Genomic DNA, 115,343 nt, shown 5'->3' on the forward strand with positions numbered 1-115,343 from the left:
TCTTGCGGCATCGAAGCCTCGACACGTCCGCCATCTATGCCAAGGTCGATCTGACCAACCTTGCCGCCGTGGCTTTGCCCTGGCCAGGGAGCGCGCAATGACCGGCGCGCGTACAATGCTCTCGCTGGCTAAGGACTATTTGTCCGAGCGCCGCGCCCTCGGTTTCAAGCTCAGGATGGAGGGCCATTACATCACCGCCTTCGCCCTGTTCGCAGACCAACACGGTCATCGGGGCCCACTCACCAACGGTATCGTCCTGAACTGGGTACGGGGGCAGGCCAAACAGGCCAGCCCGTTCTCCTGGGCTCGGCGCCTCGAGGTCCTTCGCCCGTTCGCGAGGTATCTGACGCGGCTCGATCCCGACACCGAGTTTCCCCAGACCGCGATCTTTGGTCGTTCACACCGCCGCCTCGCGCCGCACATCTACTCAGAGCAGGAGGTCTGCGACCTTATTGCTGCCGCTTCGCGGCTGGCCCCCAAGGGCGGATTGCGTCCGGCGACCTATGCGACACTCTTCGGGCTGATCGCCGCTACGGGGCTGCGCCGATCGGAAGCACTCGACCTACACTGCGGCGATGTCGATCTCGCCGGAGCGGTCCTTACGGTTCGGAACACGAAGTTCCGCAAGTCCAGGCATGTGCCCATACACGCCACCGTCGTCGCCGCGCTGCGGCGCTATCTGGAGGTTCGGGCGCGTCATGGTGCGCTCTCCAAGGACTCACCGCTGTTCCTGTCCTCAACGGGCGGTTTCATCGCGAAGCGGAGGATCAACAAGGTTTTCCAGAAGCTTCGCACCGACCTCGGTTGGATCGCGCGGGGCGGCCATGGCGAGGTGCGCATCCATGACCTGCGCCACACCTTCATCTGCCGCCGCGTTCAGCTCTGGCACGAGCATGACGCCGATATCGACAACGCTATGGCGGCTCTCTCGACCTACGTCGGCCATGCCAAGATCTCCGATACCTATTGGTACCTGACCGGCGTCCCAGAGCTCATGGCGGTCTCCGGCAAACGTTTCGAGCTTTTCGCAGCAAATGTCGGAGGGGGGCATCATGTCTGATCCAAACCCGACACCGTCCTTCCCCATCCTGCTTCAACGCTTTTTTGTCGAGCATCTGGGCAATCAGCGAGCCGTCAGCCCTCGCACCATCGCCGCCTACCGGGACACATTCCGATTGTTGCTTGGCTTCGCCGCGGCGCAGATCCGCAAGGAGCCTACCCAGCTGGTCCTGGCTGACCTCGATGCGCAGTTGATCTTGGACTTTCTCGACCATCTAGAGAAGGAGCGGAGTAACGGTGCGCGCACGCGCAACGCCCGCCTGGCGGCGCTTCGCTCCTTCCTGAAGTATGTCGCCCACTATGACCTGACCGCGCTCCTCGTCATCGAACAGGTGCTGGCCATTCCGATGAAACGGTTCGACCGGCCGGTTCTGGGATTTCTCTCACGCGAGGAGATGCAAGCGATCCTTGACGCGCCAGATACGCAGACTTGGGCTGGTGAGCGAGATCGCGCACTGTTCAGCCTGATGTACAACACCGGCGCCCGCGTGTCCGAAGCCCTCGGCCTGCGCGTCGGCGATGTCGTCGTTGACGGCACAGCGGTTGCGCACCTGCATGGCAAGGGGCGCAAAGACCGCAGTGTGCCACTCTGGCGTACGACCGCAAAGATGATCCGCAATTGGAAGCGCCGTTTGAACGGAACGGGCGAGCAGGACTTCCTGTTTCCGAATCGGGGCGGAGGGTGCATGGCGCGTTCAAACGTCACCCAACGCCTTGCACTTGCGGTATCAGCCGCCGCAGAACGTTATCCGCAACTCGCGCGCCGCTCGATATCGCCTCACACCATCCGCCACACTACGGCGATGCATCTCCTGCAGTCCGGCGTCGATATCAGCGTCATCGCCCTATGGCTCGGTCATGAGAGCTCCGCCACGACACACATGTACCTTCAGGCAGACCTCGCGATGAAGGAGCGCACGCTCAGCCGACTGCAGCCCATGACAGCCAGTCAAGGCCGGTATCGGCCGCCGGACAAGCTCATGCAGTTCCTGATGAGCCTTTGAAATTATGCGCAATTCGCTAGCCGGAAGTCGTCCGAGAATCCGATGGATATAGGCTCCCGCTCCTGCGAGCTGCGCATAATCACGGGGTGTGCATAATAGAGAGCGTTTTTAGATTGGCGGCGCGTTACCGAAGCTTCAAAGTGCGCCGCTGTGAGTGCGCCGGTAATCTAAAGACGTGTTGGACGAAGCCGCCTAGCGCGACGGGATCGCGCAGCCGTTCCAATGACGAAAAGAATCGCAACTCGCCGGCATCAAATGCCCTTTGCAGACCTTCGAGGAACAGCCGCCGGAAGAGTCGGGAGAGCACGGCGACTGGTAGGAAGAAGCCGGGACGGCACGCGATCCAGCGGCTCCCGTCCGGCGACAGCCCACCGCCGGGCACGACGCAGTGGAGATGGGGATGATGACTGAGATTCTGCCCCCAGGTGTGAAGCACAGCGAAAAACCCGATCTCCGCGCCGAGATGTCGCCGATCGGCAGCGATGGTGCGCAACGTCTCGGCGGCTGCGTGGAACAGAATCTTGTAGACCGTGCTGGCATTCTGGAAGGCAATCGCGGCGATCTCATCGGGAATGGTGAAGACGACATGGAAATACTGCGTATCGAGAAGCTCTTCCCGCCGAGCTTCGATCCATTCTGCTCGGGCGAGCCACTGGCACTTGGGGCAACTGCGGGAACGGCAGCTGTTGTAAGCGATCCGTCGTTCGCCACAGCGGTCGCACTGTTCGACATGGCCGCCGAGCGCCGACGTTCGGCAGCGCTCGATGGCAGTCATTGCGGAGCGTTGTTCGGTCGATAGCGAGGCCCAGTGCTGCTCTCGCCAGGCAGCACCGTAGCGACGGAAGATGCCACCTCCGGACCTGAGCGGCTCATGGGGCTGGCCGTCAGAAATGTTCGGGCGCTGGCGGCGAGGAGGCCTTGGGGATCGGACGTGGCAGCAGTTCAAGCGGGCTCGTCGCCGCGCAGACCTTGTTGGTAGCGATCCGCAGATATTGAGCGGTCGTTGACAAGCTGCGATGGCCGAGCAGGAGCTGGATGGTGCGGAGATCGGTTCCAGCTTCGAGCAGGTGCACCGCAAATGCATGCCGAAGCGAATGAGGTGTCACCGGCTTGGAGAGTTTCGACATCCGATGTGCCTGGCGGCAGGTGGCATCTACGGCGCTTGTCGATATCGGTTCTCCAGCAACGGCGCCAGGAAACATCCATGCCCCGGTGGGTCGCACGGCGCGCCAATAGTCCGTCAGCACCTCCAGCAACCTGGCCGACAGCATGACGTAGCGGTCTTTCTGTCCCTTGCCCTGCTCGACGCGCAGCACCATGCGCTGGCGATCGATAGCCTCAGGCTTCAGGCGGTCGCCTCGGAAATGCGCAGACCGGCGGCATAGCATGTCGTCAGGATCGCCTGGTGTTTGAAGCTCTCGATGCAGCCAAGGAAGTGCAGCACCTCCTCGGGGCTGAGAATGACGGCCAGTGTCTTTGGCGCCTTTGGGCACGGAATGATCCGGTCGAAATCCCAATCGAAGCCGAGCGTGACGCGGTAGAGAAATCGAAGCGCTGCGACGGTCACTTGCACCGAGCGTGGGGCCAGCTTCTTCTCGTTCGTCAAATAGACCTGGTAGGCGTGGATATCCTCCGGGCCGAGCAAAGCCGGCGATTTAGCGAAATGCCGGGCAAACTGCGAAACCTGCAGCAAATACGAATCCTGCGTGTGTCGCGACAGGTTGCGGACCTGCATGTCTTCCATCATGCGTAACCGAAGCGAGGTCATAGCAAACTCCTTGACAAGAGGGACGCTGCACGCGGGCAGCAACACCATCTTGCCAAGGGCAAGCGCTTCTGAAATGGGGTGGATTACGTCGCTGTGCGGGTGATGCCGGGTCAGAGACACGGGCTGGCTTCAAGGGGGATACTCCGCGCTCAACGCGGATACCCTCCCGCGGAGCGGGTTCGTCGTGTGCCGGGCATGCTCAATAGCTCGGAAGTGAAAGTCTTCCACCCAACCTGATGGAGGTGAAGGGTTAGTGAAACGCAAGGGCTGCCGTCGCGAGGCGGGGTCTGAAGGAAGCGTGGATCAAAGGTGCGAGCCGATGAACAAAAACCGGATATGAGGCGCAAGCGTCGGACGAGCGGGCGACACATCGCGAAGTCCAGATCCATCAAGGATGCGAAGCGTAGATCCGGCGGTTGTGCACCGAAGGCGATTGAGCTTACCCCGGGAGATCTGCCCGGTGTCGCCCCCGGGCGACTGAGACGACCGCGAGGCCGTCTGACCGCCGAGCAGAAGTCAGCTGAGGGCGTATTAGGTCAGGCTGTCGGCAAAGCTATTGAGGCACTCCAAGGCCGAAAGGTGGAGAAACGTAAGCGCTCCTTTCTACGCACCTATGCAGTTGAGCGCGGGGATGGGATGAGGTGTCCACCATGAGCGAGGTGGACACCATCGATGATCACTCCAGAAGAACCTTTGAGACTTGAGACGGTCGGCGTGTTGTGCAATGGCCGGCGTCGCTATGATCCGGCCAGCAAACAGCGACTGGTCGAGGCCTGTCTGCAGCCTGGCGTGTCGCTGGCGGGGCTGGCGTTGCACCACGGCGTGAACGCGAACCTGCTGCGCAAGTGGGTGGCCAAGCGACAACTTCAGAACGGGGATGACCAGCCGGAGGCGCGGGCGCCGATTGCGCCAGCTTTTATTCCGGTTTGCGCGACGGAGCGATCCTGTGCAGGGCGGCTGACGGCATCGATGCCCAACGGCGTGACGCTTTCGCTGGAAGGCGGCGACGCGCAGTTGCTGTCGGCGGTGATTGAAGCGCTGGGGCGTTGCGATGTTCCGACTGGCGTCTGATCTTCGGGTCTACCTTCACCGCGAACCGATTGACTTCCGGGCGGGCATCAACAGCCTGGCGATCGTGGTGGAGCAGTCGATGGGGCTGGATCCGTTCCAACGCGCGGTGTTCGCGTTCTGCAATCGTCGCCGCGACCGGATCAAGCTGCTGATTTATGATCGGTCAGGATTTTGGATGCTGCTGAAGCGGCTGGAGGCCGACAGATTCCACTGGCCCCGAAGTCAGGAGGCGGTGCTGACGCTGACGATGGAGGAGCTGCACTGGCTGCTTGACGGCATCAACATCGCGGCGATGCGTCGTCATCCGGTGCGGCAATATCAGAGCGTGGGCTGAGCGTGTTCGATGCGGGCGGCGTCATCGGGCTTCGGCATGGCCGTTCTCAGATGACGCCGCCGAAGACATGACGAAGACATGGGAGCCCGGTTGACGCGGCGGCATGACTTCGATTCAAGACTACGATGAGTGTGCGTCCAGCGAAGGCTGGCATGTTCAGTAGGAGTTAGTCCTACCGGGGTAAAAGTCAGTGCCCTGTAGCACGGATAGCAGGAGGGGAGGAAACGAACCTTTTGAAGCCTATCGACAAGTCTCCCGACGGGGAGATCGCGAGTCATCGGGCCGTATCGAAAGAGAACGCGTTGTGGCCTCGAAATATTGAAGACCGAGGGCCGAGCCCCCATTCATCGGGCGAAGGCAACATGGGCAGCCGAAAACTGACTGACACGGCTGTGCACCTCGGCGGGGTGGAAGCGACAGCACGATGACAAGGACATGCCGAGCAACTGGAGAAGCCCTCCTCGTCCCGGCAAGAAATTGTCGGAGCAAGATAGGCCATATAACCGGCGAACACCGGGAAAGTGGTCGAAGACGAGAGGGTGGCGGCCGGGTCCGTATGTAGCTGCGAAGTGGCGTAACGGCCGTGGAGCGAAGGGACCCTGCCATTTGTGAAGTCTCCAACGCAAGGAAGGCAAGGACGAAATGATAAAAGCGTCCATCGATTTGCAGGACCTGAGGCGGAGACTATACGTCAAGGCGAAGGCTGAACCGTCCTGGCGTTTCTGGGGCCTATATGTCCACGTCTGCAAGGTGGAGACGCTACGCATGGCGTATGAGATGGCCAGAAAAAATGACGGCGCTCCGGGAATAGACGGAGTGACCTTCGAAGCCATCGAGGCGCAAGGCGTAGATGCTCTGCTTGAGCAGCTACGGGACGAACTGATCGGGCATACCTATCGACCACTTCTGGCGCGGAGACAGGAAATACCGAAGGACGGGAATAAAGTTCGAGTCCTTTCGATTCCGGCGATCCGCGATCGGGTGGTCCAAGGTGCGCTCAAACTCATACTCGAACCTGTCTTCGAGGCGGACTTCCAATCGGGGTCGTTTGGATACCGGCCCAAGCGGGCAGCACATGACGCGATCAAGCGAGTAGCAAAGGCAATAACGCAACGGAAGACGCGGGTCCTCGATTTTGATTTGCGAGCGTATTTGGATGTTGCGTCATACTACACCTTCAGTTTTTTTGAGAGGGTCGAAGAGGTCCGGAGCAACTGCAGGTACTTGAATTCGTATGCCTTTTGCCCGTCCGCGATAGACGTGAACGGCCTTAAGCTCGCCGCACTTTACACGTTGCAAGATGGTTTGCCGCGAGACGCCCAGTAGATTCATGGCCTTGAACATCTTCACATAACCTTCGGGCGCGCTCTCCACAAAGCGCGACCGCAACTCGTCATTGATACGGATGCGCCACGGCGCGCCAGGTGTGATCTGCTCTCCGGCAATGAAGCCATCGTTGAGGCAGCGATGCAAAGTAGAGGGTGCGATCCCGAGAGCGCGTGCTGCTTTCTCGATCGTCATGCACTCGCCGTCCTGCACTTGCTGTTTCGGCTCGAAGCGCGGGATCTCCCAGTGCGTCCGCAGGCTCGACACACGATTTGCCGTAAACGACAGTCCTGTGGCCGTTGTACGGCCTTGGCGATTGAGGATGCCGGCGATCCTGGTGTCGGGATAATGTGCAGCCAGTCGCCGCAGCAGATCGATCGTATCGTCGGCGGTGCGGATCGGCGATGGATGCGAGTGCGGCAATGGGACATTAACTTCACTGAAGAGACCGCCGCGCCAACGCAGCGTCAGGTGAGCGTTGTATTTATCGCGCTCGACTCTCAAGGTGACATCGTCGAGCAGCGTGCGGAGCAACTCCTTGCGATCGCGATCGCTCGTGGTGGGAGCGAACCAGATATGCTTGAGGTCTTTACCGAGTGCAAGGATCGCGTCGCGTTCTTCGCGCGTAAGCGAGCGCGGTCGGGCATGTTCGCGATCCGAGAGTTCGGATTCGGCAGTCTTCAGTTCCAGCAGAGCGCTTTCCCATTCTGCTTCGAGTCCACGCGCGACGAGTCTATTCTCCGGGTCCACGGCGCGATAGCGTCGCTCGGCGCGCTGCGCGTTGTAGCGCGCACGCTCGACGTCGCGACGGAACTGCGCGAGAGTCGTCTCGTGATCGGCGTCGAATTGCTCGATCGCCTGGAGCGAGGCTTCCAGGCCTGCGGGCGCGAGAGCCGCAAGGAACGCTTCGGCGACAGCCGCATCGATCTGCACACCGCCGATGTTGAGGCAGTACTCGCCCCGGCCGTTGACGATGTTCTTGCCGGCGCAGTGATATCCGGGCGCCGAGAACCGGCCGCTGTAGTGTACGGCCAGGCGCCGACCGCAGTGTCCGCACACGGCGAGGCCTTGCAGGAGTGCTGCGCCTTCTCTCACGGCACCCCCGCTCTGGTGCGGTCGAGGACGGATGTTCTGCGCCAGGCGCTTCTGGTTCGCCTCGAAGGTACTCCAATCGATGTATCCGGCATGATGGTCACGAATGAACACCGGCCACTGCTCGCGGTCGCGTTGTCTGATGCGCTTTCGGATTCGACCGCCCGCATCGAGATAGCATGTCTGCTGGGTGCGGCCATACACATAAACGCCGGCATAGAACGGGTTGGTAAGGACCTGGTGGATCTTTGTGTAGGTGGGGGCGACCCAGCGGAGATCGACAAGGCTGTTGGAGTGCAGCGGAAAGCGCAGGCCTTGCGAGCGGAACCACAGCCACACGCGTCGTGCCGAGCCGAATTCGGCAAAGCGGTCGAAGACAGCATGGATCGCGGCTTGCACCGACTCGTCAGGATGCAACAGCACCTCCCCGTCGGCGTCGCCCCGTACCAGACCCACCGGCAGCCCGCGGTGCAGTTCTCCGCGTGCGGCCTTGTTGCGGATGCCACCGAGCAGCCGCGCACGCAGCACATGCAGCTCTGCCTCTGACATCGTACCTTTGAGCCCGAGCACCAGGCGGTCATTGAACAAGCCCGGATGATAAATCCCATCTCCATCACCGATGAGCGTGTGGGTCAGGCCGCATAGATCGAGCAGACGGTACCAATCAGCATTATTGCGCGCTAGTCGCGAGACTTCCAAGCCGAGCACGATGCCCACTTGGCCGAGGCCGACCTCCGCGGTCATACGCGCGAAGCCGGTGCGCTCGGAAAGGCCGGAACCGGAAATACCGAGGTCCTCATCGATAACCTTCACTTGATCGCGTCGCCAACCAAGCCGCGCGGCGCGTTCGGCTAACTCGTACTGACGGGCAGTGGACTCGCGATTATGCTCGACCTGCGTCGTACTGGACTGACGCACGTAGACGATTGCGCATCGGCGTAGGTGCTCAGCGGTGATCTTGCTCAGTTCGTTCATCGTTGCGATCTCCGGCAGTGGCGATTGCTCGGGCGATTAGTCGGGCGAGTCGCAGCACGAGATGTGCGCGCTGCTCTTTATCGAGGGCCTCCCATACGGGTACGGCCCCGCGCTGAGGTGGTGGGTCGAGAAAGCTTAGCTGCTGCATGGCTGTCCTCGGATTCCGGTGGCAGGACAGTATGCGCGGCATCCAATTGCCGCAGCAAAGCGTCGACGATCGTCCGGGCGTGCAGCAGCGCGGCGTGGGAAGCCAGGAATGCCGTTCGAGCGCATTGCGGGCTTGCACGCGATAAATGTTGTGCGATAGGCAGATCTGTCCACGCGGCCGGTACAAGGGCACGGGTACCATCGGGCAGTACAAGCGTCAGATGAAGTTCGCCGCGTCGATGACACCAGCCAAGCACATCGAGCGCAGATCCCTCAAAGGGATGCCGCGACCGAACGATGGTTACCTGATCGGGATAGTCGTCGAGATGATGAGCGCGGTGGTGGGTAGTCTGTCGAGTAGTCTTTCGACAATATTCGGCATGACCGGTTGTTGACGAAAGTGGCGCAGCGGATCAACGACGCGGACATCATGCACCTTCTAAAGGTTATGCTGAAAACCTCTGGCAAGAAGGGCGTTCCGCAAGGCGGAGTGATTTCACCCTTGCTCAGTAATCTCTACCTCAACGAGGTGGACAAGATGCTGGAGCGGGCGCGGGACGTCACACGCATCGGCAAGTACACCGGTGTCGACTACGCGAGATTCGCAGACGATCTGGTGATCTTGATTGACGCCCACAAACGTCGTGACTGGCTGGTTGGTGCCGTTATCAAACGGCTACGGGAGGAATTTGTCAAACTTCAGGTAGAAGTCAATGATGAGAAGAGCCGTACAGTCGACCTGGAGCGAGGCGAGAGCTTTGGCTTTCTAGGTTTCGACTTCCGCTATCTCCGCAGTCGACGTGGAGTGATGCGGCCGCATATGACGCCTAAGCTCAAGAAGCGAACGGCGATTATGCGGGAGCTCAAGGAAGTATTTCGACGGCATCGGTCGCAGCCGATTGAGAGGATAATCAACCTGATCAATCCGAAGCTCCGTGGCTGGGTGAACTACTTTGCGGTTGGGCACTCCAGTGAGTGCTTCAGCTACATCAAAGAGTGGGTAGAGAAGAAGGTCAGGCGTCATCTGACGCGGGCGCAGAAACGGAAGGGTTTCGGCTGGAGGCGGTGGAGTACATCATGGCTGTACGGTACCCTAAAGCTGTTTAATGGCTATCAGGTGACATACAACATGACGAAAGCTGCCCCAGTGTGATGAGCCCATAAACCTTAGCGCGAAGCAAATGGGTGCGCGTAGTGCGGGAAATCTGCACGCTGCGTGCGACGAGGCGGGGGCTGGAAACGTGCTCGACCAAGAGATCTGGTCGAGTGGCGCGCCAGCCCTCGACCCTACCGCAAGCCCACGACGCACGAGCTGGAAGCCTTGATCGCGGCGCTGAAGGCCGAGAACGAGAAGCTCGCGCAGCGCGTGAGGCACCTTGAGGAGCAGTTGCGGCTGGAGCGGCTGCATCGCTACGCGCCACGCAGCGAGAAGCTCAAGGATCGCATCTTCAACGAAGCCGAACAGGCTTCCGCCGAAGAAGGCGCGGAACAGGACGATCTCGAACCGGCGGTCGTGCCGGATACGGGGCGGCCGGAGGGTGAGACGCCCGCGCCGAAGAAGCGCGGCCGCAAGCCTCTGCCGGCGGATCTGCCGCGCCAGCGTATCGAACATGATCTGCCCGAGGACCGGAAGGCCTGCCCGTGCTGCCGGAATCGGATGCACCGGATGGGCGAGAACGTCACCGAACAACTGCATATCGAGGTGAAGGCGACAGTGCTGCAGCACGTGCGGTTCAAGTACGCGTGCCGTCACTGCGAGCGCACTGCGCTGAACACCCCGATCGTGATCGCACCGATGCCGGCGCAGCCATTGCCGGGCAGCGTCGCCACGGCTTCGACGCTGGCGCTCGTGCTGGCCAACAAATACGTCGACGGCACGCCGCTGTATCGTCTGGCGGACGCGCTGGCACGCGCCAACGTCAGCGTCGGCCGCGGCGCCCTGGCCAATTGGGTGATCCGGTCGAGCGAATTGCACCTGCAACGCGTGTATGATGCGCTGAAGCAAACGCTCCGGTCGCAGCCTCTGATCCATGGCGACGAGACGTGGGTCAAGGTCCTCAAGGAGGACGGGCGGGATGCGCAGACCAAATCGTACATGTGGGTCTACCGCAGTGGCCAGGACAGCGCCCAGCCAGTCGTGTTGTTCGATTACCAGCCCGGTCGCGGCCAGGAGCATCCACAGGCCTTCCTGGCCAGTTGGGGCGGCCTGTTGATGAGCGACGGCTATGACGCCTGGCGCACGCTCTCCGGTGTCACTCATCTTGGCTGCATGGCGCACGCGCGCAGGAAATTTACCGACGCGCTCAAGGCGATGAAGAAGCCCGGCGGCCTCTCGTTGCAGGCACTCAGGTTCTTCGAGGCATTGTATGAGGTCGAGAGGCTGGCGCGCCAGACGCCGCCCGACGGCAAAACGCGCGCCGAATACGCCTTGCGGCTGCGCCAGCAGCACAGCGTCCCGGTCCTGGCTGCGTTCAAAAATTGGCTCGACGATCAGGCGCCGAACGTGCTGCCCGAAAGCCTGACCGGCAAGGCCATCGCCTATGCCCGCAACCAATGGGATTATCTGGCCCGCTACGCCAATGATGGCCTTGCGCCGATCGACAACAATGTTCTCGAACGCGACATCAGACCCTTTGTGACCGGAAGAAAAAACTGGTTGTTCAGCGACACCGTCGCCGGCGCAAAGGCCAGCGCGGTGATCTACAGCCTGGTGCTGACATGCCGGGCCTGCGACGTTGAGCCCTACGCCTGGCTATGTCACGTGCTCGCTGAACTGCCGCAGCGTCCGCCCGACGCCGACATCGAAGACCTGTTGCCATTCAACTTTGCCAAGCACGCACAGACCGTCAACCCTGGCTGATCGCCTTAAAGCCAACAGGGACACTCCACCAATCAAAATCCCCGCCCTGCGCAGACGAGGAGATCATGCTGCACCGTGCGTCAAAAAGCGCGCTTACGGTACAGCCGGCTTCTGCCCAAGTACTCTTCACCTTCCATCTTCCTGTTCTCCGCTGTTGACAGCGGAGGCACAGAACGAACTATGCCGAACCGACCAAACGCCGGTCAGCCAGAAATCTGTGGAAAACGACCCGACTCGGCATAGTTCGGCGGGCGGCATAAACCGCCAAGCTCAACGACATCGATCCGCTCGCCTATCTCACCGACGTCCTGACTAGGAACGTCAACGGGCATCCGAACCGCGACATCGACCAGCTGCTGCCCTGGGCCTGCCGCGCTCAAGCCCTCAAAGCCGTGGCCTGAGAACGACGCTCACGAATGAGCCCTATCGGAAGGCGAACTGCCTATAGCGCAAATTGCAAGTCGGCTTGGAGGAGCGGTCTGCATTGAGTGTGCCCGTAGAGCCTGAGCACAGCAAACGCTGCTTTGATCCCACTTTCTCCCGGCGTGTGGGGCAGGCTAGATTGAAGGCCTCGTTGAAAGGGACCGGCCTGTGTTTGTGCATGATCATTCGCTTAAGTGGGATGCGTTACCAGGCGCGCCAGCCGCCAGCAACGAAAGCCCGAGGAGCCGCAATTTATACCGAGCGGCGTGGGAGCGGGCGGCTGCGCGAGATCATCCAAGAACGCAGCATCATCGCTTTGGCTGGAAGGCTAGAGTCGCCACTGAATAACGGATGCACCTTAGATCTGAGGGCGTCGAAGCCAAGCCGAGGCGGTTGACGATAAGCAAGGCGGAACGGTTGGCAAGCGCGGCGTCAATCGCGGAGCGCTGCCGGTGCATCTGCGGGAGGAGGGCATCATCGACGACAGGACTTGTTCGTGCTGCAAGAGTGAGCTGCACAACATCGGCAAGAACAGGAGCGCGTGGCTGGACATCGTGGCACCGCGGTTCGCCTCGTCGTCACCCGTGCATGCGAGGAGGGTAGGTGCAGGCCGTGGCTCCGACCCAAACGCTTTGCCGATCATCTGCCGCTCTACGGCGGACGCAGATCTACGCCTCTCGTGGGCTGGTGAGGAGGACATACGGCCTCCATCTGCATCCGCAGCATGAGTACCTTCTCGCGGCGCTCCGCGCGACATCCAAGCTGTTCGCCGACGAGATAACGACGCCGGTGCTCGAGTCCGTTCGAGGACGCGCGGCCAACTCTGAACCTAAGCTGCTGACACAGGCCCTCGGGCGCCTCCTGTCTCACGTGTGCAGCCTCAGGGGCGCACTTCCGCTAAATGACCAACCCTAATCCCGCGCACTCACTATAGCTATGAAGTGATCATTGGCTTTTTGCCAAGTTATTGCCGTCGCTTTGCTGCGTATTGCAAAACAATTTTGACGATTCGCCGGATGGACGCCGGCTCCTTCTCGTGCAGTAATCTCAGTCAGAAACGGATCTTTTTGAGGGGAGAATTCCATGAAAAGACGAGCAAGGAGGCTACGGCATTGATCGGAAGCATCGCGATGACGGACATTGCTGCCGGTTTTAACGAAGCTATCGCTGCGTCCCGCGTTAGCAGCGCGAGCAAGAAATTGTACTGGTTCACGACTGTCACTCCTTGCGACAAGATCGGGCAGTTCGGTCCGGGCGCGATGCGCGCATTTGGAGTGGCACAAGCACATTGGCGCCGCTGCTATAGTGGTGCTTGACAGCGCGGGCGAGGTCCCTCTTTCTCGGTAGCCGCGCGCAGTCTGGAGGTCGACCGCGCTGAACCAGAAGAACGGCCTGAACATCATCATCGGCCTATGTGTGCCGAATACCTCGAGACAATCGAGCTAGCGCGGCATTCCGAGGCGAACGGAGTCACTAGGGTAAACCCTCGAAGACAAAGGAAGGCGTTTCGATGACAGGCATTGCCGCCCGCCATGCTTTCGGCATCCTCCTTGCCGCGCTGATGATGACGCCGCTTGCTGCGGCGCAGGTCCTGCAGTTACCGGGGCAGAGGACTACCCTTCACCGCGACGCTTGTGCCGACGTTGTTGTCCATGTCCTAAAATTAGATGAATGCCGAGTGAGCCAAACAACTCTGGGCAAACCAACCAAGGCGCTGGCCACGATCCGCATCGATGCTTGGCGACCGCCCAAGGCGATGTCCGTCGCTGCACAACGGGACACCGGGACCACTCCGACGAGTACGAATGCAGACCCAAATGGCCCTCCAGGCCCATACCAAGCTCTCATCGGTTTTCTGAAGATGCCTCCCGGACGGACCATGGGCTCGACCAGCGCCGTCGCAGTGGACAGCAAGGGGCACATCTGGGTTGCTGAACGATGCGGAGGCAACAACTGCCAAGAAAGCTCCCTCGATCCAATCATAGAATTCGATGCCGGGGGCCGGTTCGTGAAGGCATTCGGCGCCGGCATGTTTGTGTTCCCGCACGCGTTATATATCGACCGCGACGACAACATCTGGCTCGCCGACGGTCGCGCGGCCGCCGGGAAAGGAGCGGAGGTTGTCCAATTCGAGTCCACGGGTAAGGTGCTGCTGCGTCTCGGCAGGGCAGGAGTCAGTGCTGAGGGACCCGATACGTTGCTCGAGCCGTCTGCGGTGATCGTGGCTCTGGACGGCTCTATCTTCGTGGCCGACGGTCATACGCCTAACAAGCCGGCCCGCGTAGTAAAGTTCGACGCTAAGGGTCGGTTCCTCAAGCAATGGGGTAGCATAGGCGGTGGTCCCGGCCAGTTCAACGTACCCCATGCGCTAGCGATGGATTCAAAAGGCCGTCTTTTCGTCGGCGACCGTGGGAATAACCGAATCCAGATCTACGATGAGGAGGGAATCCTGCTCGACAGCTGGACCCAATTCGGCCGTCCTAGCGGACTGTACATCGACAGCCATGATACCCTGTATGTCGCGGATTCAGAATCGCGAGAGCCAGAAGGTTACGGCCATCATCCAGGCTGGCGGCGCGGCATCCGCATTGGCAGCGCGGTCGAGGGCAAGGTTATCACCTTCATACCCGATTCCACGCCGGATCCCGACAAGAAGGAGACCAGTGGCGCGGAAGGCATCTGGGTGGATAGCGATGGGGTGATCTATGGCGCGGAGGTACTCCAGAAGACCGTCGCTCGCTATACGAAAAAATAATCAACACAAATGCTCATAGAGCGCTGTAATGAATGAGTCGCACCCACCATCTCGCACCAGCGCCACTACACACTGCTCTCTAAAATCGGCTGGTGTGCTGGCCACGAAAACCTGAACAGCCCCATGATCACCGCGAGGAAGCCGCTCAAGCTGCACTCCACCGAAATTCACCCATGAAATCGGCCATCACAATTTCCGACATTTTCAACGCGACGGCTTCACAGCGAGTGAAATCGAATCCGTACTCTTGAGATCAATGAAAATGCGTACCGGAACAAAACAAGCTGCTGCGGCGCGATGGTGCGCACCTCTGAAATTCCCGCTGCCAGACATGTGTTTGCTCGCATCAACTCCAGGCGAACGACTCACCCGAACATCTTTTGCGGATCGAACATTCAGTTTCCGGTCGTCATCCTTCTCTTCATTAACGCGCGATTTATGGTGGCGTAATTAGCAAGAAGGGCCGCAGCATGAGCACGAAAGCTTTAACCAGGACCCGTCGGGCCTTTCTCACAAAGGCAGCAGCCAGTGCTGTCTTATCCGCGTTGCCGGCTTGGGCACAGGAACCAGCGCTAGTGCCGCTGGAAGAGTACCAGTCTCAGTTTTTTACCCGGGACGAGTGGGCTTTTATCCTTGCCGTCACGGCCCGGCTGATTCCGTCGGAAGGTGATGGCCCGGGCGCGATCGAGGCGCGCGTCCCCGCTTTCATCGACCTGCAGCTGGCCGGCGACTTTGGAAAGGGGGCGGACTGGTATCTGCAGGGGCCTCATGAACCGAACGCGCCGCCACAGCTCGGCTATCAGTCGCCGCTTCCACCCGCCGAGGTTTACCGGGCCGGCATTGCGAACGTCGACAGCTGGTGCCGCGCCAATCGCCGTCGGCCCTTTGTCCTACTCAGCCCCGAGGAGCAGGATGATGTTCTGACCGCCCTCTACAAGAACGAGATCGTGCTCACCTCGACGCAGGGCGTCAATTTCTTCGATCTTCTGCTGCAGAATACGAAGGAAGGCTACTTCGCCGATCCCATATACGGTGGCAATCGCAGAATGGCCGCCTGGGTCTATATCCGCTTTCCCGGCGCGCGAGCGAGTTTCCGCGAATGGGTCGGGGTGCATAAGCCCTATCGGCTCGGTCCGGTCAACATTGCGGGCGAGAGGGCGTAATATGCCGGCTACCACGAAGAAGAAGGACGTTGTCATCGTCGGCTTAGGATGGGTCGGGTCGATCCTCAGCATGGAGCTCTGCGAGGAAGAGCTCGAAGTGCTCGCTCTCGAACGAGGCGACGATCGTGAAACGGTGCCCGATTTCCGATATCCCAATATCGCCGACGAATTGAAGTACGGTGTCCGTTATGCGCTCATGCAGAAGCCGCGCAACTCGACGCTCACCATACGCCGCACGCTCAAGGAAACCGCGCTGCCATATCGCACGCTGGGCTCCTTTCTGCCGGGCTATGGCGTCGGCGGTGCGGGCGTGCACTGGAACGGCAACACCTTTAGGCCGATGGCCGAGGAACTACGTCTACGCTCCTATGTCGTGGAGAATTTCGGCGAAAGCATCATTTCGGGGGGCATGACTATTCAGGATTGGGGAGTGACCTATTCGGAGCTGGAGCCCTATTTCGATCGCTTCGAAAAGGTCGCTGGCATCGCCGGCAAGGCTGGTAATATCAACGGCAAGATCGTCGAGATCGGCAATCCCTTCGAAGCACCGCGCTCAGGCGAATATCCTATGCCGCCTCTGCCGCAGACCGTGGATGCGCTGATGTTCGCCGAAGCCGCGCGGAGCCTGGGATGTCACCCCTATCCACTGCCCTCTGCGAATGCTTCTGAGGCCTATATCAATCCCTACGGTATGCAGCTTGGGCCCTGCAGTTTCTGTGGATTCTGCGATCGCTTCGGATGCTTCAACTATTCCAAGTCGTCGCCGCAGACCTGCATTCTCGATGCGCTGAAGCGGAAGCCGAATTTCGAGTACCGTGCGAATGCCGAAGTCCTCCGGGTGGAGCTTTCTCCCGACCACAAGACGGCGGTCGGCGTGACCTATCTGACGGCCGAAGGTAAGAAGGTTTTTCAGCCTGCCGACCTGGTGATCCTGGCAGCCTACCAGCTCCACAACGTGCACCTGATGTTGCTCTCGGGCATAGGCAAGCCCTACGATCCGATGAGTGGCCAAGGCGTTACGGGCAAGAACTATGCCTATCAGATGACCGGCAGTACGTCGCTGTTCTTCAAGGACATCGACTTCAATCCGTTCGTTGGTGCAGGATCGAACGGCATGGTCATTGATGATTTCGCCATCAACCGCATCGATTTCGGCGCCGAGGGCTTTATCGGCGGTAGCTACATCTCCGCCGGCACGACCAATGGCCAGCCGATTCGCTCCATGCGCCTGCCCAAAGGGACGCAACCTTGGGGAGGCCAATGGAAACAGGCGATCAAAGAATGGTACGGCCATTCCATGTCGATTGGCTCGCACGGTTCGAACATGTCCTATCGCGACTCCTATCTGGACCTCGATCCAACCTATACGGACAGGTACGCAAGGCCGCTGCTGCGGATGACGTTCAACTGGAAACCCAACGACATCCACATGACACAGTTTATGAAGATCAAGATCGAGGCGATCGCCAAGAGCATGAGCCCGGACATCATAGACGCAGACTACAAATCCGATGGCGCGATGTACGATATCCGCCCCTATCAGACAACACACAACGTCGGCGGAGCCATCATGGGCACTGATCCGAACACGTCCGCACTCAACAGATATTTGCAAAGCTGGGACGTTCACAACGTGTTCGTAGTCGGGGCTAACGCATTCCCTCAAAACATCCAGTATAACCCAACGGGAATGGTCGGCGCGCTTGCCTACTGGTCGGTTGACGCGATCCGGAAGGATTATCTTCCTAACCCGCGGCCACTGATCTGAGGCAGCCGGCGCCATGATGAAGCTTCTTACATCCATTCTGGCCCTAGCCGTTGTTGGCCTCGTTGCGGTTGCGCTGATCGTCCTCCTGCCTGTCGGGAAAACGCCCGTGCAGCAGGGGGCCCGCGACTTTACGCCCGCCGACAGGCAGGGTGAATATGTGGCGCGCCTGGCCGACTGTGCGGCTTGCCACTCGACCGAAGGGGGAAAACCGTTTGCCGGAGGGCACGCAATTGCCAGTCCGTTCGGCACAATCTGGTCGACAAACATCACGCCGGACCCGGAAACCGGGATCGGAAGCTATACGCTCGATGACTTTCGCGCGGCACTGTATGACGGCTTGCGGAAGGATGGGACCCATCTTTATCCTGCCATGCCTTACGAGAACTACCGCAATATCTCCGAAGAGGATGTACGGGCGCTCTATCAGCATTTCATGAATGAAGTAGAGCCCATCTCAAAGCAAACGAAGGAAACGCGGCTGACGTTTCCCTTCAACCAGCGTTGGAGTATCCGCGTCTGGAACTGGGTGGTTCTAGGCGATGCCGGCTTCAGGCCCCGCTACAACGATCTGGTGCTCGATCGCGGCGCCTACATCGTCGAAGCGCTTGGCCATTGTGGCGCCTGCCACAGCCCGCGCAACCGCTTCTTTGCGCAGGACGGCACTGACGCAGCGGCACAGGCTTTCCTGACCGGCGGTGAAATCGATGGCTGGCCGGCACCTAGCCTGCGCGGCTCAGCATCGGCCGTAACGAACTGGCGCGCTGAAGAGCTTAAGACTTTTCTGGCATCGGGACGCAATAGCCACTCGGGCGTTACTGGAGTGATGGCGACCGTGGTCCAGGATTCCACGCAATTCCTGACCGACAAGGATCTCAACGCGGTCGTGGCCTATCTCCGCAACATCAGCGGCGCGGGCGCGCAGCTACCAGCCCGCAATGACGAAAAAGCCAAGCAGACTATCGCGTTGTTGAACTTCGCGGATGCTTCCATGGGTCTGGGTCCCAGGCTCTATCTCGACAATTGCAATGGATGCCACTTCACGAACGGCAAGGGGGCGAAGGGCGTCTTTCCTGAACTCGACGGCAACGCGATGGTGGTGGCCCGCCAGAGCGGCGGCCTGATTGACGTAATCCTCAACGGCGCGCGCATGCCTTCGACGCAAAGCTATCCGATGCGGCTTGCCATGCCAAGCTTTCGCGACCGCCTCTCTGATGAGGAGGTAGCCGCCCTCGCCACCTTCCTGCGCCAGAGCTGGTCGAACAATGCTGGCCTGGTCGATGAGTCCGCAGTGGCGGCTCGACGCCAGAAGTTGGCGGCTCACTAGAAACACCAGATCCCCGCATGAAACAGGACGAAAAGGTCGTTTAGAGCGATCGGCGGGTGTGTCGTCAAAATAGTTGACGACCGCGTTCGCCGACCATCAGCCAATCAATTTCCTCTGGTTGCGTGGACACCAATGACTATCTTCGAGTGTCGCTAGACCGGCTTCATGGGTGACTGCTGGGGAATAATTCACGTATGACGTGAACGCCGCCGTCTCCGTTCATCGTTCACCTGCTCCGCCTCCGAAATCTCATGGCTCACGGTCGAGCCGCCATCTCGATAGATGTTGCGATCGAACTTCGTCCCTATGACGATGTGAGACACTGCTCGGATAATGCCACCCATCTCATTCAGCCGACTGAGCTCCGCATCCAATTGCTCAAGCGTTTCTGCGACGAAGTGAATGATGAGGTCCCATTCACCGGCTACTACATATACGGTCTGAACGGACGGGCTGGCCTTCAATTGACGCCCCACATCCGCATAGCTCTTATTGTCTACGGCTGCCAAGGTAAAGCAATCGATTGTACTTCGGTTGAGACATCTTCCAAGGCGTAGCGCATATCCGGCAATGATGCCGTTCGCCTCTAGCCTCTTAATGCGTTCCTGAAGCGTGGTGCGGGAAACACCCAACTGGCGAGCCAGCGACGCGATGGGTTCACGGGCGTTTCGTTGCAATAACGCGAGCAATTGGCTATCTTTGTTGGTAAGATTCATGGCCGACCCCAGTTTGAGCACACATCTGCACCGCTCACTGCCCTCGACTAGTCCACAAACGAGACTTGAGAGGCTTCTGTTTGGATCGAGGCTTTGGTCGGTCGATGAGGCGACTGTCGATTACAACAATCATTGCCGCCATTGCCCGGTCGGCTCCCCGTGTCTGGAAGATCGCGCATCGCTCTTTCGACAGGCAAGAGCTCGCTCAACCGGAACTCGCCCCTTACTATCTTCATTCGCCGACAGACTTCCCCAAGCTCAGAGATCGACGAGACGCAAAGACGTTCGGAAATGCGAGAGCCAAAATGCAGCCCCAGGACTGAGGCGACGCCGACGCTGCGTGGGAGATATTCGGCGGAACGGCAGCGCTGTTGCTGCGTTCGCCATGCTGCTGTGTATTCCTGCCGATCTGTCCCGCGCAGCGGGCAAGTGTAGAACGCGCTCTTGTGCATCCACAGTGTGATCTGCTGGGCTGAACGAAATAGAAAAGGTCGAGAGGGGCCACCTGGCGCATTCACGGATTCAGGTGTGCTTTGCATAGCGCGACAAGCCACTTCATTGATGAGGATTCCAACCAGCGCGGCGGGTTAAATTGCGGTACCCATTCTGATCGATGCAAAGGCGCGTTTCAGGCGAGTTACAAAAGTGTCTTGATGCGTGCCCGCTCTATGAAGATTCAACTCGAGGTCGCCTCTCGGCGCAAAGCTGCTCCAACTCCCCGCCACGTTTCCTAAAATGGATGATTGATATTAAAGGGAGCGCATTCTTGCGCATCCCTCCAGAATTGGTAGGGGGGACTCGCTTTGCTTGTGCTGAATTCTTCGCCATCGAGATCGACGACCGGTGGCGGCTCACGCGCCGCAATTCGTAAGTGGCGACGAGCCAAGAAACGACGCTGCGTCCTTCGTGTCAAACAGATGACGTCTGACGGGTTCCTTGCCATGTTCTACGGGCGCCGTCTGGCCGAGCTAACTTCCGATCCATAGCTGAGTCTCATGGCCGTCATCAAAGGCTTTGTCGACGAATCCAATAGCCATTTGCAGCCATTCACCACCGGCTGTTACATACACCCCGTTAGGGGACGCTGTATAGGTCCGACCGAATCCCTCGATGTTAATCGCGGCGCGCTGTCAGGGAGAAGACCGCCGCGCACGAGCAAAGCTCGTCCTTAGATCTCCGCCCAACACAACCTCTTGATTCACGGCATCCCCGTCGGCGTTGCGTTTGTTATTTCTGGAGCGAGCGGATGCACTTGTCGCAGAGCCGCCTCTGGCGGGGATTGCCCGCGTCGATTGACAATGCTCGCAGCGAGGCGAACGAGTCCGTTTCTCTGAAACAAGTCTGCGCATCGGGTCGATTAATTGGTTCTGCGGCTCCTCAACTCGTCCCCGGTTAGCCACACAAGCAAATAGTCGTTCAAAACATTCTGCTCCACCAGCCGCAAACAGCCAGCTTCATGATGCGGATATCCATATTGCGCAATGACGCCCCTATCCAGTGTCCAGTGCGCTGCCAGTCCACATACGAATTCAGGAGTCCACATGGCAAAAGACACGCCCCAGGCTACTCCCGCCATGATTATGGGCAAGCCCTGTCATCGGTAGTCGCTGCGCACCCAAAGATCCCCGTGGTAAGCTATTTTCCCGGTCATATTCCTCGCGCTTGGCGCTATGGAGTTACAGAGGTCCCCAGAATGGGCATGTAGGGCCGGGTCGGCGCAAAACACGTTTACAATATGTTCTGCAAAATTAATGCCCGAAAGATCGTGCAGTCGGACGGCCTGTAACGCCGCAACGTCGTTGTACTTGTCGGTCCTACCATCCAAAACCCGTCGCCGACTTTGATTTCCGAGTGATTCGGCTGGAAATGTAGAGCTGTGGGTCTCTTTGTCGGAGTGGCCTGTGTGATCGAGACATACTCATGGAAATCGAATCCTATCGAGAGCTCGATGCCTTTTTTTTGCGGCGGCATGGTCATATCGTTGTAAGAAGCGCGACGTGCAACGGATTTACTAGGCTTTTCATTGCCCGACCTCTTTGTTTGACCAGCTGCATTACAAGCTTATGCGCGTGAGGTGCTAGGGGGGCGCGATTGTTGCAAATGGATGGTGCAGCCGGCGCGGCGAGCCTGATCACCACAAGCCTTCTGATGTTTCATGGCAGAATTCAAACAATCGCACGCCCTCGGATTAATGTACCCATCGAGCTGATTAGCTGCAGCGCTTGGGTGCGCGGAGCCGCTCCAATACACGTTAAGCGCCTTAAGGTCTCCTTGCGGCGTCAGGCTGCCACGAATGTGGAGCGGCGGATCGTCTTCAGCGCGGCGCGGCATCTCTGTAGCACGTGCTTGTCACATAATCTTGAGCTCGATTTCCATCCTCACTTGCGCAGTTCGCTTAGCGTTGCGCTCGGATCTAGCCGAATAAGTCAGCGCATGCACAAGTGAAAGATCAGTGCCGGTCGCGCACCGAGCCTTCCTGGACGACGGACGCCACCAGTTTGCCGTCACGTTTGAATATCAGGCCGCGCGTGAGGCCGCGTCCGCACTGTGCGCTTGGCGAATCCCGAGCGTAGAGCAGCCAGTCGTCGGCGCGGAACGAGCGGTGAAACCACATCGCATGATCGAGACTTGTCCGCAGCACGCGTTCGTCCGAAAGCGTGCGGCCATGGCGCGCCATCACCGCATCGAGCAACGAGAAATCCGACGCATAAGCCAAGGCGCACCTATGCAGCGCTGAATCGTCGGTCAGTTTTGCGGAAATCTTGATCCAGGCATGAATTCGGCCGTCGTCAATCTTCTGACCGAAATAACGGCCTATCTCGACCGGGCGCAGTTCGATCGCATAATAATCGCGGATGAATTCCGGCGTTTCGGGAAATATCCGTCGATCGAACAATTCCAGCGTCGCGAGCTTTTCCGGCGGTGGCATGTCGGGCATCTTGTCCTGATGATCAAAGGGTCCCTGCTCTTCAGCGTGAAAAGAGACATTGATAGAGCAAATCTCGTTCCCATGCTGGATCGCGGCGACGCGGCGCGTCGAATAGCTCTTCCCGTCGCGGAGACGCTCGACCTGATAAACGATCGGAATCCGCGGATCGCCGGGCAGCATGAAATAGCAATGCAGAGAATGAGGCAGCCAGCTCTCGACTGTGCGACATGCCGCGGTCATAGCTTGCCCGATCACTTGTCCGCCAAACACCCGCTGCCAGCCTGCCTTCGCGCTTCTACCGCGAAACAGGTTTACCTCGATTGGTTCGAGGTCAAGGATGGTTAGCAAATCGATCTGGCTGTTGGACATTGACATGCTTTCGCTATATTCGATCTAATTCTTGTGAACGGCGCCGCGCCATGAACGACCCGAAACTCTCGAGACCTTTGGTCTGCTCTTAGAGCGGCCCGGAATGACAATGACTGTGCTTGGGCCGCATTTCTTGCGGCACTCTTGCCGCGACTGAAGGAGCCAACTTCAATGTCGGAGCCGCTCGAGGATACTGTGTCAATAGTATCGGATCTCTCGAAAGGCTTGATTTTTGGCTCCTGGGTCGTATCGCGAGGTCGCGATTTGCAGGGCTCCGTCATGGGCCGCAGCAGCCACCGTGCCAAGAAATACGGCGTGCGCATCTTGCTTGATGAGCCGCAAAATCCGAGTGCCTCACGCCCCGGCGAAATACCTCCACGCCTTGGTGTCCGACTCGGGACATAGATTTGGCACTGCCGAACACGACAACGGCGCAAATTAAAGCAAGACGGTTGCCTCTAGTGCTCAACGTTTTGTAAGGAGCCAGAGCGATTTTACACTCAGCCGTTGCAAAGGCGAAACGAATCGCCGATCCAGTGCCAAAGGGCTTACGGCTATTATTTGCGTGGCTGCGCACTAAGCCAAACCTCCTGCCGGTCGTTCCGGTGAAGATGACAGAGCCGAAAGCAGCTCGGTTCTATCGTGACACTCAATCTGGCTCCTCAACTCCTTGCCTGTGAGCCAAATAAGCCAATCGTTGTCAGAAATATCCTCTTCCACCAGCTGCAATATCGACCCGTTAGGTTCATGATGTAGCATCTGGTATTGAGCTACTAACCCCTTATCAAGTGAAAACCCCGCTACAAGGGAGCATAAGAAGTCAGGTGTCCACATAGCATAAGATGCTCCGTGTGCTATTGCTGCTACGATCTTAGCTACACCCTGTCCTCTAAAGTCTTTACGGACCCAAAGATCCCCGTGATAAGCGATCTTTCCGGTCATCTTCTTCGCGCTTGGTGCTGTGCAAGTACAACGGTCTTGAGGATGGGCATGTATGGCCGGGTTCGCATAGAACGCCTTCAGCGATTGAAAATGTTCTGCAAAATTGCTATTTGAAAGATCATACAGACGAGCAGCATCGGTCAGCACGACCTCATTATTTTTATCGACGCCGATGATCCAATATCCCTCACCTGATTTGATGGGCGAGCGATCTGGCCGGAAATTTGGATAGGTCGGCCCCTTTGTTGGCGTGGCTCGTGTGATCGAGACGTACTCATGAAAATCGTCTCCTATCGAAAGCTTGATACCTTTCTGAGCGGCCGCGTCGTCATATATTCGGAGGAATCGTGAGACTAGCAACGCATTAGCTACGCCTGTCATTGCGGCACCCGTCCTATTGCGATGAGGTTTGAGCTACGCTGAATGATGAGCTATGACGCTACCGCAATCACAACGGATCAAGACACTACCTACTCTGGTGAGGAATGCTCCTTCGACGAGCTCGATAGTTTGGCGCTACAACGGGCGCAGAACTCTCGCTCGGGTCGCTCCAAATTTCGGTCTCGTTACAGCTGATGAAAACTGAGTAGCAGGTTGCGGGATGCGATGGCGCAGCACTCGCGCTCCCAAGTTTGAAATGAGCTTATTCTTTTGCTGAGTATTCCTCCGTTGAGGGCCGCCTTGTTTGACGGACGCGAACGCTGCAGGTCCTAGGGGTAATCCCAGGAGAAGCGCTATGACGATTTCGCGGGCAGAGGTGATCACATCGGTCGAGCGGCGGCGTCGGTGGTCGCAGGATGAGAAGGAACGGCTAGTTGCAGCATCGCTCGAGCCCGGAGCCACTGTTTCCGAGGTGGCTCGCATGGCCGGCCTTCATGTGAGCCAGCTGTTCAGGTGGCGCAAAGAGCTTTGCAAGCAAGGTGATACGTGAGCGTCATCCAGGGACCACGTACTAGTTAGTCGGGCGAGTCGCAGCACGAGATGTGCGCGCTGCTCTTTATCGAGGGCCTCCCATACGGGTACGGCCCCGCGCTGAGGTGGTGGGTCGAGAAAGCTTAGCTGCTGCATGGCTGTCCTCCGATTCCGGTGGCAGGACAGTATGCGCGGCATCCAATTGCCGCTGCAAAGCGTCGACGATCGTGCGGACGTGCAGCAGCTCGGCGTGGGAAGCCAGGAATGCCGCTCGAGCGCATTGCGGGCTTGCACGCGGTAAATGTTGTGCGATAGGCAGATCTGTCCACGCGGCCGGTACAAGGGCACGGGTACCATCGGGCAGTACAAGCGTCAGATGAAGTTCGCCGCGTCGATGACACCAGCCAAGCACATTAAGCGCAGATCCCTCAAAGGGATGGCGCGACCGAACGATGGTTACCTGATCGGGATAGTCGTCGAGATGATGAGCGCGGTGGTAGGTAGTCTGTCGAGTAGTCTTTCGACACCATCGACCACGCGCACCTACGGGCCTCGCTCGAAGCACAGTGAGAAGGCGCTCATGCAGCGGGCGCAGATGGAAGGCGGCATGCCCAACCCAGTCCGCCAATGTCGATCGATCGAGAGCGATGCCCTGACGAGCGTAGATCTGGGCCTGTCGGTAGAGCGGGAGATGATCGGAATATTTGGACACCAGAACCTGGGCGACGGTTGCCTCCATCGGCAGTCCGCCCTCGATAAACGGGGTCGGAGCCTCGGCCAGCAGGACGCCATCTTCGCAGGCTCGGCAGGCGTTTTTGGGACGTCGGGTGACGACAACGCGGAACTGCGCCGGCACGATGTCCAGCCGCTCGTTCTTGTCTTCGCCGATCTGATGCAGGTCGCCCTGGCAGCAGGGGCAGGTCTTGGCGTCGAGGTCGACCACGACCTCGATCCGCGGAAGACGGGTCGGCAGTGCTCCGCGATTGTTGCGGCGCTTCCGTGCGCGCTCCGCCCGGCCTTCCGGAACTGTCTCGTCTTGGCTGGCTTCCGTACAGGCCGCAACCTGTTGGACGTCCTCAAGACCGAGCAGCATCTGCTCCTCCGGAAGCGACTCTGCCTTCCGGCCAAAGCGATGACGCTGCAGCTCTTTGATGATCTGGCGCAGCCGCTCGCTCTCGTGCCGCTCGGCAAGTAGCATCGCCTTCAGCGTCTCGGGATCATCAGGAAGGTTATCGCTCACGGCAAATCAGAGCATGTTCGCGACCGCCCGACGACGTGCTCCGCACAGCTGCTTGCCATCTATGGCCATATCCGTCCGCAGCACGACATCGCCGATCGCGATCTCAAACTTGATCGCCGGAACCTGCCCCTCCTTCAACGCACCTTCCACGACCAGCGGCGCGAATGTCGGATGCGACGCCTCGCACGGCGGCAACATGCCTCGCTGTCGAAACCGCCGTCGCCAATCGTAGACCTGCCAGCGCGTCGCTCCGTGCTTGCGCGCCACCTCGGACACCTGGTAACAGCCTCTCGGCGACGATCCGAGCTCTCTCAGCTTCCGAACGCACGCGGCGCCCCGATGGTCTTTCAAGCACCTCCGGCCGACTCACCGACCCCGCCGATGAGCCATCCAAATGGACGTCCTTTTTGCTGTCCAATCCGCCACTGTTTCGTGCTGCGTGGAGCCGGACAGAACGGGGGCGTGATCTGCGTCAGTGATCGCTTCGTTTCTTGATAATAGCACGCGCTTCATTGACGTGAAGCCTCTAGCGAACAACGTTTCCCTGTTGGTGGGGTCCGCTGCTTTCACCACGATCAGCTGGAATAACGCAAATCCGCTGATGACGGCATCAAATCTGAGCGCCATTGGCCGCATCGGTAAACAAGAGGTGAGATCCGTCCTATCTGAACACTAAAAGACAGGAGTTCGCCACGAGGCATGAGCATTATTCTTGCCAGTAACTATCGTCCCGTAGATCTCCATCAACCGTTGCGTGATCGCGCCAGGTTGACCACCTCCAACAATAATACGGTCTACAGATATCACTGGCATGATTTCGGCGCCTGTGCCGCAACAGAACACTTCTTCGGCGAGGATCAGTTCCGTTCGATCGACGTCGCGCTCGACGGTTGCTGCGCCAAGATATTCACGTGCTAACTCGATAACGGACTGGCGCGTGATCGATTCTAATATGTCGTTGGTCCCGCTCGGCGTGATCAGTTGGCCATTGCGAATGATGAACACACACATCCCGAATGCTTCGGCAAGCTTTCCCCTTGAGTTGAGGAAGAATGCTATGTCGTAACCATCGAGTTGGGCCTGCATCATGGCCAGCCGAGCATTATGGTAATTTGCATTACATTTGATACGTGCAGGCATAGAGTTGTCCGGCATACGCAGCCATGAACTAATCTGAGCAGAAGTGCCTTGCACGAGTCGTCTAGGTGTCTGCCGTGGCAACGCTGTGATGGCGGTCCCTACGGGGCCGGTTGCACCTAAGTCTCCAAACCCGTCAATGAAAGCCATCATCCGGATATGCACATTGGTACGAAATTCATTTGCGCGACACAGTTTAACGAGCGCTTCGCCCAACTCGTCTCTGGATGGCCCGTCGTCGAATCGCATCGCCCTTTGCGAGAAGGCATACCGATCGAGGTGCTCTGCAACACGAAAGAGGTATAATTGCTGTGCTTCTTCGTTCCAATAGCCGCGTATTCCCTCGAAGACACCAATACCATACTTCGCCACTGGCGCGAATACGTGCATCTTCGCGTCATTCCATGGAATAATCTGGCCGTCGAGATATGCAAACTCTGCCGCTGTCATCTATGTTTACCTACACGGGCTAGTCGCCGTAGTTGTTCGCCGCGCAATTCCGTTCGGAGTCCCTGGTCGAATGCAATCAAGTGGCGATCGGTCGTGATCGAGAATGATTATGCAAGCGCATCATGAGCTTCCATGAAGAAGGAGCGCTTGCTCTTGGACCAAACCCTGGCATACCGCCTATCTTCAGTCGACAGGTCATCGGATCGATCGGGTTCATCCGCTAGCACAGATTGTAGTTGATGGAGCATGCATCTTGCCTCTTGGACACGCCTAGAAGCGCCCACGTTCATCACTGATACCTCGCATGCCTCTGGTATCGAGATCAATTGCTGACGTTGGTAGTTGACCGCGGCGCCGCGCCTCGATTCTAGCTCGCCTCGCCCACCAGGGCTGAGGCGTTCCGGCGGCAGCAATACTATCGTCCTGGTAGTTTCTAGGTTCGAATATCCCATGTGGTTTGTCATGCGCACAGGCGCTGTTGAGATCAGCAAAGTACGCATACGACGAAGACCGCCGGATTGAAGCATGCGCGCGCGCGGGGACGGCGAGCTCTATGATGGCGTTGCGTGAAGGTCAGGTGGCCTGCTGAACGGCAGGCTTGGCGGCTTGGCGCAGGAGCTTCCATTCCCAGGGCAGCAGTTCGTGCAGACGCGATACGGGAAGATCAGCGATACGGGCGAGGACGTCGGCGAGCCAGGCCTTGGGATCGACTTCGTTGAGGCGACAGGTCGTGATCATCGTCAGCATGATGGCGGCACGGTCAGCGCCACGCTGGCTGCCAGCGAAGGTCCAGTTGCGCCTTCCCAAGGCCGTTTACCGTTCATTCTGCCCATGTCGGGGCGGATTTTGAAGTCCACTATCGCTGGCATCCCTATTTTGGCCGGATGGTGAACGTGCGTCGTGTCGAGCAACGCGCGACAGGTCGGTTTTTGCGGATCCGAACCCCATTGGGCACGGTCATCACGATTCCCAGCTGGATGGTAGATCCGGTCGCATGCGCGGGGATGACCTCTGGGCCACCACAAGTTGATCTTGCCGCATTAGCAGAGCTGAAGAGACTGGTCACCACGCTTACCGTTTCCGCAAACTCCCGAAGCGATCGAGTCGCATGGGAGAATGCTGATGAAACAGGAGCGCGTAGCTGCACAGATTTCGGACGGGCAACTGAGCCTGATATTCGAGCCGAACAGGCTGGACAAGATGAACGAGGCGGCGCGGGTGAAGGCGTTACTGACGCTCGCCCAAATCCTCATGCAGGCCGCCGGCCTGGTAGTCGAGGAGCTCGGTGATGCCCGACACTGACCAGATCCCGGAAGTGCTCTTGAAGCGCAAAGCTGTTGTCTATGTGCGACAGTCAACACAATCCCAGGTGATGGCCAATCTGGAGAGCCAACGACGGCAGTACGATCTTGTGGATATTGCGCGCCAGCACGGCTTCTCCGACGTGGAAGTCATTGATGATGACCTTGGCCGTTCGGCGAGTGGCACGGTGGCCCGGCCGGGCTTTGATCGGCTGGTCGCATGGTTGTGCGCAGGTGCTGTCGGCGCCGTGATTTGCTTCGATGCATCGCGGCTCGCGCGCAACGGCCGCGATTGGCATCATCTGCTTGAGTTGTGCGGGCTCGTCGAAGCGAGGGTGATTGATCACGACGGCGTTTATAATCCTTGCCTTCCGAACGATCGGCTCTTGCTCGGCATGAAGGGAAGCATAAGCGAGTTTGAGTTGGGCATAATCCGGGCACGGATGCTAGACGCAGCCAGAGCGAAGGCCCAACGTGGTGAGCTACGCTTATCAGTGCCGTTTGGTTATGTCTGGCATCGCGAAGCCGGTCTGGGCCTGGATGCTGACCTGCGTCTGCAAGAGGTGATCAGACTTATCTTCACTCGCTTTCGCGACCTTGGTAGCGCGCGCCAGGTGTTGTTGTCGATGAAGGCGGAGCAAATCCACTTCCCTCGACCTGCGGATGAAGGTCGCATGACAAACTTCGTTTGGCAGCCCATCCGCTACCGCAATGTGATCAGTGTGCTGAAGAATCCGTTCTATGCGGGTGTTTACGTATACGGCAAAAGCGAGAAGCGAACCGCGATTGTCGAAGGCAGAGCGCGGCGGACCTACGGGCACTACAAACCGGCAGGCACCTGGGATGTGATGATAAAGGATCATCACGAAGGGTACATCACCTGGGATGACTACGAGCGCAACCAGAAGCAATTGGCGCTTAACGCCTACGGTCGCCCAGATGGCGCCAAATCAGGCCGAGGCGGCCAGGCGCTCTTGTCGGGCATTCTGACGTGCGCTCGTTGTGGTCAGCGTCTTAGCGTCAGCTACCGGGGCGGTCGAATAAGCTACCCGGTCTACCGCTGTGACAAGGGTAGTCTGGCAGGTCGGCTTCGCTGTATGATATTCGGTGCTTCAAAAATCGACGCAGCAATTGCACGAGAACTGTTACGAGCGGTAGAACCCATGGCGATCGAGGCCGCGTTCGAGGCACAGCGCATGCAACGGGAACGCCAAGACGATAAGCGCCGGATCCTTGATCTGGAACTCCAGCAAGCCCGGTACGATGCCACGCTTGCTGAGCGCCGGTACGCCGCCTGTGACCCCGATAATCGCCTGATCGCGGCGCAGTTGGAGAAGAACTGGGAGTACGCTCTGCGCCGTGTGCGCGAGCTGGAAAATCGCCAGAATGACCATCGGTCATCCGGCCACGCGGTCGATCCCGGCACCTTTGCCGATCTGGCGGATAACCTGTCCGTAGCCTGGAAATCCCCTGATGTGACGATGCGCGCGCGCCAGCAGTTGCTGCGAGCCTTGATTGTCGACATCATCGCGGACGTCGACGATGCGGTACGCGACGTCGTGCTCACCATCCATTGGCAGTGTGGGCAGCACTCCGAGCTCCGGATCCGCAAGCCGCGCTCCGGTGAACACGGTTCTTCCACGGCGGAAGATGCCTTGGCTGTTGTCCGCAGCATGGCCGGGCGCTGGTCTGACGAGCACATCGCCGCCACGCTCAATCGGATGGGCTTGCCCACCGGTATGGGTAAGACCTGGACAGCACATCGGGTCAGCTCTATTCGCCGTGTGCGTGGCATCCATGCCTACCGTTCAGCAGAAAAAAACGGCGAATGGCTTACGCAGATCGAGGCCGCAAAAGCGCTCGGTGTCTCAAGCCATATGATCCGCCGCCTTGTCTTCAGCGGCGTTCTGCCTGCTGTGCAGGTTGTTCCGCGAGCGCCCTGTCAGATTCGAGCTGCCGATTTGGCGTCCGAGGCGGTCAAAAACGCGATTGCCCGAAAGGGTTGCCCGTCTCGCGAAATTGACGCGGACACGCTTCCAATGTTTACAAGCACTTAAAGAAGGGGCGCACAATGACTCAAGGCTTGCGACCGCCCGTAGCTCACGCTCAGCAGCATCGTTCGACATGCAAAGCCGTCTGTCATCAAGGAAGCGGCTAAATGCATCCCAGCGGCTGAGGCAGTAATTGATCGCTTTGGTCGTGTCGTTGTTCCTGGAGAGCTTGGCGCGCTGCTCGCAACCACTCCTTCAGCTCGACGATCAGGGAGCGGCTACGCTCCTGGCGCACGCGCAGACGCTCCTGCGGAGCAAGACCGTTGATCTCACGCTCGATGGCGAACAGAACATCGACGCGCTTGACCGCCTCGGCCGCGATCGGCGCCTTGCTGAGCCGCGCGAGATCAAATATGGAGCGACAAACAGGCTGAGAGCGCGTATTGCCTCACATATCGATGCTCCCGAGTGCGATCGGTTGCCTCATTTATTTTGCTCCCGGCCAGGGTTGAGGAGGAGGCCGGGTGCGGAGACGGCCAGGGTTTCGAAGCGCCCGGCCTCCTCCGCTGGCACCTCCTGGCACATCATTGGGTTGTTGTGCCCTCGTGCCCCAGCAGCGCTTTCTCTGCAGGAACGAACAATAACGCGTTCGCTTGCTCGCTGCGCCAGGATTTAAGCCGACGTTGAAGCGTTCGAAGAAGCTTGTTCGGATAGGCTCCAGGATATTCCACCTGCAACTGGGAGAGCAGTTCGCTACCAGTCCGCCAGGGCTCGGCTTCAAACCATTTTCGCAAATCTAGCGTTGCCCGGATGAGGGGGCGCGACGGCGCCGGCCTCTTTTCGGTTTCACGATTGGCCGATCCGTCGGCCGCATAGCTCCGTCCTTCCAGGCGGTTCGTAGGCTTGCCAGGAAGAGATCGATCGATTGCGATGCCGCAGCAGGATGGGCGATTGGCTGGGTATCCGCGAGCGCCGCGAGGCGTTCCTGCGCGCCGCGGATGTCGCGCAACAACGCGACCGGGTCGAGAGCGGCATAGATTTCTTGGAGATGGTGGCGAACCGCGTCGGGCGTGCGGGCGTCGGCGGCCAAGCGCTGGTGTGGCGTTGCCGGCGCGCTGTATGTCTTGCGCACACGAGCACCGGCGCGCTGCTTGGCTATCAATTTGAACGAGGGTTGGAAGAAGTTCACGAACAGTCGCGCCGATCGATAGAGTTGAGCCAGCAGCTTGGCCGCTTCCAGGCCCTCGAACCGACGATAGCCGACCATCCTGCGCACGACGGCGCCGTTCTTCTGCTCGACGAACGCCTGGTCGTTCTTCCGGTAGGGCCGGCAACGCGTGAAGACGATGTTGGCCGCATCGCAGTAGGCTTTCAGCGTCTCGTTCATGAACACGGTGTCATTGTCCGTATCGAGGCCGACCAGCGCAAAGGGCAATTGTTTGCGCAATTCCATCAACACCGTGCTCAACAGCGTTTGTTCGCGCACGATCAGAGAAGCGCACTCCGTCCAGCCGGTAGCAATGTCGGTGAGCACGAGGGTCTGGATGAAGCTGCCGCGCGCCGATGGACCGCTATGCGCTACAAGGTCCGCCTCGACAAACCCCGGCGCCGGATCGTTCCAATCTGCCGACGTCCGAATTGGAATACTGCGACGCAACGAGTGCGTCGCGTGCCGTCGGCTCTTGCGACCTAATCCTTCTCGGACCCGCGCCAATGCGCGGTCGATCGTCGCAGCGCTCATTGCCAAAAGTTTGTCGCGGATCTCGGGGGCAAGGCCGAGGTGCCCGTGCCGTTCCATCGCAGCAATCAGCGCAGGCATTAACGCCTTCAGCCGCTTCCCGCAGATCCGGTCTGACGCCCCCCAAAGGAGCACGAGCGCGTTGTGTTCTGCCTCATTATAGACCCGGCGTCGCGCCCGCCGGCCTGGGCGTGCGTCTTCCTGACCTCGAAGAAGCCGCATCGCATGCTTGCGATGGAAGCCGGTGATGTCGACGAACTCGTCCAATATCCGCGCCTTCTTCGCGCGATCCGACGTCCGATAGCGCGCGCCTGCCGCCGCCGTCAGCTCCTTCCGCGTCGCCATGCTTAGCCACCCCATCTTCGCCCCCGCTCGTTCCCGATCCAAGGGAGCAATTTACGTGAGGCAACGGCTCAGCATCCGGTAACAATTAAGGCGGTCAACGCAGAGACCGGGCCGATCCCCGGCATCGTCATCAAGAGCCGACAAGCCGGGTCACTGCGCACGGCCTTCAGAACCAGACGATGCAGTCGGGCGTACTCCCGCATCAGCGCTTCACGTCCGGCAAGCAGCGGATTCATGATCGCCTCCAGTAAGGTGTCATCGCTGACCAACTCACGAACTCGCGTCGCAAACAGAGTCCGCGAGACGCTTCCGACTTTGAGACCGAGCGGACGCAGAAGTCCGCGGATGACTTGCTCTGCGGCAGCGATGGAGCGGATGATATGCTTGCGAGCAGCGGCCAGCGTCCGCGCCCTTTGGCTGCCGATGCTCTTGACGTGAACAGGCTTGAACCATCCCGTTCTCACCACCTGCGCGATCCCACGGGCGTCATTACGATCGGTCTTCACCGGCATGGCCGAAAGTGCCGCCTTAACCTGGCGGGCTTCCAAACTGACGGCCGGCAGCCCCAGTTCGATTAGATTTGCGGTCAGCCATTCTGACATCGGTCCTGCCTCAAGGCCCACCCGTTCAACTTGACCAACCCATGGTTCGAGGTACTGCACAATCGATGTCGCGTCCGCCAACGTGGTTCCCTCTCGGATAAGCTTTCCGGTCTTGTCCACCGCACATAGCGCAACGGAATTCAGCGAAACATCGAGGCCGACGTAGATCATGGCTTTTCTCCTTTCCGGATGGAGTTGGTCCATGATCGTCAGCCAAAACGTGCCGCGCGGCAAATCGGTCAGGCGATCGGGACCGAATACCCCATCTCTTCCGTGAACCTTCCTCGCTTCATCTATCCGTCCTTCTTCGGGCCGGACTCTAACTCCTTCTGGAGGAAATACTCAGTGGCAGGTCAGGTCGGCATAACGGCGGCCGCCGATATGGTGACGATATGAAGCCCAAGGTGTCGACGCTTATGGCCCAGCGGCTGCGCGAGCGATCTTGATCGGCTCGAAGAGAGCGGTGAGGCGCGATTGCCTTTGAACAATCCAGAATCTCGGCGTCTTGTTAAGATTTGCGAGGGAGACCTAATGGACTTTGTTGCGACTTCACTCGCGTGACCAACGAGGGCTTCCTTGATGGACTAGAGCGGTTTCCACTTTATGTGAATCGGAAGGGTACAGGGGATTCCCTCGGTCGCGCAAATCAGATTCGATTGCTCTGGCTTTAACGACGGGGCGAGCGATGGCGAAGGGATATTCGAAAGACCTGAGAGTGCGTGCGGTGGCACTTGTCGAAGACGGCGAGAGCAGACGGGAAGCCGCGCGCGTGCTCGGTCTCAGCGCCTCGACCGCGATCCGCTGGATCGAGCGCTGGACGAGGACGGGCAGTGTGGCGGCATTGCCCGGCACGGGCCAGAGCCGCTCTCCGCTCGAGGCGCATCGCCAGTGGCTGCTCAATCTCATCGCCGCGGAGCCGGACTTGACACTCGAAGAGATTCGCGCGCGGCTCAAGTCCGAGAAGCGGCTGAAAGTCGGGACGACATCGGTCTGGCGCTTCTACGAACGCCACGACATCACGTTCAAAAAAAACTCTGCACGCCGCTGAACAGGATCGCTCCGATGTCGCTGCCGCGCGCGCCGAGCTGAAGGCCGAGCAATCCAAGCTTGAAGCGCCGCGCCTCGTGTTCATCGACGAGACGGCGGTCACGACGAAGATGGTACGGCATTACGGCCGCTCACCGCGTGGCGAGCGTCTCGTTGCGAGCGTGCCGCACGGCCACTGGAAGACGCTGACACTCGTTGCCGCGCTGCGCATCGATGGCTTGACGGCGCCGTATGTCTTCGACGGGGCGATGGACGGGCCGTCATTCCTCGCTTATGTCGAGCAGATCCTCGCGCCGACGCTGCGCAAAAGAGACATCGTCTTCATGGACAATCTGCGTACCCACAAGATCGACGGCGTTCGCCAGGCGATCGAAGCGGTCGGCGCCAAGGTGCGCTATTTGCCGGCCTACTCGCCCGATCTCAACCCGATCGAAATGGCATTCTCGAAGCTGAAGACCGCGCTGCGCAAGGGCGCGGCACGCACCGTCAAGGCGCTCATGAAACTGATCGGCAAGCTCATGAAGACATTTGCGCCCGACCAGTGCGACAACTACTTTCGACATGCAGGATACGGGGCCTGATCCACATCAAGCGGAAAATGCTCTAGCAAGAGCACTCTTGGCCGCAAAAAGAGACGTGCACCGGCACCGACGCTTATCTGCATGCGATGGAGCCCTCACGGCAGACGAAGTCGTGCTCGCATCCGCGAGGCCGGTCGCATTGCCAGCGGCAGCATAATTGCCAGGTGAGATCGTCTTCCGTTTCTTACCGCAGAGCTACCATCTCGCCTATGCCATTACGCTACCGCCGCGTTTTGCGGAAGTGAGTTGTCACGGCGACGGCTAGGCGCCGACTGGTGATGAAGCGTTTCTGATGCCGGGTCTCGGATCGGCGACACTGTCGTCGGGCTCGCGACATGTTCATTGAGCGAAAAATCTTCACATACCAATGTCTCGAGTTGGCATAAGCGTTCAAGGGACGTCGTCCAGGTTTTGAAGGAAACGGGCTCATGGATAGTTATCAGATCGGCCCAAGAACCGTCTCTAAGCGCGATCGTGTACGGTTACACCATGAATGATGGTGCCGGGTTTCGCTGCTACCGGCGGCCCGGACCCCGGGACGTTGGTGATCGATCTTATTCGTGCCGACAACTGTCGTGTCTTGCGCTTTTACTCCTGGAAGCGAGGTATTCCACCAGAACAGGTAGTGTGTCGTATCACTCGTGGTGTTGTAGTGTGACCCAGTAACTCTGCATGGGTTTAGAGTGTCGCCTGACAGTTAGGGCAGTGTGCGATAATGACAAGTGTAATCAATCTACTGCAAGTCTCGCGTTTCCTCCAGGTGTATGATCAAGCCGCTGCTCAAATGCACATTAGGCTTTCGATCGGTTTCGACTTCCATGAGTATGTTTCGATCACGCGCGCCACTCCGACGAAGGTCCTCACATCTCCAAATTTCCGACCAGATCGCTCACCAATCAAATCAGGCGAAGGGTATTGGATCATAGGCGTCGATAAGAACGACGAAGTCGCCGTCTTAGAGGCTGGTCGGCTGTATAATCTTTCGCACAGCAACTTTGCAGAACATCTTGAATCCCTTAAGGCGTTTTACGCTGACCCGAGCATACATGAAGGTCCGAAGAGTACTTGCACATGCATTGCACCCAGCGCGAAGAAAATGACGGGCAAAGTAGCGTATCACGGGGATCTTTGGGTGCGGAGTGACTTTAGAGGAAAGGGCATAACCAAGATCATGAGAGGAATAGAACGGGGCGTCTCTCTTGCCATGTGGGCTCCGGACTTCTCATGTGCAATCGTAGCGCGCTGGACACTGGAAAAGGCCGTCCACGAAGTCGTGCATCAAGAACTAGGGGGGTCGATACAAGTGGAACAAGACAAGGTGCAGGACTATTGGCTTATTTGGCTAACCGGCGAGGAGTTGAGGAACCTTGTTAATCGTCACGATGCAGCTGAGCTGCTTTTGGAGCTCTCATCCTCGACGGCGCCGCCGCGCGATAGTTAGCTTGGTACCGGCCGCTCGAATGCGGATTCTAACGACTCGGCGATGCTCGACGACAACCGGCTAGTACCTCGTCACACTGATTATGACTGGTTGATTCCGAGCCAGTTCAGGATGGGCAGGTCTTTCGGAGCCACGAGGATTTGGATGCTTCGAGCGACGCCGGGTTGGCGCCGGATGAGACCATTTCGTTCGAGGGTCACGATCATCTGGTGGACCGAAGGCGGGCTGACTTGAAAGTGGCGCTGCATGTCGGTCTCGGCGGGCGGGCGTCGGAACATGTGCGCGTAGGTGTAGATGAAGGCCAGGTACTGGCCCTGCTTTTCGGTGAAGCCTTGAGGGCTGAGGCTGCGAGCGGCGCCTGATTTTCGATTCATTTGTCGATTCGTCCGGTCCTCCGACAAGGAGGTCGCGATGAATGTACGTTATCGGGTCGAATTGAGCCAAGCCGAACGCTGTGAACTCACCGCGATGTTGAGCAAGGGCAAGCGGGCTGCCCGCAAGCTCAAGCGCGCCCAGATATTGCTGGCGGCCGATGCCGGCCGCAGCGATGAAGAGATTGCCCGCGCCGTGGCGGTGGGCGGTTCCACCGTGTACCGGACCAAACGGCGCTTCGTGGAAGGCAATCTGGAGCGGGCGCTGAGCGAGGATCCGCGTCCAGGCGCGGAGCGCAAGCTCACCGGCAAGGAGGAAGCCCTGCTGGTGGCAACGGCTTGCGCAACCCCTCCCGAGGGTCGCGCCCGCTGGACGCTGGAGCTTTTGGCCGACGCCATGGTCAGGCTCACCGACCACGAGAGCCTGTCGGGCGAGACGGTGCGCCGGCGGCTGGCCGAAAACGGCCTCAAGCCGTGGCGCAAGGATATGTGGTGCATTCCAAAGGTCGATGGCGAATATGTCGCCCGCATGGAAGACGTGCTCGACCTATATGCCGAGGCGCCTGATCCCGACCGGCCGGTGGTCTGCTTCGACGAGAGCCCGGTCCAGCTCATCGGCGAGGTTCGCGAGCCGATCCCCGCCGAGCCGGGCCAACTCGAACGTTACGATTGCGAGTATCGCCGCAACGGCACCGTCAATCTCTTCGTCTGCATCGACGTGCATCGGCCATGGCGCAAAGTCAAAGTCACAGAGCGACGGGCGGCAGAAGATTACGCCCAGTGCATGCGCGAACTCGTCGATGTTCATTATCCCGACGCCGGGTGCATCCGCGTCGTGCAGGACAATCTGTCGACCCACTCCGTAGGCTCCCTCTATGAGGCATTCGCGCCTGACGAAGCCCGGCGAATTCTGCGCCGCCTGGAGTTCCACTACACCCCAAAGCACGCCAGTTGGCTCAACATGGTCGAGATCGAGATCGGCGTGCTCCGCGGTCAGTGCCTCGACCGCAGGATCGACGACCCAAACTGGCTCCGCCGCGAAATCGCCGCATGGGAGAAACAACGAAATGCCGCTGGCGCCCGCATCAAATGGATGTTCACGACCGAAAAAGCCCGCGCCAAAATGGGCCGCGCCTATCCCGCAACGTCCAAAGAGTCACAATCACTGTGACGAGCTACTAGCCGAATCCCGTATCCCGCGGTTCCTCGACAAGAGGCGCCGCGCCGATCTGGTCACGACGACACCGAGAGCGATCGTCATTTCAACCATCGTCCAAGCCAAGTGATCGGGCAGTCAATGGCCGCGGCATGCCACACGGTCGAAAACCGACTGCCGCATTCGCTACCTTCCCATTTCATCCTGCCCGGAGACCCCCAGGTACCCATCATCTATCAGATCGAAAACTTGCGCGACGGCAAGAGCTATTCGACGAGGCGCGTTACCGCGATCCAGCACGGCCATGCGATCTTCTGGAACATCCTGTCGTTTCACGCCGAAGACCAGGGTACTTCGATCATCAAGACAAAATGCCCGATGTTTCGGAAAAACTTGGAATGGATATATTGCACGAGCGTACGACGTTTCCGGAAACACCGAATTCCGTCCGCGATTTTTATGCCATCGAGTTGTGCCCAGTCGAGATCGGTCGGTACTTTGGTCAAAAGATCGAGGACGACCGCACCCATATCTAGATCAAAATTGCCGCAAAGCTGCCAGATAATCCAGCGCTGCATATGTGCTCGCTGGCTTATGCCTCGGAGTTCTCGTTGCTCGACGTGGTAATGGTGCGTCATGATCTCATGATCGTACGCTGTTCGACGAGCGCATTATGCGGACAAGTCTTGATCATGCGATGTGGTTTCACCGCCAATTCCGGGTCGACGACTGGCTGCTCTACGCTCGCGAGTCGCCGAGCGCGCAAGATGGGCGCGGCCTCACACGACGGCAGATATTCAAACCAGACGGTAGCTTGGTTGCGTCGGTCGCCCAGGAAGGGGCCGGGCGCGAGCTGCACGGATCCTCCGCATGCACGTGAGCGTGCCTCGCTCTACGAATCCCAGCGCAGCCGACAAAACCCACGGCTCCCGATGGAAAACGCACCTGAGATCAGTGCGATGATCAGGTGCTCTGTCGATGCAGCCCGCTATGCACACGCACGCGGCTGATCGCGGCCCGGACGCTATCAAGAGCGAGGTCGTTCAGTGTCGAGACTGGTGGCGCGGCGTTGGCCCAAAGCTCGCTACATGAAAGAGCGATTGTGCGAAATGACAGCCGGGCTGTTGCATCGTAAATCGCAACAAGCGCGGCATCACACTTGACCCAGAGCGATTGCCAGACGTTCCGCGGGCGAACCGGTTGCTAATGAACATTGCCGCCAACAGCTCGATTGGCGTGCTGCTGAAACTACGGTTTGACTACAATGTGGAGATGGCCGCCAATGCTCGCGTCACACGATGTCTATGTATGTAAACCGTGGTAGCAAGCAGCGCGGATCGCGATTGCCGGACCCGACCACGCTTGCGATTCTACAGCAAGATTGATCCAGTGTTGGCTCTGGTCAACTACCAACGCTACCAATTGATTTACCTAACAGAAGCATGTCACCTCTCTCCTTGCAAGCGTCCTTAACACTTTATGGAGGAGTTTGATATGCAAGATGCGGGTGCTCATAGCTTCCAGAGGTCTACCGCGCAGGCACCATCCGAAACAGTTGGTGGTGCCGCAATGACGTGCGATTGTTGAAATCTTGGTAGCCGCGAGAAGTCGGGCGTTGAGGCACCTGGTCCTGTGGCGGCATTGAAACGCGGCCCGTACGGTGCGCATGGATAGGGAAATTCAAGGGAAGACACAGAATGCCGCGCAATGGTGAAATGACGCTCGGACTTTACTTGGTTCAGACAGGATATCATGAAAGTGCTTGGAGGGATCCGAGTGTTCCGGCGAACGGCGGAGTTGATGTCGACCATTATGGTCATTTGGCAGAGCTAGCAGAGGGCGCGGCATTTCACTTCGTGTTTTTCGCCGACACTCTGAGCGTAGTAGAACGCGATAACGCAAGCTTGGCCCGCGCAGGCCGAAACGACGGGTTCGAGCCAATTACGCTGTTGTCGGCACTCTCGTCGAGAACGCGAAACATTGGCCTTGTCGCAACAGCGAGCACTACGTATCACCAGCCGTATCATCTTGCGCGCATGCTCGCATCACTTGATCATTTATCGCGGGGGCGTGCTGCCTGGAACGTTGTCACCTCGGGATTCGAGGCCGAAGCGCCAAATTTTGGTGACAAGGAACTTCCGCATCATGACAAGCGCTATGCTCGAGCGCGAGAATTCGTTGACGTCGTAAAGGGCTTATGGGATTCGTGGGAAGACGGAGCCTTCATTCGCGATAAGCCGAGTGGTATTTTCGTGGACACCACTAAAGTGCATTTGCTTAACCACCGAGGCAGCTTCTTATCAGTGAGGGGTCCACTGAACATCGCGCGGCCGCCGCAAGGTCATCCTGTGTTGGTTCAGGCGGGCGCGTCCGATGCCGGAATAGCGTTCGCCTCAGAAGTCGGTGAGGTGGTGTTCACCGCTGAACCGTGCTTAGAAAACGGTAAACGATACTACACAAGTCTAAAAGACAAAGCGCATGCACTTGGGCGGGAGGAAAATCAGATTCTAATCATGCCGGGCATTGTCCCGATCGTCGGGAGGACCAAGCAAGAGGCGTCTGAGAAGCTTGAAAGACTGCAATCGTATAGTCATATAGACGTTCAAATTGAAACCGCTGAGCGTTGGCTTGGGTTTGTCGTGGACCTGCGTTCGGTCGACCTGGACTCATTCGTCCCCGAAGCATTGCCGGAGACGAATCTGATCCGGAGCCGCCAAAAGGTGCTTCTCGACTTGGCTGCTCGCCAGAAACTCACCTGGAGAGAACTGATCCGCTTAGTGTCGGCTAGCAAAGGCCATCTCATGGTTGTTGGAACACCGGACGAAATTGCCAATGCTATGGTGGATGCATTTGATCAACGCGCGGCTGATGGATTCAACGTACTTCCCCCGACTGTTCCAGGTGGACTCAAGGATTTTGTGGAGCTTGTCGTGCCCGAATTGCGCCGCCGTGCCAAATTCCGAGCCGGATACTCCGGACAAACACTGAGGGAGAACCTCGGTCTCAAGCGGCCGCTCAATCGGTTTATCCAGACAGGCGCGTCTACTGGCCTGTAAAAAAACCCAAGCTGTTGCGAGCCGGGCGACTCTATCGGAACGTCGACGGTGTTTCAATTGCATCGGGGCTCGATAGGGCCGTGTCCACCTCAAATGCCACGGCCCTTAATTCCCAACCATGGTGCTTTCTCTATGTCTCGCAGTTGGACATCCGATCGGTCCCAGCGGCTCTCGCATCCTGACGACACTCTTTGCATGCCTGCAGGAAAGGAGCTGGAGTCGCGCCATCGCATCCATCTGCCTAACGGAGGAGAGGCTCTCGCGATGGCCATCGAGGTCCGGTTATGGCAGCTTCATCGACTGTTCAGGGCGGGCGGAAAACCATCGGAATCGGACACAAAGAGGGTGAAATCGTTTGGATCACGCTCGACCGACCAGACAAGGCAAACGCGCTTAGAGTCCGTTTTGAAATTCAGGGATGGGCGTTTCTGCGGATGAGATTGCCGCCCATGGCGACGAGGATCATGGCATGCGAGACGTCGATGCGCTTCTCGTAGTCGCGCATGAGGCGCCGCCAGCGGGTCATCCAGCCGAAGAGCGGCGTCAGGGTTTGGATCGCCACTGGCCATACCGACATGCGTCGCGGCATGCAAAGCCTGGCTCTTACGGTTCAGGAGAGCTTGAAGCGCGATCCCCATGCCGGCGATCTCTACATCTTCCGGGGCCGTCGCGGTGACCTCGTCAAGATTCTTTGGCACGATGGGCTGGGCATGTCGCTCTACGCTAAGCGCCTAGCGACGCTGTTCCGGATGACGTTGCCGCCCTGAAGGAGGCGCTGGCAGTCGAGCGCGCGAAGGGTTTGGAGATCGCCGCTGAGCTCGCGGTCGCCCGCGCGAAAGCGTCGGAAGACGAAGCGCTGATCGCCCAGCAGCAGTTGCAGATCGCCAAGCTGAAGCATCAGATCTATGGGCAACGGTCGGAACGTTCGGCGCGGCTGATCGAGCAGTTGGCGCTGACGTTCGAAGAGCTGGAAGCCGACGCCACCGAGGACGAGCTTGCGGCGGAACGAGCCGTGGCGAAGACGACGACGGTGCGCGGATTTACGCGCAAGCGCGCTGAGCGCCAGACCTTCCCTGAGCACACCTTCCCCGGGAGCGGGTAGTGATCGAAGGACCTACGGCTTGTGAATGCTGCGGCAGCAATCGCCTTCGCAAGCTCGGCGAGGATATGACGCGCACGCTGGAAGTAGTGCCGCGCCAGTGGAAGGTGATCGAGACGGTCCGGGAGAAGTTCTCCTGCCGCGATTGCGAGAAGATCAGCCAGCCGCCGGCGCCATTCCATGCCATCGCCCGGGGATGGGCTGGCCCGAGCCTCCTGGCCATGATCATGTTCGAGAAGTTCGGCCAGCATCAGCCCTTGAACCGCCAGGCCGAGCGCTATGCCCTGGAAGGGGTGCCGATCGCGCTGTCGACCATGGCTGATGCCGTGGGGGCGGTCTGTGCGTCGCTGGATTCCCTACTGCGCCTGGTGGAAGCCCATGTCATGGCAGCCGAGCGCCTTCATGCTGACGATACGACGGTGCCGGTCCTGGCTAAGGGCAAGACCGACACGGGACGGTGCTGGATCTACGTTCGGGACGACCGGCCGTTTGGGGGCGCGGGTCCAACGGCAGCGATGTTCTACTACTCACGCGACCGCAAGGGCGAGCATCCGCAGGGGCATCTGGCCCGGTATGCCGGCATCCTGCAGGCCGACGCCTATGACGGCTACAACCAGCTCTATCTGGCCGGGCGCCAGCCCGGACCGATCCGGGAGGCTGCCTGCTGGTCGCATGGAAGGCGCCCATTCTTTCCCATGGCCGACATCGAAGAGAATGCGCAGCGCAAGGGTGTCGGAAAGAAGGAAATCCCGCTCTCTCCGATTGCGATCGAGGTCGTGCGGCGGATCGATGCGCTGTTCGAGATCGAACGCTCCATCAAGGGCAGGAGCCCCGAAGGGCGTCTTCAGGTGCGACAGACGCTGAGCCGGCCTCTGGTCGAGGACCTTCAGGTCTACATGCGCGAACAGCTCGCCAAACTGTCTCGTGGTCACGACCTGGCCAAGGCGTTCAACTACATCCTGAAGCGATGGACTAGGTTTATGCCGAGATCGAGCGTATCCTACTCAGGCGCTGGAGGACAAAATCCGAGAGCGTATGGGCGTCATGCCCGACCTCGCTCGAGCTCCCTCAACCGAATCAATCCATTCAGACCACATCGATATCGGAAAGGTCGAGAGGCGTGGCCTCCGCTCATGCCCGCCAACCGCCCGACTGGCAGCATAGTTTCGTTCCCGCCGCTCTCAGTGGCTGTGACTTCTCAAAACGCGTGAGAAATATGAACAATCAAATCTTGCAAAATGAAACCTTCGATGATGTCGGGTCGATCGCTACAAACGTTGGCGATGGCTTTACAATGGTGACAGTCGGAGACCTTATCGTCTCTCGGCGTCTGGCGGAAGGTCAGCACCCTGGGCTTGCCGACATTGTTAAGCTAATTCGGGAGTCAGATGTCGCGTTCGGCAACTTAGAAACGAACATTTTCGATATTCGGACGTTCGCCGGCGGGGGCCCGCTCCCCGAGTACACAGGCGGCGCGATTAGCAGCCTTCTGGAAGTGGCTCCCGATCTGAAATCCATTGGCTTTAATATTGTCAGCCGCGCGAACAACCATACGTTTGACTGGGGACTCGAAGGCATGCGCGAAACCAGCCGCATGCTCGACCGGCACGGAATCGTTCATGCGGGCGTAGGTGAGAATTTGGCGCATGCCGCCGCGCCCCGCTTTCTAGAAACTCCGCGTGGCCGAGCAGCGCTAGTGTCGTTCGCTTCAACATTCACGCCCTGGTCGCGCGCGGGTGACCCCGCCGGCGAGGCTCCCGGAAGACCCGGCCTCAACTCGCTGCGATTAAAGCGCAGCGTCGTCGTCCCTCCCGATATGCTCGAGTGTGTGAGGCGCATGCGCGAGGTGTTACCTCACCCCGAGTTTGACCTTGCGGACGCGAACGCGGCTGTTCTTGCCGGAGTGACGTTCAAAAGGGGCGACGAGGTTTGCTATAGCTATGAGCCAAACTCTTCAGACGCAGCACGAATCTTGCTTAATGTTCGGCAGGGTAAGCAGATTTCAGATTTCGTAATCGCTACGAACCACGATCACAGCCCGGGAAACTGGAGCGAGGAACCGCCGGATTATGCGCGATCATTTGCTTACAAGTTGATCGATGCCGGCGCGGATGCTCATGTCATCCATGGGCCCCATCGGTTGCGAGGCATTGAAATCTATAAGAATCGACCGATCTTCTATAGCCTTGGCAATTTCATTTTTGACTCGCTCCAAACACCATTGGGCGCCGACATGTTCGTCGCCTACGGCAAGGACCCGACTGTTGATACGGAAGCCGACCTGCAGGGCGCCACCATAAAGGACTTTGCAGACCCGGCATTCTACGAGAGCGTGGTAGCAATCAGCAAATTTCAGCAGAACCAGCTCGTTGAGTTGCTTCTTTACCCTGTCGAGCTTGGCTTCTCGAAGCGACTAGCGAACCGCGGCGTGCCTCGTCTTGCCCCACCGACACAAGCGAGAAGTATTCTAGAACGTCTACAGAAGCTTTCGTACCCTTTTGGGACGCACATCTCCATCGAGGACAACGTTGGAGTTATCAGAGTCAGGCCTATGACCGGTCTTTAGGGGACGGATGCCATTTGGGCGGTTTCGGATGCACAGGTTTGCATTGACGGCCACCGCAACCTTGCCCGTCGTCAACCGGTTCGCAGATCTCCACAACGAAATAGCGGGGTGGCGCCGCGATATCCACGCTAACCCCGAGCTCGGATACGATGTCTATCGCACGGCTGGAATGGTGACTGAGAGATTGAAGACCTTTGGCGCCGACGAGGTGGTCACTGGCATCGGCAAGACCGACGTGGTCGGCGTCATTATGGGTAAACGGACAGGCTCTGGACGTATCGTCGGCATGCGGGCCGACATGGATGCGCTTCCTATCATGGAAGCAACGGGGTTGCCGTTTGCCTCGAAGATCCAAGGCAAGATGCACGCCTGTGGCCATGACGGACATACGGCGATGCTCCTCGGCGCGGCCAAATATCTCTGCGAGACGCGCAACTTCGATGGCACGGCGGTCGTCATCTTCCAGCCAGCCGAGGAGCGCGGATACGGAGCCCGCGCTATGGTCAATGACGGTCTGATGGAGCGCTTCGGTATCCAAGAAGTCTATGGCATGCACAACATGCCGGGTTTTCCGGTCGGCAAATTCGCTATCCGTCCCGGATCGCTCCTCGCGGCAGGTGATGGGTTCACCACCGACATCGAAGGCTTTGGTGGGCATGCCGGGCGCCCTCACGACTGCATCGATACCACGCTCGTCGGGACCCAGGGCCAGGGCAGTGCTTAACTATGAGCGCGGCTGTCCGATCACGCGTAACTCAGAAGCTGAGACGACCTTCGCGGCCGATGTGGCTGTCGCGGTGGTGGGCGAGGGGCGCGTCAATTGCAACACGCCGCCGAGGCTCGGCTGCGAAGATTTCTGTTTTATGCTGAACGCCCGTCCTGGCGCTTTCATCTTCATTGGGAATGGCGACACGGCGGGGGTGTCACCATCCGCAGTTCAATTTCAACGATGAGGCTGTCCCATTTGGCTGCTCCTATTGGGCCAAGCTCACGGAGCGAGCTATGCCGGCCGGTTGACCTCAGGATTGAACCGACTTCCTGGTTAATCCTAAGCTCAAGGGTCGGATTTGCTGGCCGCGTCCGAGCGTATTCATCAGCAACACGGCTACAATTACGCTTGCGCGTTATCGGCTGTGGCGTTTTCGCCGGAGGAAATGAAAAAGTATGTAATGTATACACTCCGGATTGGGGATACTTGTCGACCCAACTACCTTCCTGGGTTAAGCGCTTTGAGACGGAAATCATTCCGCTCATAAAGTAGTCGCGCTAGAACACTTGGTTCTCTACCGGGGGCTCCGTATGGCTCACCCACGGCTCCCTCGTGGGTGAGCCGAGCTGCTTATTTCCTTTACGACAATTGGCACCGAACAGACAATCTCGCGTCGTTCTTACCGATGGGGGTCGCGCCGCTCGCGGTTGGGAAATGCGTGCCTCCGTTCAGAGACTTCGATTGGGTATCTCCTGCCTTGCTCGCACAGCGCTGGCCCTAGTCAGTCGAGAGTTGCGCGCTACCCCGTTGCATTTCGCAATTACCGGGCTCCGAAACAGGGCATCTTGAACTCTGTCGGCGCATCCCAGCGCTACTGTACGATGCGACACCTCGCGGACGATGCGAACGCGGCGCGCTTGGCACATATTGGAGCCGGTGCAAGCGTGATTTGGAGAAAACTGAAGGGCAGATGGCTGGTATGCACAAAGCGCGGTAGTTGTCGAAATTACGCGAAAGGCGGCCCTCAATCGCAGGAATAAATCGATAGTGGCCCCGGATCGCACGAATCGGCACTGAAAGTCTCGCTAAGCTTCAAATTGGTAAAAATTCGGTTAAACAGGATACGGAGCGCAGTATGATTGACCACGTACCCAACGTCCTGCAAGCGCTTGACGGCTCCGCAGTTGCTGTGCCCCAGCCGCCGCCCGACATGCCTCGGGCTCTTCAAGGACCTGGTACAGCGCGTCCTAATACGCGGCGCTTTGTTAAGAACGAAATTCTCGCACGAATATCTCTTCAAGATCTAGCGGCGATGGGAGAGTTCCTTGAACCGGTTGTCTTGCGAGAACACATGGTCTTGCAGGAGCCAAAAAAGCAGCTTGACCACATTTATTTCATAGAATCAGGTCTCGTCTCGCTGAGGATCGTTGCGGCGGGAGCCATTCTTGAAACGGCAGTGATCGGGAATCGCGGGGCGGTCGGCGCTTCACTGTTAGTGGGAGGGCATCTGCCAACGCACCAGTGCGTCATGCTCGTCCCCGGGAGCGCTCACAGGATTCGTGTCGAGGATTTGCGGCACGTGATGCGCGAGCGCCCCGGAATCCGAGAAAATGTTTCTGCATTCGTTCAGGCACTGAGCATGCATTGCGCTCAGACAGGATTATGCGGTGTCCGACACGATCGCGAAAAACGGCTCGCGTGCTGGCTCTGTTTGGCGAGCGATGCTCTTGCTGCGGACGTGCTTCCGGTTACGCACGATTATCTGTCATCTCTATTGGGATTGCGCCGTCCTGGGGTGACGGAGACGTTAATCCGGTTCGAAGAACAGGGACTAATTCACAAGACGCGCGGCTTGTTGCGTATCGAGGAACGAACGTTCCTTGAGCAGAAGGCATGCAGTTGTTACAAGCTGATCTCAGGAGCTTATCTCTCAAACGAGCCCGCTGTTTGCACCATGGATCTAGCGGGGTAACGGCGCCCGCTATGCGTGTGGCTGAGGCGAAAGCAGGTGCTCGGGAGCGCCACCCGACCGGTCATTATCTCCTGCCCGGGTGGCGAGCCGGACTTGCACATCCTGAACTGCGATAGATCGATGTTGCATGTGAGGGCTTCCTAAGCGAAGCAAGAGATCGGTGCCCAGTTCTTCTTCCCGCAGTACGAATGGACGCAACGAGTTGAACAGAATAGGCGGCCGTCGATTTTCAGTTAATATCCCAACTGAGCGTGCGTCTGTACGGACGGGATCATCCTGGGCGGCGGCGATCAGGGTGAGAACACGCATTGCCTCGCCTTAATTGTTACCGGATGCTGAGCCGTTGCCTCACGTAAATTGCTCCCTTGGATCGGGAACGAGCGGGGGCGAAGATGGGGTGGCTAAGCATGGCGACGCGGAAGGAGCTGGGCGTCAGCGTCGCCGCGCCAATCGCCCGCGTGATCCGCATCCGCGCTCGGGTCGCAAACTCAATCTCGATCGCACCTCGGGTGGCAGCCGGCAATTGCCATCGCCGGCTCTGCTTCCGGAAACCTCGGCTCTTGGTGAATCCACTGGGGTGCTTGGCGCCGACCTCACCGTGTCGTGTGGCCAGGATCTGGTAGGGTCCCTTTAAACTCTCAACGACGATCGCCGCTTCTCATCTTCGGACCAACGCCAACCGCTCGACTAATCTGAGCGTCACAAAAAAGCATTCTTATCCAAAGGGAATTCACAGCGGCCTAGGCGCCCAAGCGGCTTAGTGCGGAGGCGTATTACGCGTGCCTCCGTGTATCGAGGAATGACGTTCATTTGCGCGCAATGAGCGGAAGCTGTTGTGATCTTCCCCCAAAAAAGTGGACAGGGTTAAGCTGCTTTTAGCTCCATCTGGATCGGAGCGGTATATCCGATCGCGGAATGGAGCCGGGTTCGATTGTAGAATCCCTCGATGAAGGCGAAGATATCGCGCTGGGCCTCGGTGCGGGTCTTGTATTGACGATGATGAACGAGCTCTATGAACCCTTCACAGATTCGGAGGGCAACCTCGGCTCGCGGCCTGTTTATCGTGACGGCCAACCGGTCGAGAGCCGGCAGGCGGTCGCCCGCCGCGACCGTCTGATCGAGAAGCTTGCCTCGCTCCCTGCGGTCCCTGGAGCGCTGGACCAAGTCGTCCAGCGCTTCGGTACCGACTTGGTCGCCGAAGTAACCGGTCGCTCGCGCCGCATCGTTCGCAAGGGCGACCGGCTGGTGATCGAAAACCGAGCCGGCTCGGCCAACCTCGCAGAGACCTCGGCTTTCATGGACGACCTCAAGCGGATCCTAGTGTTCTCCGACGCCGGCGGCACCGGTAGGAGCTACCATGCCGAACGGTCGGCTCGGAATCGCCGCTTGCGGGTCCACTATCTGCTCGAGCCCGGCTGGAAGGCCGATGCCGCTATCCAGGGCCTCGGCCGCACGAACCGGACCAACCAGGTGCAGCCCCTGTTTCGTCCCATAGCGACCGACGTGAAGGCCGAGAAGCGCTTTCTCAGCACTATTGCCCGCAGGCTCGACACGTTGGGAGCCATCACGCGCGGCCAGCGCCAGACCGGAGGGCAGGGCCTGTTCCGGCCCGAGGACAATCTCGAGAGCCAGTATGGGCGTGACGCATTGCGTCAACTCTACACGCTGCTTGCGCGCGGCAAGGTCGACGGCTGCTCGCTCGAGAGGTTCGAGGATGCAACCGCCCTGAAGCTGACCGACACCAACGGGCTCAGGGATGACCTGCCGCCGATCACGACCTTCCTGAACCGGTTGCTGGCGCTCACGATCGAGCTTCAGAACATCCTGTTCACCGTCTTCGAGCAGCTATTGATTGCTCGGATCGAGGGCACCGTCGCATCGGGCACCTACGACATCGGGCTGGAAACGCTCCGCGCCGAAAGCTTTGTCGTCACGGACCGGAGGACGATTTATGCGCATCCGGGCACTGGCGCGGAGACCCGGCTTCTCACGATTACCCAGAGCCTGCGCAACCATCCTGTGGGGCTGGATGACGCCCTCGCTCGTCATTCCGATCGTCATGCTGTCCTGCTGATCAATGAGCGCTCCGGGCGATCCGCCGTTCAGGTGCCGGCGGCGAGCTTCATGCTCGACGACGGCGAGATCGAACGGCGCGTCCGCCTGATCCGGCCGATGGAGCAGCACAGCGTCTCCCTCAACATGATGGCGGAAAGCCATTGGGTCGAAACGGATCGAGAGCGTTTTGCCGCAGCCTGGCTGGCGGAGCTCGCCGAGGTACCCGAGTTCACCGAGAGTACGATCCACATTGTAGCGGGCCTGCTGTTGCCCATCTGGAAGCGACTGCCGAACGAATCCACCCGCGTCTATCGGCTCCAGACAGACGCAGGCGAACGGATCATCGGCCGCAAGGTCTCGGCTACCTGGGTTGCGAACGTCCTTGCGGCGGACGCGCCGGTGTTGACCCCGGATGCCGCCTTTGTCGCGCTGGTGGAGCGACGGACAGTCCTCGACCTTGCCGAGGATCTCCAGCTTCGCCGTGTTCGGGTGATGGGCGCATACCGCATCGAACTGTCTGGGTTCAACGACATGATGCGCGACCGACTACGGGCTTACGGTCTCTTTGGAGAGATTATCTCCTGGAAGCTGCGCATGTTCGTGCCGACGGACGCAAACGGCGTCGAGATCCTGTCGAAGGTGCTCGAGTGCTATCCGGTCGCGCGCATCAGTGAGCGGGATGCCGCGTGATGTCTCGCGATGCCTCCGAGCTGGCCCGCGGCCTCGCGCGCGAGGCCGAGGCAGTGTGCCGATACTATCTTTCCAATGGTAAGCGGGCGGGTCGATATTGGGTGGTCGGCGACGTCCACAACACCCCGGGCCGCTCGATGGTCGTGCGGCTCCAGGAATCGCTGAAAGGGCCTGCCGGCAAGTGGACGGACGCTGCGACCGGCGAGCATGGCGACCTCCTCGACATCATCCGCGAATGCCGGGGTTTGCGTGACTTCCGCCAAGTCGCCGAGGAGGCGAGACGCTTTCTCAAGCTACCTCGTACCGAACGGGAGTCCGCATCGAAACCCGAACGACTAGCGGTGCCAACCGGATCGCAACAAGCTGCCCGTCGGCTCTTTGCGATATCCAGCCCGATCGAGGGGACCGTGGTCGAGACATATCTGCAGCGTCACGGAATAACCCATGTGCACCATGACGGCAGCCTGCGCTTTCACCCACACTGCTACTATCGACCGGACGAGCACTTGCCGACTGAGACCTGGCCGGCGATGGTCGCTCGCGTCACCGACCTCGATGGACGGATCACGGGCGTCCACCGCACCTGGCTCGACCCGGACGGTTTCGATCGCGTACGGCTTGGCAAGGCTCCAATCGACACACCACGACGAGCGATGGGCGATCTTCTTGGCAATGCCGTTCGCTTCGGCGTGGTGGACGACGTGCTCGCTGCCGGCGAGGGTATCGAAACCATGCTGTCGCTACGCTACGTGCTGCCGACTATGCCGATGGCAGCTGCGCTTTCTGCCAATCACCTCTCAGCCCTGTTGCTCCCGTCGAGCCTGCGCCGGCTCTACATCGCCCGCGATGCCGATGCCGCCGGGGATGCGGTTCAGGCAGTTCTGACTCAGCGTGCAACAGACGCCGGTATTGAAGCGATTCCGTTGTCGCCTCGGCTGGGCGACTTTAACGAAGATCTGCACATATTCGGTCTCGATGCCCTCCGAGCAGCGTTGCGGCTTCAGCTCGTGCCGGAGGACGTCGTTCGCTTCCTGCATTCGTCGATGGTGGTCGCGGAATAGCTCCCGGTGTTCGATCGACGTTGATAGGTCGGTCATAGGCGAGGCCAATGCCGGAAGAGAACGCGACCACGGCCTTCTAGAGGGCGATCGGACGGCAAGCGGCCCGGGCCGGCAATGGCTGCGGCCGGCTATTTTCCGCCGCGCGCCGGCGATGTGAAGACACATCATAGGTTTGGCCAGCGCGCTTTGCATCGCGAAGCAAAATAGCCGTCCTTCGCCATCCTCCGCTGCCGCTTCGGCCCTTTCGGGTTCTGGCCCGTTCCGCCCGCCGTCTGAGTGATCGCCACGAAGGCCGCGATGGGCGCGGTCAATCCGGCAGAGGACCTTCTTCCATGACCGACCGTGACGACATCGAACCACCGCACACCACATCTTCAACCGACCACGTCCTTAGCGAACTGCAGCTCTTTGGCTACCGTCCATTGGACGATGAACCGGATCCAAAACCGCTTCCCGAGCCCAGGGTGCAAGGCTCATCGGGACCTATGATAGCCAGGTCGCGTTTGGGCAGTCGCGCGTGCTCCTGGTCTGGACGCGCCTCATCATGCCGAATGGGAGGTCGATCGTCTTGGAGCGGCAGCCCGGTGCAGATACGGCAGGCTACTCCGGTCTTGAGGACGAGGTCGACAACCATTGGAAGGAGCTGTTGGGAGCAGCCGCTTTGTCGACGCTGCTCTCCGTTGGCACCGAGGTGAACTCGGGAGCGGATTCGGGTAGCGCCAACAGCGATCTGATCGCGGCGCTCCGCCGTGGAGCAGGGGATTCGATCAATCAGACTGGCCAGCAGGTGGTCCGCCGCAATCTCAACATCCAGCCGACGTTGACGATCCGCCCGGGATTTCCGGTGCGGGTGATCGTCAATCGCGACCTGGTGCTCGAGCCCTACAGAGGATGAGGACGATGCCAAAGCTTAAACTCGGAGCAATCGAAGACGATAAGCCTGTCAAGGTGGCTCACGAACTACCGGCGAGCGTGCACAGAGATCTCGTGGCCTACAGCGAAATTCTCGCACAAGAGAGCGGTCAGCCGATCCAGGATCCGAGCAAGTTGATCGCCCCGATGTTGGCGCGGTTCATGGCGGCAGACAGAAACTTTCGGAAGGCTCGCCGGGCACGTCAATGTCCGAGCGAAGGCGAGGGGTAACGCATAGAAAATCAGCTTCAGGAGAAGTCGAGCCGGCTTGGGTACGCGATCCTCGCGCAAGCCCGATAGGCCAGGCAGAAGAAATTGGCTCACTTGCCACGTTTGAGCACCACCTTTCTTCATGCAAATCGGCTCTTTTATGCTGCCGCGGCTGGCACGATGGTCATAAGTGAGGCCAGGGTTGAACCGAGGAGCCTCCAGCTGAAGCCCCACGCTTGCCGTTCGGGACCATCCTTGGTCCCTGGCTAGCTTCAGAATGCGATCATTATTACGACGCATTGGCGGGGCGCGTGCTGCGTCTTTCGCGCCAGGTCTCGCCGAAACATTCTGCTCGTCGGAGACCAGCAGGATTCACAAGCTCATTGCAGAATTTCGGCGCCCTGTATTACTTCTTCGCGCTAATTAGGCGCTAATCTAGCTTTAGGATTTGTTCCAGAGGCTGAGCGACCGAGGTTGCATCCAGTCAAAGTCCAAATTACTGGGCTTTGCGCACGCTACCGCAACGGCTCACCTGGGGAAAAGCTCTCGTAATAGGTGTTTCTCGAATGACCACAGTTCTGATCACGGGTGCGAACCGCGGCATCGGCCTTGCGCTCGCGCAGCAATATGCGACCGACGGGGCCGAGGTGATTGCCTGCTGCCGTGAACCGGCAACGGCTGAAGCGCTAAGCGCCCTAGCAGAGGCGCGCGGCGGTAGCATTCGGATTATTCAGCTCGAAGTGGCCGACGAGGCCTCGATCGCATCCATGAAGCGGGCGATCGGCGATCAGCCGATTGACATCCTCATCAACAATGCGGGGATCAACGGCACCCCCAAGCCCCAGTCGGCCGACAGCATCGACGCCGAGAGTTGGATGAAGACGATCCGCGTCAACGCTCTCGGCCCGATACTCATTGCCCAAGCTTTGCGGGACAATTTGAGGCGCGGTTCTGAAAAGAAGATTGTGGCGATCAGCAGTGTTTATGGGTCGACTACAAAAGACTATGGTGCCGGCTACCCGAGCAGCCTTGACCGGTATGCATACCGGGCTTCGAAGGCGGCACTCAACAACGGCATGCGAGGGCTCGCTCGCGACTGGGCGGAGGACGGCGTCCTGGTGGGTATTTTGGATCCAGGATTCGTGCGGACGGACATGCCCGGTGAACTTGCCCGCAATTCCTCACAATCGATTTCGGCCGACGAGAGTGCGCGCGGCCTGAAGCAACGCATCGCCGAGCTCACACCAGCTACCAGCGGCACCTTCCAGCGCTTCTGGGGGGAAGCAATCCCTTGGTAATCCCCGCGTGAGAACTGCAGCACGTGTGTCGGTGCAATACTTTCATGCTCGAACATGCCAGGCGCCGCATGTGAATTGCCATAAGCTTCCCGGGCAGCAGCTGGCGCTTGGCCGGCCGAGGGCCTTGCACAGGCGCGCGTGGTAAGATGCGCGAGCCCGGAAGGCCGCTGCTGCCGACTGCTACTGTGCAAAAGTAATCGGCCTGACGATCGCATCGCCTAGTGAAACAACACGCTGGACCGGCGGTATGCTAGCCAGGGCCCGGTAAGCCTTGGGTGGTCGCCGCTTCATGACGATACAAGACCTGGACTCCTAATCTTTTCAGCTACGCGATGATGGAAAGCCTGCATGCCAAATGAAATTCAGCGCCTACAAACCGGCGGCCGAATGAGCAAAGTAGTGATTGCGAATGGAGTTGTCTATCTGGCTGGCCAGGTGTCCGACACCGAGTATGCGCCGATTGAGCAGCAAACGAACGAGACCCTCGCTAAAATAGACAAGCTACTTGCTTTGGCGGGGATCGATAAAACGCGCCTGCTTACTGCCATGGTGTGGCTCAGTGACGCACGCCACATCGACGACTTTAATAAAGTTTGGGATGCATGGGTTCCAGTGGGTGAAGCTCCTGCTCGTGCTTGCGTGCAGTCTCGGCTTGCACACGACGGATATGACGTCGAAATCGCTGTCACGGCGCTCGGGCACTGACCGCCCAAGCTGGCGACGTTCAAGCTCAATACGATAATGCTCGGCCTAGCATCGTGGTGTGTCTGTGGCGGCGCGCCTGTGGGGCGGCGGCACAGTGGCGCTGGTGGATCGCCATCTTCCGGGTAGCGAAAACCCCGCCGGATGTCGGATTGATCGAGCGCGACGGTAGAATTGTGATTCATCTCCCCGCTCCGTCGCTAAGTTACGCCGTCAGGAGAAGATCGTGCACCACGCCTGCGCCATCGCAGGTCTGTGCTGGTTAAGAACGCATTCTTTGCGTCTAGGGCTTAGATATCACCGCGCGGGATCGCGCAGCAAACGCGAGCCTAGTCGTGCATTGCGTGAGCGAGCATCGGCGCTCGCGTTTTCAATTGCTTCGGCGTGAATGTTGGGCCAATGTTTCGCGAGCGCGCGCCTACCGAGATCAAGAGCTGTGGCTTGCAGAACGTCTGCATTCGGCTGCACATTCCGAGCCAGGATAAGCTTAATGCTGGCGCCATTTTGAGATCCAGATTGCAGGCCGGCTGAACCGGTTTCAATCGACAACTCCGCTGCAGACTTCGGCTGCCATTTCAAAGCCCGCCAAGGCTTGCCTTGGATTGCAAGGGCACGACAACCTTGCGCTACAGTACGGGATAGTACCGTTGGAGCGCTCGGTCTCAACTGGTGCACAAGGGCGAGTGGAACGAGAGTTTGCAAGGCCGGAGTCGAGCGAGCCGGATTCCTGCGTGGTGCCCAAAAATTTGCTGAATTTATGCGTGATTTGGCCTCGTGTTTCGCAGGCTTGCGCTGCTCTTAGGATTAGAAAAGATCATCCAAGCAGGGAGAGTTGCAAATGAAGGTCGGTGTTCCGAAGGAAATCAAGACGCATGAATATCGCGTGGGTCTCACACCTGGAGCCGTCCGGGAATACGTGGCTGCTGGCCACAGCGTGATCGTCGAAACCAATGCGGGCGCCGGTATTGGGGCAACGGACGACAATTATCGCAAAGCCGGCGCCACGGTTGTGGATTCCGCTCGCGACGTGTTCGCGTCCAGTGAAATGATCGTGAAGGTCAAGGAGCCCCAGCCTTCCGAGTGGGTGCAGCTGAGAGAAAACCAGATCCTCTTCACCTATCTACACTTGGCTCCGGACCCGGAGCAGGCAAAGGGGCTGCTGAAGTCTGGATGCACGGCAATCGCCTACGAGACCGTGACTGATGCACATGGTGGCCTTCCGCTGCTTGCGCCGATGAGCGAGGTGGCGGGCAGGCTTGCGATCGAGGCTGCCGGTACTGCCCTCAAGAGATATACAGGAGGGCGCGGTTTGCTGATCGGTGGCGTGCCTGGTGTTCAGCCTGCCCGTATCGTGGTGATCGGAGGCGGCGTTGTTGGCACGCATGCGGCGCGAATGGCGGCCGGGTTGGGCGCCGAGGTCACCATCATTGACCGCTATCTACCTCGTCTTCGCGAGCTCGACGAACTGTTCGGAGGACGCGTTCGTACAAGGTTCTCGACAATCGATGCTGTTGAGGAGGAGGTATTTGCGGCCGACGTTGTCTTCGGTGCCGTGCTGGTGCCCGGAGCGAGCGCGCCGAAACTTGTTAGCCGTGGCATGTTGAGCTCGATGCGCAGAGGCTCGGTGATCGTTGACGTGGCGATTGACCAAGGAGGCTGCTTTGAGACCTCGCGGGCGACCACGCACGCTGATCCAACTTACGAGGTGGACGGCGTCATCCATTACTGCGTGGCCAATATGCCGGGAGCTGTCCCGCTGACCTCGAGCCAGGCGTTGAATAACGCCACGCTGCCATTTGGCCTGGCTCTCGCTAACAAGGGATTCTCGGCCGTGCTCGAAAATCCGCATCTGCGCGCAGGCCTCAATGTCTATCGGGGTCGGCTAACCTACAAGGCGGTAGCGGAGAGCCTCGGCTTGCCGTTCTCGCCGATCGAACAGGCTGCAGCCTAACTGAAGCGGTCCCTTCGGGCGGCTCCCCGACTTTGGGCCACTCCTTTGGAGTGGCCCTTTTTTGATCGCTGAAAATTCCCATTCCGGAGAACGCCTGGATGTCAGACCTGCCGCTCACGGGCATCAAGATCCTCGACCTCACGCGCGTGCTCGCCGGGCCCCTGTCGGCCCAGATGCTCGGCGATCTCGGTGCGGAGGTGATCAAGATCGAGCGGCCGGGCACCGGCGACGACGCGCGCGCCTTCGGCCCGCCCTACCTGACCGATCCCGAGGGCAAGGCCAACAACAACAATTCGTTCTACCTTTGCGCCAACCGCAACAAGAAGTCGGTCACCGTCAACATCGCCAAGCCCGAGGGGCAGGAGATCATCCGGCAGCTCGCGAAAGACGTCGACGTCTTCATGGAGAACTATAAGGTCGGCGATCTCAAGCGCTACGGGCTCGACTATGAGACGATCAAGGCGATCAATCCCGGCATCATCTATTGCTCGGTGACCGGTTTCGGTCAGACCGGCCCTTACGCGCCGCGCGCGGGCTATGACGCGATCCTCCAGGCGATGGGCGGCCTGATGAGCGTCACCGGCCATATCGACGGCGAGCCCGGCGAGGGCCCGATGAAGGTCGGTCCGTCGATCGTCGACTACATGACCGGCATGAACACCTCGATCGGGCTTCTCTCGGCGCTCTACCATCGCGACGCCAATGGCGGGCAAGGTCAGCACATCGACGTCTGCCTGTTCGATACCGTCATCGCATCGTTGTCGCACTGGCTACAGATCTACCTGGTCAACGGCAAGACGCCGCCGCGCCGCGGCACTTGGGGCAATGGTGGCATGCCGGCCGGTGTCTTCCGCTGCACCGACGGCGAACTGATGCTGGTGGTCGGCAATGACGGCCAGTTCCAGCGCACCTGCGCCGTGCTCGGCGAGCCCGAGCTCGCCAACGACAAGCGCTTCATCAAGAACAACGACCGGGTCGTGCACGGCAAGGAGATCATGGCGATCTTCGCTGGCCTGTTCCTGAAGAAACCGGTGGCCTACTGGCTGGAAAAGCTGGAGGAAGCCGGCGTGCCGTCAGGTCCGATCAACAATTTCGAGCAGGTGTTTAGCGATCCTCACGTCCAGTCGCGCGGCATGCGGGTGAAGGTCAACCATCGCTTCGAGCCCGACCTGTCGCTGATCCGCAACGCGCTGACCTTCTCAGAGACGCCCGTCACGGAGTATCGCGCGCCGCCGCTGCTAGGTGAGCATACCCGGGAGATCCTCTCCGGAGCGCTCGGTTATGACGATGCAAAGATCACGATACTGAAGCAAGCGGGCGTGATCTGAAAGGTATCGGGCGGTTTCTTTGCTCGCCAGCGAGTCAACTTGCGGACCCATCAGGCAGGCCCAAGTGAGGACGGGAAGAAAGGACTCGCTCAAGAAGGTGCTGTCTCCAGGATTAACGCGTGCGCCCTGGAGTTCCGCCGGGCGGAGGCGAGGGCGACCGTGGCTAGCGGCCGCTACCGTTCTTTGATGAGAAACGCGTCCTCGAGGGGCGCTGAATTTCGCTGCGCGAGATTGGAAGATAGGCAGCAAGAAGAAGGAGCGCTACGGTGGCGGACGGCGTCAAAGACGAAGAGTTTTCAGGCACGCGGCCGGTGGAGGAGCGGCACCGCGTCGACGAGGTCAAACTCGCCCGCTGGATGGCGGAGCACATCGAGGGTCATGCGGGCCCGTTGACCGTGCTGCAGTTCAAAGGCGGCCAGTCAAACCCTACCTATCGCCTTGATACGCCCACGCGCTCCTATGTGATGCGGCGCAAGCCATTCGGCAAACTGCTCCCGTCGGCGCATGCAGTGGATCGCGAGTTCCGAATCATCTCCGCACTCCGCAAGCAGGGCTTTCCCACTGCGCATGCTTATGCACTCTGCACCGACGAAAATACTATCGGCGCCGCCTTCTATGTCATGTCGATGGAAGAGGGGCGAGTGTTCTGGGATCCTAAGCTGCCAAGCCAGCCAGCCGAGGTGCGGCCGAAGATCTTCCGCAGTAAAATCCAAAGCTTGGCGAAACTGCACCTGTACGATCCCGAAAAGATCGGGCTCGGCGACTTCGGAAGGCCGGGTAATTACTTTGCGCGCCAGGTCGACCGCTGGTCGAAGCAATACCGCGCATCCGAGACGCAACATGTTCCCGAGGTCGAGAAGCTGATCGAGTGGCTGCCGAGGACCTTACCCGAGCAAAACCGAGTTTCAATCGTCCATGGCGACTATCGCCTGGACAATATGATCTTTCATCCGAACGAGCCGCGGGTGCGCGCTGTCCTCGACTGGGAGTTGTCGACAGTTGGTGATCCAATGGCCGATTTCACCTACTTGCTGATGCAGTGGATCATGCCAGGGCTGCAGGGTGCGGATTTGAACGCGCTTAACATTCCAACCATGGAAGAAGCCGCGGATATCTATTGCGATTACACCGGCACGGCGCTGCCGGATCTTAATTGGTACTTTTCCTACAACCTCTTCCGTCTCGTGGGCATCACGCAAGGTATCGCCGCCCGCATCCGCAACGGAACAGCGGCCAGCGCAAAGGCGATTGAATCCGCCAAGCGCACCGTGCCGCTTGCGAAAGCGTCCTGGATCTACGCGCAGAAGGCAGGGGCGGTGTAGCGAACTTTTGAAACTCAACTTGCTATCATGCAAGAACCCAGAGGCGATCGGTCCAAAGGGGGCGCTGAGCGGCGGCTTCACGTTTAGCAACCGCGTGCGCCGACAATGGCTGGTTGCGGTGGGACGCTGTGCCGCGACTTTGCAAAATATTTCAAATGACTTCGTTAAAGGGCATGGGATCCAGTCATTTTGCAGAATTCCTGCAATCTTGACGGTTTATTCGCGGCGTTCGTGCATCAACTTCGGATTATATTTCGATAACAGATGGACAACACTAGGGAGAAGCGGCCATGGCGCGCGCAAACCAAGCTTCATCGACTGCCCAAGTAAACCGCGATCGGTTGGACTGCGTGCAAGGTCAAATCGCTTTTGCTCGGCGGGCGCCCGATGAAAAGGCTCCCGCGGTTGTCGTGCCGAACTACGAAGCGTATCCCATGGTCACTCACGACGTGACCATTCGCAACGCGCGCCCGATCGTGGGAGAATTATCGCTCGACAGGGAAGGCTTCGCCCTGGTTGAGCACAAGACCTTCTGTGCAGACGTGCGTGACCCAGAGGTCATGGCCGAGAAATATCTCGACGAAATGGTGCCCTTCATCAAGAGCTACTTCAATGCGTCGTGGGTCATTCCACGTCGAAAGGGCATTCGTGTTCGCTCCTCGTCCGGAGCCGCCATTCCCAAGGCCGGCTGGAACTCGGTTTCCGGAGTAAGGGAACCGGCTGGCATCGCTCATATCGACTACGCACCCGTCGCATGTCCGATGCTCGCTGCGGCCGAGGACCAAGTGCAGGGGATTCCGATTCGAGCGTATTCTCGATTGATGCTGATTCAGGCGTGGCGCGCTCTTTCGCCGCCTCCGCAGGATATCCCGTTAGCATTGTGCGACTGCTCCACTGTTCAAGATACCGATGTTGCCGTGGTCGACTACAATACCGACACGAGCCGAAACGAGCCTGGCAGCTCGACCAAGGGCGCCGTGCTTCGCTTCAATCCCGCTCAGCGTTGGTACTATTTCCCGGAAATGACTCCGGACGAGCTCATTTTGTTCAAGGGCTATGATTCCGAGGAGCACTACAAGCCTCAGGCGCCTCACTCTGCGTTTGACGATCGCGCCGCATACCCCAATGCAAAGCCCCGTGAGAGTGTCGAGGCGCGCTTCTTCGTCTATTTCGAGTGAACGGCAAGATCGAGCCTACGGCCTAACCGATCTCCGAAAAGTAGTCGGGGGGGCGGCTTGCAGGTGCCAGGCGATCGATGCGCTTGGCACCTGCATTTTTATGGAGAATTCATTGCTGGCTAGCGGCGCCGGTTCATCATATTCAGTGCCGCACCCTGGAAGAACTGTGAGCGAATCCTGGATGACTGCTGCGGCGCTTTGAACGGGGCGAGGCGGACCAACTTGGCCTTGCTGCTGGGCGCGTTGGCAAGGAGAAGACGCGAGTCTTTCTCGAACAGGCGCGGGTACGCGCGAATCGCGGAGCGCTGCTAAACGTAATTGCGACCGCTCCAACCGCCGCTCACAGCCGCAGACACGTGTACGCAAACCAAGGCGAGTAGATCTTGCTCGCTACCAATTCTGCCTACGGCTGAGCCAAAATGGATTTGTAAGCAGGCCCCGGCTTCTCGAGGCGGCAGCTTGCTGACTACTCGCGGAAATATCCCGTCGAAAAGGCGCTTGATTTACGGATGCCGTTGCATGTTTTCTGCAATCTCCTGCAGATTTTCGCGGTCTTTGCGCATTGATATTGCGTTATTCTTTGCGAATAACCTAGCGCTAGGGAGAAATCAGCCATGGGCAATCCGAAACGAGCCTCGTCGACAGTACAGGTAGACCGCGACCAGTTGGAGTGCGTGCAAGGTCAAATTGCCTTTGCTCGGCGCGCGCCCGATGAAAAGGCTCCAGCAGTTGTTGTGCCGAATTATGAGCACGTTTCCATCGTGAGCTACGACGTCACCATTCGCAACGCGCGCCCGCTCGTTGACGAACTGTCTCTCGACAGGGAAGGCTTCGCCCTGATCCAGCACAAGACCTCCTGTGCAGACGTGCGCGATCCAGAGATTATGCGCGAGAAGTATCTCGAAGAGATGGTTCCATTCATCAAGAGCTACTTCAATGCATCATGGGTCGTGCCCAAGCGAAACGGCGTTTACGTTCGTCGTGCCGCTGGGACGGCAATCCCCAAAGCAGGCTGGACTGCCGTTGATGGAGTAAGAGAGCCGGCTGGATTGGCTCATATTGATCTCGCGCCGATTGCCGGTCCGGCAGCCGCCGCGGCCGAAGACCAATTGCAGGGCCTTCCGATCCGGGCCTATTCTCGATTGATGGTCATACAAGCTTGGCGGGCTCTCTCGCCACCTCCGCAGGATTTTCCCTTGGCGTTCTGCGATGCGAGTACCGTTCGCGACGGCGATATGCTCGTGCATGACTACGTTTCAAATACCAAGAACGAACCGGGCAGCGCGTTCAAGAGCTGTGCCCTTCGCTACAGCGCGGATCAGCGTTGGTACTACTTCCCGGAAATGACTGCGGACGACCTCGTTCTGTTCAAGGGCTATGATTCCGAGGAGCACTATAAGCCGCAAGCGCCGCACTCGGCATTTGACGATCGTCGCGCCCATCCCAACGCAAAGCCCCGCGAGAGCGTGGAGGCCCGCTTTTTCGTGTACTATGACTGACTTGGTGGAACCGGGATCAACGCCGTCGCTGGGCGGGCTTTGATCAAATCGTGAATATGGGCGAGCGCTGGCGCGCTCGCCCATATTACAGCTTCCTCTTATCAAATTCCTCAAATGCAAAGACCGGCGAAGGCAGCCGGGGGGGCGTCGTGCACCGGCGGAGGGCCTCTCGCCTCGTGCGCAATCTTGTGCGACTTCCAAGGCCCGTGGCCCCGATGGGCCGGTTCGAGACGACCCAAGGAGCGCGACGTGCGCGAATATCTGAAGTTCTACATCGATGGACGCTGGGTCGACCCGGTAACGCCTAAGACGCTGCCCGTCATCAACCCGGCAAACGAGCGGGTCGCAGGCCACATCTCGGCCGGGGAAAAGGCCGACGTGAACATGGCGGTGGATGCTGCGCGCCGCGCATTCGAAACGTTTTGCAGGACCAGCCGCGGTGAACGGCTCGACCTGTTGCAGCGCATTCTCGGCGAGTATCAAAAGCGCCTTGGCGACATCGCCGAGGCAATTACGGAGGAGATGGGCGCGCCGACTTCGCTCGCGCAACGCGCACAGGCCCCGATCGGCATGGCGCATCTCGAGGCAGGAATCCAGATCCTGCAGAACTTCAAGTTCGAAGAGGAGCGCGACGGCACCCGCATCGTGAAAGAGCCCATCGGCGTGTGCGGGATGATCACGCCGTGGAACTGGCCTATCTTCCAGATCGCTTGCAAGGTGGTGCCAGCCCTCGCGACCGGCTGCACCATGGTGTTAAAGCCGTCCGAGGAGGCGCCGTTCAGCGCCTACATTTGGACGGAGATCCTGGACGCCGCAGGCGTACCGGCCGGGGTGTTTAACCTCGTCAACGGCACCGGCGCCGAAGTGGGGGCGGCGATCGCGAGCCATCCCGGAGTTGACATGGTGTCCTTTACCGGCTCGACCCGGGCCGGCATCGAGGTGGCCAAGGTAGCGGCTGCGACGGTCAAACGCGTGACGCAGGAGCTGGGGGGCAAGAGCCCAAACATCATCCTTGAGGACGCTGACTTCCCGACAGCGGTCGCTGGCTGCGTAAGGCGCGTGATGCAGAACTCCGGGCAATCGTGCTCTGCGCCCACACGCATGCTGGTGCCCTCGACGCGCATCGCCGAGACCGTCATGATCGCTAAGGAAAGCGCGGAATCGATAGTGGTCGGTGATCCCAAGAGCAATGCCACGATCGGTCCCGTGGTTAACGAGGCCCAATGGGAGAAGATCCAGTGGCTGATCAAGGCAGGGATCGACGAGGGAGCCACCCTGGTCACCGGCGGCCTTGGACGTCCGCGCGGGCTCGATGCGGGCTATTACGTTAAGCCCACCGTGTTTGCGCACGTGCAGAACGACATGACCATCGCCCGCGAGGAGATCTTCGGCCCCGTGGTCTCGATTCTTGGCTACCAGTCGGTCGACGAGGCGGTGAGGATCGCCAATGATACCGAATACGGGCTGGCGGCGTACGTCTCGGGGACCGACATGGGTACCTTGGGTGAGGTCGCCTCGAGGCTCCGCGCTGGCCAGGTGCTGATCAATGGGGCCGACGACTTAGCGGCTCCGTTCGGCGGCTACAAGATGAGCGGCAACGGGCGAGAGTCGGGCGAGTACGGCTTTCACGAATACCTTGAGACCAAGGCTGTGATTGGCTTCACGCCCCAGCGGGCCGCCGAGTAGCTCGGCGCGAATCTGCCTGCCGGTAGCCGCGACCTGCAGCGTCGGGCCTCGTCACATGTGGCGAGGCACTTGAAAGCGCTCGCAGTCCCCACAGGGCCGACGAAGCAGCGGACCTCTCCGCCAATCCGCCAACCAAGTTGGCGGTTCGGTGCTCGATCGGCATCGCGCCGGATTGCAGAATTTCTGCGAGCTACGACCGGATTTTGCTGCTTATGAACGTGAAGCATATTCTATGCTGATAGCTCGATATGGGGCACCATCTCTAGGGAGGCGGGCAGCCATGGGCTATGCGAAGCGAGCCTCATCGACAGCAAAAGTAGACCGCGACCAGTTGGAGTGCGTGCAAGGCCAAGTAGCCTTTGCTCGACGTACGCCCGACGAACAGGCTCCGGCGGTTGTTGTGCCGAATTATGAACACGTTCCCATCGTGAGTTACGAGGTCCCCATTCGCGACGCCCGTCCCATCGTGGACGAACTATCTCTCGACCGCGAAGGCTTCGTTTTGATTCAGCACAAGACTTCCTGTGCGAACGTGCGCGATCCAGAGATCATGCGCGAGAAGTATCTAGAAGAGATGCTTCCATTCATAAAGAGCCACTTCAACGCCTCGTGGGTCATCGCCCGCCCCAGTGGCCTGCATGTGCGTCGTGCCGCCGGGACGGCAATTCCCAAGGGCGGCTGGAATTCCGTAGCTGGAATAAGGGAGCCGGCCGGGTTGGCTCACATCGATGTCGCACCGATTTCCGGTCCTATGAGAGCAGCCGCCGAGAGCCAGGCACAGGGCCTTCCGATTCGAGCGTATTCCCGATTAATGCTCATTCAACTCTGGCGTGCTCTCTCGCCGCCTCCGCAGGATTTCCCGTTAGCGTTCTGCGATGCGAGCACCATTGGTGATAAGGATGTGTCCGTGGTGGACTACGGCGTCAACAAGAGTTGCGTCGTCCGCTTCAATTCGAATCAGCGTTGGTATTACTTCCCGGAAATGACTGCGGACGATCTGGTTCTGTTCAAGGGCTATGATTCCGCCGTACATTACGGTCCGATGTCAGCTCACTCGGCATTCGACAATCGACGCGCATATCCGAACGCAAAACCCCGCGAGAGCGTGGAGGCTCGCTTCTACGTATACTTAGATTAAACTCCGAGGCAGATTCTACCGCTTACACTATTGAAGCTATCACTCAGATCGTGGGTCGGTCATCTGGACTACTGCCGTCGATCAATCGTTAAGGCCCTGTGTGGATCCTGGAACAACGGTCGTGCATCTGGCGACAGTCTGGTGGCCGAGGACTGGACGGGCTTTTGATGCGCGGAAGCTTCGCCTTCCACCGTTCGACGCAGAATTTTGCACATACAACGCTCCACATTAGGGAAAATCGTCCCAAGCTTAGGGTAGATTTCAACGCATGACGCAGATCACAGCATCACTCGGAATCCTACATCTCGAACGCGGGCTGGCTCCGGGGGCTACGCCGCCGCCGCCGTTACCCGGCTCGTTGCTGAATCCAGCAACCTTCAATTTCCCCGTCATCACGGAAACGGTCCCGGGAGCCTGGGTGGAAAACGTCGTCCGCGGCGATCCAACTCTTGAACCCGCCTACATGGCAGCCGCCCGCCGCCTGGTGGAACGAGGCGCCATTGCGATAAGTTCGACCTGCGGATTCTCGATACGATACCAGGCAGCTGTTGCCACCTCGGTAAGTGTCCCGGTAGCGATGTCGAGCCTGCTTCTGCTGCCAGTGTTGCTCCGCCAACTTCCGCGGCAGGCGAAAATTGCCGTTCTGACCTACGACTCGACGCACTTGGGCGAAGATCTGCTTGGACTCGATAATTCGGCAGACCGCGCGAGGATCGTCATCGGTGGCATTGAAGGCGGCAAGTACTGGCATGACGAACTGAAACGTCCGCCTCCACCGACCGATGTAGCCGCCATAGAGACAGATGTTATCGCCTGTATCTCGCGACTTCGGGCGGTGCACCCGGAGATCGGGACCATATTGTTCGAATGCGCAGGTTTTCCGGCGGCTGCGCCGACGATCCGTCGTGTTGCGAAGCTGCCCGTCTACGACATCACAACACTTAGCCGGATGATGCTTGCGTCGGTCGCGTGAAAAAACGTTGTTGCGATGGCAAAGACCGGCGACCAACAATTGTCTCGCTCCAATTTGGATCCAGGCGATCCCCGCGTCGCCATCTCTTTGCCCGGCGCCGAGGAAAGCTGCTTGGGCTCACGCTCAAGGAGGGAGAGGGTAAATCCCTGCGGCCAGATCGAGGGAGCGTAATTACTTAGCAGGCTCGCGGTGTGTTCATACACGATGTATCGCGCCATTCAGAACTTTGTCGATCGACTGACCGAAAGCACAGACCAGGATTGCCTTCGGCAGAGCATGGCGGATATCGCGACGACGCTGAACCTATCCTGCTTTGCATATCTTAGTTTCGCTCGTAAACTCGAAGATCCCCCCAAGCTCATCTCGACCTATCCGCCAACCTGGACAGCGCATTACCTGGGGCGCCACTACGAACGGTTCGATCCAGTGGTCGGCCAGGCCATCCGCGATACTCGACCCTTTCGGTGGGGTCTTGGGCTCGGACCGCGAGCTCGGTCCGAATTTGAGCGGGAACTCTTTGAAGAAGCCGCCAGGTTCGGCATTCGGTATGGATTTACGATTCCAATCCACGATAGTAAGGGTGCAATCGCCGCCGTCAGCTTCGCGACCGACGAGCGGCGAACAAAATTCGAGCGCTCGATAAACGAGCACGCCCAGGCCCTGCGGCTAATGGCGATGTTCTTCCATGCGCACGCCGGTCGCATGTTGCGGTCCGAGCGCATGGTCGATGGCGTCTTATTGTCGCCTCGCGAGTTCGAATGTCTCGAATGGTATTCCCTGGGAAAATCCGCTTGGGAGATCGGCAATATTCTCGGGATATCTCCACGAACCGTTGGATTTCATCGGGATAATGCCCGAGCGAAGCTCGGGGTTCGGACGATTCATCAAGCAGTTGTGCGATTGGCCGAATCAAAGTCTCGAAGATAATTGGGGGATCATTCATAATCACCCTGTGCATCTGCACAGGATGCGCTTGCATCAGCTTCTCTGCTTTCACTGCGGTACAAGCAGGGAGGACAGCAATGATGCTGCTCATCACGCCAAGCTACTATGGCGAGTTCGTCGATGAACTCGCTGAAATGCACCGGTTGCGCTATCGCGTTTTCAAACAGCGTCTTGATTGGGATGTCCAGGTCAGCGGCGACATGGAAGTCGACGAATTTGACGTCCTTCGGCCAGTCCACTTGCTGCATCGCTCGACACATGGACGCATTCAGGGGTGCGTTCGGCTTCTCCCGTCGAACGGACCAACCATGATTAGAGATACCTTTCCCATTCTTCTGGACGGACAGGCGGTGCCACGAAGCGACCATGTCTGGGAGAGCAGCCGTTTTGCTCTCGATGTTTCTCCGGATGCACCGAAAGCGGGCGGTGGACTTGCCAGTGCAACATACGAGCTATTTGCAGGCATGGTCGAGTTCGGCCTTTCCATTAATCTGGCCGAAATCGTAACCGTCACCGACGCCCGCATGGAGCGCATTCTTCGGCGCGCCGGGTGGCCGCTGCGCCCGATCGGAAAGCCTCGACCGCTCGGCAATACTCTTGCCTTGGCAGGCTACCTGGAGGTGTCAACTGATGCCCTGGAGCGCATTCGAAAGTCGGGGCAGATCCCTGGCCCGGTGCTCTGGGCGCCCGTCATCCGAACGGCCGCCTAATTAGGCGTCGGAAGCATACCCTCGACAAGCCGCTGCATAACGCTCCCTACCGCTCTCCGGTTAAGCCTCAACATGACCAATTCTCGAGGAACGAGTCCTTCTATTCAAGGCAGCAAGGCAATCGAGCTAAAGCACCTGCGGTCGGCCGTGGCTGCGGCCGATTGTGGCAGCCTTCGTCAAGCCGCTGAGCTGCTCAGATCACAACAGTCTACCCTCAGCCGATTGGTTAGCCAGATCGAGCACTACCTCGGCGTCGCGATGTTTGAACGCTCAAGCGGAGGTGTAACTCCAACGGCTGCAGGCCGCAGCATTCTTCGCCTGGCGAGAACGATCCTGGAAGAATTTGACGCGCTTATAGCAACGGCAAAGTCCCTTCAAAACGGCGAAGCCGGTCGGCTGACCATCGGGTTCTGCACATCACTTACCGCGGGAAAACTGAAAGCGTCCCTGCTCGACTTCAAGCAGCGATTTCCGCGGATCGAAGTGGCGACTGTTGAACGATCGCGGACAAGGCTTGCAACGGCGCTTCGCAACGGCGTACTTGACATTCTCATCGTCACGGGAAGCCTGCCGCTACCAGACTGTAAAACCAGGGCGCTGTGGAGCGAACGTGTCCTGGTTGCCTTGCCACAAGAACATCCCCTCACTGCGCGCCAGGCAATCTACTGGACAGACCTGCGCGGCGAGACGGTCCTGCTAAGCTATTACGATCCCGGGCGGGACTTCGAAGATTTATTGGTTTCGAAGCTCGTCCTGCCCGAAGATCGTCCCAGGATCGAGCGCCACGACGTCAGCTGCGGTATCATCAAGAGCCTGATCAGCATGAAGGCCGGCATTAGCCTGGTCCTCGAATCTGATACGGGGGCCATTTTTGCCGACCTGGTCTACCGAGACGTGCGCGATGGCACGGGCCCAAGCCGGTTCGACTTTTCGGCCTACTGGTGTTGGTGACTTTCTAAATCCGCACAAAAATGACGACAAGAATGGGCGGTAGGATGGTGAGGGAACTAAAAAGGCGGCCCGCAAAGGCCGCCGCCGAGTGTCGCAGTGGTGTGTGTTTCAGAAGGAGTATGGTTGCTCTTCGTCGTCGCGGTGATCGGCCGGCGCTTGTTGCTCCTGGATGAGTTCCTGGATCTTGAGGCAGTAGTGCGACCAGATGTTGTCGGATAGATCCTTGAGGAGCTCGTGGACAGCGAGCGCCTGCTCCGGGGTCCATTCGGGATTGATGAGGAAGCTGATCCCGAAGTTGAGGCCGGATGGTTGATGGTGGTTTCTGGTCATGCAACGTGCTCCTTCTCGTTGGTGCTGGCGGGCCGGCTTCGATGCTGTGTGCTCTGGGCCTCGGCGCGTTCCAGAGCTTCCTTGAGGCGGTAGGATTCGCCGTCGATGGAGATCACCTCGGATCGGTGCACGAGGCGGTCGACCAGGCTGACGACACATGCGGCATTTGGGAAGACCTCCGTCCATGCGGCGAAGGGCTTGTTGGTGGTCACGATTGTGGAGCGGGCCTGATAGCGCCGGCTGACGAGTTCGAACAGCAGGTCTGCGTGACGGTTCGAGTAGGATAGATATCCCACCTCGTCGATCGCCAGAACGTCGGCGGCGGCGTAGTGATGGAGCCTTCGGCGCAAAGCGGTATCGCTGTCGAGGGCGGCAAGCTCGCCGAGCATTTCGCTGGCCGATCGGAACAAGACCGAGTGACCGGCGATGAGCGCCTGGTAGGCGATATTCTGCGCGAGGGTCGACTTTCCGACGCCGTTTGGTCCGACGAAGACGATGTTGGTTGCGTCGTTCATGAAGGACAGCGACATCAATTGCTCCACTGCGGCGCGGTCGAGGCGCCTGGACCAGAGCCAGTCGTAATCGGCCATCGGTTTGAAGTGACCGATCCTGGCGTCGCGCAGGCGTCGCTGCAGCGAGCGCCGGGCACGTTCCTCCTCCTCCCATTGCAGCATGGGGGCCAGCCATGGGGCGCCGGCGATTTCGTCCCAGTGTTCGACCAGGCCGTTGAGGCGCAGCGCCTTGGCGCGGTTCAGCAGGGCATCATCAGTGCTCATCGTCGTTATCTCCAGAAGGGGTCAGTTGGTCGTAGCTGTCGAGGCGGTGCGGCCGGACCGTTGTATCCTTGCGCCGCACATGTTCGGGCAGGCTGGTTTCGACGGGCGGCGGTTCACCACGCTCAAGGCGCCGACGTTCGAGTGCGGCGCGGACCGTCGCCGCATGGACGGAGCCCGCACGCAAAGCGTCCTCGACCGCAGCCTGCAATTCCGTTGCGCCGTAGCGATCGAGCAGCCGCAGCAGCGCGGTCGTGAGCGCACCGATGTTGGCGCCACGTTCGGCGGCCCTGATCATCAGGGTCTGACAGACCGGCACGGCTCGGGTGAGGCTGTTGAGGCCGCGATGCTGGCGCGCCTCACGCTTGATCTCGACGAGATCCTTCAGGTGTCGTCGGTCTTCGATCTCTTGGCCACGATCATAGCTGCGACGGTGACTGGCGATCATTTGCGCGCCGTCGAAGATCCGGACCTGGCTGAGATCGGCCCGCACGCTCAGCATGCGCCGAACATGGGTATGGGGAACCGTGTAGTCGTTCAGGTCGAACCGCACATAGGGCGTTTTGCCGACCTTCACGGCGACCTGCTCCTCAACGGGATACGGGTTGGCGGGCAGCGGCAGAAGCAGTGGTTGCTCCTTTGCGAACGCCTGGCGTACTGTCATCTCGCGATCCTCCGGACATGGTCGGTCCGCCGCTTCGGATCGGCACCATTGTTCGGCCTGGGCATTCAGGTCGTCGAGATCGGTGAACTTGCGGGCGATGAAGAATGCCTCCCGGATATGCCGTATAGCGCGCTCGACACGGCCTTTTTCGTTGCCCCGGGCAACCGCGACAGGACGCGGCTCGAACCGATAATGGCCGGCGAAGGCAAGCAGCGTGGGATGGAATCGGATCGCATCACCCTGGCGCTCGAGCACCGCGCTCTTAAGATTGTCGTAGAGCAGGACCCGGGGCAGCCCACACCATGTGTTGAACGCGCCGATGTGGCCGCGCAGGAAGTTTTCCATGCGCGCATCGAGGAAGAAGCGCAGGTAGATGTCGCGCGAGTACGACAGCACCATGACGAACGCCATCAGCGGACGGCGGGCGCGACCGATCTCGATGTGACCGAAGTGCCCCCAATCCACCTGCCCTTGTTCAGACGGCAACGTGCGCAGCCGCAGGAACGCCTCGGCTGGCTTGCGTGGACGGTGCAAAGCGATCAGGTGCCGGAAGTAGCTGGGCGACCCGCGGTAGCCGCGCTCACGCATCATCGCATACAGGCGGCTGGCCGTGAGTGCGGGGAACTGCTCCAGCGTCTTCAGGACGATCGGCAGATAGGGCTCGATCTTCGTGGGCCGCAATATCGGCCTATTCCTGGGCAGTCCGGCCTGGGTCAGGACGCGATGCACGGTCGTGTGATGAACCCGCAACTGCTTCGCAATGGTGCCGCAGCGCCATTTCTCGACGTGATACAGACGCAGGATCTGCGCTTCCAATTCAGGGATAACGGTCATCGGTCGGGTCTCGGCCTCCATAGGCGGGGTGCGCATGACGAGGCCCCCGGCGACGCACGAAGCCGGTACGAACGAACATCGACAACCGACAGCCGCAGAGCCGACAGCTCGGCATGGGCATGATCGATGTCGTCGCTCGCTCGCCGACGTCAGTAGGTGCAACGACGACATCGTCCGCAGGCCGGCGCAGTAGTGAACCGACAGGGCATGCGGGTGGAGAGTGATGCGTCACGTTATTGTGCCGCGCCCGGTATCGTCGGGCCCGGGTCGCATGCGCCAGGCGTCCGCGGCGGCTGCGCTGATAACGCTGTCCCGCCTCGCGCAGGCTCTCGCGGCGGGCAGCACGGGCGCAGTCATGGCCGCAATAGCGTTGTCCCCGGTCGCAGTTGCGGCAGATCGTGACCTGCGAACGGCAGCGGCCGCACAGAAAGAAGCGGCCCGTGAGCATCCGCGGCGGTCCTTTCGGAGCGCCGCCGGAGGTTGCTGGAAAAGGTCGACGGAACGCGCGGACAGTGCGATAGTGCAGGCCGCGCACCGTCCGAGGGGCGTGACATCGAGCCCCACTTGCCAGTTGAGATCGGTGTTACGCCGGTTTTGTTTCTGCGGCGCTGATTACCCGCAGATCTACCATAAGGCAGGCGCAAAGCGGGGTACGTCGAAAGGAGCCTCAGGGCGCCCGGAGACGTGCCCCGCGTCTTTTATTCCTCAACTCAGACGCTGGTCGTCGCCGCAAAGGCGTCCGCCCGCTTCGGCGCGATTGGTGAGCGCGCGTGCGGACGCCTTCGCTCTACCGCCGTCGTACCTCGTCGTCATTCTTGCGCGGATTTAGAAAGTCACCAACAACTGGCGGGCGGACAATGAAAGCCCGACCCTAGGTGCCTTCTTGAGGCTGTTGTCGGAGCGCCACCCTTCGCCTCGCTTGAGAGGTTGACGCGCACTGCGAGCCGAAAGCTTCTCCGTTGCCTTGAACCGCGCAAAGACGGGAAGCAATAAGTTCGACCGGGCCCGGATTGTCTGATCAAGTATTGTGCGTGAGGATTATTCGCATAGGCGACGAGATCCCTAGCTCACGGGCAAATCACGTGTCAGTTGATCGGCCTGTGTCCTCCATTCCTCTGAGGGCATTCGTTCAATCCACAGCCCGTCCGCAATCCGATGCATGCTGGATCGCGAGTGGTTTCACGCTCACGTCAAAGGACGCAATGGAGACGTGATTCGACAATTACGGACAAGGCGAGTGCGCGTGTCAGCGGCTCGGCGAAACTCCTGCATCTGTGCAAATGCCCACCGGTCCGCCAATCAGCGCTCATCGGCGCTAAGTGATTTTCGAGTTCTTTCGCGTGAGTTCATCGTGAGCCGGGGCTGCACCCGGGCATGGTACGAGCTCCTCCTGGCCTGCAGCGCCAGTCGCGATCCTGTTCCTGCTGCCGACAGGCCCCGATGCCAACAGGACCGGAATAACGGTGGCCTGTGTTCGCGCTAACAGGCATCGCGAAATGATGTAGGTGTTACCGCGTCAGCAATTTCACTAAACCAACGGGCGCGAAACAATTGTACTGCCGTCGCCTGTTGTTCATTGAAAGTATTACCTTGCAGCGGTTGAATTAGCCGGAATTAACCCGCGATCCTGCAATTCGAGCAGAATTTAACCGGTTTTAAGCCTTCAGGCGCCGCTTTTTCGCGTCTTTCTGCTGATACATTGTTGCTTGTCGGGGTGCCGATTGGCGGCCCTTAACAACTTTGCTGTGTGGGCGCAATATGGATCCAAAGACCATCGCTGCAAGCGCGGGCCCTGATCGGTACCTGGCTGTCGAGCCAGCTCTGGATCACCGGGAAAAGGAGCTAGACGCCAAGCGCAGTGAACGTCCTTCCTCGTTTTCGGGGAGCCAAATGAAGCTTACCCGCGGAGCCGCCCTTTTGGTCTGCTTGGTTGTCGCGGTGTACAGCACGTTACTGCTGTATCCCCTTCTGGGTGTCTTCGTGAACAGTTTTCGCGAATTCATTCCGGGCCGGGTCGGTGCCGAGGCAAATGCGCCGTTCACGATAGCGAATTACGCGGACCTTCTGCACGCGTCATACGCCTCCTATTTCTGGGACACCTTTGGGATCGGATTCATTGCCTCCTTCCTGGGGGTGTTCCTCGCGTTCCCGATTGCCCATTTTGTTGCCCGCCGTCGTTCGGATTGGCTTCGGAAGTTGATTTTTGGGTTTCTCATCACGCTCATGTTTCTGAGTGGCTTGGTGCGCGTCTACTCCATTGAGCTCTCCTTCGGGCCGGTCGGATTCGCGCGCGACATCGCGCCCCTATTCGGGGTTCAGGTTGGCAGCCGATTCTATATTGAATTCATGATTGTGCTTGGGTTGCTTCACTACGCCGTGCCCATGTCTGCGCTCGTGCTCATTGGCACGATCCAGAACGTGAATCCGCGGCTCATTGAGGCCGCGCAGGCACTCGGTGCAGCGCGGTGGAAGGCTCACCTGGCGGTGACATTGCCACTCTGTACGCGAGGGCTTCTTTCTGCATTCCTGATATCTTTCACGCTCTCGATCAGTGCTTTCGTCATCCCCATGATCTTGGGGCGGGGCAGGGTGATGTTCGTCTCTAACCTGATCTACAACCGCTTCTACGAGACGGCCAATTTCCCCAGCGGATCTGCCGTTGCAGTTATCATGCTGATCATTTCGCTGCTGGTGGTCTATGCCGTTTCGCGGGTGACAAATAGCCGTTGGGGAGGAGCCCTCCGATGAAACGCATCGTCGACAACGTGTTCGGTCTTGCGGTGAGCGTTGTGGCAATCGCGACTATTGGCTTACTCGTCATCCCCCTGCTCATTGCTACCGCGATGTCCTTTGACTCGCGGGAGTTCCTGGGCCAATTTCCGCCACCCGGACTGTCACTGCAATGGTACAAGGGCTTCTTCTCGGACGCCTATTATCTTAAGGGGCTGCAGGTAAGCCTGGTGCTGGCGATCGCGGCAACTTCGCTATCAACCTTGATCGGGGTCGCTGCGGCGTTTACGCTAGATCGCTATGACTTTCGCGGCAAGGAGCTTCTCTCCGCGTTCTTTCTAACTCCCCTTGTCGTTCCCCACGTCATCATCGGCTTTTCGCTCCTGCTCTTCTTTGCCGCGATCGGCATGTCTGATGGTATGCTCCCGCTCATCGGCGGTCACTTAATCATCACGGTGCCTTACGTGATCCGAACAACTCTTGCGAGCCTGGTGGGTATTCGGAAGTCGTATACCGAGGCTGCTCTAATCCTCGGCGCGACGGAGCGCCGCGCGTTTTGGAAGGTGACGGTACCCCTGTCAAAGACGGGTATCGCCGCCGGCGCTGTCTTCGCCTTCGCTTACTCGCTAGACGATGTGTCCGTTAGCCTGTTCTTGACCGGCCCGAAATTGTACACGCTGCCGGTGGCCATGACGAACATGATGCGCTCGCAATTTGACTTGCGCATCGCCGCAGCTGCGGTGTGCCTCATGGCTGTGACCATCGTGCTGATTTGGGTTCTGGATCGCGTCGCGGGTCTGGACAAAGTGATCGGACAAGGCATCTATCGTAAGTAGGATCCAATGACTGTATTAGAGCTCAACACCGTCTCGAAGCGCTTTGGCCAAGAATTGGCCGTGGATAATATCTCCTTCCAAGTCGAGGAGGGGCGCATCGTCTCCCTCCTTGGCCCAAGCGGTTGTGGGAAGACCACAACGCTACGCCTCGTGGCCGGGTTTGAAGTGCCCGATGGGGGAGACATCCGCATCCGCGGCGAGAGCGTGCGCAAGAAGCGACCCTACGAGCGGAACGTGGGGCTGGTGTTCCAGGACTATGCACTTTTCCCCCATATGACCGTGGAGGCAAACATCGCCTTCGGGATGCGCGAGCGAGGCGTTCCTTCCTCGGAATTTCCTGCGCGAATTCGCTCCGCCCTCGACCTCGTTAAGATGCCCGGGTACGAGAAGCGCAGCCCGCACCAGCTGAGCGGGGGACAGCAACAACGGGTGGCATTGGCGCGCGCGCTTGTGACCAAGCCCTCCCTGCTCCTTCTCGACGAGCCGCTCTCAAACTTGGATGCGAAACTCCGAGAGTCTCTGCGAGTGGAGCTGAGGCAGATCCTTACTTCGGCAGGCATCACCACCATCATCGTAACGCATGACCAGTCGGAGGCCATGAGCCTCGCGGACCACATCATCGTCATGAGCAGGGGCCGTATTATGCAGCGGGGGCCAGCCGAGGAGATCTATAGTGCGCCCGCAAACAAGTTCGTTGCCGATTTCATCGGGCAGTCCAACTGGTTTACCGGCCGGCTCGATCACCATCAATTCGAGACCGAGGACGGACTATCCATCCTGGTCGCCAGCAACGCCCAACAAGGAGCGGTGGAGCTCGGCATCCGGCCCGAGCGGATTGCCGTGCGGGGCAAGGACGCCACGGCAGTTGGCGTGAACCTGCTCGATGGCGTGATTGAGAAGACGGAGTACCTTGGCTCGACAATCCATCACTGGGTCCGCTTGGCCAGCGGCCGCAGAATCCACGCGACCGTACAAAACGATGGTCAGTGCTTCGCGCGGGACGGCGAAAGTGTCCGATTGGAAATTCGTCCGGAGGACTGCCTCGTCCTTGCGCCGGAGACCTAGCGACCCCTACCAACTATTCAATCTCGGAAATGTAAACGGCTACTGGGAGACGCCTCAGCGATATTTGTCGCGCCACGCAATGCGTGCCCTGGGCTGGGACTGTATAGTCCCGGATATCGCCAGGGCTGACAATCGCAGTTGTTGCACGCAGGCCTAGGTTCTCCCTCGCTTGCAAAATTGTGGTTCATGGAGTCAAGCAGTGATTTCACTGCACCTCAACGCCCGATCGCCTAAAGGATGATCCGTATCGACCCGCGGGGCAATGATGCTCGACCAGGACAAATCCGGTAGTGTGCGGGAGGTTCTGCAAAAGCTGAGAGGGGAAGCGGTCTTGCAAAGATCACCGCTCGTAGAGGAGCTTCGACCCGCCATGACCGTGACGAAGATTAGGATGGATGCCTCTGCAGTCGAAGAGTTGTCGAGGTCGGAAGGAGTTCCTGAGTAAGCGCGCTTTTTGACGCACGATGCAGCATCATCTCCTCGTCTGCGCAGGGCGGGGATTTTGATTGGTGGAGTGTCCCTGTTGGCTTTAAGGCGATCAGCCAGGGTTGACGGTCTGTGCGTGCTTGGCAAAGTTGAATGGCAACAGGTCTTCGATGTCGGCGTCGGGCGGACGCTGCGGCAGTTCAGCGAGCACGTGACATAGCCAGGCGTAGGGCTCAACGTCGCAGGCCCGGCATGTCAGCACCAGGCTGTAGATCACCGCGCTGGCCTTTGCGCCGGCGACGGTGTCGCTGAACAACCAGTTTTTTCTTCCGGTCACAAAGGGTCTGATGTCGCGTTCGAGAACATTGTTGTCGATCGGCGCAAGGCCATCATTGGCGTAGCGGGCCAGATAATCCCATTGGTTGCGGGCATAGGCGATGGCCTTGCCGGTCAGGCTTTCGGGCAGCACGTTCGGCGCCTGATCGTCGAGCCAATTTTTGAACGCAGCCAGGACCGGGACGCTGTGCTGCTGGCGCAGCCGCAAGGCGTATTCGGCGCGCGTTTTGCCGTCGGGCGGCGTCTGGCGCGCCAGCCTCTCGACCTCATACAATGCCTCGAAGAACCTGAGTGCCTGCAACGAGAGGCCGCCGGGCTTCTTCATCGCCTTGAGCGCGTCGGTAAATTTCCTGCGCGCGTGCGCCATGCAGCCAAGATGAGTGACACCGGAGAGCGTGCGCCAGGCGTCATAGCCGTCGCTCATCAACAGGCCGCCCCAACTGGCCAGGAAGGCCTGTGGATGCTCCTGGCCGCGACCGGGCTGGTAATCGAACAACACGACTGGCTGGGCGCTGTCCTGGCCACTGCGGTAGACCCACATGTACGATTTGGTCTGCGCATCCCGCCCGTCCTCCTTGAGGACCTTGACCCACGTCTCGTCGCCATGGATCAGAGGCTGCGACCGGAGCGTTTGCTTCAGCGCATCATACGTAAGCGCTCCTTTCTACGCACCTATGCAGTTGAGCGCGGGGATGGGATGAGGTGTCCACCATGAGCGAGGTGGACACCATCGATGATCACTCCAGAAGAACCTTTGAGACTTGAGACGGTCGGCGTGTTGTGCAATGGCCGGCGTCGCTATGATCCGGCCAGCAAACAGCGACTGGTCGAGGCCTGTCTGCAGCCTGGCGTGTCGCTGGCGGGGCTGGCGTTGCACCACGGCGTGAACGCGAACCTGCTGCGCAAGTGGGTGGCCAAGCGACAACTTCAGAACGGGGATGACCAGCCGGAGGCGCGGGCGCCGATTGCGCCAGCTTTTATTCCGGTTTGCGCGACGGAGCGATCCTGTGCAGGGCGGCTGACGGCATCGATGCCCAACGGCGTGACGCTTTCGCTGGAAGGCGGCGACGCGCAGTTGCTGTCGGCGGTGATTGAAGCGCTGGGGCGTTGCGATGTTCCGACTGGCGTCTGATCTTCGGGTCTACCTTCACCGCGAACCGATTGACTTCCGGGCGGGCATCAACAGCCTGGCGATCGTGGTGGAGCAGTCGATGGGGCTGGATCCGTTCCAACGCGCGGTGTTCGCGTTCTGCAATCGTCGCCGCGACCGGATCAAGCTGCTGATTTATGATCGGTCAGGATTTTGGATGCTGCTGAAGCGGCTGGAGGCCGACAGATTCCACTGGCCCCGAAGTCAGGAGGCGGTGCTGACGCTGACGATGGAGGAGCTGCACTGGCTGCTTGACGGCATCAACATCGCGGCGATGCGTCGTCATCCGGTGCGGCAATATCAGAGCGTGGGCTGAGCGTGTTCGATGCGGGCGGCGTCATCGGGCTTCGGCATGGCCGTTCTCAGATGACGCCGCCGAAGACATGACGAAGACATGGGAGCCCGGTTGACGCGGCGGCATGACTTCGATTCAAGACTACGATGAGTCGCAAGCCCACGACGCACGAGCTGGAAGCCTTGATCGCGGCGCTGAAGGCCGAGAACGAGAAGCTCGCGCAGCGCGTGAGGCACCTTGAGGAGCAGTTGCGGCTGGAGCGGCTGCATCGCTACGCGCCACGCAGCGAGAAGCTCAAGGATCGCATCTTCAACGAAGCCGAACAGGCTTCCGCCGAAGAAGGCGCGGAACAGGACGATCTCGAACCGGCGGTCGTGCCGGATACGGGGCGGCCGGAGGGTGAGACGCCCGCGCCGAAGAAGCGCGGCCGCAAGCCTCTGCCGGCGGATCTGCCGCGCCAGCGTATCGAACATGATCTGCCCGAGGACCGGAAGGCCTGCCCGTGCTGCCGGAATCGGATGCACCGGATGGGCGAGAACGTCACCGAACAACTGCATATCGAGGTGAAGGCGACAGTGCTGCAGCACGTGCGGTTCAAGTACGCGTGCCGTCACTGCGAGCGCACTGCGCTGAACACCCCGATCGTGATCGCACCGATGCCGGCGCAGCCATTGCCGGGCAGCGTCGCCACGGCTTCGACGCTGGCGCTCGTGCTGGCCAACAAATACGTCGACGGCACGCCGCTGTATCGTCTGGCGGACGCGCTGGCACGCGCCAACGTCAGCGTCGGCCGCGGCGCCCTGGCCAATTGGGTGATCCGGTCGAGCGAATTGCACCTGCAACGCGTGTATGATGCGCTGAAGCAAACGCTCCGGTCGCAGCCTCTGATCCATGGCGACGAGACGTGGGTCAAGGTCCTCAAGGAGGACGGGCGGGATGCGCAGACCAAATCGTACATGTGGGTCTACCGCAGTGGCCAGGACAGCGCCCAGCCAGTCGTGTTGTTCGATTACCAGCCCGGTCGCGGCCAGGAGCATCCACAGGCCTTCCTGGCCAGTTGGGGCGGCCTGTTGATGAGCGACGGCTATGACGCCTGGCGCACGCTCTCCGGTGTCACTCATCTTGGCTGCATGGCGCACGCGCGCAGGAAATTTACCGACGCGCTCAAGGCGATGAAGAAGCCCGGCGGCCTCTCGTTGCAGGCACTCAGGTTCTTCGAGGCATTGTATGAGGTCGAGAGGCTGGCGCGCCAGACGCCGCCCGACGGCAAAACGCGCGCCGAATACGCCTTGCGGCTGCGCCAGCAGCACAGCGTCCCGGTCCTGGCTGCGTTCAAAAATTGGCTCGACGATCAGGCGCCGAACGTGCTGCCCGAAAGCCTGACCGGCAAGGCCATCGCCTATGCCCGCAACCAATGGGATTATCTGGCCCGCTACGCCAATGATGGCCTTGCGCCGATCGACAACAATGTTCTCGAACGCGACATCAGACCCTTTGTGACCGGAAGAAAAAACTGGTTGTTCAGCGACACCGTCGCCGGCGCAAAGGCCAGCGCGGTGATCTACAGCCTGGTGCTGACATGCCGGGCCTGCGACGTTGAGCCCTACGCCTGGCTATGTCACGTGCTCGCTGAACTGCCGCAGCGTCCGCCCGACGCCGACATCGAAGACCTGTTGCCATTCAACTTTGCCAAGCACGCACAGACCGTCAACCCTGGCTGATCGCCTTAAAGCCAACAGGGACACTCCACCAATCAAAATCCCCGCCCTGCGCAGACGAGGAGATCATGCTGCACCGTGCGTCAAAAAGCGCGCTTACCATCATACACGCGTTGCAGGTGCAATTCGCTCGACCGGATCACCCAATTGGCCAGGGCGCCGCGGCCGACGCTGACGTTGGCGCGTGCCAGCGCGTCCGCCAGACGATACAGCGGCGTGCCGTCGACGTATTTGTTGGCCAGCACGAGCGCCAGCGTCGAAGCCGTGGCGACGCTGCCCGGCAATGGCTGCGCCGGCATCGGTGCGATCACGATCGGGGTGTTCAGCGCAGTGCGCTCGCAGTGACGGCACGCGTACTTGAACCGCACGTGCTGCAGCACTGTCGCCTTCACCTCGATATGCAGTTGTTCGGTGACGTTCTCGCCCATCCGGTGCATCCGATTCCGGCAGCACGGGCAGGCCTTCCGGTCCTCGGGCAGATCATGTTCGATACGCTGGCGCGGCAGATCCGCCGGCAGAGGCTTGCGGCCGCGCTTCTTCGGCGCGGGCGTCTCACCCTCCGGCCGCCCCGTATCCGGCACGACCGCCGGTTCGAGATCGTCCTGTTCCGCGCCTTCTTCGGCGGAAGCCTGTTCGGCTTCGTTGAAGATGCGATCCTTGAGCTTCTCGCTGCGTGGCGCGTAGCGATGCAGCCGCTCCAGCCGCAACTGCTCCTCAAGGTGCCTCACGCGCTGCGCGAGCTTCTCGTTCTCGGCCTTCAGCGCCGCGATCAAGGCTTCCAGCTCGTGCGTCGTGGGCTTGCGACTCATCGTAGTCTTGAATCGAAGTCATGCCGCCGCGTCAACCGGGCTCCCATGTCTTCGTCATGTCTTCGGCGGCGTCATCTGAGAACGGCCATGCCGAAGCCCGATGACGCCGCCCGCATCGAACACGCTCAGCCCACGCTCTGATATTGCCGCACCGGATGACGACGCATCGCCGCGATGTTGATGCCGTCAAGCAGCCAGTGCAGCTCCTCCATCGTCAGCGTCAGCACCGCCTCCTGACTTCGGGGCCAGTGGAATCTGTCGGCCTCCAGCCGCTTCAGCAGCATCCAAAATCCTGACCGATCATAAATCAGCAGCTTGATCCGGTCGCGGCGACGATTGCAGAACGCGAACACCGCGCGTTGGAACGGATCCAGCCCCATCGACTGCTCCACCACGATCGCCAGGCTGTTGATGCCCGCCCGGAAGTCAATCGGTTCGCGGTGAAGGTAGACCCGAAGATCAGACGCCAGTCGGAACATCGCAACGCCCCAGCGCTTCAATCACCGCCGACAGCAACTGCGCGTCGCCGCCTTCCAGCGAAAGCGTCACGCCGTTGGGCATCGATGCCGTCAGCCGCCCTGCACAGGATCGCTCCGTCGCGCAAACCGGAATAAAAGCTGGCGCAATCGGCGCCCGCGCCTCCGGCTGGTCATCCCCGTTCTGAAGTTGTCGCTTGGCCACCCACTTGCGCAGCAGGTTCGCGTTCACGCCGTGGTGCAACGCCAGCCCCGCCAGCGACACGCCAGGCTGCAGACAGGCCTCGACCAGTCGCTGTTTGCTGGCCGGATCATAGCGACGCCGGCCATTGCACAACACGCCGACCGTCTCAAGTCTCAAAGGTTCTTCTGGAGTGATCATCGATGGTGTCCACCTCGCTCATGGTGGACACCTCATCCCATCCCCGCGCTCAACTGCATAGGTGCGTAGAAAGGAGCGCTTACGTTCCTGAAGCCGGCAAATCCCCTACACGCGAGTGTAACCGTCCAAATCCTGCGCGCATATGTCGGCAGTCGTGCTGGCTCGCCTGCGAAGATCCGCGCGGAGGTAAAAGTTGCTAGTCGCGAGACGTCGTCGCCGCGCTGGAAAGGAGGAGCGCTGCAAGAGACCCGCTCCAGCCGCACTCGTTCCGATCCCGAATGCCGCTCGATCCCGAACACGTTCGTCGTTCAGAGATGACACGAAGCGTCAACTCCAACGGCTGGTTCCAACTTCAGGCTCCGGCCTCCGAACTGCGCGGAATTGGCGATCTTAACAATCGACCAAGAAAAGGGAGCGGCCCCCGCTCGTCCAAGGCCGCCCCAGAACGCGTGATGGTCTAAATCTTCGGCAGGATGTCCTGCTCGAACTTCTTTACCCATGCGTCCAATTGCGTGGACATGTAGCCCCAGTCGGGTACATAGCCAAACTTATCGAGTTCTTCCGTCGTGAACTGGATGGGAGCGACTTTCGGGCTCGCCTTCGCCGTTTGATTCGCCGGAACGCTGGTGACCTCCTGGTGGAAGAGCTCCGAGTTTTCCTTGCTCAGCGTGAAATTGGCAAAGTCCATTGCGGCCTTCTTTTGCTTCGAGGCTGTCAGGACGACCCAGCCCTCCACGTAAAGAGCTGCCTTCATCGACGGCTCGCCCTTCGTCAGCGCCTTGAGAGGCACCCGTTGGGAAAGCGGGGAAAGCGCGCCGTTCGAGGCATAGATGATGCTGGTCTCACCCGTCGAGACCGAGTTCGTGCCCTCAACAGTCGACGCGAAGACGCGCCCGATGTTGCCGGACTTGGCCAGCTCCTGAAGAAATTGCCAGCCCGGATCCATCTTGAACTCGTTTCCACCTCGCGCGAGGGCCAGCATCACCGTAGGAGCATTTAGATATTGGCTGGCGACCGGCCAGCAGATTTGTCCCTTGAGCTTCGGATTGAGCAGGTCCTCGACGGTTTTAATCTCGATCGGGCAACGGTCGGTGCGCACGGCAAAATAGCTACCGTCAATTGAGCGCGGGATGGTCTTGATGTTTCCCTTGTCATCCTTGGTCAGGAAGCGCTCAGGTACATCCACCAGGTTTGGCACGTCGGCCAAGGTGACCGTCTCCGCCCACCCCTCCTTAAGGATGCTGGCAAAGCCGGGCGACCAGTTGATGATCATATCATACGGCGGATTGGGCCACTTGGCTTTGATCACGCCAAGTATTGTCATCGCTCCGCCGGATTGAACTCCCCAAGTGATGTCGGCCTTGTCCCACTTTGCCGAAATTTTTTTCGATGCGTCGACGTACGGTGACCCAAAATCCATAACTGTGAGCTGTTCCTTGGCCTGGGCCTCGGATACGAAGGGCAAAGACGTGGCGGCCACGCCCAGCGCGGCTGCTCGTTCAAGGATTCCTCTGCGTGTGATTTCCATTTTGTGTCTCCCTCTCTTGTGGTTTTGGTGCTCGCACTTCAGGCATCCGCGTCCCGGACGTTTGTAGGACGCGGGCAAATCCCTTAAGCAGCCCCACAAAAACAAAAGTAGAGCGGTGTCAGCGACTAAAACCAGCAAAAATGACCCCGCAAACAGAGAAATACTGCAAGGACTGCGAGGGACAATATTTTAGCCCTCATTCGTGCGCTTCGTCCACGAAAGAGGGGACCGGTGGAACGCCCGACTGTCATCTGGTAAAATAAACACGTGGTGGTGCGAACGTGCCTCCACCAGTTCATCGCTAGGTCCATGCCCCGAGGTGTGGCGACCGCTAAACGTGCGCTTTGCGATTCGCATGTGAGCCCCAGGGCACTCCTCCGAGGCAGGGCGCCTGAACGACTCATGAAGACTGACTTGCCACTGCAAATCCTCACGCGATCGTCCTGGCGTTGGGGGCGGGACAGGTTGAGCTCGCCTAGCAGCCACCGGACCAAGCTGCGATTCTCGTTATAGACGAGCGGCCTGAACCGGGCTTGAGAAAACCGCGTGATGCGCAGAGCTAGTAGTGCCTTCCACCGCGCTTGCAATCGACAGCCACCACCTCGTCGGTAGCGCCGTCAGGGACCTCTTCCCTCCAGCGCACCGATCCGAACGGCCGCTCCAGCATACGCCGGATGCGAACCGGTTCGGGGCCGACATGGAACGCCAGCGCTTCACGATCCAGCGCGCGCTCCGCTTTTGTCCACCGGTTGCGCTGACGCAGGTAATCGAGCCACGTCGGGCAGTGATAGCGCTCAGTCCACAGCTTGGGATCGGCGATGTCACGCGCGATGGACCATCCATAGGCTCCATTGCGCTGGCGCGATAATTGTACCTCCTGCATCAGGTTATGGAAGGCGCGCGCATTCTCGAGCGCGACGCAATATTCGATCTCCACCACCAGCGGCCCGCTCCGATAAGTGAGCGGAAGCTGCACCTCGGGATCGGCGAGCACCTCGGCGTCCTCCCCAAGCGCGTTGATCCTCGGCATGCGCAGCCAAAGCCCGAGCAGCGGCGCTAGCAACATCATTGACGCGGAGACGAGCAGGGCGAGCTCGACTCCGGCGGCATCCGTAAGGCGACCCCAGCCCCATCCCCCTATGGCTATGCCGCCGGAGAATGCGGCCTGGTAGGCCGCAAGTGATCGGCCTGCGACCCAGCGCGGCGCCGAGAGTTGCACGCCGATATTGAACAACGTCATCGTCATCGTCCATACGGCGCCGGCGAGGACAAGTGCGCAAGCCGTCAAAAACGCCTCGCGGCTTAGGGCCACGGCCACGATTGCAGTGCCCAAAGAGAGCGTGCAGGCACGCACAGCGGCTTCGCCGCTCATGCGCTGGCGCACCTCTCCGACATAGAACGCACCGATGACGGCACCGAGACCAAAAGCGCCGAGCAAGATGCCGTAGGTCCGCGCATTACCATGCAAGAGATCGCGCGCGACCAGCGGCATGAGCGCCGAGATAGAACCGCCGATCACGCCGGTCACAAATGCGCGGGTCATGACGATCTTGATTGGCGGCGAATTGGTAATGTACCGCACGCCCGAGACTATGGCACGGCTCAACTGTTCTCGCGGCAGCCGAGACGGAGCCGCCACACGTCTCCAGAGGAACAGCGAGATCATTAGCGGCACATAGAGCAAAGCGTTAAGCGCATATGCTGCTACTGCGCCAGCTGTCGCAACGACGATACCACCAATGGCAGGCCCGAAGCTGCGCGCGATGTTGTAGCTAATGCCATTGAGCGCCACCGCCGCGGGCAACGCCTCGGCAGGCACCTGCTCGGCGACCGCGGACTGCCAAGCCGGGCCCATCAGTGCCATGCCGCTACCGACCGTGAAGCAAAGCAGCAGCAAGAGATTTGGCGTGGTCAGACCAACCCAGTCGAGCACGGTCAGCGCGATCGCGCCGCAAAAGGCGATTGAAAGCGCAATCAGGGTCACGATGCGGCGGTCATACATATCTGCAATCGCCCCGGCCGGGATCGCGATCAGCATAACCGGCAGCATCAAGGCGGTGAGCACCAGGGCGACCTTGTCGGCCGAAGACGTCATCTCGGTCATTGCCCAGGCGGCACCGACATACTGAATCAAGATACCGAGATTGGATAGGAGGCTCGCCAGCCAGATGCGCCGGAAAGTAGAATAGCGCAGGGGCGCAGTGATACCGTTGACGCGGAGGGGCTGGGATTTGGCCGGATCAGACATGCTGGTTTCTACCGCGCTGGCGACGAAGGGATTGTGGGTGAAATAGATGATGGCACCGAAAGGCGTGCCGCCAGTAACGCTGCGACAACCTGCCTGGATTGGGCACGTTGCCCAACGAGGCGCTCGTGCCTTCGCGCATGCATGGTCCGTCCTGTTGAAATACAGATAGTACTATGAGGCTGGGGCCGGGCGACGTGCTGGATCTACGCAGAGTACTCGCGTGTAGCTCCGACGTATCCTGCTCGTCGACACGAGCCGAATCTGTCGTCACTCGCATAACCGAGAAGCGGGACATTGAGTTCAGAACCGATCGGTGGCTATTTCGGCAGCGGATCCTCCGACGAGCCTTTTGAAAGCCGAAGTTCTTGTGCTTTCCATGGTCTCGTCAGCGTGGATGGTTCACGCAAGTGGTTGAGCAACTCGGGTGCAAGGTAATTGGAGGACCGTCCATATCTCTTGACCGCTCTTCGGTGCTGCCGTGGCAAAGTCGGTCGCGCGCTCGCATCCGATCAGCGGGGTCAGGGCCGTTACGAAGCCGTGCTTGCTTCCAGATGTTGACCGGCACCGCTCCACGTTGGCCGTTACCCCGGCAATGCACTTTTCTCGTAACGTTCGGGCGGCAATTGTCAGCAAAAAAATCGACTGCAGCACGCTGTAGGCGATCACAGGCTCCATGACATTAAGCTGGAGCTGCCCTGCTTCAGCGACCAAGGTAATGGTGAGATCCGCGCCGATGACTTGAAACGCGACTTGGTTCACGACTGCTGGAATAACAGGGTTCACCTTGCCCGGCATTATCGAAAAACTTGGCCGGAGGGCCGGCAAACTGATTTCGGCAAGGCCACCCCGAGGTCCGCATGAGAGCAGTCTCAGGTCATTCGAGATTTTGGAGAGCTTCGTCGCCGTGCGCTTCGACATCCAGGAGAATAAGACAAAGGCTCCCGTGTCCCAGCACGCCTCGATCAGGTTGCTGGCGGCAACGAATGGAAGCTGAGGAAGTCGAGATAGCTCTTCCACGCCGATACCGGCGTAATCCGGCTTTGTTTTGATTCCAGTCGAGATAGCTGTGCTGCCAGGAGTCACCTTGTGAAAGAGAGACACGGGTTCTTCTCGCCGGACGATGCCGTCCCGGATGGTTGTCGAAAAGGCAGTAAAGTCCTGGCCGAGGATTACGGGAATGGCATCCTGCAACTGCGCGCGGCCGAGCTTGACGACACCTGCGAATTCCGAGCCCTTTCGCTGCCGCTCATTGGCAAGCTGGCGGAGCTCACGATCTAAGGATTGATGCCTCAATAGCATCGCAAGTCGAATCGCAGTTGGATAGACGTCATTCGTTGACCGAGAAAGATTGACGTGGTCGTTTGGGTGAATGACGTCATAGCGGTCGCGCGGAAATCCCAAGTGCCCGAGCGCCCTGTTTGCGATGACTTCGTTGATGTTCATGTTGGTCGACGTTCCGGCGCCATCTTGAAAAACATCGATGGGAACTCGGCGTCTAAATCACCGGCAATGATGTCGTCGCGCGCGGCCGCAATTGCGGTGGTTTTGCTGGACGGAATGTCGCCAAGTCGCGCATTTGCCCGCATGGCCGCCTTCTTTACGACAGCCAATGCATGAATATCTTGCGGAAGATGGCTAATTTGAATCCCAGAGATCGAAGAATTCCTGATTGCCCCTACAGCCTGGGAGCCATAGTAAGCCTCGTTCGGGGCTTCCACTTCTCCTAAGCTATCGACCTTGCGGCGTGTCTTGCCCATTCTTGCTCTCTGCTGCGCGGTAGGTTGCGTTTGTGCAATTCACCAGAAGCACGCGCAAGCCTCCCTGCGTAGTGGAATTGCGCAGGTCCTCTTCCGTTGCACGCTTCGATATACTGAGGTGTGGAGAGTAGAGGAGGGTAGCGCGGGTTTCTCGCGTTCTAATCGAATAGGCGATGAAAAAGAGCGCAAGAGCGCTTATCGGCGTCGCGAGGCCTCAGTAAGCCTCATTCATCCGGAAGCTCTACAGGGATTGCAAAGCCCGCCTTTACGCGGTCCATAACGACCATTGTCTTGAACCCCTTGATGTCCGGGTTCTCATAGAAGAATCGCCGCGTGAACATCTCATAATCTTCCATCGTTCGCGCGGTAATGTAGAGGACGAAATCGGCGTCGCCAGTGACGTAGAATCCGTTGACGACCTCAGCTGACGATTTGATGGCCTTCTTGAACCTATCGATAATGTCAGCACGCTCCCGCTCTAGGCTCACCAGCACAAGCATTTGAATCGGTCTTCCCACCGCTTTCGCCGAAACTATCGAGACATCAGCCTCGATGATGCCATCTGAACGGAGCCTCTTCAGTCGTCGTTGACATGCCGTAGCAGAAAGCCCCGTCAGTTCACCGATTACCTCGGACGTTAAACGATTGTTTTTTTGCACGATCTCGAGGATGCGGGCGTCTATTCGGTCGTATTGCATGCTGGCTCCAGCTTGGGGTGAATTTCGCCGTGAAATGCCTGTACGATGCAGGAAATCATCCGAGCGTGGGAAAATGCGACGGAAATAGATTAGCAACATCAGTATTCTGAAGCAAAGACGATTTCAACAATGCCCGTGCGGGACCTCAAATGGCGTTTCAAGATATTCGACATAAAAGTCCTCGTCTGGTCGGTCTCGCCATAAGACACCTCCGAAATCTGGCCCGCCGCGATTTCGTGGCGGGGGCTGCGCTGATCGAGGGCCGCTGGGTTGAAACCGAGCAGTACGACGTTGTGGTCGACCCGGCTACTGGCGAAGAGATCGCGAGCGTTTCTCGCTGCGGCGTCGCGGAAATGAATCTGGCGATCGCGGCAGCCGAGCGTTCCTTCGCTGCTTGGCGCGAATTGTTGCCCGAGAGGCGAGGTGCGATCCTTAGGTCTTGGGCGTCGTTGATGCGCCGCGAATCGGAGGAGCTTGCCATTCTCGTGACGAGCGAGCAGGGCAAGCCGATCGCCGAGGCTCGTCACGAAATTGCGTACGGCGCTGGATTTCTCGAGTGGTTCGCTGCGGAGGGGGAGCGCGCATACGGAGAGACGATTCCAAGCCACAAGCCTGGAAGCCTGCTCCAGGTGCGAATGCAGCCGATTGGCGTAGCGGCGGCGATCACTCCATGGAATTTCCCTGTTGCCATGATTACACGGAAGGCGGGGGCGGCTCTTGCAGCCGGTTGTCCAATCATCGTGAAGCCTGCTCCCGAGACCCCGCTGTCTGCTCTCGCGGTGGCAAGGTTGGCGGCAGAAGCGGGCGTGCCTCCTGGCGTGCTGCAGGTGCTTGTTGGCAATCCCGTCGAGCTTTCTGCACCGCTGCTGCGCGATACAAGAATACGGGCTCTCTCGTTCACGGGTTCGACCCATGTGGGTCGACTGCTTCTGGAGGGGGCGGCCGAGACGGTCAAGAAGGTGTCGCTCGAACTCGGTGGGCATGCCCCCTTCGTTATCTTTGACGATGTCGATCTAGGTAAGGCCGTCAAGGGAGCGATGGCCGCAAAGTTTGCAACGTCGGGCCAGGATTGCCTGGCCGCCAACCGCCTCTACGTGCAAAGGAGCATCTATGGCGCCTTCGTGGAGGCGTTTGCTGCGGCAATGGCACAGCTCAAAGTCGGCCACGGCCTGGATCCTGAAACAACGATAGGTCCAATGACGAAGTCGTCCGTGGCCGACAAGTGCAGGATGCAGATTGACGATGCGCTGAGCAAGGGGGCGCGAAGTATTTCCGCGAATCAAGACCCAAGTCTTGGTCCGAATTTCGTCGTTCCAACGCTGCTTAGCGATGTCACCGAAGAGATGCTGATTGCACGTGAGGAAACATTTGGGCCGGTAGCTGCTGTGCTGCCGTTCGACTCTGAAGAAGAGGTCATCGCTCGAGCTAATGCGAACGAAATGGGGCTCGCCGGGTACGTCTACACGGACAGCCTGCGTCGAGCGCTCCGGCTTTCCGAGCAGATCGAGTGCGGGATGCTTGGCATCAATACGCCTTCATTCACAGGCCCTCCAATTCCGTTCGGCGGATGGAAGCAATCCGGGCTGGGTCGCGAGGGGTCACGACACGGCTTAGCGGAATACATGGAACTGAAATACGTCTGCTTCGGCGATTTGGCGGCTTAGGAGAATAGGTATGACTGATATCAAGACCATCGCTGAACGAGATCGCTCAAGTGTTCTGCATCCTTTTACCCAGCTCAAGGAGTTTGCGAGTGGAAAGATCGGTGACCCTACAATAGTGACTGGTGGGAAGGGCATCCGAATCGAAGACGCGCAGGGTCATAGTTACATCGACGGTTTTGCTGGCCTGTACTGCGTAAACATTGGATACGGCCGGACTGAAGTGGCTGAGGCCATCGCGCGGCAGGCGTACCAGCTCGCATACTACCACACTTATGCGGCCCATACGACGGAAGAGCTGGCGACCCTGTCCGATCGCCTGGTACGCATGGCTCCGGGTAAGCCAAGCAAGGTATTCTTTGGACTGTCCGGATCAGATGCCAACGAAACCCAGGCCAAGCTCGTTTGGTATTATAACAATCTGCGCGGCCAGCCGAAGAAGAAGAAGATCATTTCACGGGAGCGCGGCTACCACGGCTGCTCGGTAATTTCCGGTTCGATGACCGGTATGTCTTTCTACCATGATCACATGGACCTTCCCTTTCCCGGTATTTTGCACACTGGCGTACCTCACCACTACTGGGGCGCTGAGCCCGGCGAGACGGAAGAGTCTTTTTCTCGCCGGCGTGCAGCGGAGCTTGAAGCGCTGATCGTGCGGGAAGGGCCGGAAACGATCGGTGCCTTCATAGCCGAGCCGGTCCTGGGTACGGGGGGCATTACACCGCCGCCCGCTGGCTACTGGCGTGAAATTCAGGCCGTGCTCAGGCGCTATGATGTTCTCCTGATCGCGGACGAGGTGATTTGTGGGTTCGGTCGGACCGGCGCCGACTTCGGCAGCACGCTATACGGTATCGAGCCCGACTTGGTGACAGTCGCGAAAGGCCTGACGTCCGGCTACGTACCGCTCTCGGCAGCGATCGTTGGCGAGAGGGTTTACGAGGTTATGGAGGAAGCGGCGGATCGCGTCGGTGCGTTTTCTCACGGTTATACCTATTCCGGCCATCCCATTGCGGCGGCGGCCGCCAACGCAGTGCTTGATATTGTCGAGAAGGAACAACTAGCTGACCGCGCGAGGATCGTTGGCGCTCATTTTCTCAAGCGACTGAACGAACGATTTGCCCAGCTGGAAATCGTCGGAGAAGTGCGAGGTGTGGGCTTGCTTGGGGCCGTCGAATTCGTTGCGGACCGCCAGGCGAAGCGGCGATTTGATCCGCAGCTCAAGGTTGGCGCCCGCATCTCGAAGGCTGCTCGTGATCGGGGTCTTATTGCGCGAGCAATGCCGCACGGAGACATTCTCGGTTTTGCTCCGCCTCTCGTTGCGTCGGAAGCTGAAATTGATGAGATCGTGGACCTGGCGTATCGAGCGACGAGGCAAGTAATGGACGAGCTGGCGAATGAACCCACGTCCTCCTGACGGTTGATGCGCCTCTGCGGCTGGTTTGCTGCCTATGGCAAGCCTTTCGCCATGGCAGTTGGTCGAGGCAGAGAAGAGACTTCGTGACCAGGTCCCTTGTAGGGGTACATCTCGAACCACTGGATAGCCATTCCACGTTATCTGGACTATTCGGCGCGAAGCGAGAACCGTCCAAATCGAATGCAACACGATGAGTACAGCGTCGAGGCGGGTGAATATGGAGATTGAGAGTGAATTCCGCGCCAAAGGTGTGCCCCGGAAGGGGAGCTGGCGGTGACGAGAAACCGATACTGGACATTGGCGGACGGGGCCGTGCCGAGTTGGCCGCAAGAGGACACGTTCCTGCTGAAGGAGGACGAAGTCCCCACGCCCGGTGCGGGGCAGGCGCTGACGCGGACCATCTATGTGTCCCTCGATCCCTACCAATGGTACTACAAGCGCGAGCGTACCGAGCCGGCCGGGGCGCCTTGCCATGCTCGTACCGTCTCTCAAGTGATCGAGAGCCGGATGGACGGCTTCGCGGCCGGCGACTTCGTGTTCAACACCAACGGCTGGACCGAGTACGCACTAATGGGCGAGGGAGCCTGGCGGCCGTCCTACATGGTCCCGCGCAAGCTTGATCCGTCGCTGGGGCGCATCTCGCAGGCCGTGGGCGTGCTCGGCATGTTGGGACTAACCGCCTATGCTGGCATGGACCTGATGGCCGCGCCCAAGGCGGGCGAGACGGTGTTGGTCTCGGCGGCGTCCGGCGGGGTCGGCCAGATTGCCGGGCAGCTCGCCAAGCAGCGCAATTTGCGAGTGGTTGGGATCGCCGGGCGCGACGCAAAATGCCAGTTCGTGACCGAGGAGCTTGGTTTCGACGCGTGCGTCTCCCACCTTTCGCCCACCCTGCCGGCCGATCTCGCAGCCGCCTGCCCGGCCGGCGTCGACGTCTATTTCGAGAACGTGGGCGGCAAGGTATTCGAGGCGGTGCTGCCGCTGTTCAACCAGGGCGCCCGGATGACCATCTGCGGCCTCATCGCCCATTATGGCGATGAAGACGGGGGCGTCGACCGCCGCGCGGCGCTGATGAAGCTGGGAGAGCCGATCTTCAAGGCGCGGAATATAGCCGTGAAGGACCTCTGGGTGGGCGACTTCGCCGCGGATTTCTTCGACGAGATGCTGGCCCATGTCGCACCCCTGGTGGCCACGGGGAAGATCAAGTACCGCGAGGACATCCGTCAGGGCCTGGAGACCATCCCAGCCGCTTTCGCCGAGATGCTGCGTGGCGACAATTTCGGCAAGTTGCTGGTACAGGTCAGCCCAGATCCGACGCTGGGACAGGGGTAAGAAGAGACTTTGCAAGAACGGCGCAGGCTGTGGGCATTGCTCTAAACCAGGGAGGACGCAGGGCGCCGATATGGCCCTCCGCCGCTGACCAGAATGCCCATTCAGCGCAATCAGCAAGTAACGGACTGCGAAAACGTCAGGCTCAGGCAAAACAGTCGCAATACGGGGAATAAGCAATGGCCGGTGAAAAACCAGCATTTACGATTGTCCTCAACCATCCAGCCGCCGAAAGCTTTGCGCAACTTATTGGGGAGCGTTTCCCGCAAGTTCGAGCGATTGTGGCGCCGGATCCGGACCGCCTCGAGCGGTCCATAGAGGAAGCGGACGCGCTACTCGCGTTTCGCTTTCCAGTTGAGGTATTCGATCGGGCGAAGAAACTGCGATGGTTCCAGTGCACTGGTGCCGGTGTCGATTCCTTGTTTTCAATCCGCGACAGGGTGGGGCATATCACCGTCACCAACGCGCGCGGCATTCATGGCGACGTCATCGCGGATTTTGTGATGGCCGGCGTGACGATGCTGCATTGGGATTTCCGCAGGTTTCTGCGCGAGCAGACAGAGCGGAAATGGAATCCACGCTATGTAGCTCCATTGGCCGACAGGACGCTCGGCGTCGTCGGCCTGGGCTCCATCGGTGCGACCATCGCCTTGCGCGCAAAGAGTGCGGGGATGACTGTTATCGGTTCCAAGCGGGACGTTTCCGTCTCCGTCGAAGGTGTCGACCGGCTGTTCGCCTCCGATGCGCTCCACGATCTGCTACCGCTGTGCGATTTTGTAGTGCTGGCCGTGCCGGCGACGCCTGATACGGTGGGTCTCATCGGTGCAGCTGAGATCGCGTGCATGCGACCGCACGCGTTTCTTGTCAATATCGCGCGGGGTAACGTGGTCGTCGAGGCCGAACTGATCAAGGCCCTTCAAACCCGTGCCATCGCCGGTGCGATGCTGGACGTGTTTGAGCGAGAACCGCTGCCTCAGGACAGTCCTCTCTGGGACATGCCAAACGTGATTGCCACACCGCATGTGGCGGGAAGTCCCTCAAACTATACGGAGCGCGTATTCTCAATCTTCGCAGAGAACATCGAGCGGTTCCTGAAGGGGCAGGCGCTGAAGAACGTAGTAGATCTGCGACGGGGCTACTGACGCGGCGTGGCGAGACGGAAATGAGCTGGCCAGCCTGTCGCAATAGCTTCTCGATATCCTTACAGATCTCGATGGCTTGAGGGGCTGGACGGCCTTCAAGAAGGAGCAATGTCGGAATTCCGCAATGGAACGGAAAATTGACGAAATGCTTCGCGATTTTGCGTCACTCTCATCGAAGCGTAACATGTCTCATGGCCGGCAACCAATTTTCGCGACGCCGGAATCTAGGTGAACTAACAATCAGGGTCTTTGGAGAAGGTACAACCGTGCTCGGAATTGGAAGCAAGCTGCCATCGTTCGAAGTCGTCGGCGTGAAGCCCGGATTTTCAGGTCCAGGAAGAAAAAGGACAGAGAGCGTTCGAAACGCTGACGGAGACGAGCTTCCCGGGCAAGTGGAAGATTATCTTCTTCTATCCGAAGGACTTCACCTTCGTTTGTCCGACCGAAATCGCCGAATTCGCGCGCTTGTCGAAAGACTTTGAAGACCGTGACGCCGTGGTGCTCGGCGGGTCGACCGACAATGAGTTCTGCAAGCTGGCATGGAGGCGCGACCACAAGGATCTGCACAAGCTGCCGATCTGGCAGTTTGCCGACACCAAGGGTAGCCTTGTAGACGGTCTTGGTGTGCGTTCGCCGGACGGCGTTGCTTATCGCTACACCTATATCGTTGATCCCGAGAACACGATCCAGCACGTCTACGCAACCAACCTCAATGTCGGTCGCACGCCGAAGGACACGCTGCGAGTGCTCGATGCGCTGCAGACCGACGAGCTCTGCGCGTGCAACCGCGAGGTCGGCGGCGCCACGTTGAAGGTGGCGTGACGCGCCGATGTCGATTGACGAACTCAAAGGTTTGATTCCGGACTTCGCCAAGGATGTGAGGCTCAACCTCTCGTCCATGGTGTCCGACGAATCGCTTGCCGAGCAGGCCCGATACGGTCTGTTCCTCGTCTGCGCCATCGCCACCCGCAATCCGCACGTGATGTCGGCGTTCGAGGTGCTCGCAGCCGAAAAGCTGACGCCAGCGGCGATCGCGGCAGCCAAGGCGGCGGCATCCGTGATGGCGATGAACAACATCTACTATCGCTTCGTGCACCTTGTCTCGAACAAGGAGTACGGAACGATGCCGGCGCGACTGCGCATGAACGTGATCGGCAATCCCGGTGTGGACAAGGCCGACTTCGAATTGTGGTCACTTGCTGTTTCCGCGATCAACGGCTGCGGCGCTTGCATCGATGCGCATGAGAAGGTGCTACAGGACGCGGGCGTTGCGGCAAGCACAATGCAAACTGCGGTACGCTTTGCCGCAATCATCCAATCGGTGGCGGTGGCGATTGAGGCCGACAGCGTAGCAGTCCCGGTGGCAGCGGAGTAGCTCGGCCGGACTTCCAAATTCGCTCGACAGTGGATACCACGAAGTGGTCCGGAGCGAGCATTCGAACCGGAGTAGAAAGAATGAACGGTGCGGAAAGCCTGGTCAGGACATTGGTTGCCGGCGGCGTCGACGTCTGCTTCACCAATCCTGGCACTTCCGAGATGCACTTTGTCGCGGCGCTGGATCGCGTTCCGGGCATGCGCTGCGTGCTCGGGCTGTTCGAAGGCGTGGTAACGGGAGCAGCCGACGGCTATTTCCGCATGAAGGGAACACCGGCCTCGACGCTTCTGCATCTTGGTCCTGGGCTCGCCAACGGTCTTGCCAACCTGCACAACGCCAAGAAAGCGCATTCTGGCATCGTCAATATCGTCGGCCAGCATGCTGGCTACCACATTGGCTACAACGCGCCCCTGACCTCCGACATCGAAGGCCTGGCCCGGCCGATGTCGGAGTGGGTACGGACCTCGCCCGACGCCCGGTCGGTCGCTGCCGACGGCGCGGCTGCGATTGCGGCTGCCAAGAGCCCACCGCCGCAGATCGCAACGCTGATCCTGCCCGCCGATACCGCCTGGAACGAGGCCGACGGGATCGCCGAGGGGCCGCTAGAGACGCAGCGCCCGTCCTACTCGCCACAGGCGGTCGAGATCGCCGCCAAAATTTTGCGTGGCGATCCCGAACACACGCTGCTCTTGATCAGCGGCTGCGCACTGAGCGAGCGGGGCCTGGCGCTGGCTGAGCGGATCGCCGGCAAGACCGGCTGCACAGTGGTAGGCCCGACCTTCCCTCCCCGGATGGCGCGGGGCCGCGGCCGTTTCTCGATCGAGCGCATTCGTTACGTCGTCGACCAGGCGCTGCCGATGCTTCAGAAATTCCGTCACATCGTGCTGGTCGAAGCCGATGATCCGGTGGCGTTCTTCGCTTATCCCAACAAGCCGAGTCTGTTGAAGCCCGAGGGCTGCGAGGTGCATCGCATGACCGCTTGGGGGGAGAACTCGGTCGCAGCGCTCGAAGCGCTTGGCAACGCGCTGCATGCGACCGAAAAAGACGTCGAGCCGCAGCAGCGGCAGGAACTGATCAAGCCGACCGGCGCGCTCAACCATGCAAACATGGCGCAGGCGATTGCCTGCGCCATCCCGGAGAACGCGATCGTGGTCGATGAATCCATCACCACCGGCCGCGGCTTCTTCCCGCCGACGACGTCGGCCGCTCCCCACGACTGGCTGCAGAACATGGGCGGCTCGATCGGCTTCTCGACGCCGGTCGCCATCGGTGCGGCGGTCGCGTGCCCGGATCGCAAGGTATTCTGCATGGTCGGCGACGGCAGCGCGATGTACACGATCCAGTCGCTGTGGACGCAGGCGCGCGAAAATCTCAATGTCGTGACCATCGTCTTTGCCAATCGCGCCTATCAGATCCTGCGCGGCGAGTTCGACGGCGTCGGCGCCGGCGAGCCGGGCCAGCGCGCGATCGACATGCTCAAGATTGATCGCCCGACGCTCGATTTCGTGGCGCTGGCGCGCGGCATGGGCGTGCCCGGCCGCGCTGTGATGACAGCTGACGAGTTCAACAAGGCGCTGGAGGAAGCGGCTCGTGAGCCGGGCCCGCGCTTAATCGAGGTGCAGATTTAACGGCCTTTCTTTTCGGCCGATCGACATCGAGAGGCGCATGATTTAAGTGGTTCGTGTTGCCGGGGAAAGCCGGCGGCGTAGAGTGAGCCATAGTGATCGGCGGGCACCGTGCGCCGAGCAATAGGCGAAGATGATGGCAGAGCTTTTAGCCACCGGCTTCTTCTGATACGGGCTCCGAGCGGCAGGCCTGGCCGAGGCCGTAATGACCGCTGCGGCTTCTTCAGCATTTACAGAGAAAACGAAATGCGATTACAGGAGGCGACCGGAGTCGAGACCGCTGAATTCACACGCGGACGAACGCGCGCCTGTCGAGTGGCTCCCAATATCTGCGTTAAAGCCGCGGAGATTGCTGAATTTCTGCGCATCATGCCCGTAACTTACAGGGGTTTGCATTGTCACCCCCATTAGAACACGGCGACGAGTCGATTTGACGACTCAATGCGCGCATCGATTGGTCGCGGAGTTAAGCAACATGCACGATTTTCTCAATCATAGGGAGCTTCGAGAGCTCGCGAAGCGTCGCCTCCCCCACGGTCTCTTCGAATATATCGACCGGGGCACCGAAGATGAAAGCGCGCTTAGGCGCAACCGGAATGCCTTGGACGCGGTGCGGATCAAGCCGCGGGTGCTGACGGGCGGCCGCGCTCGCACACAGGCTATTTCGCTCTTCGGCGAAACTTACGAGACGCCGATGATCGTGGCTCCAACCGCTTTTGCTGGCCTGGTGTGGTATCGAGGAGAGATCGAGCTGGCCAAAGCCGCCGGCGCGAACGGAATGCCGTTCTGTGCCTCGACGGATGCGATCACCGCCGTGGAGGAGATTGCGGCGGCGAGTGCGGGACCTGTCTGGTTGCAGCTCTATCTGTGGGACAAGGAGGAGTTCACGCGAGACTTTCTCAAGCGGGCATGGGACAGCGGCGTGCGGACTTTGGTTGTGACATGCGACAATGCCGTCGCTTCCAACCGGGAATACAACACTCGCAACGGCTTCGGCATGCCCTTCAGATTTTCCCCGCGCAACGTGTGCGATGTGGCCCTTCATCCGCGCTGGGCAGCCGGCGTCTTTGCGCGCTACCTAGCTACTGGCCGCGTCCCGGCGTTCGCGAACCATCCGGCCGAGTATCGCAGCAGCATATTCAAGAGTAAGGGCCTGGGCTACCACCTTGATTTTGGCTGGGAAGATATTCGTCGCTTGCGCGATCTATGGAAAGGCAACCTCGTGCTGAAGGGACTTCTCCGCGTGGATGACGCAATCTTAGCGGCGAAATGCGGCGCTGACGGCATTGTCGTCTCCAATCATGGCGGACGCAACTTGGACAGCGCAGTGGCGCCGATCGAGGTGCTAGCCGAAATTGCCGACGCGGTTGGCGAGCAGATTGTCGTAATTGCTGATAGCGGAGTCCGGCGAGGCAGCGACATCTTAAAGCTCCTTGCAGCCGGGGCTAAGGCCGTGATGCTTGGCCGAATTCTGCTGTACGGCACTGCCGTCGGCGGAATGTCTGGTGCGAGTCAAACGATTAGGATCTTGCAGCGTGAACTTGAAGGCGCCATGGGCATGAGCGGTTGCAGGGATTTGCGCCAGGTGGATCGGAGCCTGATTGAGATGCCTGGCCACGGATTCGGGTTGTGAGGATGCTGTCGGTGCCGCCCGAGGAGACCGCGACATGACCGAAACGGGCCTAGGGCGGGGGAAAGGCATCCACGATGGGGCCGTTGGCAATTATGATCGTCCAGGTCGAAAAGGGGAAAATCAGCGAGTTCGACGCGTGTCGGTCTACAAGGAAGGCGTCGGTGACCATTCATCGGAGCGTATGGCCAAGCATGAAATGCAAGAGTATGGAGAGCGTCCGCAGCGCCACAAGGGCCGGCGTGGTCGTCGCGGTTCGACGTGCTCGAAATGATCGCCAGGGTCGTATTTGCACGGATGTTCGCAGCCTGTGAGGCGCTGCCCGCTGCAATGCTCGGGCGCGAATCGCACGACCGGACTGTTTAATCCTAGTAACACAGGCCGCAATCCCCATCAGCATGCGTCGATCTAGGCGCGGTAGGCGGGCTGCCGAATCCAAGGGATCGACCGCGTTATGAATATGAGGATCAACGGTCGAAATCCCCAGTCTGCTCGAGGAGAGACGAACAGGCAGCAATTTAACTTAGCAGAATGCGTGTCAGCTTCTGTTTGAGGTTTCACCGTGTTTCCGCGGTAGACCAGATGGGCGTGTCGATAACTGCATGAAAAGAAAGGAAGACAGGATGCCCCCCGTCAAACATTGTCTCTCTTTCCCCGCACGCTCGTGCTCGGCAATCTCGTGCAACGCTTCGTCGGCTTGCAAGAGCATCCGCCAATAGCTGTTCGACCTGCTTCAGTCCTACATCAAGGTGCCGAAGAAGACCGTGCGCTGGAGCTGGAAAGCGAGTGACGTTGCGATCTGGGACAATCGCGCGACCGAGGCGCTACGCGGTTCACGAATATGCGGATCGACGTCTCGTGGTGCGCCGCGCCGCCATCGGTGCCGTGCCGCTCAGCGTCGATGGACCGCGCGGCGTGATTTGCGTCAAGAAGTCGAAGCCTCAGGCGGCCAAGGCCGCCTAATTTAGACCGACAGGCATCGATGCAATGATACGAAGCTTTCCTGCGCTAAGCCTCGCCGCACGCAGGGCTGCGGGATTTAGATTCGTCGGCGCGTCGACGTTTGGTCATCCTCCGCCCGAGAAGGCCAGATCTTCCGTCGAGGCTCAGTGTGCAGTTGACCTTTTCCCGGGCTCCTTGAAGATAGCTATCCTTTGCAACGTTGAAGCTCAGAGGTCGGAAGCGTCTTGAAGAGCCGTAGGCGCCAGGCTGTGATGTTCGCTAGTCCTCCCATCCCGCGCTACAGCGGCCTTCCCTGCAGTGGAAAGTGCCAGCTCTGTCCACAACGTCGAATCCACTCGCTCGGCTCTCCGATGCTTGGGAAAACATTTGCGTTCCTGCTGGCTTGCGCAGATTTCCGTCCATGCAACCGCCTCCGTTAGCGAATTTCGGCGCTCGAGGTGGATAGTATTAATGCCAAGAGATCGAGTTGGCCGAATACCGACTAGGACGTTGATATATTCGATGCGGCTCCTGATCCTCTTCGAACGGGCTAAACCATCCGGCGAATCCTCAGCGGATGGCAACGATGCGCACCACGGAGCGATCCGTGGCGGGGGACCTTTGGATGCCGTACTATTCTTTTGATCTCGTGATTGGTGAGGAGTACAAAAACCAGGGTGGCCTCATCCTCGAGAATATCGAGGTTGCCGCCGATCGAGCGGACCAGCTTGCCACCGAGCTGTCTATTGTACATCCGGAACTCAAGGCCAGGGGCTGCGCCATTCGGGTCACCAGCGCTGAGAATGCGGAGGTCTATCGTACGCCACTCGACCCGGTTCCGTCATGGATGGGGCGTGGGCACTAAGGTCGGCGCGGCCGCGATACAAGTACTACACGGCTTGCTGCGTCCACTGTTTCCAGACCATCCATCAGTCGAAGTAACATGGCGCATAGTCACCGCGCGAAACAAGCAAGTAGTACTTAGTCCCGCGAACATCAATAGCGCCAAAGCCTGGCGCCGCGCGCTAAACGCCTCTGCGTTCAAGTCGCGTTGGATCCTATCAAATCCGTCAGCAACTTCTGTCGATTGCGAAAAAGGGCCGCGCGAATGTCTCGCGCGGCCGAGTCAGGGAGGAAACGCCCAAAGGGCAAGAAGCGCAAGATGGGTAGATTGATCACTCACGAAAGCTTGTGAGGACATGACTGCCGCGTGATGCTTCAGTCCTCTCTAACCCGAGCACAAACAATCGAATAACCGTTTTCTTGAGCCGCTTAGCAGCTATTTCGCGCATGCATCGCATGTTTTCTGCAAGAATAATAAACTGTCGCAGGATGCAGTTGAGTAGATTGCTGAGCTTCAACTAACTCACATTGTCGCTGAGCAGCAGCGCTTCCTTACAAAGCGCAGGTTCAGAGTTTCGAAATCAATCCAATTTGCTTGACCGACCCTCCAACGAAGCAAATCAACTCCCGCTTAGCTTAATACAAGAGACGTCGACGCAGGATCACCTGTACCGCGCTACGGGCATAAGCTCATTCAAGGGGTAGCCGAAACGATCCTCCCACAGTCCGCGTGTCCGCAGATCGGATGTCGAAGCGCGAGAGCGTAAGTAAAAAGTCTTCGTATCCCGATAGGTGCAGAATTTCGGCGTTACCCGTCGTTCATTAGCAAATTTCGACCTGGGGGCCTCGGTAACATTCGCGCAAGAGAAGAAGATAAGCGAGCCTCGGGCCCTTCAACCGATCAATTAGTGACCACCGCGCGTGAGGCCGCCGGCGAGCAAGCATCCCTAGTCCGTTAGCTAGGCATGCGCATCCGGAGAACCGCAAGAGGACACGCGATCCATGCTCAACAATAAAGTAAAACAAATCTGGAGTTCGGGCAAAGCGGTGGTGAACGCCTGGCTTGCGACACCGTCCGGCTTCACCGCCGAAGTTATCGCGCAATGCGGCTTCGACAGCGTCACGATCGACCTGCAACACGGCGTACAGGACTATCTATCAATGGTTCAGTGCTTCCAGGCCATGGGTGGGCACCCGGTCACGCCGATGGTCCGCGTGCCTTGGAACGAGCCGGGCATCATTGGCAAGGCGCTGGACGGTGGTGCCTACGGCGTTATCTGCCCGATGGTCAACACGCCCCAAGAGGCGAAGAATCTTGTTTCTTATTCCAAATATCCGCCAGTGGGCAGCCGCTCGAACGGGCCGATCCGGGCCGGCATCTACGGCAACCCGGGCACCTATCAGAAAACTGCAAACGAGGAGATCGTGCTGCTGCCGATGATCGAGACCAAGACCGCGGTCGAAAACATGGAGGCGATCCTCGATGTCCAGGGCATCGATGGCGTGTATGTTGGCCCATCTGATCTCGGATTCTCCCACGGGCTTGAACCGAAGCTCGATCACACGGAGCCTGAGATCCTCAGGATCTACGAAAAGATCGTGACGGAGTGCGCCAAGCGCAACATCCATCCCGGCATTCACTGCAGCGGCGCCGAGGGCGCACTGCGCGCGATCAGCATGGGCTTCAAGCTCGTGACGCTGTCCAACGAAGTCGGACTGATGTCGACCTATGCGAAGATGCAGGTCATGCAGACCCGCAAAGATTCGGGCGGAAGAGCGTAACTTCCTCCGCCTTTGGGGAGAGGGGCATCTCTAATTGTACTCGATGTTCGCTACCAAACTAAGTTGCCTGTCACGCGGATGGTTTGGCAGGGCGGCGCAATCCGTATTGAAGAAGACGCAAGCCGGCGCGGCACCGCGCGGATCGCGCTTTCTGCTTCGCCGAGATGCGCGCGAGAATTGGGAAATTGAAGCGTATCGGCAGCGACCCAGTGAAGGCCGCAGCCCTTACCGCACACACCGACAGGTGATGGTATCGAGTGCTGAGGCCCGCGAGTCTGTAGTCAAGAATGTGCTGGGAACGTGCTGGGAATGATTCGCTCTCCGTGCGGGGGGCTCTCGCCACTGGCCCAAGCTGCGCGTAACTGGTGGAACCGGCGGGCGGCCTTACAAAGTCCGTTGTTCTGGCTTTTGACATCCGGAAACAACGCGCTTCACGCCTTACAAGTTGGCATGCTCCGCAACCTTGTGGATTAATCGCGCGACAGCGTTGTCCCAAGCGGGGCGAGGGACGACATTTTTCCTTCGCTTTGCACCATGACGTTTTCTTCTGCTGCTCCAGTATCTAGCGCCATCACAATCATCCTTCACGACCCCAGTAATAATCCCCTCCATGTCATCGAGGCAGCATTTGCATTCCGACAATCTGCCAACCACCCGGTGTCGCGCAGGGTTTGCTGCGCCATCGCAAGTGCGAAGTGCAGGCTCCAATAGAGCTCGACCTCGCGGTGCTCGGACAGCGCGCGCTTCATGGCGTCAATGAGATACCGCGGGCCTTTTCTTCCGCGCACGCAATTCGCGCAAGCGTTCGCGGCTTAGGTGCAAGCTCTGGCCAACGAACAGGTGTGCAATCAGATTGTGAAGTGGACCCCGGATTTTGGACCTGCGGCTTAGGTGGTGCGGATGCCGTTCCGTTTTGATAAACGGAGCGGACCATGAAGAAGACGAGACGGACAATCGATGCGGCGCTGAAGGCAAAGATCGCCTTGGAGGCGCTGCGAGAACAATCAACGGTGACGGATCTGGCGCAGCGCTACCAGGTGCATGTGAACCAGATTTATGCCTTGAAGAAACAGCTTCAGGATCAAGCGGTTCGGGCGTTCGACGCGGGCGCTGGTCGGGATGGCGAGGCGGCCCACGAACTGGAGGTCGAGAAGCTCCACGCCAAGATCGGACAATTGACGGTCGAGCGGGATTTCTTAGCCAGGAGGTCCGGAAGATGAGCGCGCCGGATCGCCGAGGATTGCTTCAGCGCGATCATGCGGGTCTATCGATCCGCCGGCAATGCCAACTGCTGAGCGTTGCGCGATCGAGCGTGTATCGGCCGCCGCGGCCGGCCAAGGACAACGACCTTGAGCTGATGCGGCGGATCGACGAGCTGTTCACGGCCTGGCCGTTCTTGGGCTCGCGGCGGATGACGGCGATGCTCAATAGCGAAGGCTGTCGCATCAATCGCAAGCGCGTGCAGCGGTTGATGCGCAAGATGGGCATCGCGGCGCTGGGACCAAAGCCCAGAACCACAAAGCCGGCGCCGGGACACAAGATCTTCCCGTATCTCCTGCGCCATATGGTGATCGACCGACCGAATCAAGTGTGGGCGGCCGATATCACCTATCTGCCGATCGGCCAGGGCTTTCTGTATCTGGTGGCGATCATCGATTGGGCGAGCCGTGCGGTGCTGGCCTGGCGGCTGTCGAACACGATGGACACATCGTTCTGCGTGTCTGCGCTCGAAGAGGCCTTGGCGCGCTTCGGCCGGCCGGAGATCTTCAATACCGACCAGGGCAGCCAGTTCACCAGCGCCGCCTTCACCGGCACGCTGGCCGCCACCGGCGTCAGGATCTCGATGGACGGTCGTGGGCGCTGGATGGACAACGTGTTCATCGAGCGGCTGTGGCGCTCGCTCAAATACGAGGACATCTTTCAATTGTCCTTGGAGCCAAAGTATACCTTACCGCGGCGAGATTCACGTTGGCCTCCGTCACGATGTCGCGCAGCGAAACGTCGCGAAAGCCGCGATCGGCATAAAGTAGCTCGGCTGCAGCAAGAATGGCGGAGCGGGTCTGGTCGCTCGACACGCATTATCAATTTCGTTTGGTCAGCGGCTTTGCAACTTCAGATCACTGGAGAACTGCACTCTATAACGTCAGCGGTTGGCATTTTCGATTCTTGAGTACACTTAGCTGACGACCGGGCTAGCTGCCGATGCCCTGATTTTACAGCGTCCCTGGAAAGGCCCCACCGTCAAGCAGGATATTTTGCCCGGTTATAAAGCCGGCGTTCGCTCCGCATAGGAATGCGCAGAATAAGCCAAGCTCCGCAGGGTCGCCGACCCGGCCCGCAGGAATGCTCCTCCCGTGCTCGGCGACCAATTCATCGACGGAGATCCCCCGCTTCTCGGCTTCAGCTAGGACCTCCGATTCGCGCAGCCGATCCGTATCAAAGATCCCAGGCAATAGGCCGTTTATGGTGACATTGTTGAGCACCGTTCTGCGTGCAGCACCCGCAACGAAGCCGGTGAGCCCGGTCCGTGCTCCATTAGAGAGATCCCGCGATGTTGGCGCTTTCACAGCAGAAGACGTGATGTTGACGATCCGACCGAATTTGCGATTCATCATGCCGTCGACAGTCGCTTTGATCATTTCGATCGGTGTGAGCATGTTGGCGTCCAGCGCCTTGATCCAGTCGTCGCGGGTCCATTGGCGGAAATCTCCGGCCGGCGGTCCGTTTGCATTGTTGATGAGGATGTCGGGCTCGGGACATGCCTTCAGTACCGCGTCACGGCCTGCCGGTGTCGTGATGTCGCCGACGACCTCTATCACAGTAACGCTGGGATTGGTTTTCCGGATTTCGTTCGCCGTTTGGGCCAGCGCTTCCGCGCCGCGCGCCGTAATCGTGACATCCACGCCCTCGTTGGCAAGTGCAATGGCGCAGGCACGCCCTAATCCCTTGGACGATGCACAAACGATAGCGCGCCGGCCCCTGATCCCAAGATCCATTAATTCGCCCCTTTTTGAAAGTTTAGCTTTGCGCAAACCCTAGCGGCCCTGGTGGCAGAAGCTCCCTGATATTGGGATTGTCTCGCCGAAATTCTGCTTCGAAGCGAAAGATGCGCAGCTTTTTCATTGATGCCAGGATTCCGACTCTCGCCTTCTCCGAACAGCCTCGACAGTACGTTCACTAGCATGCAGCGGCTGTTCCAGGTCCCCAGCGAGGTGAACAACGAGTTTCAACCCACGCAACCTGTCTCCTTTGGAGCTGGACTTGTCTTTCAGGATCGCAATAGCTGCCGGCAAGCCCTGGACGATACACGTGCCCTGGTTGTTCATATCTTTGCAATCTAGTGCGGCTTCGTATGTTGAACGTTCGAAGTCGATATCGACCAAATGCCATCGATAGTTGGTCTTTCTCTCCGACGTGAATTTGTAGTCATCTCTCGAGATGGCGGCGAGAGAGGTGTCCCGGATCAGCTCCTTAGGCTTGCCTTGTGCGGCCGTGCTCAAGTGCCGCTGGGCCAGTTCGGCAATGACGGGATGCCGTACCGGTCTATAAATCGAATACTGTGGAGCCTCCATGACCTCCTTTTCTGACATCGCTCGGCCCGAGTTGAAGGGAAACGTTTCGACCATACCCGCGAACGCCTATACGGGGTGGATCGTCTTGCTCTTGCCGAAGGCAACGGCGGGTCTTTGGCAAATATGGAGCCGGCTTTCAAAATCATGGCCGCAGCAAAGGATAACATTATCGCAACACCTCCTAGTCTTACTGCGTCACAAACGGTGATCTGTGGAATGGGCGAACTTGATTGCACAGCAAGGACATCTCGACAACGTTCGGACCAGCCCTTGTTCGAGTCGCCGTCGCATCGTCGTGATCGAATTCGGAATGTGACGTTGGGTCCGTAGCGGCAGAACCGCGGGGTCTGTAATCTGCGGGAATACGAGCGAGCGGGATCGGCCGGGCGCGCCGAGCGCCTGAGGGGGGAATCGTCTCCCGCTCGGAGATCAGGAATCCGAAGGCTGCAATGCACATGGTTGCGTGATGATGGAAGCCGCGCCAGCCGCGTCCCTCGAAGTGGCCAAGCCCGACCTCCTGCTTGAGATCCTGATAGTCGCGTTCGATGCGCCAGCGCAATTTAGCCGTCTCTACGAGAGTCCGGAATGCCACATCCTCCGGCAATGTCGAGAGCCAGTATTTGGTAGGCTGGTCCTCGCCTTTCGGCCATTCAATCAGCAACCATTCCTCCAACCGCTGGGTGGTTTGCCAATAATCACGGTGCGCGGCCCGGACCCGCACGCGGGCAAAGCGCGAGCTCAGCTTTTCGTTCGTTCCTTGCCGCCACGTGATGGTGCGCCAAGCTTTGGCCGGCAGGCCGATCGCGAGCGCTTTAACGGCGGCCGGTTGATGCTGACGGTTGCGGCGCATCAGTTTCGGGGGACGACCGCGGCCCGACCATGGCTTCGGCGGCAAGGGACCGGTGCCGGGCGCCCATACCGTTGTGCTCGACAGAAGACCCGCCACATAGGTCAATCCCAGCGCCGTGATCTCCGTGCGCAGATCGCTGTTGTTGCCATAGCCCGCGTCCATCAGCACGACACCGCGCGGAAGGTCGCTCGCACAGGCCCACCGCAACTGCTCCAGCGTGATCTCAGGCTTGGTCCGGAAGCCGACTTCGGCAGGAATGCCCACCTTGCGCCGCCGATCGCAATCCTCAGTCCATTCCTTCGGAAGATAAAGGCGATAGGCGACAGGCAGGCTGGCGTGGTGGTTGGCAATCGACAGTGACACCGCCACCTGGCAATTATCCTGCTTGCCGAGCTGCCCGCAATATTGCCGTGCAACTCCAACCGAGTGTCGCCCCTGCTTGGGAAATCCGGTGTCATCGATGATCCAAGCTTCGATCGGGCCCTGGCGTTCAATCGCCGGCAGGACCATCTCGCGTACCTTGCCCAGCACCTTCTCATCCGACCAGGCGCCGCTGCCGACGAAATGCAGCAGCGATTGATGCTGGGCGGCCGTCCGTTCCGGAGCCGTCACCGCCGCCATCGGCTCCACGCTCTTGCGACCGCCACAGGCCATCAGGCCGACGCAATAGTCGCGCAGTGGCGCCTTCCGATCCGCATGACCGATGACGCTGGCAAGCCCTTCCAAATACGCCGCAAATCGCATTTCGCTGGTCTTGGTGCCACGCCCGTTCATGTCGGCCTCGTCGGTTGATGGTCGATGCCTCAACCATCGCTGATTCTGGCCGGCCAAAGCCTGCGGTTTTGTGACTCAGTCCGACTAGTACCCCCTTTTCTTAGAAGGTGAGTCGTGATTCAAGATCGGGATGATACCCGAAGCAAGAGAAGTCCACCTTTCGCGGAAAGACCGCGAGGTGCTTGAGGCGTGTTGTCGCTCGCCGGTGACGTTGCAGCGCGATTTGAAGCGGGCGCGGATAGTTCTGCTGGCTGCGGACGGGCGCAGCACCCGCTCGATCGCCAAAGAAGTCGGAGTGCAGCCGCGGATTGTCAGCCTTTGGCGGCACCGCGATGCCGATCATGGCCTTGAAGGGCTGCAAGACAGGCCGCGGCCCGGCAAGCAGCCGATCTATACGAAAGCCACCGACAAGCGGATTCTGAAACTGCTGGACAAGCCGGCCCCGCAAGGCTTTGCGCGCTGGACCGGCCCTCTGCTGGCCGAGGCGCTGGGCGATGTTGACGTCCAATATGTCTGGCGGTTCCTGCGCAGCAACAAGATTGACCTCGTGGCTCGCAAGTCCTGGTGCGAGAGCAACGACCCGAACTTTGCGGCCAAGGCCGCCGATGTCGTTGGCCTCTATGTCGCCCCGCCCGCGAAGGCCATTGTACTCTGCGTGGACGAGAAGCCCTCGATCCAGGCCTTGGAGCGAGCGCAGGGTTATCTGAAACTGCCGAACGGCAGATCCCTGACAGGTCAAAGCCACGACTACAAGCGGCACGGCACGACCACGCTATTTGCAGCGCTGGAAGTCGCCACCGGGAAGATCCTTGCGACGCATTCGAAACGACGTCGCCGGGTCGAGTTTCTCGACTTCATGGATCGCGTGACCGCAGCATTTCCGAACCGCCAGCTTCACGTCATTCTCGACAATCTCAGCACCCACAAGAAGAACGAGGAATGGCTCGAGGCGCATCCCAACGTGAAATTTCATTTCACGCCCACGAGCGCGTCCTGGCTCAATCAGGTCGAGGTGTGGTTCTCGATCTTGCAGGGGCAGTCGCTTAGCGGCACCTCCTTCACAAGCCTCAAGCAGCTCCAGGATCACATCGATGCCTACGTCAACGCCTACAACGGAAAAGCCGAGCCCTTCGTCTGGACAAAGAAAAAGGTCCGTCAACGCCGTTTCAAAGGCCGCCGTATCACTCAGCTCTGATTCCGGATACTAGCACTACCTTGGCAGATTTTTAGCGGCGCGGGATTCCCAAATCAGTTTTTCTGTGACTCATGGGAGGTCGGCTCATGGAGGGCCGATCAATGGACGTAAACTGGCAGGCTGATCTCGATCGCTGGCTTGCGCCGTTTGTCGCGGCGCTACGGCACAAGACTAGAGCGCGGATGTGTCCAGCCTATATCGCCGGGCTGATTGGTCCAGGAGACCGCAAGAGCATTCAGCCGATGGCGACGCGCGCTCGCGAAGTCGGCTACGATCAGCTGCATCATTTCGTCACCGCCGGAGTTTGGGACAGTGCCTCGCTTGAAGCCGTTTTGCTGAAGAAGGCAGATGGCCTGGTTGGTGATGAGGCGGGGTTTCTTGTCATCGATGACACGGCGTTGCCCAAGAAGGGATCTCACTCGGTTGGCGTGGCACCCCAATATGCCTCGTCGCTCGGAAAGACGGCCAACTCTGATGTTCGTTGTCCAGGGTTATCGGCATGAGGGTGCGACCTCCGTTTGTGCCGGAGTTGTCAATTGGATGATTGTTACGCAGCGCAGGAGGCAGAGCCGCTGAGACGACGGTTTGTAGACTCTGATACGCGGGTTGGATACCGCATTTCCGTTTGTTCGTCCGGGGCTGTCTCGATCTGCCAGCGGGCATCGACAATGTCGGCCACACAATTGGTGCGAGAGTTCCCCAACCGGGGCCCTGCCTCCAGCGATGCGCAACAATGATGTCGCTCCTGAGAGTTCTCCTGTGTTGAGGTGGAAGGAAGCGTAGCTAATTCAGCAAGCGATCAGGTTGCGCTGTGCGGCTCCACCTCTTGGCCGATTGCCCAAAGGAAGGCGGCCATTTCCCGGGCGATGGCCACGGTGACGACTGCCTGGCGTTTGCCGCGTGCCATCAGCTTGCGATAGCGAGCGCAGAGTCTGACTTGGGCTTTCCAGGCGATGTCGCACACCGCTTTCGTCAGGCCGGCCTGCCGCTCCTGCAGTAGGCGGCTCATCCGGGCGGGGAAGCGGTAGGTCCAGGCGCCCTCAATGAGCACGCGGCGCGCCCGGCCATTACCAGCTTTGGTGATGCTGCCCCGCCGGATGCGTTCTCCCGTAGAGTTTTCGCAGGGCACCAGGCCAAGATACGCCATCAGTTGGCGCGGGCTGTCGAAGCGGCGCACGTCGCCGATTTCGGTGACGAAGGTGACCGCGGTCAGGAAGGCGACGCCGCGTAGCGCTTGGTAGGCGGCGATCACTGGAGCCATGGACCATGAACTCACCGCCTCGGCAACCTGGTCGTCCAGACGCTTCAGACGGATCTCGGCGGCCTCGATCGCTTGGCGATACTCGGCCAGCACGAGATACTGCGCCGGATGCTCGAAGCGTTGCTCGCACAGCCATCGTGTATGCGCCTTGGTCCACGCTTGACGGCCGGTGAAGACCCGGCCGTGACGGAGCAGGAAGGACTGCAAGCGTTGACGGGCCCGCCGCAGATCTTCCATCGCGGCTTCCCGGGCACGTACCAGTTCTCGCACCGCCTCGTGCTCCGGATCCGGTACCCAGACCGCGGTCAGCTCTCCTGCACGATGCAGCTTGGCCAGGGTCAGCGCATCACGGCGGTTGGTCTTGACCCGTTCTCCAGGCCGCTTCGGGATCAGTGATGGTGCAACCACGATGCAGTCGTGGCCAAGCCGTGTGATCTGACGATGGAGACCGTAGCCGGTCGGGCCGGCTTCGTAGCAAAAGGCGAGGCCCCGGTGCCTTTTGGCGAGCTTCGTTATCAATCGCTCCACCGCATCAGGCGTGCTGTCGATCTCGCCGATGAAGCGCACGTCGCCATCGCGCCCCGCCTCGGCTACGGCTACCGAGATCTTCAGCTTCGACGTATCCAGTCCCACGTAGATTTTGCTATCCTGCCGCACGGCTCGTCCTCCTATGCGAGAGGCTCGGCGTCGGCCCACCCGGCGCAACCCTCGCTCATCGCATATTGCGGACGAGCCACCTCTCGGACAACGAACATACGGTCTGCCAGTCGCTGGTCTCGGTAACGTTGGCGTCGCGCGAGGTACCCGTGATGGTGGGCCTGCGGCTATTCCTACCCGAGAGTTGGACAGATGATCGTGAGCGCATGGCGCGGGCCGGTGTGCCGAAGGATAGACAGACTGCACTGACAAAGCCGGAAATCGCGATCGCGGAGATCGACCGCGTCATCGCCTCCGGTGCACGTTTTGGCTGTGTGCTTGCCGATTCAGGGTACGGCTCCAGCGGGACTTTCCGTCAGGCTTTGAGCGAGCGCGGTCTGTTGTGGGCGGTGGGTCTGTCGCGACGCCAGAACGTTTATCCCACCGACGTTGCCTTGATCTTCCCTGTCGCGAAGGCCGGAAAGCGCCGCAAATACCACATTCCAGATCAGCCCCCTGTCGCTGCTGAAGCGATGTTGGCCAAAGGAAAATGGCGAAGGGTCAGTTGGCGGCGGGGCACCAAAGGTCGACTGACATGTCTCTTCGCGGCCCGCCGTGTCCGCGTTGCGGATGGCCATAAGCACCGCATGCTCGATAATCGGGTGCAGTGCATGCCGGGCGACGAGGTCTGGCTCGTCGGCGAACGCCGGTCGACTGGCGAGCAAAAATACTATGTGTCGAACCTACCGGCCGATGCGAGCCTCAAGATGCTCGTCGCCACGATCAAAGCCAGATGGGTCTGTGAGCAGGCCCATCAGCAGCTCAAGGAGGAGCTTGGCCTCGACCACTTCGAAGGGAGATCCTGGACGGGGTTACACCGACACGCCTTGATGACCATGATCGCCTACGCCTTCCTCCAATCCCGCCGCCTCAAAGCAGCGGGACGAAAAAAAAAGAATCGCCGGACCGCCGCCACAGCCGAGCATGCCGGCCGTCAGGCAAGCCATCCTCGACCTCTTCGCGCAGCCTCCACCCCGGCGATGCCCGCACTGTGAGAAACTCCTCGTCGATCCAAGCAAAACTAAACTGCCAGAGTAGTGCTAGTACCTCGTCACACTGATTATGACTGGTTGATTCCGAGCCAGTTCAGGATGGGCAGGTCTTTCGGAGCCACGAGGATTTGGATGCTTCGAGCGACGCCGGGTTGGCGCCGGATGAGACCATTTCGTTCGAGGGTCACGATCATCTGGTGGACCGAAGGCGGGCTGACTTGAAAGTGGCGCTGCATGTCGGTCTCGGCGGGCGGGCGTCGGAACATGTGCGCGTAGGTGTAGATGAAGGCCAGGTACTGGCCCTGCTTTTCGGTGAAGCCTTGAGGGCTGAGGCTGCGAGCGGCGCCTGATTTTCGATTCATTTGTCGATTCGTCCGGTCCTCCGACAAGGAGGTCGCGATGAATGTACGTTATCGGGTCGAATTGAGCCAAGCCGAACGCTGTGAACTCACCGCGATGTTGAGCAAGGGCAAGCGGGCTGCCCGCAAGCTCAAGCGCGCCCAGATATTGCTGGCGGCCGATGCCGGCCGCAGCGATGAAGAGATTGCCCGCGCCGTGGCGGTGGGCGGTTCCACCGTGTACCGGACCAAACGGCGCTTCGTGGAAGGCAATCTGGAGCGGGCGCTGAGCGAGGATCCGCGTCCAGGCGCGGAGCGCAAGCTCACCGGCAAGGAGGAAGCCCTGCTGGTGGCAACGGCTTGCGCAACCCCTCCCGAGGGTCGCGCCCGCTGGACGCTGGAGCTTTTGGCCGACGCCATGGTCAGGCTCACCGACCACGAGAGCCTGTCGGGCGAGACGGTGCGCCGGCGGCTGGCCGAAAACGGCCTCAAGCCGTGGCGCAAGGATATGTGGTGCATTCCAAAGGTCGATGGCGAATATGTCGCCCGCATGGAAGACGTGCTCGACCTATATGCCGAGGCGCCTGATCCCGACCGGCCGGTGGTCTGCTTCGACGAGAGCCCGGTCCAGCTCATCGGCGAGGTTCGCGAGCCGATCCCCGCCGAGCCGGGCCAACTCGAACGTTACGATTGCGAGTATCGCCGCAACGGCACCGTCAATCTCTTCGTCTGCATCGACGTGCATCGGCCATGGCGCAAAGTCAAAGTCACAGAGCGACGGGCGGCAGAAGATTACGCCCAGTGCATGCGCGAACTCGTCGATGTTCATTATCCCGACGCCGGGTGCATCCGCGTCGTGCAGGACAATCTGTCGACCCACTCCGTAGGCTCCCTCTATGAGGCATTCGCGCCTGACGAAGCCCGGCGAATTCTGCGCCGCCTGGAGTTCCACTACACCCCAAAGCACGCCAGTTGGCTCAACATGGTCGAGATCGAGATCGGCGTGCTCCGCGGTCAGTGCCTCGACCGCAGGATCGACGACCCAAACTGGCTCCGCCGCGAAATCGCCGCATGGGAGAAACAACGAAATGCCGCTGGCGCCCGCATCAAATGGATGTTCACGACCGAAAAAGCCCGCGCCAAAATGGGCCGCGCCTATCCCGCAACGTCCAAAGAGTCACAATCACTGTGACGAGGTACTAGTCTTTATGTGTCATGATTTCAGCCAATCATGCAGCTCCGGGCGAGCTCGTCGCACGATGGATAACGTCTCGGATGACTGCACTTAAAATCGCGCGTGAGACGAATGCCTTTCACTTATTGACTTCGATGCATTTGGCGGGCGCATCGCGTCAAGATCTCCGTCAACATGTTATGCTTCTGGTCGCATTTGCGTAGACGCTTAGCGACCACCGAGCCGATGCCTCTGCCGGCCGCATACGATGCATGAATTGGCCGGTTCGTGCCACCGATTGTCGCGGTCAGTAGCGCTCGGGGCAGTAAGGTGAAATATCGACGAAGGGTTTCTCACCGCTCATCAGCTCGGCGACGAGACGCCCGGTGGTTGGGCCCAGAGTGAACCCTTGAGCACCATGTCCGAAATGCAGCCACAGGCCGCGCTGGCGTGGCGCGCGGCCGAGCACCGGCAACATGTCAGGCATGCACGGCCGAGTGCCGAGCCAAGGCTCGAGCTCGACAGGACGGCCAAGATCGAGCAGCTTGCGGGCAGCCTGTTCTGCGCGCGTAAGCTGCGTGACGTCCGGTTTACCGCCGGGCGCGGCTAGTTCGGCTCCTGTCGCGATACGCATGCCCTTTGTCATCGGCGCCAAGACATAACCATTCGCAGCATCATGGAGCGGCAAGTCGAGCCTACTTCCGTCTGCATAATGCCGATGGTAACCGCGCTTACGCACCATTGGAAACCGATAACCAAACCGTTTCAGCAAACCCGGCGACCACGGCCCGAGCGCAACAACCGCCGCTTCAGCCTCGATTCGTCCATCGTTCGTCGCCACCGACCAGCCGCCGCCGTTGATCTCTGAAAGGCTCCGTGCGTCGCCGCGGAGAATGCACCCGCCCAATCGGGTGAAGAGTCTAGCGTAAGCCGAAACCAGCTCCCCAGGGTCGGATGCCGTCCACGGCTCAAGCCAATGCAACCCGCCAATGCCAGTGTCGACGAGTGAAGGTTCAGCCTGCTGCAGGTCGCTCGAAGTCATGATACCGAACTTCACGCCATAGGCCTCGCGCAAGGCGTCGGCCGCCGCGACATCCGCTTCGAAAGCCGCCTGATCGCGATGCAGCACTCGATAACCGTTGCGACGGATAAGATTGGCGGCCCCGGCTTCCCGGATCAGATGCTCGTGCTCCGGCGCCGCACAGGCAATAATTTGCGCATAAACCGCCGAAACGCGCGCATGTCGCGCAGGGAATGAGTGCCACCAATAGCGGAGCAGCGGACCTAGATGATGTGGCAGCGCGGAAAGGCGATAGCGCACGTCGTTGGTTTGGCCAGTCGCGATCTTGGCGAGTTCATCCCAACCGTGCGGCATAGGATGCGGCCGCAGCGCCTCACTTTGGATGATTCCAGCATTGCCATAGCTCGTTTCGCGGCCCGGCTCCTTGCGGTCTATTAGCGCGACGGTCCAGCCGCGGCGTTGCAGGTGTATGGCTGTGGCCACACCGACTATGCCGGCACCGAGAACGATTGCGCTTTTCATGGCCTAGATTCGTCTCTTGTCTACTCTTATGAAAGTCGGCGTCACCCAAGCGCGAAATCAGGTGCTCGACAATAGAGGCTTGCTGGAGAGCCTCGCGATATCGAGCGCCGACGGCTGCGGAGATTGCGACGCGACGGCGGTCCGAAATCAAGCTTGTCGCCGATCGAGCCAAGCGCAGCCGAGCCGGCGCCTGCCGGCCGATACAGGACATCTTCCTCGCTTAAAGGATTAGGCCAGGTTCGGCGTTCTCGTCGAGCGGCCAGATCGGACGCTTGATGCGGTTGAAAGCGATCTTGCGATAGTCGCGCGGCAAAGGCCCATCACTATCGATATAGATGACCTTTTTCGCGATCGGGCCATAAGCTGCCATGAAATGGTTGCTCGACTTCACCACGACGATCCTCTTCGCGAGCGGCTCGATGCCGACATTACGGAATAGTTCGAGGCCGAAGGCCTGCGTCCGCCTGCTGTTGAGCACGAAGTCGACACCACCAACCCGCACCGCGGCACAATCCCCAAGCGGGACTCTGCCCGGACCGAAGTTCTGCCAGCACTCGCGCTTCAACCTGAGCACAGTTACCGTGGCGTCGATCGGTGCGCCGGAAGTCGGACCGATCTTGCCACCGAAACGCAACGGGATCTCGGCCCCCTCGCCCGCGTTGCAGCAGAGCTGGACAGCGATCGGATCCCAAATCGGTCCAACCGCTGCGTTATCAAGTTTGTGCTCAATGAGGTAGCGTAGGATGGTCGTGTTGTCAGAAGGTGCACCGCCGCCGGCGTTGTCAGTTGTATCTGCGATCACGACTGGCGCCTCGTCGCACTCGATGGCAGCACCAATCCCGTCCTCGACGGAATAATGTTGCGGCCAAGTCTTGCCGCGCATCGAGATGAATTCCGTGCCGATCTTGGTCGCGAGCGCGTCGCCGATCCACTTGTTATCGTCCGTGACGACCAGAACGCGGCTCGACATCTCCGGTACGTCGGCCAAGGGGAAGCCATAAGCGATCGAGATCGAGAGGACGCCGTCCTTGCCTTCCATCGCCTTGATCCGGTCGATGAACCCGCGCATAAGCGGCTCAGTTGTGGGATAGCTCTCTGGGATTTGCCGACAATCATAGAGTGACATGATCGGCTTCACCTGGCGACGTATCGTCTTGAGGACAATGTCGAGTAAGGCCTCGGCGCACTCCACTACGTCAGTATGTGGATATTCCTTGTAGAGGACGATGACGTCGGCAAACTCCACCCGCTTCATAGTCAGATGGCAGTGCGGGTCAAGTTCCACGCCGATCACGCATTTCGGCCCGACGAGTGCGCGCACGCGTTCCACTATGTCGCCTTCGACATCGTCATAGCCATGCGCCACCATGGCACCATGAAGGCCCAGCAGCACGCCGTCGACCGGCAGCGCCGCCTTGAGCTGCCCCAGGATTTCGTCGCGCATAAACTCGTAGTCGCGCTGGTTCGTGGTGCCAGCAGGTTCGGCGGCGAAGCAGCTCCCTTCGATGAGGGTAAAGCCATCGGCAGCCGCCCGGCGCCGCGCCACCCAGAGCGGATACGTGGACGAGCGCGGCGTCTCATGCGGGTGCTCGCCCGGCCGCATGAAAACGCCTTCCTTGAAGGCATCAAGGCTGGTCGGGAGAGGCGAGAAGGTATTTGTTTCGGTCGCGATCGTGGCGGCAAACAAGCGCATCGAATTCTCCTTGACCAATCTGCTCGACAATTTGCCACGAGCTTGTTTGTGCAATTGAGCATTTTCCTCATTGTTAGCGCGACGATCCTGCAATCTAAGCCGCTTCTCGCCG

Annotated in this window: 84 protein-coding genes and 22 pseudogenes (1 of these 106 running past the window's edge); 69 read left to right on the forward strand and 37 right to left on the reverse strand. The window is 59.5% G+C overall.

All coding sequences use genetic code 11. The annotated features are described in order from the left end of the window. The 3 genes in view from NLM31_RS07455 to NLM31_RS07465 are tightly spaced (each overlapping or abutting the next) and all read left to right on the forward strand, a layout consistent with a single transcriptional unit that may run on beyond the window. Positions 1-101, forward strand: the 3' portion of a protein-coding gene (locus tag NLM31_RS07455) for a tyrosine-type recombinase/integrase (protein ID WP_375167538.1). The gene continues 754 nt to the left of window position 1, outside the view; 101 of the gene's 855 nt are visible here — the last part of the coding sequence; its start codon lies off the left edge, out of view; it ends in the stop codon at positions 99-101. Next, positions 98-1,060 (forward strand): tyrosine-type recombinase/integrase, encoded by a 963-nt coding sequence (locus tag NLM31_RS07460; protein WP_254191897.1) that lies wholly within the window; start codon positions 98-100, stop codon positions 1,058-1,060. The genes NLM31_RS07455 and NLM31_RS07460 overlap by 4 nt, the downstream gene beginning before the upstream one ends. Next, positions 1,053-2,063, forward strand: coding sequence for a tyrosine-type recombinase/integrase (locus NLM31_RS07465; protein WP_254191898.1), 1,011 nt, complete (start codon positions 1,053-1,055; stop codon positions 2,061-2,063). Before NLM31_RS07460 ends, NLM31_RS07465 begins: the two co-directional genes overlap by 8 nt. Before the next feature lie 166 nt (positions 2,064-2,229). Here NLM31_RS07465 and NLM31_RS07470 read toward each other — a convergent pair. Both NLM31_RS07470 and NLM31_RS43145 read right to left on the reverse strand, forming a co-directional pair. Further along, positions 2,230-2,910 (reverse strand): annotated as a pseudogene (locus NLM31_RS07470) (transposase zinc-binding domain-containing protein); the annotation flags it as partial. A gap of 37 nt (positions 2,911-2,947) precedes the next feature. After that, a pseudogene (locus tag NLM31_RS43145) lies at positions 2,948-3,831 on the reverse strand (tyrosine-type recombinase/integrase). 672 nt (positions 3,832-4,503) lie between these two features. Between NLM31_RS43145 and NLM31_RS07485 the strand changes: the two are divergent. The 3 genes and pseudogenes from NLM31_RS07485 to NLM31_RS43335 form a co-directional block, all read left to right on the forward strand. Then, on the forward strand, positions 4,504-4,902 hold the full coding sequence (locus NLM31_RS07485; RefSeq protein ID WP_254191900.1) for a transposase: 399 nt from the start codon (positions 4,504-4,506) through the stop codon (positions 4,900-4,902). Next, entirely contained in the window at positions 4,883-5,236 is a 354-nt protein-coding gene (gene tnpB, locus NLM31_RS07490) for an IS66 family insertion sequence element accessory protein TnpB (RefSeq protein ID WP_027584880.1), read from the forward strand. Before NLM31_RS07485 ends, tnpB (NLM31_RS07490) begins: the two co-directional genes overlap by 20 nt. Before the next feature lie 777 nt (positions 5,237-6,013). Next, positions 6,014-6,370, forward strand: a pseudogene (locus NLM31_RS43335) (reverse transcriptase domain-containing protein); the annotation flags it as partial. A 30-nt stretch (positions 6,371-6,400) separates the two neighbouring features. Here NLM31_RS43335 and NLM31_RS07495 read toward each other — a convergent pair. Continuing rightward, on the reverse strand, positions 6,401-8,629 hold the full coding sequence (locus NLM31_RS07495) for a recombinase family protein (RefSeq protein ID WP_254191879.1): 2,229 nt from the start codon (positions 8,627-8,629) through the stop codon (positions 6,401-6,403). A gap of 368 nt (positions 8,630-8,997) precedes the next feature. On the opposite strand from NLM31_RS07495, the gene NLM31_RS07500 reads away from it, so the two are divergent. From NLM31_RS07500 to NLM31_RS07540, 9 genes and pseudogenes are all read left to right on the forward strand, one after another. Continuing rightward, the gene (locus NLM31_RS07500; protein WP_254191901.1) at positions 8,998-9,171 is read left to right on the forward strand and encodes a hypothetical protein; all 174 of its coding nucleotides are present in this window, start codon (positions 8,998-9,000) and stop codon (positions 9,169-9,171) included. Positions 9,172-9,176: 5 nt separating this feature from the next. After that, positions 9,177-9,929 (forward strand): group II intron maturase-specific domain-containing protein, encoded by a 753-nt coding sequence (locus NLM31_RS07505; RefSeq protein ID WP_254196148.1) that lies wholly within the window; start codon positions 9,177-9,179, stop codon positions 9,927-9,929. A 105-nt stretch (positions 9,930-10,034) separates the two neighbouring features. Then, the gene (locus NLM31_RS07510; protein ID WP_375167539.1) at positions 10,035-11,636 is read left to right on the forward strand and encodes an IS66 family transposase; all 1,602 of its coding nucleotides are present in this window, start codon (positions 10,035-10,037) and stop codon (positions 11,634-11,636) included. 272 nt (positions 11,637-11,908) lie between these two features. Continuing rightward, positions 11,909-12,037 (forward strand): annotated as a pseudogene (locus tag NLM31_RS07515) (transposase domain-containing protein); the annotation flags it as partial. A gap of 1,038 nt (positions 12,038-13,075) precedes the next feature. Beyond that, a complete protein-coding gene (locus tag NLM31_RS07520; RefSeq protein ID WP_254191902.1) occupies positions 13,076-13,375 on the forward strand; it encodes a hypothetical protein in 300 nt (99 codons plus the stop codon). A gap of 194 nt (positions 13,376-13,569) precedes the next feature. Beyond that, positions 13,570-14,814, forward strand: a complete 1,245-nt coding sequence (locus NLM31_RS07525) for a peptidyl-alpha-hydroxyglycine alpha-amidating lyase family protein (RefSeq protein ID WP_254191903.1) — start codon at positions 13,570-13,572, stop codon at positions 14,812-14,814. 575 nt (positions 14,815-15,389) lie between these two features. Beyond that, complete coding sequence (locus NLM31_RS07530; RefSeq protein ID WP_254191904.1) at positions 15,390-15,977, forward strand: gluconate 2-dehydrogenase subunit 3 family protein; 588 nt, start codon at positions 15,390-15,392, stop codon at positions 15,975-15,977. A 1-nt stretch (position 15,978) separates the two neighbouring features. After that, positions 15,979-17,745, forward strand: coding sequence for a GMC family oxidoreductase (locus NLM31_RS07535; RefSeq protein WP_254191905.1), 1,767 nt, complete (start codon positions 15,979-15,981; stop codon positions 17,743-17,745). A gap of 13 nt (positions 17,746-17,758) precedes the next feature. Next, the gene (locus NLM31_RS07540) at positions 17,759-19,069 is read left to right on the forward strand and encodes a cytochrome c (RefSeq protein WP_254191906.1); all 1,311 of its coding nucleotides are present in this window, start codon (positions 17,759-17,761) and stop codon (positions 19,067-19,069) included. 188 nt (positions 19,070-19,257) lie between these two features. Here NLM31_RS07540 and NLM31_RS07545 read toward each other — a convergent pair whose 3' ends face one another. The 3 genes from NLM31_RS07545 to NLM31_RS07555 all read right to left on the reverse strand — a co-directional run bounded on the left by NLM31_RS07545 (position 19,258) and on the right by NLM31_RS07555 (position 24,406). Beyond that, positions 19,258-19,785 (reverse strand): Lrp/AsnC family transcriptional regulator, encoded by a 528-nt coding sequence (locus NLM31_RS07545; protein ID WP_254191907.1) that lies wholly within the window; start codon positions 19,783-19,785, stop codon positions 19,258-19,260. 2,449 nt (positions 19,786-22,234) lie between these two features. Next, entirely contained in the window at positions 22,235-23,083 is an 849-nt protein-coding gene (locus NLM31_RS07550) for an acyl-CoA thioesterase II (RefSeq protein WP_254191908.1), read from the reverse strand. 576 nt (positions 23,084-23,659) lie between these two features. Next, the gene (locus tag NLM31_RS07555) at positions 23,660-24,406 is read right to left on the reverse strand and encodes a hypothetical protein (RefSeq protein WP_254191909.1); all 747 of its coding nucleotides are present in this window, start codon (positions 24,404-24,406) and stop codon (positions 23,660-23,662) included. 355 nt (positions 24,407-24,761) lie between these two features. Here NLM31_RS07555 and NLM31_RS43340 point away from each other — a divergent pair, with 355 nt between their 5' ends. After that, positions 24,762-24,956 (forward strand): transposase, encoded by a 195-nt coding sequence (locus NLM31_RS43340; protein ID WP_375167470.1) that lies wholly within the window; start codon positions 24,762-24,764, stop codon positions 24,954-24,956. 447 nt (positions 24,957-25,403) lie between these two features. On the opposite strand, the pseudogene NLM31_RS07560 reads toward NLM31_RS43340, so the two are convergent. From NLM31_RS07560 to NLM31_RS07575, 4 genes and pseudogenes are all read right to left on the reverse strand, one after another. Beyond that, a pseudogene (locus NLM31_RS07560) lies at positions 25,404-26,135 on the reverse strand (IS66 family transposase zinc-finger binding domain-containing protein); the annotation flags it as partial. 48 nt (positions 26,136-26,183) lie between these two features. Then, a complete protein-coding gene (locus NLM31_RS07565) occupies positions 26,184-26,444 on the reverse strand; it encodes a hypothetical protein (protein ID WP_254191910.1) in 261 nt (86 codons plus the stop codon). Positions 26,445-26,849: 405 nt separating this feature from the next. Beyond that, complete coding sequence (ilvE, locus tag NLM31_RS07570; protein ID WP_254191911.1) at positions 26,850-27,764, reverse strand: branched-chain-amino-acid transaminase; 915 nt, start codon at positions 27,762-27,764, stop codon at positions 26,850-26,852. A 573-nt stretch (positions 27,765-28,337) separates the two neighbouring features. Then, positions 28,338-28,574, reverse strand: a pseudogene (locus tag NLM31_RS07575) (transposase domain-containing protein); the annotation flags it as partial. 312 nt (positions 28,575-28,886) lie between these two features. Between NLM31_RS07575 and NLM31_RS07580 the strand changes: the two are divergent. Both NLM31_RS07580 and NLM31_RS07585 read left to right on the forward strand, forming a co-directional pair. Continuing rightward, on the forward strand, positions 28,887-29,066 hold the full coding sequence (locus NLM31_RS07580) for a hypothetical protein (protein ID WP_254191912.1): 180 nt from the start codon (positions 28,887-28,889) through the stop codon (positions 29,064-29,066). Then, a complete protein-coding gene (locus tag NLM31_RS07585) occupies positions 29,053-31,122 on the forward strand; it encodes a recombinase family protein (RefSeq protein ID WP_254191913.1) in 2,070 nt (689 codons plus the stop codon). The genes NLM31_RS07580 and NLM31_RS07585 overlap by 14 nt, the downstream gene beginning before the upstream one ends. 39 nt (positions 31,123-31,161) lie before the next feature. Here NLM31_RS07585 and NLM31_RS07590 read toward each other — a convergent pair. The 3 genes and pseudogenes from NLM31_RS07590 to NLM31_RS07600 all read right to left on the reverse strand — a co-directional run. Then, a pseudogene (locus NLM31_RS07590) lies at positions 31,162-31,471 on the reverse strand (transposase); the annotation flags it as partial. A gap of 169 nt (positions 31,472-31,640) precedes the next feature. Further along, positions 31,641-33,154 (reverse strand): annotated as a pseudogene (locus NLM31_RS07595) (ISNCY family transposase). A 53-nt stretch (positions 33,155-33,207) separates the two neighbouring features. Beyond that, positions 33,208-33,912 (reverse strand): transposase, encoded by a 705-nt coding sequence (locus tag NLM31_RS07600; RefSeq protein ID WP_254191914.1) that lies wholly within the window; start codon positions 33,910-33,912, stop codon positions 33,208-33,210. 514 nt (positions 33,913-34,426) lie between these two features. Between NLM31_RS07600 and NLM31_RS07605 the strand changes: the two genes are divergently transcribed. Beyond that, positions 34,427-35,369 (forward strand): IS630 family transposase gene (locus NLM31_RS07605; RefSeq protein ID WP_254128247.1). Its coding sequence is split into 2 segments (ribosomal slippage): positions 34,427-34,765 and positions 34,767-35,369, totalling 942 coding nucleotides; the frame shifts between segments, so codons are not numbered across the junction. 715 nt (positions 35,370-36,084) lie between these two features. Next, the gene (locus tag NLM31_RS07610) at positions 36,085-36,810 is read left to right on the forward strand and encodes a hypothetical protein (protein ID WP_254191915.1); all 726 of its coding nucleotides are present in this window, start codon (positions 36,085-36,087) and stop codon (positions 36,808-36,810) included. Between the two features lie 80 nt (positions 36,811-36,890). Here NLM31_RS07610 and NLM31_RS07615 read toward each other — a convergent pair whose 3' ends face one another. Further along, the gene (locus tag NLM31_RS07615) at positions 36,891-37,184 is read right to left on the reverse strand and encodes a LexA family transcriptional regulator (protein ID WP_254128687.1); all 294 of its coding nucleotides are present in this window, start codon (positions 37,182-37,184) and stop codon (positions 36,891-36,893) included. A 37-nt stretch (positions 37,185-37,221) separates the two neighbouring features. Between NLM31_RS07615 and NLM31_RS07620 the strand changes: the two genes are divergently transcribed. The 4 genes and pseudogenes from NLM31_RS07620 to NLM31_RS07635 all read left to right on the forward strand — a co-directional run bounded on the left by NLM31_RS07620 (position 37,222) and on the right by NLM31_RS07635 (position 41,742). Continuing rightward, positions 37,222-38,352 (forward strand): IS630 family transposase, encoded by a 1,131-nt coding sequence (locus NLM31_RS07620; protein ID WP_254191295.1) that lies wholly within the window; start codon positions 37,222-37,224, stop codon positions 38,350-38,352. A gap of 108 nt (positions 38,353-38,460) precedes the next feature. After that, a pseudogene (locus NLM31_RS07625) lies at positions 38,461-39,217 on the forward strand (acyl-CoA thioesterase); the annotation flags it as partial. 817 nt (positions 39,218-40,034) lie between these two features. Beyond that, complete coding sequence (locus tag NLM31_RS07630; RefSeq protein ID WP_254191916.1) at positions 40,035-41,393, forward strand: LLM class flavin-dependent oxidoreductase; 1,359 nt, start codon at positions 40,035-40,037, stop codon at positions 41,391-41,393. A 118-nt stretch (positions 41,394-41,511) separates the two neighbouring features. After that, the gene (locus NLM31_RS07635; protein WP_254191917.1) at positions 41,512-41,742 is read left to right on the forward strand and encodes a hypothetical protein; all 231 of its coding nucleotides are present in this window, start codon (positions 41,512-41,514) and stop codon (positions 41,740-41,742) included. A gap of 63 nt (positions 41,743-41,805) precedes the next feature. On the opposite strand, the pseudogene NLM31_RS07640 reads toward NLM31_RS07635, so the two are convergent. Beyond that, positions 41,806-41,928: pseudogene (locus tag NLM31_RS07640) on the reverse strand (IS5/IS1182 family transposase); the annotation flags it as partial. A 52-nt stretch (positions 41,929-41,980) separates the two neighbouring features. Between NLM31_RS07640 and tnpB (NLM31_RS07645) the strand changes: the two are divergent. From tnpB (NLM31_RS07645) to NLM31_RS07665, 5 genes and pseudogenes are all read left to right on the forward strand, one after another. Further along, on the forward strand, positions 41,981-42,160 hold the full coding sequence (tnpB, locus tag NLM31_RS07645; protein WP_254196151.1) for an IS66 family insertion sequence element accessory protein TnpB: 180 nt from the start codon (positions 41,981-41,983) through the stop codon (positions 42,158-42,160). After that, positions 42,157-43,472 (forward strand): annotated as a pseudogene (locus tag NLM31_RS07650) (IS66 family transposase); the annotation flags it as partial. The gene tnpB (NLM31_RS07645) and the pseudogene NLM31_RS07650, both read left to right, overlap by 4 nt. A gap of 236 nt (positions 43,473-43,708) precedes the next feature. After that, a complete protein-coding gene (locus tag NLM31_RS07655) occupies positions 43,709-45,058 on the forward strand; it encodes a CapA family protein (protein ID WP_254191918.1) in 1,350 nt (449 codons plus the stop codon). Positions 45,059-45,119: 61 nt separating this feature from the next. Then, a pseudogene (locus tag NLM31_RS07660) lies at positions 45,120-46,075 on the forward strand (amidohydrolase). 827 nt (positions 46,076-46,902) lie between these two features. After that, the gene (locus tag NLM31_RS07665; protein WP_254191919.1) at positions 46,903-47,739 is read left to right on the forward strand and encodes a Crp/Fnr family transcriptional regulator; all 837 of its coding nucleotides are present in this window, start codon (positions 46,903-46,905) and stop codon (positions 47,737-47,739) included. Positions 47,740-48,603: 864 nt separating this feature from the next. Here the strand turns inward: NLM31_RS07665 and NLM31_RS07670 are convergent. Then, positions 48,604-48,753, reverse strand: a pseudogene (locus NLM31_RS07670) (IS3 family transposase); the annotation flags it as partial. Between NLM31_RS07670 and NLM31_RS07675 the strand changes: the two are divergent. From NLM31_RS07675 to NLM31_RS07755, 17 genes and pseudogenes are all read left to right on the forward strand, one after another. Continuing rightward, positions 48,745-50,484: pseudogene (locus NLM31_RS07675) on the forward strand (strawberry notch C-terminal domain-containing protein); the annotation flags it as partial. The pseudogenes NLM31_RS07670 and NLM31_RS07675 sit on opposite strands and share 9 nt — an antisense overlap. Further along, complete coding sequence (locus NLM31_RS07680) at positions 50,484-51,545, forward strand: toprim domain-containing protein (protein ID WP_254191920.1); 1,062 nt, start codon at positions 50,484-50,486, stop codon at positions 51,543-51,545. The pseudogene NLM31_RS07675 and the gene NLM31_RS07680, both read left to right, overlap by 1 nt. A 460-nt stretch (positions 51,546-52,005) precedes the next feature. Then, positions 52,006-52,440, forward strand: a pseudogene (locus tag NLM31_RS07685) (TrbI/VirB10 family protein); the annotation flags it as partial. Positions 52,441-52,445: 5 nt separating this feature from the next. Continuing rightward, positions 52,446-52,688: a DUF2274 domain-containing protein gene (locus NLM31_RS07690; protein ID WP_254191921.1), complete on the forward strand. Its 243-nt coding sequence runs from the start codon at positions 52,446-52,448 to the stop codon at positions 52,686-52,688. A gap of 545 nt (positions 52,689-53,233) precedes the next feature. Beyond that, positions 53,234-53,965 carry an SDR family oxidoreductase gene (locus NLM31_RS07695; RefSeq protein ID WP_254191922.1) on the forward strand — a complete coding sequence of 244 codons (732 nt, stop codon included), beginning with the start codon at positions 53,234-53,236 and terminating at the stop codon, positions 53,963-53,965. Positions 53,966-54,313: 348 nt separating this feature from the next. After that, complete coding sequence (locus tag NLM31_RS07700) at positions 54,314-54,670, forward strand: RidA family protein (RefSeq protein ID WP_254191923.1); 357 nt, start codon at positions 54,314-54,316, stop codon at positions 54,668-54,670. 835 nt (positions 54,671-55,505) lie between these two features. After that, positions 55,506-56,618, forward strand: a complete 1,113-nt coding sequence (gene ald / locus NLM31_RS07705) for an alanine dehydrogenase (protein WP_254191924.1) — start codon at positions 55,506-55,508, stop codon at positions 56,616-56,618. Positions 56,619-56,716: 98 nt separating this feature from the next. Beyond that, positions 56,717-57,946 (forward strand): CaiB/BaiF CoA-transferase family protein, encoded by a 1,230-nt coding sequence (locus NLM31_RS07710; protein ID WP_254191925.1) that lies wholly within the window; start codon positions 56,717-56,719, stop codon positions 57,944-57,946. A gap of 266 nt (positions 57,947-58,212) precedes the next feature. Further along, positions 58,213-59,268: a phosphotransferase gene (locus NLM31_RS07715; RefSeq protein WP_254191926.1), complete on the forward strand. Its 1,056-nt coding sequence runs from the start codon at positions 58,213-58,215 to the stop codon at positions 59,266-59,268. 290 nt (positions 59,269-59,558) lie between these two features. Continuing rightward, entirely contained in the window at positions 59,559-60,446 is an 888-nt protein-coding gene (locus NLM31_RS07720) for a CmcJ/NvfI family oxidoreductase (protein ID WP_254191927.1), read from the forward strand. A gap of 614 nt (positions 60,447-61,060) precedes the next feature. Continuing rightward, positions 61,061-61,945: a CmcJ/NvfI family oxidoreductase gene (locus tag NLM31_RS07725; protein ID WP_254191928.1), complete on the forward strand. Its 885-nt coding sequence runs from the start codon at positions 61,061-61,063 to the stop codon at positions 61,943-61,945. Between the two features lie 249 nt (positions 61,946-62,194). After that, entirely contained in the window at positions 62,195-63,631 is a 1,437-nt protein-coding gene (locus NLM31_RS07730) for an aldehyde dehydrogenase family protein (protein ID WP_254191929.1), read from the forward strand. A gap of 280 nt (positions 63,632-63,911) precedes the next feature. Continuing rightward, positions 63,912-64,769, forward strand: coding sequence for a CmcJ/NvfI family oxidoreductase (locus NLM31_RS07735; protein ID WP_254191930.1), 858 nt, complete (start codon positions 63,912-63,914; stop codon positions 64,767-64,769). A gap of 268 nt (positions 64,770-65,037) precedes the next feature. Continuing rightward, positions 65,038-65,742, forward strand: a complete 705-nt coding sequence (locus NLM31_RS07740) for a hypothetical protein (RefSeq protein WP_254191931.1) — start codon at positions 65,038-65,040, stop codon at positions 65,740-65,742. Positions 65,743-65,946: 204 nt separating this feature from the next. Further along, complete coding sequence (locus tag NLM31_RS07745) at positions 65,947-66,669, forward strand: LuxR family transcriptional regulator (protein WP_254191932.1); 723 nt, start codon at positions 65,947-65,949, stop codon at positions 66,667-66,669. Positions 66,670-66,764: 95 nt separating this feature from the next. Further along, entirely contained in the window at positions 66,765-67,397 is a 633-nt protein-coding gene (locus tag NLM31_RS07750) for an acyl-homoserine-lactone synthase (RefSeq protein ID WP_254191933.1), read from the forward strand. A gap of 72 nt (positions 67,398-67,469) precedes the next feature. After that, on the forward strand, positions 67,470-68,348 hold the full coding sequence (locus tag NLM31_RS07755; protein WP_254191934.1) for a LysR family transcriptional regulator: 879 nt from the start codon (positions 67,470-67,472) through the stop codon (positions 68,346-68,348). Positions 68,349-68,456: 108 nt separating this feature from the next. Here the strand turns inward: NLM31_RS07755 and NLM31_RS07760 are convergent, their stop codons facing one another. Genes NLM31_RS07760 through istA form a run of 3 tightly spaced genes read right to left on the reverse strand, consistent with a single transcriptional unit; the run spans position 68,457 to position 70,949 of the window. Further along, the gene (locus NLM31_RS07760; RefSeq protein ID WP_254191782.1) at positions 68,457-68,678 is read right to left on the reverse strand and encodes a hypothetical protein; all 222 of its coding nucleotides are present in this window, start codon (positions 68,676-68,678) and stop codon (positions 68,457-68,459) included. Then, positions 68,675-69,454: an IS21-like element helper ATPase IstB gene (istB, locus tag NLM31_RS07765; RefSeq protein ID WP_254191783.1), complete on the reverse strand. Its 780-nt coding sequence runs from the start codon at positions 69,452-69,454 to the stop codon at positions 68,675-68,677. The genes NLM31_RS07760 and istB overlap by 4 nt, the downstream gene beginning before the upstream one ends. Beyond that, on the reverse strand, positions 69,444-70,949 hold the full coding sequence (gene istA / locus NLM31_RS07770) for an IS21 family transposase (protein WP_254191935.1): 1,506 nt from the start codon (positions 70,947-70,949) through the stop codon (positions 69,444-69,446). The genes istB and istA overlap by 11 nt, the downstream gene beginning before the upstream one ends. 1,890 nt (positions 70,950-72,839) lie before the next feature. On the opposite strand from istA, the gene NLM31_RS07775 reads away from it, so the two are divergent. Genes NLM31_RS07775 through NLM31_RS07785 form a run of 3 tightly spaced genes read left to right on the forward strand, consistent with a single transcriptional unit; the run spans position 72,840 to position 75,580 of the window. After that, positions 72,840-73,697, forward strand: coding sequence for an ABC transporter permease (locus NLM31_RS07775; RefSeq protein WP_254191936.1), 858 nt, complete (start codon positions 72,840-72,842; stop codon positions 73,695-73,697). Next, positions 73,694-74,515 carry an ABC transporter permease gene (locus NLM31_RS07780; RefSeq protein WP_254191937.1) on the forward strand — a complete coding sequence of 274 codons (822 nt, stop codon included), beginning with the start codon at positions 73,694-73,696 and terminating at the stop codon, positions 74,513-74,515. The genes NLM31_RS07775 and NLM31_RS07780 overlap by 4 nt, the downstream gene beginning before the upstream one ends. Before the next feature lie 6 nt (positions 74,516-74,521). Then, positions 74,522-75,580: an ABC transporter ATP-binding protein gene (locus tag NLM31_RS07785; protein WP_254191938.1), complete on the forward strand. Its 1,059-nt coding sequence runs from the start codon at positions 74,522-74,524 to the stop codon at positions 75,578-75,580. A 538-nt stretch (positions 75,581-76,118) separates the two neighbouring features. Here the strand turns inward: NLM31_RS07785 and NLM31_RS07790 are convergent. Further along, positions 76,119-76,991 (reverse strand): annotated as a pseudogene (locus tag NLM31_RS07790) (IS66 family transposase); the annotation flags it as partial. 84 nt (positions 76,992-77,075) lie between these two features. On the opposite strand from NLM31_RS07790, the gene NLM31_RS07795 reads away from it, so the two are divergent. The 3 genes from NLM31_RS07795 to NLM31_RS07805 all read left to right on the forward strand — a co-directional run bounded on the left by NLM31_RS07795 (position 77,076) and on the right by NLM31_RS07805 (position 79,508). Then, entirely contained in the window at positions 77,076-77,474 is a 399-nt protein-coding gene (locus tag NLM31_RS07795; RefSeq protein ID WP_254191900.1) for a transposase, read from the forward strand. Then, a complete protein-coding gene (tnpB, locus tag NLM31_RS07800; RefSeq protein WP_027584880.1) occupies positions 77,455-77,808 on the forward strand; it encodes an IS66 family insertion sequence element accessory protein TnpB in 354 nt (117 codons plus the stop codon). The genes NLM31_RS07795 and tnpB (NLM31_RS07800) overlap by 20 nt, the downstream gene beginning before the upstream one ends. Positions 77,809-77,933: 125 nt before the next feature. After that, positions 77,934-79,508, forward strand: a complete 1,575-nt coding sequence (locus NLM31_RS07805; protein ID WP_254191939.1) for an IS66 family transposase — start codon at positions 77,934-77,936, stop codon at positions 79,506-79,508. 98 nt (positions 79,509-79,606) lie between these two features. Here NLM31_RS07805 and NLM31_RS07810 read toward each other — a convergent pair. The 8 genes and pseudogenes from NLM31_RS07810 to NLM31_RS07845 form a co-directional block, all read right to left on the reverse strand. Beyond that, positions 79,607-80,314: pseudogene (locus NLM31_RS07810) on the reverse strand (IS66 family transposase zinc-finger binding domain-containing protein); the annotation flags it as partial. A gap of 125 nt (positions 80,315-80,439) precedes the next feature. Then, positions 80,440-80,793, reverse strand: a complete 354-nt coding sequence (gene tnpB, locus NLM31_RS07815; RefSeq protein WP_027584880.1) for an IS66 family insertion sequence element accessory protein TnpB — start codon at positions 80,791-80,793, stop codon at positions 80,440-80,442. Then, entirely contained in the window at positions 80,774-81,172 is a 399-nt protein-coding gene (locus NLM31_RS07820; RefSeq protein WP_254191900.1) for a transposase, read from the reverse strand. Before NLM31_RS07820 ends, tnpB (NLM31_RS07815) begins: the two co-directional genes overlap by 20 nt. 457 nt (positions 81,173-81,629) lie before the next feature. After that, positions 81,630-82,700: a PotD/PotF family extracellular solute-binding protein gene (locus NLM31_RS07825; RefSeq protein ID WP_254191940.1), complete on the reverse strand. Its 1,071-nt coding sequence runs from the start codon at positions 82,698-82,700 to the stop codon at positions 81,630-81,632. A 559-nt stretch (positions 82,701-83,259) separates the two neighbouring features. Further along, a complete protein-coding gene (locus tag NLM31_RS07830) occupies positions 83,260-84,948 on the reverse strand; it encodes an MFS transporter (RefSeq protein ID WP_254191941.1) in 1,689 nt (562 codons plus the stop codon). Between the two features lie 399 nt (positions 84,949-85,347). Then, a complete protein-coding gene (locus tag NLM31_RS07835) occupies positions 85,348-86,391 on the reverse strand; it encodes a lyase family protein (RefSeq protein ID WP_254191942.1) in 1,044 nt (347 codons plus the stop codon). Next, positions 86,388-86,705 (reverse strand): hypothetical protein, encoded by a 318-nt coding sequence (locus tag NLM31_RS07840; RefSeq protein WP_254191943.1) that lies wholly within the window; start codon positions 86,703-86,705, stop codon positions 86,388-86,390. Before NLM31_RS07840 ends, NLM31_RS07835 begins: the two co-directional genes overlap by 4 nt. Positions 86,706-86,929: 224 nt before the next feature. After that, the gene (locus NLM31_RS07845; protein WP_254191944.1) at positions 86,930-87,403 is read right to left on the reverse strand and encodes an Lrp/AsnC family transcriptional regulator; all 474 of its coding nucleotides are present in this window, start codon (positions 87,401-87,403) and stop codon (positions 86,930-86,932) included. 185 nt (positions 87,404-87,588) lie between these two features. Between NLM31_RS07845 and NLM31_RS07850 the strand changes: the two genes are divergently transcribed. The 11 genes and pseudogenes from NLM31_RS07850 (at position 87,589) to NLM31_RS07900 (ending at position 101,143) form a co-directional block, all read left to right on the forward strand. Continuing rightward, on the forward strand, positions 87,589-89,067 hold the full coding sequence (locus NLM31_RS07850; protein WP_375167540.1) for an NAD-dependent succinate-semialdehyde dehydrogenase: 1,479 nt from the start codon (positions 87,589-87,591) through the stop codon (positions 89,065-89,067). A 10-nt stretch (positions 89,068-89,077) separates the two neighbouring features. Next, positions 89,078-90,478 (forward strand): aminotransferase, encoded by a 1,401-nt coding sequence (locus NLM31_RS07855; protein WP_254191946.1) that lies wholly within the window; start codon positions 89,078-89,080, stop codon positions 90,476-90,478. Positions 90,479-90,751: 273 nt separating this feature from the next. Continuing rightward, positions 90,752-91,807: a zinc-binding dehydrogenase gene (locus NLM31_RS07860; protein WP_254191947.1), complete on the forward strand. Its 1,056-nt coding sequence runs from the start codon at positions 90,752-90,754 to the stop codon at positions 91,805-91,807. Positions 91,808-91,983: 176 nt separating this feature from the next. Further along, positions 91,984-92,946, forward strand: a complete 963-nt coding sequence (locus NLM31_RS07865) for a D-2-hydroxyacid dehydrogenase (protein WP_254191948.1) — start codon at positions 91,984-91,986, stop codon at positions 92,944-92,946. Between the two features lie 266 nt (positions 92,947-93,212). Next, positions 93,213-93,768 (forward strand): annotated as a pseudogene (locus tag NLM31_RS07870) (peroxiredoxin). Between the two features lie 7 nt (positions 93,769-93,775). Continuing rightward, positions 93,776-94,321 carry a carboxymuconolactone decarboxylase family protein gene (locus NLM31_RS07875; RefSeq protein ID WP_254191949.1) on the forward strand — a complete coding sequence of 182 codons (546 nt, stop codon included), beginning with the start codon at positions 93,776-93,778 and terminating at the stop codon, positions 94,319-94,321. Positions 94,322-94,401: 80 nt separating this feature from the next. Further along, positions 94,402-95,949: an acetolactate synthase large subunit gene (locus NLM31_RS07880; RefSeq protein WP_254191950.1), complete on the forward strand. Its 1,548-nt coding sequence runs from the start codon at positions 94,402-94,404 to the stop codon at positions 95,947-95,949. 472 nt (positions 95,950-96,421) lie between these two features. Then, entirely contained in the window at positions 96,422-97,579 is a 1,158-nt protein-coding gene (locus NLM31_RS07885) for an alpha-hydroxy acid oxidase (protein WP_254191951.1), read from the forward strand. Between the two features lie 783 nt (positions 97,580-98,362). After that, positions 98,363-98,539: a hypothetical protein gene (locus NLM31_RS43185; RefSeq protein WP_309143677.1), complete on the forward strand. Its 177-nt coding sequence runs from the start codon at positions 98,363-98,365 to the stop codon at positions 98,537-98,539. A 604-nt stretch (positions 98,540-99,143) separates the two neighbouring features. Next, positions 99,144-99,383, forward strand: a complete 240-nt coding sequence (locus NLM31_RS07895) for a hypothetical protein (protein WP_309143724.1) — start codon at positions 99,144-99,146, stop codon at positions 99,381-99,383. A gap of 980 nt (positions 99,384-100,363) precedes the next feature. Next, positions 100,364-101,143, forward strand: coding sequence for an HpcH/HpaI aldolase/citrate lyase family protein (locus NLM31_RS07900; protein ID WP_254191953.1), 780 nt, complete (start codon positions 100,364-100,366; stop codon positions 101,141-101,143). 584 nt (positions 101,144-101,727) lie between these two features. Here NLM31_RS07900 and NLM31_RS43345 read toward each other — a convergent pair. Further along, positions 101,728-101,931, reverse strand: coding sequence for a hypothetical protein (locus NLM31_RS43345; protein WP_375167471.1), 204 nt, complete (start codon positions 101,929-101,931; stop codon positions 101,728-101,730). Between the two features lie 144 nt (positions 101,932-102,075). On the opposite strand from NLM31_RS43345, the gene NLM31_RS07905 reads away from it, so the two are divergent. Further along, positions 102,076-102,363, forward strand: coding sequence for a transposase (locus NLM31_RS07905; RefSeq protein ID WP_254191954.1), 288 nt, complete (start codon positions 102,076-102,078; stop codon positions 102,361-102,363). Then, positions 102,360-103,001 (forward strand): annotated as a pseudogene (locus NLM31_RS07910) (IS3 family transposase); the annotation flags it as partial. The gene NLM31_RS07905 and the pseudogene NLM31_RS07910, both read left to right, overlap by 4 nt. A gap of 68 nt (positions 103,002-103,069) precedes the next feature. Here the strand turns inward: NLM31_RS07910 and NLM31_RS07915 are convergent. The 4 genes and pseudogenes from NLM31_RS07915 to NLM31_RS07930 all read right to left on the reverse strand — a co-directional run. Beyond that, a pseudogene (locus tag NLM31_RS07915) lies at positions 103,070-103,218 on the reverse strand (TetR/AcrR family transcriptional regulator); the annotation flags it as partial. A 138-nt stretch (positions 103,219-103,356) separates the two neighbouring features. Beyond that, positions 103,357-104,139: an SDR family oxidoreductase gene (locus NLM31_RS07920; RefSeq protein ID WP_254191955.1), complete on the reverse strand. Its 783-nt coding sequence runs from the start codon at positions 104,137-104,139 to the stop codon at positions 103,357-103,359. 123 nt (positions 104,140-104,262) lie between these two features. Further along, positions 104,263-104,769 carry a S1/P1 nuclease gene (locus NLM31_RS07925; protein WP_254191956.1) on the reverse strand — a complete coding sequence of 169 codons (507 nt, stop codon included), beginning with the start codon at positions 104,767-104,769 and terminating at the stop codon, positions 104,263-104,265. Between the two features lie 133 nt (positions 104,770-104,902). Beyond that, positions 104,903-106,339, reverse strand: a complete 1,437-nt coding sequence (locus tag NLM31_RS07930; protein ID WP_254191957.1) for an IS701 family transposase — start codon at positions 106,337-106,339, stop codon at positions 104,903-104,905. A 130-nt stretch (positions 106,340-106,469) separates the two neighbouring features. On the opposite strand from NLM31_RS07930, the gene NLM31_RS07935 reads away from it, so the two are divergent. Both NLM31_RS07935 and NLM31_RS07940 read left to right on the forward strand, forming a co-directional pair. Continuing rightward, complete coding sequence (locus NLM31_RS07935) at positions 106,470-107,534, forward strand: IS630 family transposase (protein WP_254191958.1); 1,065 nt, start codon at positions 106,470-106,472, stop codon at positions 107,532-107,534. Positions 107,535-107,605: 71 nt separating this feature from the next. Continuing rightward, a pseudogene (locus NLM31_RS07940) lies at positions 107,606-108,004 on the forward strand (transposase); the annotation flags it as partial. Between the two features lie 329 nt (positions 108,005-108,333). Here NLM31_RS07940 and NLM31_RS07945 read toward each other — a convergent pair. Next, positions 108,334-109,452, reverse strand: coding sequence for an IS110 family transposase (locus NLM31_RS07945; protein WP_254191884.1), 1,119 nt, complete (start codon positions 109,450-109,452; stop codon positions 108,334-108,336). Between the two features lie 104 nt (positions 109,453-109,556). Here NLM31_RS07945 and NLM31_RS07950 point away from each other — a divergent pair. Continuing rightward, positions 109,557-110,486: pseudogene (locus NLM31_RS07950) on the forward strand (IS701 family transposase); the annotation flags it as partial. A 65-nt stretch (positions 110,487-110,551) separates the two neighbouring features. Here the strand turns inward: NLM31_RS07950 and NLM31_RS07955 are convergent. Further along, entirely contained in the window at positions 110,552-110,845 is a 294-nt protein-coding gene (locus NLM31_RS07955) for a LexA family transcriptional regulator (RefSeq protein ID WP_254128687.1), read from the reverse strand. A gap of 37 nt (positions 110,846-110,882) precedes the next feature. On the opposite strand from NLM31_RS07955, the gene NLM31_RS07960 reads away from it, so the two are divergent. Continuing rightward, a complete protein-coding gene (locus NLM31_RS07960; protein ID WP_254191295.1) occupies positions 110,883-112,013 on the forward strand; it encodes an IS630 family transposase in 1,131 nt (376 codons plus the stop codon). Between the two features lie 289 nt (positions 112,014-112,302). Here the strand turns inward: NLM31_RS07960 and NLM31_RS07965 are convergent, their stop codons facing one another. Together NLM31_RS07965 and NLM31_RS07970 are read right to left on the reverse strand one after the other, a co-directional pair. After that, entirely contained in the window at positions 112,303-113,538 is a 1,236-nt protein-coding gene (locus NLM31_RS07965) for an FAD-binding oxidoreductase (RefSeq protein WP_254191959.1), read from the reverse strand. Between the two features lie 220 nt (positions 113,539-113,758). Beyond that, positions 113,759-115,231, reverse strand: a complete 1,473-nt coding sequence (locus NLM31_RS07970) for a M81 family metallopeptidase (protein ID WP_254191960.1) — start codon at positions 115,229-115,231, stop codon at positions 113,759-113,761. Positions 115,232-115,343: the final 112 nt, after the last annotated feature.

The sequence above is a fragment of the Bradyrhizobium sp. CCGUVB4N genome (assembly GCF_024199945.1).
Classification (GTDB): Bacteria; Pseudomonadota; Alphaproteobacteria; order Rhizobiales; family Xanthobacteraceae; genus Bradyrhizobium.

Excerpts from the sequence above, each read along its gene's own strand:
- NLM31_RS07460 (WP_254191897.1), top strand. The coding sequence starts at position 98 with ATGACCGGCGCGCGTACAATGCTCTCGCTGGCTAAGGACTATTTGTCC.
- NLM31_RS07465 (WP_254191898.1), top strand. The coding sequence starts at position 1,053 with ATGTCTGATCCAAACCCGACACCGTCCTTCCCCATCCTGCTTCAACGC.
- NLM31_RS07485 (WP_254191900.1), top strand. The coding sequence starts at position 4,504 with ATGATCACTCCAGAAGAACCTTTGAGACTTGAGACGGTCGGCGTGTTG.
- tnpB (WP_027584880.1), top strand. The coding sequence starts at position 4,883 with ATGTTCCGACTGGCGTCTGATCTTCGGGTCTACCTTCACCGCGAACCG.
- NLM31_RS07495 (WP_254191879.1), bottom strand. The coding sequence starts at position 8,629 with ATGAACGAACTGAGCAAGATCACCGCTGAGCACCTACGCCGATGCGCA.
- NLM31_RS07500 (WP_254191901.1), top strand. The coding sequence starts at position 8,998 with ATGAAGTTCGCCGCGTCGATGACACCAGCCAAGCACATCGAGCGCAGA.
- NLM31_RS07520 (WP_254191902.1), top strand. The coding sequence starts at position 13,076 with ATGGACGCCGGCTCCTTCTCGTGCAGTAATCTCAGTCAGAAACGGATC.
- NLM31_RS07525 (WP_254191903.1), top strand. The coding sequence starts at position 13,570 with ATGACAGGCATTGCCGCCCGCCATGCTTTCGGCATCCTCCTTGCCGCG.
- NLM31_RS07535 (WP_254191905.1), top strand. The coding sequence starts at position 15,979 with ATGCCGGCTACCACGAAGAAGAAGGACGTTGTCATCGTCGGCTTAGGA.
- NLM31_RS07540 (WP_254191906.1), top strand. The coding sequence starts at position 17,759 with ATGATGAAGCTTCTTACATCCATTCTGGCCCTAGCCGTTGTTGGCCTC.
- NLM31_RS07545 (WP_254191907.1), bottom strand. The coding sequence starts at position 19,785 with ATGAATCTTACCAACAAAGATAGCCAATTGCTCGCGTTATTGCAACGA.
- NLM31_RS07550 (WP_254191908.1), bottom strand. The coding sequence starts at position 23,083 with ATGTCCAACAGCCAGATCGATTTGCTAACCATCCTTGACCTCGAACCA.
- NLM31_RS07555 (WP_254191909.1), bottom strand. The coding sequence starts at position 24,406 with ATGACAGGCGTAGCTAATGCGTTGCTAGTCTCACGATTCCTCCGAATA.
- NLM31_RS43340 (WP_375167470.1), top strand. The coding sequence starts at position 24,762 with ATGACGATTTCGCGGGCAGAGGTGATCACATCGGTCGAGCGGCGGCGT.
- ilvE (WP_254191911.1), bottom strand. The coding sequence starts at position 27,764 with ATGACAGCGGCAGAGTTTGCATATCTCGACGGCCAGATTATTCCATGG.
- NLM31_RS07580 (WP_254191912.1), top strand. The coding sequence starts at position 28,887 with ATGAAACAGGAGCGCGTAGCTGCACAGATTTCGGACGGGCAACTGAGC.
- NLM31_RS07585 (WP_254191913.1), top strand. The coding sequence starts at position 29,053 with ATGCCCGACACTGACCAGATCCCGGAAGTGCTCTTGAAGCGCAAAGCT.
- NLM31_RS07600 (WP_254191914.1), bottom strand. The coding sequence starts at position 33,912 with ATGATCTACGTCGGCCTCGATGTTTCGCTGAATTCCGTTGCGCTATGT.
- NLM31_RS07610 (WP_254191915.1), top strand. The coding sequence starts at position 36,085 with ATGACAAGTGTAATCAATCTACTGCAAGTCTCGCGTTTCCTCCAGGTG.
- NLM31_RS07615 (WP_254128687.1), bottom strand. The coding sequence starts at position 37,184 with ATGAATCGAAAATCAGGCGCCGCTCGCAGCCTCAGCCCTCAAGGCTTC.
- NLM31_RS07620 (WP_254191295.1), top strand. The coding sequence starts at position 37,222 with ATGAATGTACGTTATCGGGTCGAATTGAGCCAAGCCGAACGCTGTGAA.
- NLM31_RS07630 (WP_254191916.1), top strand. The coding sequence starts at position 40,035 with ATGCCGCGCAATGGTGAAATGACGCTCGGACTTTACTTGGTTCAGACA.
- NLM31_RS07635 (WP_254191917.1), top strand. The coding sequence starts at position 41,512 with ATGGTGCTTTCTCTATGTCTCGCAGTTGGACATCCGATCGGTCCCAGC.
- tnpB (WP_254196151.1), top strand. The coding sequence starts at position 41,981 with ATGCAAAGCCTGGCTCTTACGGTTCAGGAGAGCTTGAAGCGCGATCCC.
- NLM31_RS07655 (WP_254191918.1), top strand. The coding sequence starts at position 43,709 with ATGAACAATCAAATCTTGCAAAATGAAACCTTCGATGATGTCGGGTCG.
- NLM31_RS07665 (WP_254191919.1), top strand. The coding sequence starts at position 46,903 with ATGATTGACCACGTACCCAACGTCCTGCAAGCGCTTGACGGCTCCGCA.
- NLM31_RS07680 (WP_254191920.1), top strand. The coding sequence starts at position 50,484 with ATGTCTCGCGATGCCTCCGAGCTGGCCCGCGGCCTCGCGCGCGAGGCC.
- NLM31_RS07690 (WP_254191921.1), top strand. The coding sequence starts at position 52,446 with ATGCCAAAGCTTAAACTCGGAGCAATCGAAGACGATAAGCCTGTCAAG.
- NLM31_RS07695 (WP_254191922.1), top strand. The coding sequence starts at position 53,234 with ATGACCACAGTTCTGATCACGGGTGCGAACCGCGGCATCGGCCTTGCG.
- NLM31_RS07700 (WP_254191923.1), top strand. The coding sequence starts at position 54,314 with ATGCCAAATGAAATTCAGCGCCTACAAACCGGCGGCCGAATGAGCAAA.
- ald (WP_254191924.1), top strand. The coding sequence starts at position 55,506 with ATGAAGGTCGGTGTTCCGAAGGAAATCAAGACGCATGAATATCGCGTG.
- NLM31_RS07710 (WP_254191925.1), top strand. The coding sequence starts at position 56,717 with ATGTCAGACCTGCCGCTCACGGGCATCAAGATCCTCGACCTCACGCGC.
- NLM31_RS07720 (WP_254191927.1), top strand. The coding sequence starts at position 59,559 with ATGGCGCGCGCAAACCAAGCTTCATCGACTGCCCAAGTAAACCGCGAT.
- NLM31_RS07725 (WP_254191928.1), top strand. The coding sequence starts at position 61,061 with ATGGGCAATCCGAAACGAGCCTCGTCGACAGTACAGGTAGACCGCGAC.
- NLM31_RS07735 (WP_254191930.1), top strand. The coding sequence starts at position 63,912 with ATGGGCTATGCGAAGCGAGCCTCATCGACAGCAAAAGTAGACCGCGAC.
- NLM31_RS07740 (WP_254191931.1), top strand. The coding sequence starts at position 65,038 with ATGACGCAGATCACAGCATCACTCGGAATCCTACATCTCGAACGCGGG.
- NLM31_RS07745 (WP_254191932.1), top strand. The coding sequence starts at position 65,947 with ATGTATCGCGCCATTCAGAACTTTGTCGATCGACTGACCGAAAGCACA.
- NLM31_RS07750 (WP_254191933.1), top strand. The coding sequence starts at position 66,765 with ATGATGCTGCTCATCACGCCAAGCTACTATGGCGAGTTCGTCGATGAA.
- NLM31_RS07755 (WP_254191934.1), top strand. The coding sequence starts at position 67,470 with ATGACCAATTCTCGAGGAACGAGTCCTTCTATTCAAGGCAGCAAGGCA.
- NLM31_RS07760 (WP_254191782.1), bottom strand. The coding sequence starts at position 68,678 with ATGACCAGAAACCACCATCAACCATCCGGCCTCAACTTCGGGATCAGC.
- istB (WP_254191783.1), bottom strand. The coding sequence starts at position 69,454 with ATGAGCACTGATGATGCCCTGCTGAACCGCGCCAAGGCGCTGCGCCTC.
- istA (WP_254191935.1), bottom strand. The coding sequence starts at position 70,949 with ATGACCGTTATCCCTGAATTGGAAGCGCAGATCCTGCGTCTGTATCAC.
- NLM31_RS07775 (WP_254191936.1), top strand. The coding sequence starts at position 72,840 with ATGAAGCTTACCCGCGGAGCCGCCCTTTTGGTCTGCTTGGTTGTCGCG.
- NLM31_RS07780 (WP_254191937.1), top strand. The coding sequence starts at position 73,694 with ATGAAACGCATCGTCGACAACGTGTTCGGTCTTGCGGTGAGCGTTGTG.
- NLM31_RS07785 (WP_254191938.1), top strand. The coding sequence starts at position 74,522 with ATGACTGTATTAGAGCTCAACACCGTCTCGAAGCGCTTTGGCCAAGAA.
- NLM31_RS07795 (WP_254191900.1), top strand. The coding sequence starts at position 77,076 with ATGATCACTCCAGAAGAACCTTTGAGACTTGAGACGGTCGGCGTGTTG.
- tnpB (WP_027584880.1), top strand. The coding sequence starts at position 77,455 with ATGTTCCGACTGGCGTCTGATCTTCGGGTCTACCTTCACCGCGAACCG.
- NLM31_RS07805 (WP_254191939.1), top strand. The coding sequence starts at position 77,934 with ATGAGTCGCAAGCCCACGACGCACGAGCTGGAAGCCTTGATCGCGGCG.
- tnpB (WP_027584880.1), bottom strand. The coding sequence starts at position 80,793 with ATGTTCCGACTGGCGTCTGATCTTCGGGTCTACCTTCACCGCGAACCG.
- NLM31_RS07820 (WP_254191900.1), bottom strand. The coding sequence starts at position 81,172 with ATGATCACTCCAGAAGAACCTTTGAGACTTGAGACGGTCGGCGTGTTG.
- NLM31_RS07825 (WP_254191940.1), bottom strand. The coding sequence starts at position 82,700 with ATGGAAATCACACGCAGAGGAATCCTTGAACGAGCAGCCGCGCTGGGC.
- NLM31_RS07830 (WP_254191941.1), bottom strand. The coding sequence starts at position 84,948 with ATGTCTGATCCGGCCAAATCCCAGCCCCTCCGCGTCAACGGTATCACT.
- NLM31_RS07835 (WP_254191942.1), bottom strand. The coding sequence starts at position 86,391 with ATGAACATCAACGAAGTCATCGCAAACAGGGCGCTCGGGCACTTGGGA.
- NLM31_RS07840 (WP_254191943.1), bottom strand. The coding sequence starts at position 86,705 with ATGGGCAAGACACGCCGCAAGGTCGATAGCTTAGGAGAAGTGGAAGCC.
- NLM31_RS07845 (WP_254191944.1), bottom strand. The coding sequence starts at position 87,403 with ATGCAATACGACCGAATAGACGCCCGCATCCTCGAGATCGTGCAAAAA.
- NLM31_RS07855 (WP_254191946.1), top strand. The coding sequence starts at position 89,078 with ATGACTGATATCAAGACCATCGCTGAACGAGATCGCTCAAGTGTTCTG.
- NLM31_RS07865 (WP_254191948.1), top strand. The coding sequence starts at position 91,984 with ATGGCCGGTGAAAAACCAGCATTTACGATTGTCCTCAACCATCCAGCC.
- NLM31_RS07875 (WP_254191949.1), top strand. The coding sequence starts at position 93,776 with ATGTCGATTGACGAACTCAAAGGTTTGATTCCGGACTTCGCCAAGGAT.
- NLM31_RS07880 (WP_254191950.1), top strand. The coding sequence starts at position 94,402 with ATGAACGGTGCGGAAAGCCTGGTCAGGACATTGGTTGCCGGCGGCGTC.
- NLM31_RS07885 (WP_254191951.1), top strand. The coding sequence starts at position 96,422 with ATGCACGATTTTCTCAATCATAGGGAGCTTCGAGAGCTCGCGAAGCGT.
- NLM31_RS07895 (WP_309143724.1), top strand. The coding sequence starts at position 99,144 with ATGCCGTACTATTCTTTTGATCTCGTGATTGGTGAGGAGTACAAAAAC.
- NLM31_RS07900 (WP_254191953.1), top strand. The coding sequence starts at position 100,364 with ATGCTCAACAATAAAGTAAAACAAATCTGGAGTTCGGGCAAAGCGGTG.
- NLM31_RS07905 (WP_254191954.1), top strand. The coding sequence starts at position 102,076 with ATGAAGAAGACGAGACGGACAATCGATGCGGCGCTGAAGGCAAAGATC.
- NLM31_RS07920 (WP_254191955.1), bottom strand. The coding sequence starts at position 104,139 with ATGGATCTTGGGATCAGGGGCCGGCGCGCTATCGTTTGTGCATCGTCC.
- NLM31_RS07925 (WP_254191956.1), bottom strand. The coding sequence starts at position 104,769 with ATGGTCGAAACGTTTCCCTTCAACTCGGGCCGAGCGATGTCAGAAAAG.
- NLM31_RS07930 (WP_254191957.1), bottom strand. The coding sequence starts at position 106,339 with ATGAACGGGCGTGGCACCAAGACCAGCGAAATGCGATTTGCGGCGTAT.
- NLM31_RS07935 (WP_254191958.1), top strand. The coding sequence starts at position 106,470 with ATGATACCCGAAGCAAGAGAAGTCCACCTTTCGCGGAAAGACCGCGAG.
- NLM31_RS07955 (WP_254128687.1), bottom strand. The coding sequence starts at position 110,845 with ATGAATCGAAAATCAGGCGCCGCTCGCAGCCTCAGCCCTCAAGGCTTC.
- NLM31_RS07960 (WP_254191295.1), top strand. The coding sequence starts at position 110,883 with ATGAATGTACGTTATCGGGTCGAATTGAGCCAAGCCGAACGCTGTGAA.
- NLM31_RS07965 (WP_254191959.1), bottom strand. The coding sequence starts at position 113,538 with ATGAAAAGCGCAATCGTTCTCGGTGCCGGCATAGTCGGTGTGGCCACA.
- NLM31_RS07970 (WP_254191960.1), bottom strand. The coding sequence starts at position 115,231 with ATGCGCTTGTTTGCCGCCACGATCGCGACCGAAACAAATACCTTCTCG.